The organism is Pseudomonas sp. GW821-FHT07G10, assembly GCF_059418545.1.
This window is the reverse complement of the sequence record NZ_JBWKQB010000016.1, coordinates 24,162-128,605: the sequence shown is the minus strand read 5'-3', so window position 1 is coordinate 128,605 and position 104,444 is coordinate 24,162. Positions and strand designations below refer to the sequence as shown.

Annotated in this window: 85 protein-coding genes and 4 pseudogenes; 48 read left to right on the top strand and 41 right to left on the bottom strand. The window is 58.7% G+C overall.

What is annotated here, in order from left to right; all coding sequences use genetic code 11:
* Positions 1-508: 508 nt before the first annotated feature.
* The 3 genes from AC07O1_RS18490 to osmE all read left to right on the top strand — a co-directional run bounded on the left by AC07O1_RS18490 (position 509) and on the right by osmE (position 2,258).
* Complete coding sequence (locus AC07O1_RS18490; RefSeq protein ID WP_495089662.1) at positions 509-1,162, top strand: type 1 glutamine amidotransferase; 654 nt, start codon at positions 509-511, stop codon at positions 1,160-1,162.
* A 141-nt stretch (positions 1,163-1,303) separates the two neighbouring features.
* Complete coding sequence (locus AC07O1_RS18485) at positions 1,304-1,816, top strand: DUF3016 domain-containing protein (protein ID WP_494992199.1); 513 nt, start codon at positions 1,304-1,306, stop codon at positions 1,814-1,816.
* An 88-nt stretch (positions 1,817-1,904) separates the two neighbouring features.
* The gene (gene osmE, locus AC07O1_RS18480) at positions 1,905-2,258 is read left to right on the top strand and encodes an osmotically-inducible lipoprotein OsmE (protein ID WP_495089661.1); all 354 of its coding nucleotides are present in this window, start codon (positions 1,905-1,907) and stop codon (positions 2,256-2,258) included.
* A gap of 59 nt (positions 2,259-2,317) precedes the next feature.
* On the opposite strand, the gene AC07O1_RS18475 is transcribed toward osmE, so the two are convergent.
* The gene (locus AC07O1_RS18475) at positions 2,318-3,148 is read right to left on the bottom strand and encodes an arylamine N-acetyltransferase family protein (RefSeq protein ID WP_495089660.1); all 831 of its coding nucleotides are present in this window, start codon (positions 3,146-3,148) and stop codon (positions 2,318-2,320) included.
* A 199-nt stretch (positions 3,149-3,347) separates the two neighbouring features.
* Positions 3,348-4,118: a phytanoyl-CoA dioxygenase family protein gene (locus tag AC07O1_RS18470; RefSeq protein ID WP_495089659.1), complete on the bottom strand. Its 771-nt coding sequence runs from the start codon at positions 4,116-4,118 to the stop codon at positions 3,348-3,350.
* Positions 4,119-4,396: 278 nt separating this feature from the next.
* On the opposite strand from AC07O1_RS18470, the gene AC07O1_RS18465 reads away from it, so the two are divergent.
* Complete coding sequence (locus AC07O1_RS18465; RefSeq protein WP_494992203.1) at positions 4,397-5,059, top strand: methyltransferase family protein; 663 nt, start codon at positions 4,397-4,399, stop codon at positions 5,057-5,059.
* A 73-nt stretch (positions 5,060-5,132) separates the two neighbouring features.
* Here the strand turns inward: AC07O1_RS18465 and AC07O1_RS18460 are convergent, their stop codons facing one another.
* The 8 genes from AC07O1_RS18460 to AC07O1_RS18425 all read right to left on the bottom strand — a co-directional run bounded on the left by AC07O1_RS18460 (position 5,133) and on the right by AC07O1_RS18425 (position 15,463).
* Complete coding sequence (locus tag AC07O1_RS18460; RefSeq protein ID WP_495089658.1) at positions 5,133-7,409, bottom strand: TonB-dependent receptor; 2,277 nt, start codon at positions 7,407-7,409, stop codon at positions 5,133-5,135.
* A gap of 163 nt (positions 7,410-7,572) precedes the next feature.
* Positions 7,573-8,565, bottom strand: coding sequence for a siderophore ABC transporter substrate-binding protein (locus AC07O1_RS18455; RefSeq protein ID WP_495089657.1), 993 nt, complete (start codon positions 8,563-8,565; stop codon positions 7,573-7,575).
* On the bottom strand, positions 8,562-9,344 hold the full coding sequence (locus tag AC07O1_RS18450; RefSeq protein ID WP_495089656.1) for an iron ABC transporter ATP-binding protein: 783 nt from the start codon (positions 9,342-9,344) through the stop codon (positions 8,562-8,564). The genes AC07O1_RS18455 and AC07O1_RS18450 overlap by 4 nt, the downstream gene beginning before the upstream one ends.
* Positions 9,341-10,291, bottom strand: a complete 951-nt coding sequence (locus AC07O1_RS18445; RefSeq protein ID WP_495089655.1) for an iron chelate uptake ABC transporter family permease subunit — start codon at positions 10,289-10,291, stop codon at positions 9,341-9,343. Before AC07O1_RS18445 ends, AC07O1_RS18450 begins: the two co-directional genes overlap by 4 nt.
* Positions 10,288-11,232 (bottom strand): ABC transporter permease, encoded by a 945-nt coding sequence (locus tag AC07O1_RS18440; RefSeq protein WP_495089654.1) that lies wholly within the window; start codon positions 11,230-11,232, stop codon positions 10,288-10,290. The genes AC07O1_RS18445 and AC07O1_RS18440 overlap by 4 nt, the downstream gene beginning before the upstream one ends.
* Positions 11,229-12,998: an ABC transporter ATP-binding protein gene (locus tag AC07O1_RS18435; protein WP_495089653.1), complete on the bottom strand. Its 1,770-nt coding sequence runs from the start codon at positions 12,996-12,998 to the stop codon at positions 11,229-11,231. Before AC07O1_RS18435 ends, AC07O1_RS18440 begins: the two co-directional genes overlap by 4 nt.
* A complete protein-coding gene (locus tag AC07O1_RS18430; protein ID WP_495089652.1) occupies positions 12,992-14,782 on the bottom strand; it encodes an ABC transporter ATP-binding protein in 1,791 nt (596 codons plus the stop codon). The genes AC07O1_RS18435 and AC07O1_RS18430 overlap by 7 nt, the downstream gene beginning before the upstream one ends.
* Before the next feature lie 162 nt (positions 14,783-14,944).
* Positions 14,945-15,463 carry a sigma-70 family RNA polymerase sigma factor gene (locus tag AC07O1_RS18425; protein ID WP_495089651.1) on the bottom strand — a complete coding sequence of 173 codons (519 nt, stop codon included), beginning with the start codon at positions 15,461-15,463 and terminating at the stop codon, positions 14,945-14,947.
* Positions 15,464-15,824: 361 nt separating this feature from the next.
* Here AC07O1_RS18425 and AC07O1_RS18420 point away from each other — a divergent pair, with 361 nt between their 5' ends.
* On the top strand, positions 15,825-18,026 hold the full coding sequence (locus AC07O1_RS18420; RefSeq protein ID WP_495089650.1) for a condensation domain-containing protein: 2,202 nt from the start codon (positions 15,825-15,827) through the stop codon (positions 18,024-18,026).
* A gap of 96 nt (positions 18,027-18,122) precedes the next feature.
* Here the strand turns inward: AC07O1_RS18420 and basC are convergent, their stop codons facing one another.
* Together basC and AC07O1_RS18410 are read right to left on the bottom strand one after the other, a co-directional pair.
* A complete protein-coding gene (basC, locus tag AC07O1_RS18415) occupies positions 18,123-19,442 on the bottom strand; it encodes a putative histamine N-monooxygenase (RefSeq protein ID WP_495089649.1) in 1,320 nt (439 codons plus the stop codon).
* Positions 19,443-19,514: 72 nt separating this feature from the next.
* Entirely contained in the window at positions 19,515-23,924 is a 4,410-nt protein-coding gene (locus AC07O1_RS18410) for an amino acid adenylation domain-containing protein (protein WP_495089648.1), read from the bottom strand.
* Between the two features lie 131 nt (positions 23,925-24,055).
* On the opposite strand from AC07O1_RS18410, the gene AC07O1_RS18405 reads away from it, so the two are divergent.
* From AC07O1_RS18405 to AC07O1_RS18390, 4 genes are all read left to right on the top strand, one after another.
* Entirely contained in the window at positions 24,056-25,231 is a 1,176-nt protein-coding gene (locus AC07O1_RS18405; RefSeq protein WP_495089647.1) for an isochorismate synthase, read from the top strand.
* A gap of 26 nt (positions 25,232-25,257) precedes the next feature.
* Positions 25,258-27,093: a (2,3-dihydroxybenzoyl)adenylate synthase gene (locus tag AC07O1_RS18400; protein WP_495089665.1), complete on the top strand. Its 1,836-nt coding sequence runs from the start codon at positions 25,258-25,260 to the stop codon at positions 27,091-27,093.
* 145 nt (positions 27,094-27,238) lie between these two features.
* Positions 27,239-28,486 (top strand): histidine decarboxylase, encoded by a 1,248-nt coding sequence (locus AC07O1_RS18395; RefSeq protein WP_495089646.1) that lies wholly within the window; start codon positions 27,239-27,241, stop codon positions 28,484-28,486.
* 64 nt (positions 28,487-28,550) lie between these two features.
* The gene (locus tag AC07O1_RS18390) at positions 28,551-28,874 is read left to right on the top strand and encodes an isochorismate lyase (protein ID WP_495089645.1); all 324 of its coding nucleotides are present in this window, start codon (positions 28,551-28,553) and stop codon (positions 28,872-28,874) included.
* 293 nt (positions 28,875-29,167) lie between these two features.
* Here AC07O1_RS18390 and bcaP read toward each other — a convergent pair whose 3' ends face one another.
* Positions 29,168-30,556 carry a branched-chain amino acid transporter BcaP gene (gene bcaP / locus AC07O1_RS18385; protein WP_494992205.1) on the bottom strand — a complete coding sequence of 463 codons (1,389 nt, stop codon included), beginning with the start codon at positions 30,554-30,556 and terminating at the stop codon, positions 29,168-29,170.
* A gap of 268 nt (positions 30,557-30,824) precedes the next feature.
* Between bcaP and AC07O1_RS18380 the strand changes: the two genes are divergently transcribed.
* Entirely contained in the window at positions 30,825-31,283 is a 459-nt protein-coding gene (locus AC07O1_RS18380; protein WP_495089644.1) for an Lrp/AsnC family transcriptional regulator, read from the top strand.
* A 23-nt stretch (positions 31,284-31,306) separates the two neighbouring features.
* On the opposite strand, the gene AC07O1_RS18375 is transcribed toward AC07O1_RS18380, so the two are convergent.
* The 3 genes from AC07O1_RS18375 to AC07O1_RS18365 all read right to left on the bottom strand — a co-directional run bounded on the left by AC07O1_RS18375 (position 31,307) and on the right by AC07O1_RS18365 (position 34,233).
* Complete coding sequence (locus tag AC07O1_RS18375; protein WP_495089664.1) at positions 31,307-32,416, bottom strand: MFS transporter; 1,110 nt, start codon at positions 32,414-32,416, stop codon at positions 31,307-31,309.
* A 61-nt stretch (positions 32,417-32,477) separates the two neighbouring features.
* Positions 32,478-33,227: an alpha/beta fold hydrolase gene (locus tag AC07O1_RS18370; RefSeq protein WP_495089643.1), complete on the bottom strand. Its 750-nt coding sequence runs from the start codon at positions 33,225-33,227 to the stop codon at positions 32,478-32,480.
* 82 nt (positions 33,228-33,309) lie between these two features.
* Positions 33,310-34,233: a LysR family transcriptional regulator gene (locus AC07O1_RS18365; RefSeq protein WP_495089642.1), complete on the bottom strand. Its 924-nt coding sequence runs from the start codon at positions 34,231-34,233 to the stop codon at positions 33,310-33,312.
* A 517-nt stretch (positions 34,234-34,750) separates the two neighbouring features.
* Here AC07O1_RS18365 and AC07O1_RS18360 point away from each other — a divergent pair.
* Entirely contained in the window at positions 34,751-36,127 is a 1,377-nt protein-coding gene (locus AC07O1_RS18360; RefSeq protein WP_495089641.1) for an MFS family transporter, read from the top strand.
* Between the two features lie 160 nt (positions 36,128-36,287).
* Here AC07O1_RS18360 and AC07O1_RS18355 read toward each other — a convergent pair whose 3' ends face one another.
* Together AC07O1_RS18355 and AC07O1_RS18350 are read right to left on the bottom strand one after the other, a co-directional pair.
* On the bottom strand, positions 36,288-37,103 hold the full coding sequence (locus AC07O1_RS18355) for an alpha/beta fold hydrolase (RefSeq protein WP_495089640.1): 816 nt from the start codon (positions 37,101-37,103) through the stop codon (positions 36,288-36,290).
* Between the two features lie 160 nt (positions 37,104-37,263).
* Positions 37,264-38,157 carry a LysR family transcriptional regulator gene (locus tag AC07O1_RS18350; RefSeq protein WP_495089639.1) on the bottom strand — a complete coding sequence of 298 codons (894 nt, stop codon included), beginning with the start codon at positions 38,155-38,157 and terminating at the stop codon, positions 37,264-37,266.
* Between the two features lie 105 nt (positions 38,158-38,262).
* Between AC07O1_RS18350 and AC07O1_RS18345 the strand changes: the two genes are divergently transcribed.
* Genes AC07O1_RS18345 through AC07O1_RS18330 form a run of 4 tightly spaced genes read left to right on the top strand, consistent with a single transcriptional unit; the run spans position 38,263 to position 41,445 of the window.
* Positions 38,263-38,928 carry an RraA family protein gene (locus AC07O1_RS18345; protein WP_495089638.1) on the top strand — a complete coding sequence of 222 codons (666 nt, stop codon included), beginning with the start codon at positions 38,263-38,265 and terminating at the stop codon, positions 38,926-38,928.
* A complete protein-coding gene (locus tag AC07O1_RS18340) occupies positions 38,928-39,590 on the top strand; it encodes an RraA family protein (RefSeq protein WP_495089637.1) in 663 nt (220 codons plus the stop codon). The genes AC07O1_RS18345 and AC07O1_RS18340 overlap by 1 nt, the downstream gene beginning before the upstream one ends.
* A complete protein-coding gene (locus AC07O1_RS18335) occupies positions 39,590-40,234 on the top strand; it encodes an RraA family protein (protein WP_495089636.1) in 645 nt (214 codons plus the stop codon). The genes AC07O1_RS18340 and AC07O1_RS18335 overlap by 1 nt, the downstream gene beginning before the upstream one ends.
* Positions 40,231-41,445, top strand: a complete 1,215-nt coding sequence (locus tag AC07O1_RS18330; RefSeq protein WP_495089635.1) for a pyridoxal phosphate-dependent aminotransferase — start codon at positions 40,231-40,233, stop codon at positions 41,443-41,445. The genes AC07O1_RS18335 and AC07O1_RS18330 overlap by 4 nt, the downstream gene beginning before the upstream one ends.
* 110 nt (positions 41,446-41,555) lie before the next feature.
* Here AC07O1_RS18330 and AC07O1_RS18325 read toward each other — a convergent pair whose 3' ends face one another.
* From AC07O1_RS18325 to AC07O1_RS18305, 5 genes are all read right to left on the bottom strand, one after another.
* Positions 41,556-42,887: a dicarboxylate/amino acid:cation symporter gene (locus tag AC07O1_RS18325; protein WP_495089634.1), complete on the bottom strand. Its 1,332-nt coding sequence runs from the start codon at positions 42,885-42,887 to the stop codon at positions 41,556-41,558.
* Between the two features lie 235 nt (positions 42,888-43,122).
* Positions 43,123-44,064: a D-2-hydroxyacid dehydrogenase gene (locus tag AC07O1_RS18320; protein ID WP_495089633.1), complete on the bottom strand. Its 942-nt coding sequence runs from the start codon at positions 44,062-44,064 to the stop codon at positions 43,123-43,125.
* Positions 44,061-44,456 (bottom strand): VOC family protein, encoded by a 396-nt coding sequence (locus AC07O1_RS18315; RefSeq protein ID WP_495089632.1) that lies wholly within the window; start codon positions 44,454-44,456, stop codon positions 44,061-44,063. Before AC07O1_RS18315 ends, AC07O1_RS18320 begins: the two co-directional genes overlap by 4 nt.
* Positions 44,453-45,421 carry a hydroxymethylglutaryl-CoA lyase gene (locus AC07O1_RS18310; RefSeq protein WP_495089631.1) on the bottom strand — a complete coding sequence of 323 codons (969 nt, stop codon included), beginning with the start codon at positions 45,419-45,421 and terminating at the stop codon, positions 44,453-44,455. The genes AC07O1_RS18315 and AC07O1_RS18310 overlap by 4 nt, the downstream gene beginning before the upstream one ends.
* 15 nt (positions 45,422-45,436) lie before the next feature.
* A complete protein-coding gene (locus AC07O1_RS18305) occupies positions 45,437-46,627 on the bottom strand; it encodes a CaiB/BaiF CoA transferase family protein (RefSeq protein WP_495089630.1) in 1,191 nt (396 codons plus the stop codon).
* 116 nt (positions 46,628-46,743) lie between these two features.
* On the opposite strand from AC07O1_RS18305, the gene AC07O1_RS18300 reads away from it, so the two are divergent.
* A complete protein-coding gene (locus tag AC07O1_RS18300) occupies positions 46,744-47,646 on the top strand; it encodes a LysR family transcriptional regulator (protein ID WP_495089629.1) in 903 nt (300 codons plus the stop codon).
* A 119-nt stretch (positions 47,647-47,765) separates the two neighbouring features.
* Here AC07O1_RS18300 and AC07O1_RS18295 read toward each other — a convergent pair whose 3' ends face one another.
* Positions 47,766-49,061, bottom strand: a complete 1,296-nt coding sequence (locus AC07O1_RS18295; RefSeq protein ID WP_495089628.1) for a dicarboxylate/amino acid:cation symporter — start codon at positions 49,059-49,061, stop codon at positions 47,766-47,768.
* A 567-nt stretch (positions 49,062-49,628) separates the two neighbouring features.
* Here AC07O1_RS18295 and AC07O1_RS18290 point away from each other — a divergent pair.
* The 8 genes from AC07O1_RS18290 to AC07O1_RS18255 all read left to right on the top strand — a co-directional run bounded on the left by AC07O1_RS18290 (position 49,629) and on the right by AC07O1_RS18255 (position 56,714).
* Complete coding sequence (locus AC07O1_RS18290) at positions 49,629-50,168, top strand: thiamine pyrophosphate-binding protein (protein ID WP_477800826.1); 540 nt, start codon at positions 49,629-49,631, stop codon at positions 50,166-50,168.
* On the top strand, positions 50,156-50,752 hold the full coding sequence (locus AC07O1_RS18285; RefSeq protein WP_495089627.1) for a thiamine pyrophosphate-dependent enzyme: 597 nt from the start codon (positions 50,156-50,158) through the stop codon (positions 50,750-50,752). Before AC07O1_RS18290 ends, AC07O1_RS18285 begins: the two co-directional genes overlap by 13 nt.
* 66 nt (positions 50,753-50,818) lie before the next feature.
* Complete coding sequence (locus AC07O1_RS18280) at positions 50,819-51,982, top strand: acyl-CoA dehydrogenase family protein (protein WP_495089626.1); 1,164 nt, start codon at positions 50,819-50,821, stop codon at positions 51,980-51,982.
* Between the two features lie 78 nt (positions 51,983-52,060).
* Positions 52,061-53,263 carry a CaiB/BaiF CoA transferase family protein gene (locus AC07O1_RS18275; RefSeq protein ID WP_495089625.1) on the top strand — a complete coding sequence of 401 codons (1,203 nt, stop codon included), beginning with the start codon at positions 52,061-52,063 and terminating at the stop codon, positions 53,261-53,263.
* Between the two features lie 63 nt (positions 53,264-53,326).
* On the top strand, positions 53,327-54,076 hold the full coding sequence (locus AC07O1_RS18270; protein ID WP_495089624.1) for an electron transfer flavoprotein subunit beta/FixA family protein: 750 nt from the start codon (positions 53,327-53,329) through the stop codon (positions 54,074-54,076).
* Positions 54,077-54,092: 16 nt separating this feature from the next.
* Entirely contained in the window at positions 54,093-55,034 is a 942-nt protein-coding gene (locus AC07O1_RS18265; RefSeq protein WP_495089623.1) for an electron transfer flavoprotein subunit alpha/FixB family protein, read from the top strand.
* Between the two features lie 25 nt (positions 55,035-55,059).
* Positions 55,060-55,902, top strand: coding sequence for an HTD2 family dehydratase (locus AC07O1_RS18260; RefSeq protein WP_495089622.1), 843 nt, complete (start codon positions 55,060-55,062; stop codon positions 55,900-55,902).
* Positions 55,899-56,714: an HpcH/HpaI aldolase/citrate lyase family protein gene (locus tag AC07O1_RS18255; RefSeq protein WP_495089621.1), complete on the top strand. Its 816-nt coding sequence runs from the start codon at positions 55,899-55,901 to the stop codon at positions 56,712-56,714. The genes AC07O1_RS18260 and AC07O1_RS18255 overlap by 4 nt, the downstream gene beginning before the upstream one ends.
* 85 nt (positions 56,715-56,799) lie before the next feature.
* Here AC07O1_RS18255 and ptrR read toward each other — a convergent pair whose 3' ends face one another.
* The gene (ptrR, locus tag AC07O1_RS18250; RefSeq protein WP_495089620.1) at positions 56,800-57,678 is read right to left on the bottom strand and encodes a putrescine utilization regulator PtrR; all 879 of its coding nucleotides are present in this window, start codon (positions 57,676-57,678) and stop codon (positions 56,800-56,802) included.
* A 100-nt stretch (positions 57,679-57,778) separates the two neighbouring features.
* Between ptrR and AC07O1_RS18245 the strand changes: the two genes are divergently transcribed.
* Together AC07O1_RS18245 and AC07O1_RS18240 are read left to right on the top strand one after the other, a co-directional pair.
* Positions 57,779-59,170: an aldehyde dehydrogenase family protein gene (locus AC07O1_RS18245; RefSeq protein ID WP_495012576.1), complete on the top strand. Its 1,392-nt coding sequence runs from the start codon at positions 57,779-57,781 to the stop codon at positions 59,168-59,170.
* 212 nt (positions 59,171-59,382) lie between these two features.
* Positions 59,383-60,828: a SulP family inorganic anion transporter gene (locus AC07O1_RS18240; RefSeq protein WP_495089619.1), complete on the top strand. Its 1,446-nt coding sequence runs from the start codon at positions 59,383-59,385 to the stop codon at positions 60,826-60,828.
* Between the two features lie 112 nt (positions 60,829-60,940).
* Here the strand turns inward: AC07O1_RS18240 and thpR are convergent, their stop codons facing one another.
* Positions 60,941-61,486 carry an RNA 2',3'-cyclic phosphodiesterase gene (thpR, locus tag AC07O1_RS18235; RefSeq protein WP_495012578.1) on the bottom strand — a complete coding sequence of 182 codons (546 nt, stop codon included), beginning with the start codon at positions 61,484-61,486 and terminating at the stop codon, positions 60,941-60,943.
* Between the two features lie 400 nt (positions 61,487-61,886).
* Between thpR and AC07O1_RS18230 the strand changes: the two genes are divergently transcribed.
* Entirely contained in the window at positions 61,887-62,291 is a 405-nt protein-coding gene (locus AC07O1_RS18230) for a type 2 periplasmic-binding domain-containing protein (RefSeq protein ID WP_495089618.1), read from the top strand.
* 52 nt (positions 62,292-62,343) lie between these two features.
* Here the strand turns inward: AC07O1_RS18230 and AC07O1_RS18225 are convergent, their stop codons facing one another.
* Positions 62,344-63,684: an ATP-binding protein gene (locus tag AC07O1_RS18225; RefSeq protein ID WP_495089617.1), complete on the bottom strand. Its 1,341-nt coding sequence runs from the start codon at positions 63,682-63,684 to the stop codon at positions 62,344-62,346.
* Complete coding sequence (locus AC07O1_RS18220; RefSeq protein WP_495089616.1) at positions 63,681-64,343, bottom strand: response regulator; 663 nt, start codon at positions 64,341-64,343, stop codon at positions 63,681-63,683. The genes AC07O1_RS18225 and AC07O1_RS18220 overlap by 4 nt, the downstream gene beginning before the upstream one ends.
* A gap of 303 nt (positions 64,344-64,646) precedes the next feature.
* On the opposite strand from AC07O1_RS18220, the gene AC07O1_RS18215 reads away from it, so the two are divergent.
* The 5 genes from AC07O1_RS18215 to AC07O1_RS18195 all read left to right on the top strand — a co-directional run bounded on the left by AC07O1_RS18215 (position 64,647) and on the right by AC07O1_RS18195 (position 72,978).
* Positions 64,647-65,216, top strand: coding sequence for an undecaprenyl-diphosphatase (locus AC07O1_RS18215; protein ID WP_495089615.1), 570 nt, complete (start codon positions 64,647-64,649; stop codon positions 65,214-65,216).
* Positions 65,217-65,227: 11 nt separating this feature from the next.
* Complete coding sequence (locus tag AC07O1_RS18210; RefSeq protein ID WP_495089614.1) at positions 65,228-66,655, top strand: TolC family protein; 1,428 nt, start codon at positions 65,228-65,230, stop codon at positions 66,653-66,655.
* Positions 66,652-67,719, top strand: coding sequence for an efflux RND transporter periplasmic adaptor subunit (locus tag AC07O1_RS18205; RefSeq protein ID WP_495089613.1), 1,068 nt, complete (start codon positions 66,652-66,654; stop codon positions 67,717-67,719). The genes AC07O1_RS18210 and AC07O1_RS18205 overlap by 4 nt, the downstream gene beginning before the upstream one ends.
* Before the next feature lie 21 nt (positions 67,720-67,740).
* Complete coding sequence (locus AC07O1_RS18200; RefSeq protein WP_495089612.1) at positions 67,741-70,860, top strand: efflux RND transporter permease subunit; 3,120 nt, start codon at positions 67,741-67,743, stop codon at positions 70,858-70,860.
* 66 nt (positions 70,861-70,926) lie between these two features.
* Positions 70,927-72,978 carry a bifunctional DedA family/phosphatase PAP2 family protein gene (locus AC07O1_RS18195; protein WP_495089611.1) on the top strand — a complete coding sequence of 684 codons (2,052 nt, stop codon included), beginning with the start codon at positions 70,927-70,929 and terminating at the stop codon, positions 72,976-72,978.
* Between the two features lie 246 nt (positions 72,979-73,224).
* On the opposite strand, the gene AC07O1_RS18190 is transcribed toward AC07O1_RS18195, so the two are convergent.
* From AC07O1_RS18190 to AC07O1_RS18175, 4 genes and pseudogenes are all read right to left on the bottom strand, one after another.
* On the bottom strand, positions 73,225-73,725 hold the full coding sequence (locus AC07O1_RS18190) for a cache domain-containing protein (protein ID WP_495089610.1): 501 nt from the start codon (positions 73,723-73,725) through the stop codon (positions 73,225-73,227).
* Positions 73,726-73,835: 110 nt separating this feature from the next.
* A pseudogene (locus AC07O1_RS18185) lies at positions 73,836-74,174 on the bottom strand (OprD family outer membrane porin); the annotation flags it as partial.
* Positions 74,174-75,658, bottom strand: a complete 1,485-nt coding sequence (locus tag AC07O1_RS18180) for an alkaline phosphatase family protein (protein WP_495089609.1) — start codon at positions 75,656-75,658, stop codon at positions 74,174-74,176. The gene AC07O1_RS18180 and the pseudogene AC07O1_RS18185, both read right to left, overlap by 1 nt.
* A gap of 183 nt (positions 75,659-75,841) precedes the next feature.
* Positions 75,842-77,092 (bottom strand): hypothetical protein, encoded by a 1,251-nt coding sequence (locus AC07O1_RS18175; protein WP_495089608.1) that lies wholly within the window; start codon positions 77,090-77,092, stop codon positions 75,842-75,844.
* Positions 77,093-77,529: 437 nt separating this feature from the next.
* On the opposite strand from AC07O1_RS18175, the gene AC07O1_RS18170 reads away from it, so the two are divergent.
* The 4 genes from AC07O1_RS18170 to AC07O1_RS18155 all read left to right on the top strand — a co-directional run bounded on the left by AC07O1_RS18170 (position 77,530) and on the right by AC07O1_RS18155 (position 80,603).
* Positions 77,530-78,216: a glutathione S-transferase family protein gene (locus AC07O1_RS18170; protein WP_495089607.1), complete on the top strand. Its 687-nt coding sequence runs from the start codon at positions 77,530-77,532 to the stop codon at positions 78,214-78,216.
* A 308-nt stretch (positions 78,217-78,524) separates the two neighbouring features.
* On the top strand, positions 78,525-79,565 hold the full coding sequence (locus AC07O1_RS18165; RefSeq protein WP_495089606.1) for a GGDEF domain-containing protein: 1,041 nt from the start codon (positions 78,525-78,527) through the stop codon (positions 79,563-79,565).
* A 138-nt stretch (positions 79,566-79,703) separates the two neighbouring features.
* Entirely contained in the window at positions 79,704-80,057 is a 354-nt protein-coding gene (locus AC07O1_RS18160; RefSeq protein WP_495089605.1) for a gamma-glutamylcyclotransferase family protein, read from the top strand.
* Positions 80,058-80,174: 117 nt separating this feature from the next.
* Entirely contained in the window at positions 80,175-80,603 is a 429-nt protein-coding gene (locus tag AC07O1_RS18155; RefSeq protein ID WP_495012583.1) for a TOBE domain-containing protein, read from the top strand.
* 158 nt (positions 80,604-80,761) lie between these two features.
* Here AC07O1_RS18155 and AC07O1_RS18150 read toward each other — a convergent pair.
* Positions 80,762-81,436: pseudogene (locus tag AC07O1_RS18150) on the bottom strand (GNAT family N-acetyltransferase); the annotation flags it as partial.
* A gap of 426 nt (positions 81,437-81,862) precedes the next feature.
* Between AC07O1_RS18150 and AC07O1_RS18145 the strand changes: the two are divergent.
* Together AC07O1_RS18145 and AC07O1_RS18140 are read left to right on the top strand one after the other, a co-directional pair.
* Positions 81,863-82,711 (top strand): glycosyltransferase family 2 protein, encoded by an 849-nt coding sequence (locus AC07O1_RS18145; protein WP_495089604.1) that lies wholly within the window; start codon positions 81,863-81,865, stop codon positions 82,709-82,711.
* Positions 82,712-82,965: 254 nt separating this feature from the next.
* Complete coding sequence (locus AC07O1_RS18140) at positions 82,966-83,937, top strand: class I SAM-dependent methyltransferase (protein WP_495089603.1); 972 nt, start codon at positions 82,966-82,968, stop codon at positions 83,935-83,937.
* A 57-nt stretch (positions 83,938-83,994) separates the two neighbouring features.
* Here AC07O1_RS18140 and AC07O1_RS18135 read toward each other — a convergent pair whose 3' ends face one another.
* Together AC07O1_RS18135 and AC07O1_RS18130 are read right to left on the bottom strand one after the other, a co-directional pair.
* The gene (locus tag AC07O1_RS18135) at positions 83,995-85,164 is read right to left on the bottom strand and encodes a Gfo/Idh/MocA family protein (protein WP_495089602.1); all 1,170 of its coding nucleotides are present in this window, start codon (positions 85,162-85,164) and stop codon (positions 83,995-83,997) included.
* Positions 85,165-85,190: 26 nt separating this feature from the next.
* Positions 85,191-86,114 (bottom strand): TIM barrel protein, encoded by a 924-nt coding sequence (locus AC07O1_RS18130; RefSeq protein ID WP_495089601.1) that lies wholly within the window; start codon positions 86,112-86,114, stop codon positions 85,191-85,193.
* Between the two features lie 138 nt (positions 86,115-86,252).
* On the opposite strand from AC07O1_RS18130, the gene AC07O1_RS18125 reads away from it, so the two are divergent.
* Positions 86,253-87,311 carry a LacI family DNA-binding transcriptional regulator gene (locus AC07O1_RS18125; RefSeq protein ID WP_495089600.1) on the top strand — a complete coding sequence of 353 codons (1,059 nt, stop codon included), beginning with the start codon at positions 86,253-86,255 and terminating at the stop codon, positions 87,309-87,311.
* Between the two features lie 69 nt (positions 87,312-87,380).
* Here the strand turns inward: AC07O1_RS18125 and AC07O1_RS18120 are convergent, their stop codons facing one another.
* Together AC07O1_RS18120 and AC07O1_RS18115 are read right to left on the bottom strand one after the other, a co-directional pair.
* Entirely contained in the window at positions 87,381-87,575 is a 195-nt protein-coding gene (locus AC07O1_RS18120) for a hypothetical protein (RefSeq protein ID WP_495012590.1), read from the bottom strand.
* Positions 87,576-87,826: 251 nt separating this feature from the next.
* On the bottom strand, positions 87,827-89,833 hold the full coding sequence (locus AC07O1_RS18115) for a sigma-54 interaction domain-containing protein (RefSeq protein WP_495089599.1): 2,007 nt from the start codon (positions 89,831-89,833) through the stop codon (positions 87,827-87,829).
* A gap of 205 nt (positions 89,834-90,038) precedes the next feature.
* Between AC07O1_RS18115 and AC07O1_RS18110 the strand changes: the two genes are divergently transcribed.
* From AC07O1_RS18110 to AC07O1_RS18100, 3 genes are all read left to right on the top strand, one after another.
* Positions 90,039-91,058, top strand: coding sequence for a Gfo/Idh/MocA family oxidoreductase (locus tag AC07O1_RS18110; RefSeq protein ID WP_495089598.1), 1,020 nt, complete (start codon positions 90,039-90,041; stop codon positions 91,056-91,058).
* A complete protein-coding gene (locus AC07O1_RS18105) occupies positions 91,055-91,843 on the top strand; it encodes a TIM barrel protein (RefSeq protein WP_495012593.1) in 789 nt (262 codons plus the stop codon). Before AC07O1_RS18110 ends, AC07O1_RS18105 begins: the two co-directional genes overlap by 4 nt.
* A gap of 116 nt (positions 91,844-91,959) precedes the next feature.
* Positions 91,960-92,886, top strand: a complete 927-nt coding sequence (locus AC07O1_RS18100) for a sugar ABC transporter substrate-binding protein (protein WP_495012594.1) — start codon at positions 91,960-91,962, stop codon at positions 92,884-92,886.
* 406 nt (positions 92,887-93,292) lie between these two features.
* Here AC07O1_RS18100 and AC07O1_RS18095 read toward each other — a convergent pair whose 3' ends face one another.
* Positions 93,293-93,475, bottom strand: coding sequence for a hypothetical protein (locus AC07O1_RS18095; protein WP_495089597.1), 183 nt, complete (start codon positions 93,473-93,475; stop codon positions 93,293-93,295).
* A 545-nt stretch (positions 93,476-94,020) separates the two neighbouring features.
* Positions 94,021-94,686 carry a ribonuclease T2 gene (locus AC07O1_RS18090; RefSeq protein ID WP_495089596.1) on the bottom strand — a complete coding sequence of 222 codons (666 nt, stop codon included), beginning with the start codon at positions 94,684-94,686 and terminating at the stop codon, positions 94,021-94,023.
* A 409-nt stretch (positions 94,687-95,095) separates the two neighbouring features.
* Here AC07O1_RS18090 and AC07O1_RS18085 point away from each other — a divergent pair, with 409 nt between their 5' ends.
* Complete coding sequence (locus AC07O1_RS18085) at positions 95,096-95,800, top strand: murein L,D-transpeptidase catalytic domain family protein (RefSeq protein ID WP_495089595.1); 705 nt, start codon at positions 95,096-95,098, stop codon at positions 95,798-95,800.
* A 306-nt stretch (positions 95,801-96,106) separates the two neighbouring features.
* On the opposite strand, the pseudogene AC07O1_RS18080 reads toward AC07O1_RS18085, so the two are convergent.
* Positions 96,107-96,268: pseudogene (locus tag AC07O1_RS18080) on the bottom strand (ABC transporter substrate-binding protein); the annotation flags it as partial.
* Between the two features lie 630 nt (positions 96,269-96,898).
* Between AC07O1_RS18080 and AC07O1_RS18075 the strand changes: the two are divergent.
* From AC07O1_RS18075 to AC07O1_RS18060, 4 genes are read left to right on the top strand one after another with little or no spacing between them, the layout of a single operon-like run.
* The gene (locus AC07O1_RS18075) at positions 96,899-98,107 is read left to right on the top strand and encodes an HlyD family secretion protein (RefSeq protein ID WP_495089594.1); all 1,209 of its coding nucleotides are present in this window, start codon (positions 96,899-96,901) and stop codon (positions 98,105-98,107) included.
* Positions 98,107-99,372, top strand: coding sequence for a hypothetical protein (locus tag AC07O1_RS18070; protein WP_495089593.1), 1,266 nt, complete (start codon positions 98,107-98,109; stop codon positions 99,370-99,372). The genes AC07O1_RS18075 and AC07O1_RS18070 overlap by 1 nt, the downstream gene beginning before the upstream one ends.
* A 1-nt stretch (position 99,373) precedes the next feature.
* Complete coding sequence (locus AC07O1_RS18065; RefSeq protein WP_495089592.1) at positions 99,374-101,539, top strand: glycosyltransferase family 2 protein; 2,166 nt, start codon at positions 99,374-99,376, stop codon at positions 101,537-101,539.
* A 10-nt stretch (positions 101,540-101,549) separates the two neighbouring features.
* Positions 101,550-102,986, top strand: coding sequence for an efflux transporter outer membrane subunit (locus tag AC07O1_RS18060; protein WP_494992267.1), 1,437 nt, complete (start codon positions 101,550-101,552; stop codon positions 102,984-102,986).
* Between the two features lie 14 nt (positions 102,987-103,000).
* Here AC07O1_RS18060 and AC07O1_RS18055 read toward each other — a convergent pair.
* Positions 103,001-103,158, bottom strand: a pseudogene (locus tag AC07O1_RS18055) (class II aldolase/adducin family protein); the annotation flags it as partial.
* 383 nt (positions 103,159-103,541) lie between these two features.
* Here AC07O1_RS18055 and AC07O1_RS18050 point away from each other — a divergent pair.
* Entirely contained in the window at positions 103,542-104,330 is a 789-nt protein-coding gene (locus tag AC07O1_RS18050) for an SDR family oxidoreductase (RefSeq protein WP_495089591.1), read from the top strand.
* The last annotated feature ends 114 nt before the right edge of the window (positions 104,331-104,444 follow it).

Here is a 104,444-nt window from a genome sequence, read left to right as displayed (position 1 = left end):
CTTCGGCGCCAGCAGCCCATATCCTGCGTTGCTGTTCCTCGCCATAGCGGGCTATGACTCGTCACAGCGCCTTGGCTATGGGCCGCCGGCATCCGAATTTGAGCTAACGAACTAGCCACACAGGCCACTAGGAGATCGTAGCCTTCGGCAGCTCCTTTGGGGCGCGACTCACAGCACATGGAAAAGGTGGCAGCCGCGTTAACGATTGCCACCTTTTTTTGATCGGGGAGATTACTCGCCGATTACGTCGAACCTGGAGTACTTGTATCGAGGTTGACCGCATCGGCCATGGCGGACAGGGACAACACCGACAGAGCCGGAGCACCGAACAGTGCTAGCTTCTTCATCTGTAGTTCCTGGTGCGCAGGTTCTTATCAGGACTTTTCGATTGGCAAACATCGAAGTGACCGGCAGTCTAGAAAAGCGCAATCAGCGCAAATTGTGCCGATACGGCAATTAGATATAAAAAAATAACGTTCGTATCACCGACTGAAACTGAGGAGTTGCCGTGTCGAACAATCCGACTTCATTGAGCCTGATCCAGCACCATCCCGCCGAGGGCCCCGGCGCTATTGCCCAGTGGGCCGAGGCTCGCGGGCTGACGCTGAACATCTATCGCGCCGACCTCGGCGAGCTGCCGCCCATCAGCGCCGCACCGGTGATTATTTTGGGTGGGCCATACGAGTCCAACGCCGGGCCGCAATGGCTGGCCGAGGAACGCAAATGGTTGGCCGCAAGCCTCGCCCAGGACGCGCCAGTGTTCGCGATTTGCCTTGGCGCGCAACTGCTGGCGCGGGGTCTTGGCGCAGATGTGCGGCGGATGGCCGATACCGAGACGGGCTGGACCGAAGTGACCTTTGCCGATGGCAGGGTGTTGAAGGTGCTGGAATGGCATGAGGATGCGATCGATCTGCCTCCAGACGCTCGCTTGCTGGCCAGCAGTGCCCGGTGCGCGCAGCAAATGTACTCGGTCGGTCCGACGCGAGTGGGTTTGCAGTTTCATCCAGAGTGGAACAGTGAGTCGGTTGCGGCACTCAACGCCCACTTCGCCGAGGAATCGCCCCTGCCCCGCGATCAGGATGACAGCGACGCCTACGAACAGGTTTTCGACTGGCTGCAGGAGACGCTGGATGGCTGGTGGGCGGCTCAGCAGTTCTGCTGATCGCTGAAAAGCCGTGAGCTTGAGCGGTGGTTGACTGAAAAGCGCCAAAGCCGACCGTCGCTGAAGTTGCCGAATACCTTGCGGGGCGTAAAATTGTTACAAGGTGGCGGCCCTCGCTGAAGCCGCGCCAGGAGGTGTGTTATGCGCGTCACAGGCGCTTGCACCGCGGTCCTGCTGATGCTGATGAGCAGCATGGCGCAATCGCTCGCCGCAGCGACCTCGGTCGAGGTCAGCTTCAAGAATCCCGAGACGTTCCGTGATGCCAGCCTCAACGTTGCAGGCTATGAGCGCGGCGCCGACGATTTCGTCATGAAAGAGTTGCGCAGCTATTTTGAACAGCTCGGCAAACGCTATCTGCAATCGGGCCAAGTGCTGCAGATCGAAGTCCGCGACATTGATCTGGCCGGTCGCTATGAACTCTGGAATACCTATTCCAGTAATGTGCGCTTTATGCGCGACATTACCTGGCCATCCATGCAACTGCATTACGTACTCAAGCAAAACGACCAGACGCTTCGCCAGGCCGATGCCCATCTAAGCGACAAGTTCTACCTACAGCGTCCCGGCCGCGCCACCAGCAGTGACCGGCTCTACGCTGAAAAAGCCATGATCGCAGACTGGTTTCGCACTCAGTTCAAGCAGCCAGGGTCTTAGCGGTCTACATTAATAATCCATACCCCGCTCGCCCAAACCTTGATGTGCAAAGGCGTTGGGCGCACCAGGCAAACGTGGGAGCCCGGTCATGTCCAATCGTCTACTCGCGACCTTTTTTGTACTGGCAGCATTGGCGGCTTGCGCCCCCCCGCAAGAGCAGATTTTCCGGGACCAGCCGTTGGTCGCGCGGGTCAAGGAAGGCATGAGCAAACAGCAGGTCCTCGACATCGGGGGGCAGCCTGCATCGGTGAGCAAGCGCACGGTAAACCCCGGGGCCTGCCTCGACTACCTGCTCATTCAGGGCGGACAGCAACAGACCTACCACATCAGCCTCGATGCAACCGGCAAAGTGGACCACAAGGGTTTTATCAGCTGCGCCGGTCGGGAAAGCCTGGAACAGGCTGCCAAAGAACGCTCCGAGCACAGTGGCGGGGGCTATTGACCCGGTAAGGCCGTGGCGCGCGGAGGTTTCAATCAGGCATTCGCTGGTCGATCCCGGAGTTATACGGTCTGGGTGATTAACCGCGCGATGATCTGCTTGAGCTCAGGATGTTGCGGAACACGTATCCCGAACTCGCCTTGTAGCAGCTCGATGATCTCATCGGCGTTAGTGAGCTGCCGTCGTTCACTCTCACACCCCATACGATGGAGGGCATAACTGCCATTGTTCAGCGTACGGCGCAGCCCTTCCCCCGTCCTCGCCACCACCAACTGCCCAAGAAACGGCGAGTCCTTATGAGTCGAAACGTACCAGTTACCCACCTCGTAATCGATCGCTGACTGCGCTTGCAGATCAAATACATAGAGGGCACGCCAGTCGCCGGCGACCTTCGCACGCAGGGTATAACTGCCTTCATGGTGCGTTATGCGGTACGGCTCATGGGGTGTTGCCTGCTCTTGTTCAGTGTCCAGTCGAAGTGGCGTCGTGGGCACCATGCCGCCGAAACCGACGTCCGAGATATAACGGGTTCCGTCCAGCGTCAACAAACTCAAGCGATGAGTGCGGGCAGTCAAAGCGTCTTCAGGACCGCCCATCACCACGCGTCCGGTAATGCCTCTGGCCTGGAATCCAAGCTGTTGAAGCAACGCCAGGAACAGGTTGTTGAGTTCGTAGCAATATCCTCCACGCCCCTCGTGCAGGACTTTGCGTTCCACCGACGCAAGATCGATTGGAACCGGAACCCGCAACATCGTAGAAAGCGTTTCAAAGGGAAAAACGCTGGTGTGGCGCAACTGAAGCTCGCGCAGTGTTTCCAGCGTCGGTGGCGGTGGCGCGTCGTAGCCCAGGCGTTGCAGGTACAAATCAACGTGGGTCAGTTGTGGTTGGCTCATGACTCAGTCCTTATGCATGGGGTCTCATGGACAGCGCTCATCATCCGATCAGCTTCTGATGGATGGAGAGCGACCTGTCGATGCGCGCCAGGTATAAGCCATAAGTGCGCAGGGCCGACAATTGATTTATCCAATCACCTCGAAAACCAGAGCAATCCTTCACCCGCGACTCAACGCCGCCTTCGCGATGCCAAACAGTTCAGTCGTATTCGGCTTCCTGGTGCTCTCCCAGCAGGCGCAGTTGTCGCGGCGTGGCGGCGGCCAGCACGGCAGGGTTGAAGCGCCACTGCAGGTATGGCGCGAACTTCTGCGCCACCATTCGCCTGCCGTAGTGCACCTGTAACAGGTAACGGGTGCGGTCTGGCGTGCGGTTACTGCTGCCGGCGTGCCACAGTTCACTGCGAAACATCAGCACATCGCCAGCCCGGCACAGCACTGGCTGAGCCGGGCGGCCCTGCCACTGGCTCTCGCCGGCGATAGGCGGTCGTCCGGCCCGGTGGCTGCCGGGGATCACCAGGGTGGGACAGAGATCGGCGTCGATATCGTCGAGGTAAAGGTGCGCAGTGCAGATCTGCATCGGCAACTTGAATGCGGGATCGGCCAGCAGACTTTGTGGCAGTTCCATCACCAGATAGTCCAGATGCAGCGCGGCACCAACGAAGCCCGGATGGCAGCGCCAGGCGGTCTGGCCGATCACGTGGCAATCGGCACCAAGGGCCATTTCGGCCAGCTCGATAATTGCCGGCAAGTCGAGAAACGGCAGCCACAGCGGATCACGATTGAACACGCATTTGTAGTGTTCGAGCAGGCCGCTGTAGTCCCAGTGCTGTGGCTTCAGGCGGTCAATGGCATTGCGCAGGGTTTCGATCCGCGCGCTATCGAGCACCCCTGGCAGCAGGACGAAACCTTCCCTTTGCAGAGCCCGCAGACGGTTGGCGGTCAGGCGTGGCGAACGTTCGGTGGTAGCCATGGCATGCACCCCGGCAAGCGCGGATGACTCCAGACATACTTGCACGGTGCGCGGTGTTTGGCCACGCAAGGGTATTTGAACCTGACGTCGTGTGAATATGGATGGCGGCAGGTTACACGGGCGATCCGCCTGAGAATGGCTCTCGTCTGCAGATCAACCGGGTTCGTTCCCTAGGATATACTTGAACAGTCATTACCCTCGATGCGAAGCGCAATCGTGTTCAATGCCCCCGCGTAGCGCCGCAGCCAGGAAATAGATAAACAGCAAGCGAGCTCAGGATGACGACGCCCACGCTTAGATTAACCACCGTCACACTCGTCGGAACCCTGGCCTACCTGGGACTGGCCATTCTCGGCGAAGGAGGATTTGCCGCGTTCTTTGCACACGGGGCCTTGACCGCTCTTACCCTGGTACTTTTCGTCCTCTATGTTACGGGGCTTTTTTCCGAAGGAAATCTCAGTTCCGGAGAGTACGAAGATCGCTCCAACCGCTGGGTCATTGTCGTCATTTCGCTGATCGGATTGCTGAGCGCCTATCTACCGGCCTATACCGATCGCCAGGACCTATGGACGTTGGGCGCAGAGACAATGCGCTGGTTTGGCGTCTTACTCTTCGCCGTCGGTGGAGCGCTACGACTCTGGCCGGTATTCATACTGGGTCGACGCTTCAGCGGGCTGGTCGCCATCCAGCCGGGGCATCAGTTGGTCACCGATGGCGTGTACAGCGTCATTCGCCATCCCAGCTACCTCGGTTTTCTCATCAATTCGCTGGGATGGGCGCTGGCATTTCGCTCCGTCATCGGCGTGCTGCTCACCGCGCTGATGCTCCTGCCGCTCATCGCGCGCATACGCGCCGAAGAAGCGATGTTGAGCAGGCACTTCGGCGACGAGTACGCGGCCTATCGTGCCCGCACGTCGCGGCTGATTCCCGGAATCTATTAAGGCAATCCCCCGCCCTGTCCCTGATAACAGCGGCGAATTCCGTGAAGAACCTTTGCTTGGGCTTGATAGACCGTCAGAAATCCACCGTACCCGAGAGCAGCAACGTGCGTGGCGCGCCCAAACCACCGGAGAGGCCGCTGCCATCACCGCCACTCCAGGAGCCGAGCCAGTACGCCTTGTTGGCGACGTTCTCGACGGTAGCGCGCAACGTCACCGGCTTGGACTCCACCTTGAAGGCATAACGGGCACCGAGATCGAACGTGGTGTAGGGCGACAGCGACACACGATGATCGTTGGTGGCGAATTGCTTGCCCGTATGGTTGACGTTACCGGTCAGGGTCAGCCCGGGAACATTGATGAGGTCGTATTCGCTGCCCAGCTTGGCGATCACCTTGGGCACGCCCGTGACTTGTTTACCTTCGGTGCTGCTATTGACCGCCTTGGTCAGCTCCGCCTGGGTATAGGAAGCCCCGCCCATGAGGCGCAGTCTCGGTTGCAGCTCACCGAAGAAGGACCATTCCACGCCACGGTTACGCTGTTCACCGTAGACGCCGAAGATATTCGTATCAGGATTGGTAAAGGCGCTGGGTTTCTCGATCTGGAACAGGCTAACGATTGTGGCGAAACTGCCCAGGTCCATTTTGGTACCGACTTCGTATTGCCTGGTCTGGAACGGTTGCATCATTTCGCCGGCGTTCAACGCGGTGGCAGGTGCCGCAGTTCCTTGACTCAAACCTTCGATGTAGTTGGCGTAGACCGCGACTTCGTCAGTCACCTTGACTATCAACGCGGTGGCGGGTGAAACACGGCTTTCGTCGTACTTCGAGGTCTTGGCGCCCGTAGCCCCGAAGTTAGTGCTTTGCACGTTCTGGCGGCGCGCCCCCAGCGTCCACTGCACACGACCCTCGACAAAGGACAGGGTATCGGCAATGGCGTAACTGCCTAACTCGGCCTTGGTTTGCGACGTGGTAGCGCCAAAGCCGCTGAGATTCGGAGGGGCTCCGAAATCCAGATTGTTATAGTTGGTGGTGCCGGCAATCGGGAACCTGCCATCCTTGAAGCTGTTGTCTGAGGTGAAACGGGTCGCAGCTACCGTCCAGGCGTGATCCACAGGACCAGTCTGGAAGTAGCCCTTCAGGCCGACCTCAGCCGATTTTTGCGTGCCATCCCTAATTGAGCGAATCGCCGTAGCACTGATGTCACCGGCGTTATTGAGCAGCGTATCCATCGTCATCAAGGCGTTATAGCCGCCATCGCGCTGCCCCCATGCCCCATAGGCAGTGATCGAATCAGTCAGATCGTACTCACCCCTGACCATCGCGGTTGTGGTGTTGTTGATGGTGTAGGCCCAATCCGGCGCCAGCGAATTATCGCCTTTCTTGGGGCTCGGCAAGTGTGTCACGCCACTGGCAATGGTGCTGATACCGAAGTAGTTGACGCCATCCATGCGCTCACGTTGTTTGTAAAGATCGGCCGACAGGCGAGTGCGCTCACCCCGCCAATCCAGCCCGAGGGCGGACAGCGCCATTTTGTGCTGCTGGTCGTCCACCGCCGTATCACCATCACGGTAAACACCGTTGAAGCGCACACCAAACTGCTTCTGATCACCGAAGCGTTGACCCACGTCCGCATGCACGCCGCCCAGGCCACGGGATTCATATGTGGTGGTCAGACGTGCCAGCGGTTCATCGCCTGCACGCTTGGGTACCAGGTTGATGCTGCCTCCCACGGTACCGCTCGGTGGCATGCCGTTGAGCAGCGCGGAGGGGCCTTTGAGCACCTCCACACGCTCGGCCAGTTCGGTGGAACCGCGCATGTTCGGCGCCATGCCAACCAGCCCGTTGAAGGTGATGTCATCGGCCGTGCTGTTAAAGCCGCGAATGAAGAAGGTTTCAAAGTTGCTGCGCTTGCTGGGCACGTACACCGAAGGGTCGGTCGCGCCGATTACCGACCCGATATCCTGCGCCTGGCGGTTCTGAATGAACTCGTCCGTATAGCTGATCGTATTGAACGGCGTCTCCATGAAATCCTTGTTGCCCAACAGCCCGACGCGGCTGCCGGAGGCGACCTGCCCTCCCGCATAAGCCGGTGGTAGATCCCCGGCGAAGTCCATACTGCCCTCCACCATCGTTTCAGGCAGTACCAGGCTACCTTCGCCAGTGCCCTTCCGGGCCTGCGTCGACTGCTCAGGGGTTTGCGCAGCGACCACTGCCATGGAAGCTCCGGTCAGGCCCAGCAGCAGCGCCATCTGTACGGCAGTGAATGTGCGATTCAAGGTAAACGAAAATGGGCGTTGCGCAGCCTGCTGTGAATCAGGGGTGGCGCGATGTAGGCGACAGCGTTCCGACATGCTGGGTTCCTTACGATTCGGAGTGTTGGAATGTATTCACTAGGTTTTCCGAACCAGAACGCGAAACCCTCAATGATAATTATTAGCATTAGTGCATTTTTTACAAAAAAGGGCCGGTACCTAAATGGCACCAGCCCTTTGTGCTACAGGTACGAGTACCGGATCAGCCCTTGTAGCCCTGAACCACCTCGTCAGCCATGTGATTCAGGCAGGTCACGCTGGCGGTACACAGGTACCAGGTCTGGGCATCGACGAAGATCACATGACCGTTATTCCAGGCCTTGGTCTTGCGCAACAGCGGGTTATCCAGACTGTTGATATCCAGCGCCGGGCGATGCTCCATCACCGCGGTGCGGTCGATCACATAGAGGATGTCGGGATCGGCCTGCTGGATAAACTCATTGGAAATCGGCTGGCCATGCAAGCCGGCCTCGATGTCGGTGCTGGCCGGTTTCACGCCCAGGGTGTCGAAGATGAACCCGTAGCGGGACTTCACGCCATAGGAGGTGAAGGCACCATTGTTATGCAGCACGATCAGCGCTTTCTCGGGGCGTCCCTCGGTGACGCGCCGGGTCTGTTCCACCTTGGCGTCCATTTCGGCGACTTTCTGCCGGGCCAACTCCTCCTTGCCGAGGATGCGCCCCAAGGTGGTCAAGTGCTCCTTGGCCGTGTTGATGAGATTGCCCTGCTTGTTGGTCAGGTCCACATCGTCATAGACGGTCGGAGCGATCTGGCTCAACTCCCGGTAACTTTGCGCCTGGAGTGGAGAGATCAGAATCAGGTCGGGCTTGAGGGCATGCAGCCGTTCAAGATTGGGTTGAATCGTCGACCCCACATCCATGATGTTCGGGTCGTTCCGGTACTTGACGAGGAAGCTGGCGACATAATCCTTGGCGATACCCACCACAGGCGCGCCCAACTGATCGAGTGTATCGAGCTCACTCATATCGAAGGCCACCACGCGCTCGGGGAGCTTGGTGATCAGGGTTGTACCCAGCGGATGCTCGATCTTGACCGGCTCGTAGTGCGCCTGCGCTGCCTGCGCAGCGGGTGGCCGAGAGGCCTCTGCCGACGGTTTATCGCATCCCTGCAGACCAGTTGCCACGGCAACCGCCAGTAGCATCCCACAGATTCTTTTTGCGTTATCAGCGCTCATATCAGTTCCCTTGACGGTGATGGGTTGAAGTAGTTGCAGACGAACCCCTGCTCGCTCTGCAGGATCTCGAAATCCAGTTCGTAAAGATCGCGCAGGCGCGTTTGGGTGACGACCTCCGCGACCGGGCCACGGCAGTGCACCGCACCGTTTTTCATGGCAACGACATGATCGGAATAGTTGGCGGCAAAGTTGATGTCATGCACCACCAGGATCACCGTGCGGCCCTGTTCGTCGCACAAGCGGCGCAGGGCGCGCATGATCTGTACGGCGTGCTTCATGTCGAGATTGTTGAGCGGCTCGTCCAGCAGCAGGTAATCCGTTTGCTGGGCAATGGTCATCGCCAGGAAGGCCATCTGCCGCTGTCCGCCGCTGAGCTCGTCAATGTAAGCGTGGCGTAGCGGTTGCAGCGACAGGAACTCGATGGCCTCGTCGATGGCCTGACGATCCTCGGCGGTGAGGGCCCCGCGGCTGTAGGGGAAGCGCCCGAAGGCCACCAGTTCCTCAACGGTCAGACGCAGGTTGAAGTCCGGAGACTGGCGCAAGGTGGCGACACGCTTGGCATAGTCGCGGATGGGCACAGCCGAGATGCTGCGCCCGCCAATCAGGATGTCGCCCCGGGTCGGCGCCAGCAGTCGTGCGATCAACATCAGCAACGTGGTTTTGCCCGCCCCGTTGGGGCCGATCAGCGAGGTCACCTGCCCTGGCGGGAACCGGACGCTGACGTCACTAAGGACGTGCTTGTTGCCATAGGCCTTGTAGACGTGACTGAGGGAGATCATGGGGTGCCTCGGGTTCGAACCATCAGCGCGAGGAAATACACCCCACACACCAGGTTGATGAGAATGCTGACGGAGGTGTTGTAGTTGAACATCTGCTCGACCAGGTACTGGGCGACGATGAATATGCTGATGGCGATGGCGCAGCTCATGGGCAGCGTGACCCGGTGCCGGGCGGTTCGGGCAAGCGCATAGGTGATGTTCGCAACGAACACACCCATGAACGCCGTCGGGCCGACGAGGCTGGTGGAGACCGCCACCAGAATCGCAATGAGCGCGAGCTGAAGCCGCACGCTGCGCAGGTAATCGACCCCCAGGGAAATCGCCTGGTCACGCCCCAGGGAAAGGACATCGAGCACCGGCAGGGTTCTCTGGGCGATGAAGCAGACCGCCGCCACCAGCAGGCCAGAATAGAGCACTTGCCCGGGTTGCGCCTTGTTGAAGGAGGCGTAGTTGAAGCCCTGGAAAATCGAGAATTCGCCGGGGCTGATCTTCAGCTGGATAAATTGGGTAAAAGTGCCCATCACCATGCTCAGCACCAGCCCCAGCAGGAGCAGCAGGTACACGTTGTTGCGCCCGTCACGAAACAGCCAACGATGGATCAGCCACGAATAGCCGAGCATCAGCAGGATCGACAGCAGGACGTTGCCGTTACGCCCCAGCAGCACCAGGCTCTGGGTGCCCAGCACCAGGATCAGCAGCGCCTGGAACAGCAGGTAGATCGCCTCATAACCCATGATCGCCGGCGTCAGTATCCGGTTGCCGGCGATGGTCTGGAAAATCACCGAAGAAAAGGCAATGCAGACCCCGGCAATACACATCGCGGCCAACCGGGTGAGTCGCTTGGGAATGACGTAGTCGAAGTCAAAGCCGGACCCCAGCAACAGGAACGCGATCGCCAAGGCCAGGACCAGCACCCAGATGCCATAGCGGGTAGCCATGCCCTTCATGTGTATTTCCTGATCAGCAGCACGAGGAACAGCACACCGCCTACGCTCCCCGCGGTCAGGCCGATGGGCACTTCAAAGGGATAGATCAGCAGGCGGCCGAGGATGTCGCAGGCCAACAACAGCGACGCGCCGCACAACGCGACGATGGGCAATGTTCGCTCCAGGTTCTCGCCGTAGTGCAGCGCCACCAGGTTGGGAATCACCAGCCCGACAAAGGGGATAGCCCCCACGGTAATGACCGTGGCGCAGACAGTGACCGCCACCAGCATCAGCCCCAGTGCCGCGTTGGCCGCGTAGTTCAAGCCCAGGCTGCTGGCCATGCCCTCGCCCATGCCGAGCACGGTAAACCGATGCGCGAACATATAGGTGAGCACGACGATTGGCAGGATCAGGTAGATGATCTCGTAATTGCCCTGGACGATCTTGGAGAAGTCACCGAGCAGCCAGCCCTGCATGCTCTGCAAGATGTTGTGGCGGTAGGCGTAGAACTCGGCGATGGCGCTCAGTACGCTGCCATACATCAGGCCCACGACCGGAACCATCACCGTGTTCTTGAACTTGATGCGGCGGATGATCGCGACATAGAGCAGGCTCGCGGCAAAGCAGAACGCCAGGGCAAACAGCATCCTGTCGGCGGCACCCGCGGCAGGGGCCACCGTCAGTGAAATCAGAATGCCCAGCTTTGCCGCATCCAGCCCGCCGGAGGTGGCCGGCTCGACGAACCGGTTGCGCACGATCTGCTGCAGGATGACGCCGCAGACGGCCAGCCCCACCCCGGTCAGCACCAAGGCCGCCAGACGCGGAAGGCGGCTGGCGGTCAGGGTCAGCCAGGCATCGCCGGTGAACGTGAAAAGCCCTGTCCAGGAGACCTGTTTGACCCCCACCATCAAGGAGAGGCCACAGAGCACGACAAACAGGATCAATAAAGCTGCACGACTCAAGAACCGCCCTCACTGTCAGACGCCCCGGCAATCCGCCAGCCCTTCGCGGCCCGGCGCTGGGCGAGAAAGTGCGCGTAGAGCCCTTGCTTGGCACTCAACTGCGAGTGGGAGCCTTGCTCGCTGATCTGGCCGTTATCGAGCACCAGGATCTGGTCGGCCATGGCCACCGTCGAGAGCTGGTGCGCAATGACGATCAACGTGCGGGTGCCACGCAAGCGTGCCAGCGCCTCGGCGATGGCGGCCTGATTCTCGGCGTCGAGCGCTGCGGTGGCCTCATCGACCAACAGAATCGGCGCATCTTTGATCAGCGCACGGGCGATGGAAATCCGCTGACGCTCACCACCGGAAAGGCGCGCACCGCCCTCGCCCACGGGTGTATCCAGGCCTTGGGGCAGACGCTCGATGATTTCCACGACGCCGGCCTGCCTCGCCGCTTCCATCACCTGGACATCGCTGGCATCGGGTTTGCCGATGCGGATGTTGTCGGCGATGCTGCCCTGGAACAGGTAGGCGTCCTGGAAGATCTGGCTGATCTGACCGGCCAGTTGCTCACTGGACATCTGCCGGACATCCACACCGCCCACCATCACGCTGCCCTGACTCACATCGAAGAAACGCGCAATCAGCCGCACCAGGGTGGTCTTGCCCGAGCCGGAAGCACCGACCAGGGCGGTCATGCTACCCGGCTCGATACGCAGGCTGACATTGCGCAGTACATCGGCCTGATCCTCGGCGTAGCGCAAGCTCACGTCGCGCAGCTCGACGGATCCATCGACCGGCGCTTGTGGCGCCTGCGACTCCGGCAAGGGCCCGACCGCAAAGATCTCACGCACCGCCTCAAGCTGGCCGCGCGCGCCCCGCAGAACCTCGCTATACCCTGCCACGTCCAACAGCGGATCGATGAAGCGGCTGACCAGCAGCAACGACACGATGACGGCGATGACCGAACCCGCCTCCAGGCTTTCACCCAACTGATCACCGAGCCATAGCGCGGCGGCCACCAGTAAGGCCGCGAAGCCGGCCTGTACGGCCCAGGCATTGAAGACCACCGACATCGCCGAGACATGAATCAGCCGCCTCGCGGACTGCTGCTGCCGCCCGATCGCCTGCTCGAGGAACTGCGTACCACCGTCCTCACCGTTGAAGGCGCGCAGCACCGATTGAGCCTGGGCGAACTCGACCATGCGCTGGCTGGTATGGGCGGCGTTGTGCTGGAAGCTTTGGTCGGCACGCTGGCCCAGGCGAGCGGTCAGCACAAAGACACCGAACAGGATCGGCAGCGTCACCAGCGCGATCAAGCCCATTTGCCCGTTCAATGCGAACAGCGCAACGAGGATCACCACGGGCGTGACCACGCCAGTGATCAGCGGCGTGAATACGTGGGCGGGAAGCTGGGCCATTTCCATCATGCCCTGGGAAGCAACATGGCTCAGCCGCGCGGTGTTTTGTGCTGTGAACCAGCCAACCGGCAGACGCGCCACATGGTCGCCGAGTCGATGACGGCCCCGCTGGAGAACGGCGATGCCTACACGGATACCGGCCTTCTCCACGGTGCGCCGCAGCGCCCAGCAGACCACCACGCCGATCAACAGCACGATCAGCCATTGCCCCGCTGCACGCACATCGCCGCCCAGCAGGCTGGTGAGCACCGGCACCAGAGTGACAATCGTCAGTCCGCAGAGCAGGCCGTAGAACAGTGCCATCCAGATATAGCGGCGTAATACCGGGGCGTCTTCGCCCAGCAGTTGAATAAAGGTTTTCAGCATGACGACACCGCCTGTTCCCTGGCCTGTACGTAGCCACCCAGCGCCCACAATCGGGCGTAGTGGCCTTTGCGTGCGAGCAACTCGTGGTGACGTCCCTGCTCGCAGATCGTGCCGTTGTCGATCAGGATGATCTGGTCGGCGTGCATCACCGTATCGAGCCGGTGAGCGATCACCATCAAGGTGCGACCTTGAGCGAATCGCGACAGCGCCTGCTGGAGCTTCACCTCGTTCTCGGCATCGGCTGCCGCCGTGGCTTCATCGAGCACCAGCACCGGCGGATCCAGCAACACGGCGCGGGCAATACTCACACGCTGCAACTCGCCGCCGGAGAGCTGCACATCTTCTCCGATCACCGAGTCGTAGCCCCTCGGCAAAGCGAGGATGCGCTCGTGAATGTTCGCCATGCGCGCAGCGTCTTCGATGTCCTGCTGGCTGGCCGAGGGCCGGCCCAAGGCGATGTTGTCGCGCAGGCTGGCATGGATGAGGCGTACTTCCTGCAGCACGAAGCCGATGCGCCGGTACAACTGCGCGCTTTCGATTTGCCTGAGGTCGACGCCGCCCAGGGTGATACGCCCTTCACTCGGGTCGAAGAAGCGCAGCAGCAGGCGCGCCAGGGTCGACTTGCCGGAGCCGGAAGCACCGACGATCGCCGTCACAGTGCCGGGCTTGAGGGTGAAGCTGAGGTTCTTGAGCACCGGGTTCTGCCCATCGTAGGTATAGCCGAGTTGCTCGACACGAATTTCGGCATTTTCAGGTAACGTCGGCGAGTCGCTCGCCAAGGTTTCCAGCACGGGTGTTTCCACCAGCGTATGGACGCGCCGGGCAGCGCCGGTGGCATTGTTCAGGTCGTGGGTGATGTAGCTCAACAGCAACAGTGGCGCACAAATACCCGGCGCCACCAGGGCGAAGGGCAATAGCTCTACCGGAGTGATCCAGCCCAGGCTCACGAACAAGGTGCCAAAGGCCAACACCACCCCGAGTACCGCCACCGGGGCGATCATCGCGTGGGCATTGGCCATCGCGCTGACCAGAGGCCGGGTGAACTCGGTGAACGCGTCAGCGAAGGCATCGACCGCCTCGCGGTAGCTGCCATGGGCCTTGCCCTCGACGCCGAAGGCCTTGACCACGGGAATGCCGTTGACGAACTCAACCACCGCGTTGTTGATGCGCGCCATGCCGGCGCCGAATGACTGCATGTTCGCCCCGCTGGCTTTGGTTGCCCTGGAGAAGAACAGGAAAAACAGCGGGAATGGCAGGAGCGAGACAATTGCCATGCGCCAGTCCATGGCGAACAAGTAGAGGATCGAGATGAGAATCGCGCCGATGGTGCGGCCCAGCGTCGTAAAGAAATGCGCGGTCAGGCTGTGCAGCGTGCCGATGTCATCCTGCATCGCCTGCTTGACCTCGCCCGACGCCCGGCTGGTAAACCAGCCCAGCGGCACCTTGGCCAGCCGCCGGGTAATCGCCAGGCGCAAATGGCCGGTAATGTGATTGTCGGCCAGGTGCGCGACCAGTTCGCCCGCCGAGATCAGCGTCATACCCAGGAACAGGCATACCAGGCTGATGATGACGACCCGCCAGACTTGATCCTGCATCTGGCCCCAGGCCGTGGCGAGCTCGGCCTGGCCAATCGCGAACTGTGCAATATGGGCGATGCCGGCCAGGGGCACCATCGTCAGCATGGTCCCGATGGCGGCCAGTAAAGCAGCGACAATCAGTCTCCCGCGTATGGGCCTCAGTACCTGGGATACCGAGCCGGTGGTGGGTTCATCATTAACACTCATGAGCTCTCCTGAATAACAACTGCAGGCAGCCTGAAGGCATGCCTGACTTCCTTTGCGTTCGAGCGTTTTGCGCGCTGCTCACCTTGTATTCCGAACAGCAACGCAAAATCCTCAATCAAAATGCCCATTAACCTGCTGCGCAGCATGGAACCGAGAGACGGATCACGACCCGGAGCCAGGTACGAATGGGTAACAGGCTCGAAGGCCAGCGGCGACGTACTTTTCAACGGAAGACACCGACACCTTCAACTCGGCGGCAATGTCGCGGTGGCCCATGCCATGCAGCTTGCACAGCAGTAGCGCCTGGCGGGTCTTGGTTGGCTTGTTGTGCAGCGCGTCATCGATCTGAGTCAGCGTTTCAGTCACCAAGGCACGCACTTCTTCTGAAGGCGCCAGAGGTTCGGCCTGCAGCTTGAGCCCCTCCAGATGGCTGGCCTCAAGATGACGGCGGCGATACAGGTCGATCACCATCCCTTTGGCGATTTGGGTCAGATGACAGCGAGAGTCCTCGGTCGAGGGGACCCGGCCCTTCTTGATGAGATTGAGATAGACGTCGTGGGCGAGATCTGCGGCGTCGACCGGGTTACCCAGCTTGCGGCGCAACAGGCTGCACAACCAACTGTGGTGGTCGACATATAGCTTTTCAAATTGCTGCTTAAACGCGAACGCTCCGTTGTCCACGACACCTCTCCTGAGACGATGGAATCCGCGATCAGATTTTGACTAATGAGAATCAGTATGATTACTATTTGCATAGTACTGACTTCATTGAGCCCCTGCAATGCGATCGGCTGGTAGCTCCTCTTGCACAGAGGGTCCTCACACCTCAATGAGCTGACGGATCCGATCGACCGGTTCAGCCCACAGGGCCGGCGAAAAATACGCCAGGCTTCATTCACTTTAAGGATCACGCCTGGAACGACCAGGCGCACCGGGGAAGCGCTGGCAGCCCTGGGCGTTACAACAGACCGAGGATGGTTCTGTCGGCACTCGGTGCCATCTCTACTTCTTACTGTTCAGTTTGATAAGGCGGGAAATTTCCATGATGGAACTCAATCCAGATTCGTTACCGAAACTATCTGTCACGGGTGACGAAGAGCATTTCTGGCTCTTGCAGCAGCAATACCCCGAACGCATGCTCAAACACCTCTGCGCCTGGCGACTCGACGCCAATGTCGATCTTCCAAAGCTGAATCTGGCGATCAAGACCGTCATCGAAACATTGCCCGATCTGAACGCGCGCTATCAGTTCAACGACGACGGTGAATTGGACAAAGTACGCGCCAATGACTGGCAGTCTTGCGTTGAACTCATTCGCTCACACTCCGATGCCGAAGCCACCGATCAATTGCTCTCGCAGCAAGCGGCACCGTGGGACGCGAAGAGCCAACCACCGTTCAAGGCGCTGATTATTCAAACCGGGCACGACGTGATCCTGTCGTTCGTGCTCCATCAGATCCTCGACCAGACCTGCCATGAGGATGATCTATGTCGCAGGGTCCTGGACGCCTATGCAGGTCACCCGGCAAGTGCACTGCCACTCTCAGCCAGCGACACCCCCCTCCCCTGGCTTCGCCGCCAGGCGGATGAAAACGGGAAGGTTCTATCGCCAACAGCCGGTGCACCCAGGGCCCGACCAGCGGCCAACAGCAGTGAAGTCGCGACGATTATCCTCGGCGAGTTCCGTACGGCCTTGGCAGAGCCCGACATGCTGCTTACGGATGACTTCTTTGATTTTGGCGGCCATTCCCTGCTGGCCACCCGTATCATTGGCAAACTGCTGAGCAGCCATGGCATTGAAGTCCGGTTCAATGACTTTTTCAGCGCCCCGTCGGCAGCCGCCCTGGCATCGCGCGCGCACCTCATTCCTCAAAACGATGCGGCCGCTTCTTCCGCACATCTGCCGCAAGAGATTGTAAAGGCGCCTTTCGCACTGGCCCAGGCCTCCCTCGGGCGTGCCTACGTTGCCTATGCGTTCGGGACGATTTTCAACCTGCCCTTTGCGCTGGATTTCCTCGACAACGTGGATGAAGCGCTGTTCGAGCAGGCCTTTTCCGATCTGCTGAAACGTCATGCCAGCCTGCGTACAACCTTCCACTTCCAGGACAATGAGGCGTATCAGCAGATTGTGCCGATCGCGCAACTGTCCAACTACAAGTGGTTCTGGCCAAGCCATGAGAGCCTGGGTGCAACGCTGGAAAGCGAAGCCTCTTATCAGTTCGATCTGGCCCGCGAACTGCCGATCAGAATTCGCTTCATTTACGACTCGCAACGCAAGCGCCAAACCCTGTCCTTGCTCGTCCATCACATGGCCATTGATGAATGGTCGCTCAACGTCATGATGGAGGAGCTGGCCCAGGCCTACCTCGCCCGCGCGGCCGACGCAGCCCCCACCTGGGAAGCGCCTGCGCGTTCATTCCATGAGTTCGCCTTGCGAGAACAGGCCGCCGGCCTCAATCAGAAGCATCTCGACTACTGGACGAGCATGCTGCGTGATGCCACACGCGGCTTAGTGCTGCCCTCCCCTGACAACCAAGTCAGCGTGCCTGCCGCTGAGGTTTCATCGAAAGCCCAGTGGTTTGAAATCAAGCCTGACCACGGCTTGACCGATAACCTCTATGCCTTCGCCAGACAGCACAACTCCTCTCTGTTCAGCGTCGTTTACACGGCCATTGCGCTGTCCCTGCATAAACTCGGTGACTTGAAGGATCTCGTGATCGGCACGTCGGCCTCCGGCCGAACCGACCCCGAGTTTTACGAGACAGTCGGTTACTTCACCACGATGGTGGCGCACCGGGTGCAGTTCGATCCTCAGCAAGCAGTCGGTGCACTGATCGAAAACGTCACCCACCTGATCAATGACTCCATGGCCTATGCCGATGTGCCGATGGAGCTGATTCAAAACTCCTTGGGCATGACGGCTGCAGACGGCCTGCTGTTCGACGTCTACATCCAGATTCACGCCAATAACGCCTTGAATGGAGCCTTGAGCACGCCAGACGCAGGGACGATCCGCTATCGGCAGATTGACCCGGACAAGAATCAATCGATGTTCGGCATTCAATTCGAAATCATGGAAAACCTGATTGACGGCAAACGCTCACTGCGCCTGGTCGTCACTTACCGCTCGGATCGTTACAGCGCAGAACAGATGGCGCGCCTCAGCGCTACGATTGATCAGGTGTTCGCGTTGTTCGCGACTCCCGATGCCGCCGGTGTAATCCTTGATCACATCCGCGCGTAATCGTAGCGCAGCCAATCAGGGTCTTGGTAAAGCCAAAGGCTTTAACAAGACCCAGTGCATCATGCTCGAATACGAGCACCTGCCAAGCAGTGACCTCTAGGCCTCATGCATCCCGTAGCGTTGGAACGATGACCGTTTGGGCAAGCGGTAGTGCTGTCGGCCGAGCAACTGATTGGCAATCGTCGCATTGCGAATGGCAGCTATGCCCAGATCCGGAGAGCCGACGCCATGTTGGAAGATTTCCGCGTTCTGCACGAAAATACGGCCAGCGCCTTCATCGCAGCGGCGCGCAGTAAAATCCTCCTGGACGATACAGTCGCCGTGATCATCGGTTTCAAGCACGGTGCCCTTGAGCCTTTCAAACCACTGCGGCCAGACATGCCCGTAACCTGTCGCCGCGACAATGGCATCCGCTTCGAGGGTGCTTGTCTGATCCAGCTCGCGGTGCCGGTAGGCTATTCGAAGAGTGCCGCCGATATCCTCCACGGTCTCGACCTCGCAGTTGGAAAGCAGCGTCAGGCCCGGATCACTGCCGCCAATCGAGCGCTCGTAGAGTAGATCGTAGATGTCCGCAATGGTCGAAAAACTGATGCCCTTGTACAGCAGCCCCTGCCCCGCAACGATCTCCCGGCGCCGCTCCCTCGCAATACTGTGGAAATACTCCATATAGGAAGGCGTAAAACACTCCTGCCCAAGCTTCGAATACTCCATGGGGTGGAAACCCGGCGAACGTGTAATCCACCGAATCGACGCGCCCGCTGCGATCCGCTCGGGTGTCAATTCGTTAAACAATGCCAACACGCACTCCGCCGCACTCTGGCCGGAGCCTATGACCGTGACCCGCCGGCATTTCGACAGCTGCTCCTGCCGTTTGCCGAACTCCGCCGAATGCAAGACCGGCGCCGTGCTCTCGACCTGGGCCCACTGAGGCAGCAGCGGTACGGTGCCCACACCGATCGCAAGGTTCTGACTGTAGTAATGCCGCTTGAAGCCTGACACTGACTGGCTTTCAATCAGGAATCGGTCAGCGCTCGCGTCATAGCTCACATCACAGATGTCTTCGCCGAAGTGACAGGCCGGCAGCTGCTGCGACGCCCAGCGGCAGTAATGGTCATACTCGCGGCGAGGCACCTGAAAGTTTTCATAGTAATAGAACGGGTACAGGCGATCGTGGTGGTGCAGGTAGTTCAGATAACTCAGCTGATGCGTGGGGTCCGCCATCGTGACCAGGTCCGCCAGGAAGGGAACCTGGAGCGTTGTGCCGGGCAACAGAAGCCCTTCATGCCAGCGAAATTCCGACTTGCGGTCCAGGAAAATACCGGTCACGCCTGAGTGCGTAGACAGTAACGCGGCCAACCCCAGATTAAAGGGCCCTATGCCAACTCCGGCGATATCAACGTTTGGTATATCCATCATCCAATCCATCTCCCCAGGCACTGCTGTTTGGGTGGGAGTGGGCACGCCCTGAGGCGCTCCACTGCGCTCATATCAATATCCTCGCCGGTATGGCCGGCCGAGGGTTTCACACGCTCGCGAACCATCGGCCACGAGCAGTCGTTCAACGTCTTGTACATTGCGACAACGCAGTAACTGCCCGGGTGAAAGCACCACCGAGAAGTCTTCCCGGACCCGCGCCGAAATGGCTTTCAAATGCTGAGGACGCAGCCCCAGACTGATGAAATCAACCGCGTCATTTGCCCCGTCCTCCAGTGGCCGTCCCAGTACGCTCAAGTAGATATCCAGCACCTTGCTTCTATGCGTCGACTCGATCCTGGCGGCGGGACGAGGATGGGATTCGGCTGCTTCATTCGCCGGTGCAATGAGCATGCTGCGGGCACGATGGCGATCCGCTTTACCGTTTTGCGACAGCGGCAACTCATCCACCTTCAGGAACCGCGTGGGTACATGGGATTGCGGCAGATGTTGGCGGGCATAGTTGCGCAACTCGGACGCGGTCAGCTCTGTAGCGTCCGGGCGACTGACATAAAGCGCACCGATGCACACCTCGCCTTGGCGCTGCTCGCCATAATCCACGACAAGCACGTGCCTGACCGATGGATGATTGATCAGTTCTATCTCGATGTCCGGGAGCGATACCCGTACACCGCGAACTTTCACATAGCCGTTTACCCGACTGTCGAAGATCAAGGTGCCATCGCGGCGGTAGCGCCCACAGTCGCCGGTGCGGAAGGCGCGAACCGATTGGCCATGTTCATCACTGACGGTCACGAACTCGCTCTGTGTCAGGTCGCCGTTTTCCAGATACCCCAGCGCGAGATTGACGCCGGCCGTGTGAATTCGGCCTACAACGCCCGCCGGACAATGCCCGCCTTGTGAGTCAAGGAGGAAGTAGCTGTTACCGGGCAAGGGCCTTCCATAAGGGATCACCGCACGATCATCCGCAGCGATTTCGTGCCAGATGCTCCAGATGGTTGTCTCCGTCGGCCCACCCAGGGAAATCAACCGTGACGACGGCAGCAGCTCGCGCAACCCGGAAATGACGGCGGGCTTGATGTAGTCGCCGCCCTGGGCAATCAGGCGCAGACTCTTCAACTCATTGGCTCCACGGCAAGAGAGGAGCATTTCCAGAATGGCGGGCACAGAACACCATAACGTCACCTGATGCCTGGCAATCAGTTGGTTCCAGCGCACAGCATCCTTTTCCTCGCCCGGGCCGGGAAGCACCAGCGTCGCCCCCGCGGTCAGGCATCCCAACACGTCGAAAACCGACATGTCATGGTGAAGCGGGGTCACGGAAATGAACACATCGCGCTCGGTCACGACCCAGTGTTCAAGGGTGCTGCCGATGACATTGGCAGTGGCTCTATTGCTCAGCACGACGCACTTCGGCTTGCCGGTGGTGCCCGAGGTATAGAGGTAATAGGCGGGTGCTTCGCTCAACGACAGGTCATCCAGCGATGGCGGAACCTGTGCCGGCACAGCCAACAGCTCATCGGGTGTCGCGACGGGGTGCTCGACAGGCTCGCCTTGAGCGATCACCACGAGATCGGGTCGACAGTTTTCCAACAGGTAATGCCGTCGTTCGCCAGGTGCCGAAGCGTCGATGGGGACCCAGACCAAGCCCGTCAATGCACAGGCCAACGTCACCATCGTGTGCTCCGGACTGCGGGGCAGACAGATGGCGACGACATGGCCTTGAGAAAGCCCGCGCGTTTTCAATGCGGCGATGACGCGGCACACGCCATCGCCGAGTTCGGCATAGCTGATTTGCCTGTCACCGCTGACGAGGGCGATTCTGGCGTTGGTGCGATCAAAGATATTCGTCGCGATCCGCCCGAGAAACCCCTCGCGGCACGCCTCAGTGACATTGCCATTCAGACGGTAGTGGCTCCTGTCGATAATCGCCGGGGCATCAATGGCGAAAACATCGCCTGCCGTGATCTGGCTGACCGCCTTCGCGATTGCGTTCAAGACATCGCTGACAACAACCGGGGCCAGCACTTCGCGCGCATAGTCGATATCGAACACCAACATGCCTTCGGCGTTGGCCGAGAAGCGAATATCCATCGCCACCTGTGGCGTCTGGGTCAGCCCGCCACTCAGGCGCATGGGACTGTCCACTGCCGAGACCGGCCAGGAAAAACCGTTGGTGATCACCACTGGCAGTACGGGACCCGGGCCGTGGGATTCGAACAGCAACCGGGCAAGGTCCACGCCTGAAAAGGCCAGATGTTGCAGCCCTTCCAGCACATCCACTTGCAGCCTGGCGGCCCGCTGCGCAAAGCTGTTTGGCTCAGCGTTCCAATTGACCGCGATAAAGCTTGAGCGATTGGCAAAGGCACCCGTTGTTTGTGGTGCAACGGGAACCGCGACACACAATCCCCCTTCATCGAGCCAGTGAGAAAGCACTTCTAGCACCAGCGCCATCAGGGCGGAATTCTTGAACAGCCGTTGCCGTGCGCCCAGTTTGCAGAACGCGTTAAACGCCTCTTTGGGCACCAGCAGGCTCTGTCGCTCATAGCGAGAAGCGCCCACCTGGTCCAATGGTGTGATCCATGGCATCCGCGGCGCACCGCTGACCGCAGACAGTTTGGCCTTCCAATAGGCGGCAGCCATCTTGCGTTGGCTGACGAGGTATTCTGGCTCAGGCGCAGCCTCCACGAGCGGCGTCTCGCCAAATCTGCCCTCGAACAGTTCGACCATGAGGGTTGCGATCGAGCGTCCATCGAGGATCAATGCATCCAGACGCACAAAGACTGTCAGATGCTCTTCCGGGTGACGGAAGACCGTCACATTCCAGGGCGAACGATCCAACTCGAACAGCGCGTGTGCATAAGCCTCACGGCGCTCCTGAATGCACGCGAGCGCCTCTTCTGGCGACATGGCAGTGAGGTCGACTTCCTGCAGGTTTATCTGCACCTCGTCACTGACATACTGCACGAGCTTGAGCGCGTCGATCCGTGTTCTCAGGCTTTCGTGGCGCTGGACCATCTCGACCAGACGGCTTCGCAGCAAAGCAGGATCCATGCGCCCGCGGTACTCGCGAAACTCCTGCATGGCCACGCCACCGAGCGGCATCTGCGCGCTGCGCCCAAGCAGATAAGCCTGCTGCAGAGCGGTCAGTGGCTTCTCGACAACCGCCAGGGGAGAGGCGCCGTGATGCAGCGGTTGATCCAGGACAGAGGAGCAGACAGCCACCTCGCGCACGACCGCCACGAAGCGATCGAACAGGTCCGACACCCAGGCTCGCGGCAGCGCATCAAGACGGATGTCCCAATTGATGAGTATGCCGCCGTCAGCGCACGCAATCTGCGCGTCGAGCGCAACCTGAGGCCCTTGGGAAATCACCCAGTTCATCGGACCAAATACACGCCGGACGCGCTCCGAGAGAAGATCGCCGCCAGGCATGTCCAACGCCGCCGTAAACACCACGGGAGCCAGTTGCGGCGAACCATGATGGCGGGAAAGATCACGCATCAGATTCACCCCGGGATAGGCGCAATGTCCGAGTAAATCGACCATCTTCCTCGCCAGTTGCTTGCACAGCATTGCAGGGCTCTGGGCCGACTCAACATCTACATCGAGAATAAGCACGTTGGCAAAGTCGCCGACTACCCGCTCAACTTCATCCACAAGCGGCGGGCGCCAGAACGTGGGGACATTGAGGCGAAATTTCCTGTCCCCTGTTTGTACCCCGAGAACCGCCGCAAAAAGCCCCATTATCAGGGTGGACAGGGTCATTCTTCGTTCGCGGGCGAGGCGCTGTAACGCCTGACGCTTCTCGGGGCCAAGCCATGTGCTTAATCGATGGCTATGCGCTTGATCTGGCTGGGCATCAAGAAACGGTAACGTTGGCGCAGGTGCGACGTCAGCCAGGCGCTCACGCCACCAGATACGGTCCCGATCGCGGGCGACTTTGAGCGCTGTATCGGTACGCGCTTTGTCGTACCAGTCGAAGAAAGATGGCGTGAGTGGAACGGGCCCGTCGGGGTCCTCATAAAACCGGGCGAGGTCTTCCATCAGCGTGCGGAAACTCGACGGGTCGATGGCGATCATGTCCGTATCGACATGCATGCGGAACTCGTCGTCAGCCAATAGGCTCACGGAGAAACGTGCGGCTGGGCCATGGCAGAGATCAAGCTGCTGATGAGTCCATTTCTCGCGCTTGCAGAGCAGATGCCGTTCCACTTCCTGCTCTGTCATCAATCGTAAATCTTCGACTTCCAGCTGCGGCGATTGGCCCACCGAAGCAATGGATTGCAGCCCTTCGGCATTCACCCGAACCCGAAGCATTGGATGCAGCAGACACACCCGCTCAAGTGCCTTGCGAAGCCGTTCCAGGTCAATGGAATGGCCATCGAACTCGGCATAAAGATGAGCCGAAACTCTCCCTAAAGACGCATGAGCAGTGCGCCCGATCCAACAGGCGGCTTGCATTGAAGTTAACTCTCTCATGGCTCACTCATGTGATTGACAAATGCAAATGATTATCGTCACATATTAGAATTGATAATGATTATATTTCAATATTTAATTTTTGACCCACAGGCCACGGAGGCTTCCCCCAAATGAGAACGGGCACCCTTAGAACGAATGACATGGATGAGGTGCAAGTAATTGATGAAAAAGAGAGTTTTTCATTCACATCCGGCGACCGCGAGTTAACAGTCGCAGGGATGCTTCAGAGAATCGAAACACCTGCCATCGGCGGCGATGATGCCAATAGCCTGTTCCAGAAAACGGTTGTGCAAGCCCTCGATCGAGCGCACAAGGCCGGCCAGAGCAATCCGATCATCGTCGGCGCCATCCCTTTCGATCCCGCTGAAGCCTCTTGTCTCTACATCCCCGAACACGCTGAGTGGCGAGCACGAAACACCAACGCGCAAACAGGCGCGGCAACACTGCCTGAACTGATCGAACAGAAAAACATACCGGACGAGCAGGCGTTCAAGCGGGCGGTGGAACACGCCATCGTGAACTTCCGCCACAGTGACGTGCGCAAGGCGGTGCTCTCTGTACAGCGAGAATTGCTGTTCGCCCAGGATGTTGATGTATGCGCCATGCAGAACAATCTGCGGGTCCAGAATCAAGGCGGCTATCACTTCCGTGTGCCAATGCCTGATGGCGCCACGCTGATCGGAGTCAGTCCCGAGCTGCTTGTTCACAAGGAAGGCCTGAGCTTCGTCTCCAACCCACTGGCAGGTTCGGCCAAACGCATGGCCGATCCGCAAGCCGACCGCCTCAATGCAGATTGGCTGTCAGCGTCGGAAAAGGATCACTACGAGCACCGTCTGGTGACACAGGACATCGTCACTCAACTAGGGGAGCTGTGCACACAACTGAATGTGCCGCAACGCCCTTCCCTCATCAGCACTCCCGCACTCTGGCATCTCTCCACGCGTATCGAAGGCACGTTGGCGGATCCGACCGTCTCGGCCTTGCAGCTTGCCTGCCGCCTGCACCCGACTCCCGCCGTATGTGGCTTTCCCACCGAGCGCGCCCGGCGCTTGATCCGTTTCGTCGAACCCTTCGAGCGCGGCCTGTTCACCGGCATGGTTGGCTGGTGCGATGCACAGGGCAATGGCGAATGGGTCGTGACGATTCGCTGCGGCACCGTTAAACGCAACCGGGTGCGCCTATTCGCCGGTGCGGGCATCGTCGAAGCCTCGAATCCCGACTCCGAATGGACAGAAGTCCAGACCAAACTCGGCACCATGCTGCGCGCATGCGGATTGGCCCACTAACTCGAACTCCCTCACTAGTGACAACTATGACTATTGAATTTAATCACTGGCCTCAGGACAGAGCGCAAAACTATCGGGACAAGGGCTACTGGATCGATAAGCCGCTCACACACATTCTCCAGTCGCGCAGCCAGTCGCAACCGCACGCACCGGCGATTATTTGCGGTGATCGTCGATTCAGCTATGGCGAGCTGGACCAACTGTCGTCCAACCTTGCCTCGCGGCTGGCGGCCAGTGGGCTTGGCAAAGGCGACACCGCCTTGGTGCAACTGCCCAATACCGCGGAGTTTTACATTGTCTTCTTCGCACTTCTCAAGGCCGGGATCGCGCCCCTCAACGCGCTCTACAGCCATCGAAAACTGGAACTCAAGACCTACGCCAGGCAAATCGAGCCGAGGCTACTGATCGCCTCTCGCGAGCATGAAGTCTTTCGCGACGACAGCTTTATCGCCGACTTCAAGGAGGCCGGCTCAAGCCCTGAAATCACCTTGCTGCTGGGCGAGCAGCGTCGCGAACACGACCTCACTGACTGGATCGAAATCCCAGACGAGAGCCGCGCGGATTTCTCCCCGACCGAACCGGGTGAAGTCGCTTTATTCCAATTGTCGGGCGGCAGCACGGGCACACCCAAACTCATCCCGCGTACCCATAACGACTATCACTACAACGCGCGCTCGAGTGCTGAAATATGCAGTCTGACGCCGCAGACTCGCTTTCTTTGCGCCCTGCCTGCGGCGCATAACTTCTTGCTCAGTTCGCCCGGCGCCTTGGGTGTCCTGTATGCAGGCGGCTTTATCGTCATGGCCCCCAGCCCGGAGCCCCTCACCTGTTTTTCGATCATCCAGCGCCATGCGGTGAATACCGTGGCACTGGTTCCAAGCGCAGTCGCCTTGTGGTTGCAGGCAGCACCGGACCACAAAGAGCAACTGCAATCGCTGGAATTCCTCCAGGTCGGCGGCGCCTGCTTCGCCGAGTCGCTTGCACGCCAGGTTCCCGGTGTTCTCGGTTGCAGGCTCCAGCAGGTGTTCGGTATGGCCGAGGGTCTGATCAATTACACCCGACTGGACGACTCTGACGAGCAGGTCTTTACCACCCAGGGCCGTCCAATCAGCCCGGGCGACGAGATCAAAATCGTCGACGAACAGGGAATCCCCGTCCAGGACGGCGAGCCTGGCATGCTCGCCACACGCGGCCCCTACACGTTCTGTGGGTACTACCGCAGCCCCGAACAGAATGCCCAGGCGTTCGATCATGAGGGTTACTACTATTCCGGCGACCTCGTCCAGCTCACTGCGCAAGGCGATTTGCGTGTTGTCGGAAGGGTAAAGGACCAGATCAACCGCGGCGGCGAAAAAGTGGCATCGGAGGAAATAGAAAACCTCATTGTCCTCCACCCAGACGTGACCCATGCAGGCTTGGTGGCCATGCCCGATGAAATGCTGGGTGAAAAGAGCTGCGCGTTCGTCGTCTCACGCAACCCCAACCTGAAACCACCCGCACTGAGACGCCACTTGATGGAGCTCGGCATCGCCGAATACAAACTTCCCGATCGCATCCGACTCATCGAGACCATGCCGCTCACCGCAGTGGGCAAGATCGACAAAAAGTATCTACGTCAGCTTCTGGCAGCAGAAACCACACGCGCCTGGCTGCAAACGCGTGTACTGCAACTCATCGAGGACTGCACAGACCTGGATCCAGAGGAAAACCTGATTTTCTACGGTCTCGACTCTTTGCAGGTGATGAGGCTCGCAGCGGAACTCAAGGATCGAGGTATCGCCGTCAGTTTCGAAGAACTGGCGGACTCACCCACGCTTGCCAGCTGGTGGTCGTTAGTAGAAACGCGACAGAAGGCCGCGTGATGACGACGAGCAACGAGAACATTCGCCGAGGCAGTGACGGCCAGAGAACGATCTGATTGTAGTCAAGCGGGCCGACTCATCTGCAGCAAAGTCCTGCCCACTGCACTGAGCTCGACCCGCCAAGTCAATTTAAAAGGAGTTGGAAATGACTTTATCCACTGCCGATCAAACCAGGCTTGATACCTTTTGGCAGCACTGTTTGAAGAATCAGTACTTCAATATCGGATACCCGGAGTCAGCGGACTTTGATTACTCCCAACTGCATCGATTCCTGCGTTTTTCGATCAACAACTGCGGAGACTGGAACGAATACAGCAACTATGTATTGAACTCCTTTGACTTTGAAAAGGAGGTCATGGAGTACTTCTCCGAGCTGTTCAGCATTCCCCTCGAAGACAGCTGGGGCTACGTCACCAACGGGGGAACGGAAGGCAACATGTTTGGTTGCTACCTGGGTCGCGAACTCTTCCCGGACGGCACCCTGTACTACTCGAAAGATACCCATTATTCCGTGGCGAAAATTGTCAAATTGCTGCGTATCAAATGCCGCGCGGTCGAGTCATTGCCCAATGGCGAAATAGACTATGACGACCTGATGGAGAAAATCACCACCGACCAGGAACGCCACCCCATCATCTTCGCCAACATCGGCACAACGATGCGTGGTGCAGTCGATAACATCGCTACCATCCAACAACGCCTACACCAGGCGGGCATTGCCCGTCAGGATTATTACCTGCACGCCGACGCTGCGCTGAGCGGGATGATCCTGCCCTTCGTCGATCACCCACAACCCTTCTCGTTTGCCGACGGTATCGACTCGATCTGCGTATCTGGCCACAAGATGATCGGCTCGCCCATTCCTTGCGGAATCGTCGTGGCTAAACGCAAGAACGTAGCGCGCATCTCGGTTGAAGTTGACTATATTCTGGCCCATGACAAGACCATCAGCGGCTCGCGCAACGGTCATACGCCACTGATGATGTGGGCAGCGCTGCGCAGCCACTCGTTGGCCGATTGGCGCCGCCGTATCAAGCACAGCCTGGAGACGGCGCAATATGCCGTCGATCGACTCCAGGCCGCAGGCGTTGACGCTTGGCGCAACGAAAACTCCATAACAGTGGTATTCCCTTGTCCGTCGGAGAGGATATCGAAAAAATATTGCCTGGCCACCTCCGGAAATACCGCACACCTGATAGCCACGCCTCATCATCACGACAACAGAACGATCGATGCGTTGATCGACGAGGTGATTGCTGATCTTCAGCAGGATGCCTGGCGATCCAGGAGAGTGCACGCCAAGCAGGTCATTAGCGAACTGCTGCCTTCGGACGCATTCAATTTCCGCACCCACTACCTTGCGCCGGATTTGACGTTGACTGACGAGAGGTAAACCGCAGTCAGTGTCAGCCCTTCAACCGCACACCATCCTTATCATTGTTATAGAGACAAACATCATGCCGCAACTTAAAGCGCCTGAAGCATGCGAGAGCCTCAGTGACATTCGGGCAGGCATCGACTTTTTCGACCGTCAGATCCTTGAGTCTCTGCAACAACGCCTGCGTTATGTGAAAGCAGCTGTGCAATTCAAAGCCGACGAGCAGGCTATACCCGCTCCAGAGCGGGTCGCGGCGATGCTTGACGATCGTCGTGAATGGGCAACCGCCGCCGGGTTTGACGCAGCCTTTGTCGAGAAGCTATACGAGCACATTATTCACTGGAATATTCAGCAGCAAATTCTGCATTGGCGGGCCACTTATCCCGATCGGGCTCAAGCATAAACCCACTTACGGGCAACATGGCGCTACTCGATTGCCTCAAGCAGACACGACAGCGCTCAATCAGCAGTGGACGCCCGGTACGAAGTCAGGGTTTTTTCGTGGCCATCGCTGTATTCACTGACGGCCTTCATCTACTACGCGCTCGGACTCTTCTCCGGTTCTCTGGCCGATCGCATCTCGACCCGGGCCGTCGCCTGCGCCGGCATTGTCTTGCCGGCGCCGGGATGCAATTTCGCACCTGAAAGCTATTGGATGCTGATTGACACCCCAAAGGGAACTGACGAAATGCGCGATTAATGCAACAGCGAGCGGCGTCTCGCATAGGCGAAATAGATCACCAGGCCAATTGCCAGCCACGCTCCAAATGCCAGCCAGGTCGTCTGCTTGAGGAAGGTCATCAAGGTCACGCAGAACCCGATAGCGAGCAACGGGACAATGGGCACGCCAGGGCATCTGAATGCGCGAGGAAGATCGGGGCGGGTCTTGCGCAATACGATCACTGCCACCGAGATCAGACTGAATGCTGCCAACGTACCGATATTGATCAGCTCGGCCAGGACGTTCAGAGGAATCAGTGCCGAGATCAGCCCGAAGATTATTCCCACCATCCAGGTGGCGAAATATGGGGTTCCGAATCGTGGGTGAACCCTGGAAAGGCGTTGGGGAAGCAGTCCGTCCCGCGACATCGCGTAAATGATCCTGGTTTGACCGTAAGCCATCACCAGAATGACAGTCGTCATGCCAACGATCGCGCCTAAATCAACGAACCCGGCAACCCAGCTTTCACCGGCATATTGCAACGCCAATGAGACCGGATGATCAACGCCAAGGAATTGGGCATAGGGCACGATACCGGTCATGATCATTGAAACGGCAACGTACAGCACCGCGCAAACGGCCAAGGAACCGATAATGCCGATGGGCAGGTCACGCGCCGGTTTCTTCACTTCTTCGGCGGCAGAAGAAACCGCATCGAAACCAATAAAAGCAAAAAACACCAAGGCCGAAGCGCTAAAAATGCCATGGCCGCCAAAGGGCGCGAAGGGTTGCCAGTTGGCCGGCTGAACATGTCGCACACCAACGGCGATAAAGAGCAGGACCACGGCGATTTTGATGATCACCATCACGTTGTTTACACGTGCCGATTCCTTGATGCCTACCGAAAGCATCCAGGTGATTGCCAGCATGATCACCAGCGCTGGCAGGTTGAACCAGGTTTCCACACCGGGCAGCGAGCCCGGAGCCGCCGTCAGCACAACCGGAAGACCCAGCCCAAATCCGCTCAACAGGGACTGGAAGTAACCCGACCACCCAACAGACACCGCCGAGCTGGCCAGTCCGTATTCGAGCATCAGATCCCAGCCGATCATCCAGGCCACCAACTCTCCCAGCGTCGCGTAGCTGTAGGTGTAAATCGAGCCTGCTACCGGCACAGATGAGGCGAACTCGGCATAACACAGCGCGGCAAATGCACAGGCCAGTGCCGCTATCAGGAATGAAACCGTGAGGGCCGGTCCCGCAGTCAATGCGCCGGTTCCGGTTAATACAAAGATGCCCGTCCCCACGATTGCACCGATACCAATCAGGACCAGATCCATCGGCCCCAGCACTTTTTTCAACCCGGCAGGAGCTCGGGCAGCAGCAATCATTGCGTCCAGGTCTTTTGTTCTGAATATGCTCAAAATTGCCTCCGTTTTTACTTGTTTTTATTGTATGAGCCAGTGGCTTGGGTGTCGGAAACGACAAGAAATTGTATTTCAGGGCCTTAAAAATTAGCTTTCGAAACGCCTCTGTAATGAATTATTTTTCAGACGTTAATTATCCAAAATGTGTTCTTCAGGTAATTTTCTTTCTAATATTTTCAATTTGCAGAAATGGATGCTTGATCAAGGGCCCACGAGGTGGGACCAATCGCCCTACCACGTACTCATTGTTAAATGGAGAGAACACATGGCGGAAATGGACAAGGTTGATCGTTCAATTCTTGAAATTCTGCAGATGAATGGCCGCCTGACGAACGCCGAGATAGCGCTTCGTGTCTGCCTGTCGGCGCCAGCCTGCTGGAAGCGTGTAAAGCGCCTGGAGGAGGAGGTGATTATCGGGTATCACGCGCATTTGAACCCAAAGAGCATGGGGCTGGGGCTTTTTGCGTTCATCAGCGTCACCCTCGATAGTCACTCCCAGGAAGCCATGGAGCAGTTCGAGGCGGGCGTTCTGGCGCTGCCCAACATTGTTGCCTGTCACAAAGTTTCGGGGAAATACGACTACCTCTTGCAGGTAGTCGTCAAAGACATGGAGGCATTCCATGAACTCGCCATGCATCGCATACGTACGCTCGGCAATATCAAGGAAATGTACACCGGTTTTTCACTCAAGGAGATCAAACACTGTAATACCTTGCCCCTGTAGGTGCCTGGACTTGCCCGTATTTTTCACACCAGCCGAATGAGCAAAAATACCAAAAGCACATTCAACACCGCCAGCGAGCTCAAACCCGCGAGCACACCACCGGCGCCCAGCGTCTGCAAAAGGTAACCGCCAGCGAGGGGTGTCAGCGCTTGTCCGATGAGTGACGGTCGAGCCATGCACCCCATCAGCAGAACATACTGTGATGGCGACATAAGGGTCAGTGGCAGCAGACCCCGGACGATCGCACGCAGCCCATTACCAGCGCCATAAAGCACAAGGCCAAGGGCGGTCAATGCCGGAGCCAGGGTCACAAGCAACAGCCCCATCGCCACAAATACGACACAAATCAATGTCGTCCAGATGGGGTGTCGCTTTCGCGAAAACACCTGGAGAACACGCGAACCCACCTGGCTGGGACCCAGCAAAGCGCTAAGTCCAATGGCGGCTGCGAGGGAATACCCCTGCCCCTGCAATAATGAAACAAGCTGGACGGACAGCGCCGTCATGATCACTGCGCCCAGCGCAAAAATCATCGTGAGGAGCGCATAGATCCGCCGGTCGATCGAGGCGCTCTCATCAGCTAGTCCATTGCTTTTTGCCAGTGGGCCCACGCCTCGGGGCAGCACCCACAGATAAGTCGGTGCAACGGCAATCGCCAGCAGCCCCCCATAGGCCAGGCAGGTGTTGCGCCAACCAAAGTGTTCGATAACGAGCGCAACCGCCGGCCAGCAAAGCGTTGTCGCAAATCCTGAAATGAGCGTGATCCCCGTAATCGCACTCCCCGCCCGTTCCCCGTATAGAGCCCCCAAAGAGGCGAATAGCGCTTCATACAGCCCCAGCGCCATCCCCATACCAATCACGGCCCAGGACAAAAGAAACATTGGCAGTGAGGCGCAGTTGGCCATCAAGAACAAGCCGATTGCGACACCCAGGCCGCTGCTGGCCAGTATGGTGCGACCGCCGTAGCGGGCAATAAGCCTGCCGGTCAGCGGTGCCAATACTGCCGAAACGAGAATGCTCAGAGAAAGTGCGCCATAGACCCATTGGCTGGCCCAACCCGTCTCTTTCATGATCGGATCGGCCATGACGGCCATCAGGAAGAAAGAACCTCCCCAGACCAGAATTTGCAGCATCCCTAATAGAAAGATACCCACGACGCCAGGTAATCGAGTTTGATCGTTCAACACAGTGTCATCAGTGGTGCAGAACATGAAAAGCCGCGAGGCAATGAGCAACTGGATGCTCATCATCAAGCCACCGACTCAGCAGCCGGGTGGTGAGTTCCGGATGTTCCAGAGGCGGCAGGTGCCCACATTGAGCAAGCACAACCAGGCTGGAGTGCGGTATGCCTCGATGAATGATTTCAGACTCTACCGGGGGGGTGATCTGGTCGTCTTCACCCACAACGATCAAGGTCGGTACAGCAATCGTCTCAAGGACCGGCCGGTAGTCAGGACGCTCCAGGATCGCCAGTTGCTGCCGAACGAAGCCCTCCTTTCCTACTGCTTCGGCCATCGCCTGGACGGTATCCGCAATCGATGTTCCGATGCAGCGTGGATGCATGAGTCTGGGCAGCAGTTGCGGCGTCACGCCCCTGAACCTGCCCATCTGCGCCAGGTCCAACAGGCCGCGTCGAGCCTTGGCTCTGGCTTCATCGTCGGGTCGCACCATGGTGTCTATCAGTGCCAGTTTCGTTACACGTTCAGGCGCCTGCCGCATGATTTCCATGGCCACATATCCGCCCATGGACAACGCAGCGAGGGCAAAAAACGGTGGAGCTTCGTCCAGTGTTCTTTTGGCCATCTGCGCAATACTGGCGTCAAGTGAGACATCTGGAATGCAGAGGTGCCTTGAGTGTTCCAAGGCAACTTTTTGCTGTGCCCATAGGCGCTCATCGCAGAGCAATCCGGGTATGAGCACGAGCGGCGTGTTTTCGAAAACCAACGGTGGCCTCCCTCTAAAAATCCGGTCAAGGTTGTGCGGCTGTTGCATGGGGAGGTACCGACGAATCGGGTTCGTCGGTTGTTCAGAGCATGTGTCCCGCCCAGATCTTGCGATTGACCAGATCGGCGGCAATCTCGATGAAGGCATCCCCGACAAATTTGGCTGCCGGACTGACTCGCCTGTCCGCGGGAAACACCTGAACCAGTTTGCGCATGGGGACGGGGTCGACCAACGGGGCTGCACACAGCACTCCGGATTCGACTTGTGTGTAAATCGACGCCAGAGGCAAAGCCGTCAAACCAAAGCCATTGCGGACCAGGTCGATCATTGCGCCGAACGAGTCTGCTTCAACACTGGTCTTGAGCTTGATCCCGACCTCACGAGCACAGTTATCCATAATCACCCGCAGGCCGTGTCGAGCGCTTGGCAATACCAGTTGCTGCTCGGCCAGAGCCTCAAAGGCTACCGGCGTATCGATGCGCAAGTTTGCGCTGGGGGGACCGACCAGAAGGAGGTTCTCCATCATCACCGGCACGATTCGCAGCGTATGCAGGGGTTGGGGGTCATAGGAAATGGCCAGTTCCAATTCGCCGCGCTGCACCCAGTCCAGCAGATAGCCGCTGAAGGCCGAGGAAAACCTGACGGCCAGATTCGGATGGGCCTCTCTGATCTTGCGCACCAGGGGCACGGTAACGATTTGCGCGACCGTCGGGGTGGTACCGATGACCACCGTTCCCCGAAAAGAAGACCTTCCGCCGACCACCGAACTTCGAATGGACTCCATCTCTTCCATGATTCGGGTGGCATGCGCCAACACTTCTCTACCGACATCGGTAATCACCATCCCTCTTCCGTGTCGCTCGAACAGGTAGGTGCCGAGTTCTTTCTCCAACAATCTGATTTGTCGGCTGAGTGCCGGTTGCGCGATGTGCAGCCGATCCGAAGCCTTGCTGAGACTGCCTAGCTCGGCGACATGAATCAGGGTTTTGAGTTGAACGACATCCATTACCAGGCCAGCCAGGGTCGGGGGGTCGGCGCGTTATGCGTCGAAGGGTAGTGTGAGTGTAAACGCATTTGCGAGCCCTGGAATGCCCTGCAAACCCCGTGGCATGCGGCTCGACGTCTTTTGAGCCGGCTGTATCCCCCAGCCCGCCGGGGCTGCGGGCCAAGCTATAGAATTTAGGTATATCAGTTAGGCCTGGCTGACGGCTTATTACCCTCCTCACTCTGCGGTAGCTTGCAATCAACGTCGGCGCCAAGAGTGCTCGACTCACTACAAGAATAAGATACGAGGACTTGCGCCATGATTTTTCATCTTTCGCCTGACCTGACCTGTTCGATTTACGCAGACAACGAACAGCAGGACTCCCACGTGCAACCCCCTTCGGTTCTCTCTTCAGAAAACCTGACCGTCAGCAGGTTCATCCCCCTGCGCTAAGCACATCAACTCATCGAGCCAACTACAGAGCAGACGCCTCAGTGTGCTCCTCGTATCGTCTCGCCTTGAAGAAAGGGTGAACATCATGTCCGCATCAAGCACAAACCAGACAGACCGCGCTGCCGGGACCGATCCGGTGAAAAGTCCGAATCGCGTCAAAGCCATCATGGGTGCCTGCTCGGGCAATCTGGTGGAGTGGTACGACTTTTTCATTTACGCCTATACCGCCATCTACTTTGCCGCTTCGTTTTTCCCCAAAGGCGACACCACCAGCCAACTGCTCGCAACCGCCGGGGTATTCGCCGTCGGCTTTTTCATGCGCCCTCTCGGCGGCTGGATCTTCGGCTGGATTGCTGACACCCGCGGCCGCAAGGTCTCGATGATTATCTCGGTGTTCATGATGTGCGCAGGATCGTTGCTGATCGCGGTCATGCCGACTTACCAAACCATCGGTGTGGCTGCCCCGGTTCTGCTCGTGGTCGCCAGGCCGATTCAGGGCCTGTCTGTCGGCGCAGAGTACGGCACCGGCGCCACCTACATCAGTGAAATCGCCACGCCGGGTCGTCGTTGTTTCTATGGATCCTTTCAGTACTTCACCATCATCGCCGGTCAGCTCCTGGCCTTGATGACCGTGGTCATTCTTCAACAAACCCTCACCGCCGAGCAGTTGAGCGCATGGGGCTGGAGAATTCCATTCTTCATCGGCGCCTTGAGCTCGGTCGTCGTGGTTTACCTGCGACGCTCCATGCATGAAACCGCCTCCCGGAAAGATATGAACCACAAAGATGCCGGCTCTCTGCGCGGAATGTTCAAGCACAAACGGGCGGTCGCGCTGGTGGTTGCTTTCACCATCGGAGGTTCGCTGTACTTCTACACCTTCACGACGTACATGCAGAAGTTCCTGGTGATCTCTACCGGTTTCAGTCCGCAAACGGTCAGTTTCATCATGACCGCGGCCCTGGTCTGCTTCATGTTCTGCCAGCCACTGTTTGGCATGCTGGCCGACCGGATCGGGATCAAGGCACACATGCTGATGTTTTCCGGGTTGGCCATGCTGCTGGTGATCCCCCTGCTCTATTCGCTGCAGTCGGTCAGCAGCCCGTTCACGGCGTTCCTGCTGGTGTTTGGCGGCCTGGCCATCGCCTCGCTCTACACCCCCGTTGCCGGGATCGTCAAAGCCGAGCTCTTCCCGCCTGCGGTGCGTGCACTGGGCGTGGGCTTTCCTTATGCAGTCGGCAATGCGGCATTCGGCGGTACCGCTGAGTACGTTGCCTTGTCGCTCCGTTCACAGGGTATCGAGGCGTATTTCTTCTTCTACGTCGCGGCGATTGTGACCATCACCTTCATCGCCTCGATGCTGATGCCGAATCTGTCGCGCTATGGGTACATCAGCGGTTCCGGCGAGATCGAAGAGCGTACCGGTTTGAAGGGCTGTGCAAAGCCGCACGCTGCGAGGGTTTGACAGGCACAGCTGCACTATTGAAGGAAATGAGGCCCCTGTAGGAGCGAGCTTGCTCGCGATGGACGTTAACGATAACGCGTGTCTTCTGAATGAACGCGCTGCCCTTGAGTCCATCGCGAGCAAGCTCGCTCCTACAGGGGCCCAACGGGCCCTTTTTGCATCACAGCGCAGCGCTCGCCTGAAAATCAGCAATCTGTTGCCACATCGCGATGGGATTGGAATACATGGGGAAGTGTCCGCAGGCCGGAATTTGCGCCAGACGGACACCTTCGGCCTCGATATGCGACAGATAGGACAGTGACGCGTTCTGTTCGCCGTACATGAACATACGGGGGCATTTCAACCCGAGGAATTTGCTCATCAGGTCGGCGTTATCGGAAAGCTCGACCATCGACTGGAAAATCCCTCGCACGGCACCGGCGCGAACCTTGTGCCTCAAGCTCGATGAATAGAGCGCACTGGCATAGGCCGGGGCATGCCGGGCACGTTCGATGAAGGCGGCGAAAAACGCCTCGGGATCATTGCTCGGATAGTCGACGATCTGCCGGCTGAGGAAGCAGTCTTCCGGGGCGATATTGCCCTCGATGTCGACGAAGCTGAGCACTCGATCCGGGAACTGGTGAGCCAGCATCAGCGCAGTCAGCCCGCCCATGGAGTGGCCGATCAGATGGAAGCGCTCGATGCCCAAATGCGCCAGCACCTGTAGCGCCGTCTGCATCAGGAATGGAATGGAAATCCGGGAAAGGTCGCTGCACTGGCTTTCGCCGCAACCCGGTGCGTCGTAAGCGACAAAAGGGTGACCGGCGAATGCGGGCTGCTGCACGATGTCGGCATAGTCTTCTTTGGTCGAACCAAAACCATGCAGGAACACAATCGGCGCCAGGACTCCGTCGCGATGGATGGCTGCAACGTTCAGCCGGACACCCTCCACCGTCAAAGGGAGTTGCACGTGAGTGAAGGTTTCTGGTGATGGCACGTTATTGACTCCTTGAGCGAAAAGGTAGCGCCGGGCCTGGATTGCCGGCAGCCAGACACGCAATTTCAAGGGATTGGAGTGTTCTGTAAATTCCTGATTCGGGAAAGCTTTCATACGCCAAACCTATCAACCCATGCTCGCGCACAGATCCCTGGTCGACTCACGCCCTGGCCCGGAACCTGGCGACCAGCTCCTCCACCAGCGGATGGGGCCGATCCGCATTCCAGGCCACAGCGGTGGTCACGACATTGAGTTTCTGGCTCAACGCTCGCAACACCACGTTACCGGGTGCCAGTTTTTTCAGCGACGCCGGTACCAGCGCGATGCCCTGGCCACAGCTGACAAAGGCGATTTGCGAAGCGACGGAGCGCACTTCATGCAACACCCGTGGGGAAAAACCGCTTGCCCGGCAGGTCGCTATCAGATTGTCGAAGTAGACCGGGCTGACCTTTCGGGAAAACATGACCAAGGGCTCGTTGGACAGACTGGACAGACTGATTCGCTTGCGCGATGCCAATGGATGATCAATGGGCAGGGCCACGACCAGCCGATCCTCCGTCAGCGGCAGTGATTTGATCGAGGCCCCCAGGTCACCGTCCAGCCGGGCGAATGCCAGGTCTATGTCCCCGGCCTCCAGTGCCGGGACGGCTTCGACGCTGTCGATTTCCCGCACGGACACGGTGAGGTGCGGATAATCGCTCTTCAACTGCTCGATCAAGCCCGGCAAGACATCGAACATGGCCGTGGAAATCGCGCCGATGGTCAACATCCCCGACTGCCCCGCCACCGCTTCTTCCACAGCCAGTTCCAGGCGCTCCAGCTGCTCGGCGAACTTGCGCACGGCCGGCAGGATCGCCGCCCCCACGGGGGTCAGGTTCGCGCCGCGCCGCGAGCGGTCGAACAGCTTGACCTTGAGCGCCTGCTCCAGCACCTGGATCTGCTCGCTCAGCGGCGGCTGGGACATCCCCAGGCGCTTGGCGGCGCGGCCGAAATTCTGTTCTTCGGCAACGGCCAGGAACAACCAGAGGTGACGAATCAGACGAAAATTGATCATGGCTAATCCATAGGTTTAACGTATCTAATGCTTCTGTGATTAGTAATATACCTATCAAATTACCTCGCCGACACTGGGCGCCTCCGTCACCACTGGGGCTTTCCCATGATCAATAAGAGTTTGCTGGATCGCTTGGCGGCGCTGGATACCAACACGGTCTCCGATGCGCTCGACTTCCTCGGCCTGCCGGGTGCCACCGTTGGGCTGCGCCCGTTGTGGAACTGCCCAAAGATTGTCGGCCGCGCCAGCACCGTGCTGCTGGCCGCCAAGTCCGACAACATCCCTACCGTGCACCTGATTACCCCCGTGGTTGAACAGATCGACAGCGACGATCGTGTACTGGTGATCGCCGGCGGTATCGAGGGCATCTCCTGCTGGGGCGACATCCTCGCCAATGCAGCGGCCGGCAAAAAAGTGCGCGGCACGGTGATCGACGGTTTCAGTCGCGACATCGACGGCAGCGAGTCGATTGGCTACCCGGTTTACGGGCGCGGGGTGACCATGATCAGTGCGCGCAATCGGGTGGTGCAAATTGATGCGGCCGTGACGATCAAGGTGGCCGGTGTCGACGTCAACGAGGATGACTATGTCATCGCCGATAGCTGCGGGACGGTGTTCGTACCTCAGGCTGAAATCCAAAAGGTACTCGACCTTGGCGAGCGGATCGCCCGCCGCCAGGACGGCATGCTGGCGGCTGTTCGCAGCGGTCGCTCGGTGGCCGAGGTGATGCACGACACCCAGTTCGAAGCCATCCACGTGGAGCACGTCTGATGAATCTTGAAGATCAAGCACTGGTCGCCTTGTTCGAAGGCCTGGACACTCCTGGCGTCTCCGATGCCCTGGACAAACTCGGGCTGCCCGGCCAATGCCTCGGCGTGATGCCGCTGGACAACTACGGCAAGGTTGTCGTCGGACCGGCATTCACCGTGCAGTACGTGTCGGCCAGCGTACCTCCCGGCACCGTGGGTGATTTCATCGAAGACGTGGCGCCTGGTGACGTGGTGGTGATCGACAACGCTGGTCGCACCGACTGCACCGTCTGGGGCGACATCATGACCCAGTACGCTGGCACTCGACAGATCGCCGCCACGGTCATCGACGGTGTTTGCCGTGACGTGAACAAAGCGCTGGGCGATGGCTACCCGATTTTCAGCAAAGGCCGCTTCATGCGCACCGGCAAAGACCGCGTGCAAGTTCAGTCGGTCAACCAGCCGGTGTCCATCGGCACAGCGCGGGTCTGTGCCCGCGACATCGTAGTGGCCGACGCCAATGGCGTGGTGATCGTTCCTCGCGCTCGTGCTGCTGAAGTGGCGGCGACCGCTCGCCAGATTGAATTCATCGAAGCCGATATTCGCGCCCTGACCAGTCAAGGCAAAACCCTTGAAGAAGCCCGGGCCGCCCTGGGTTACCACAGCCTGCAGAGGAAAGCCTGATGAGCTCGTCCATTCTTCCCTTTCCATCGGATTACCACGAGCGGGCAAAAATGCTCGGCAGCTCGACGCTGTATGAGGCGTCCCACCTGGCCTGCGCCGTGGACAGTGCCATCCGGCCGATCTGGGACGGTGCATTCATCGCTGCCCCCGCCTACCCGCTGGAGTGCTCACCGGGTGACAACCTGGCCCTGCACCTGGCCATGGAACGCGTGCCCCGTGGCAGCGTGCTGGTCGTGGGCACGGGGAGCTTCATCGCCGGTTACTGGGGCGAGGTGCTCACCGTTGCGGCCGAAGCGGCGGGCGTGGTCGGCCTGGTCATAGATGGTGGCGTACGCGATATCGCCGCCCTGAAGAAACGCCAGTTCCCGGTGTTTGCCCGCGGTATCTCGGTAAAAGGCACCGTCAAGGCCAGTGCGCCCTCGGTGGGGCAACCGTTCAATTTCAACGGCGCTTTCGTGGCTCCGGGCGATCTGGTGGTGGCAGACGACGACGGCGTGATCATCATCCCCAAGGCTGATACGGCACGTACCCTGGCCGAAGGCGAGGCGCGGGCGAACAAGGAAGCACAGATGATGCAGGCGCTGACCGAAGGCCGCTCGACCCTGGAACTGATGAACCTGACCGATTGGAGAACCCGGGCATGAGCGCCGATATCCAGCGCCTGAACCAACGCCTGGCCAGCGCGCAGCCATCGGCCACCTACCGCATCATGGACCGCGTGGCGGAACGCCGGGCGCAAGGCGCGCAGATCATCTCACTGTGCGCTGGCGAGCCGGATTTCGATACCCCCAAACATGTTCGCGAGGCAGCCATAGCCGCGATCGAGCAGGGCCACACCCGCTACACCCAGGTGGCTGGGGTGCGTGCATTACGTGAAGCGGTGGCCGCCAAGTTTCGGCACGAGAACGGCCTGGACGTCAGCTGGCAGGACACCCTGGTGTGCAACGGTGGCAAGCAGGTGATCTACAACGCCCTGGCCGCGACCCTCAATGAAGGTGACCAGGTCATCGTGCCGGCGCCTTACTGGGTCAGTTACCCGGAGATGGTGCAGTTGTGTGGCGGTGAAGCGCGGATCGTTACTTGTGATGCCGCTGCGGGGTTCAAGCTGACACCCGCAGCGCTGGCCGCCGCGATCACCCCGCAGACCCGCTGGCTGATCCTCAATTCGCCGTCCAATCCCACCGGCGCGGTGTACAGCCTGGACGAGCTCAAAGCCCTGGCCGAGGTATTGTTGGCCCATCCCCAGGTGCTGATCCTGGCCGATGACATCTATGAGCATCTGCTCTTCGACGATCAACAGTTCCACACCCTGGCCCAGGTAGAACCCCGACTGGCCCCGCGCACCCTGACCATGAACGGTGTTTCCAAGGCATATGCCATGACCGGCTGGCGCATTGGTTTTGCCACCGGGCCGCGCTGGCTGCTCGAGGCCATGGAAAAACTGCAAGGGCAGCAGACCTCCGGTGCCAGCTCGATCTCGCAGCAGGCCGCACTCGCCGCGCTGGAAGGGCCCAAGGACTTTATCCGCGAAAGCCGCGCCGCCTTCCAGGGTCGTCGCGATTTGATGGTGGCGCTGCTGAACGCCACGCCGGGCCTCGAATGCGTCAGTCCAGCGGGAGCGTTCTACGCGTTCGCCTCGTGTGCGGGGCTGATCGGCCGTACCTCGCCGGGCGGTCGCGTGTTGCACACCGATGAAGATGTCGCCCATGCGCTGCTCGACGAAGCGGATGTAGCAGTGGTGCATGGCAGTGCCTTTGGCCTTGGCCCCTACATTCGCATTGCCTATGCCCTGGATGACGCTTCATTGCAGAAGGCCTGCGAGGCGATACGCGCGTTCTGTACTGCACTGCGTTAATTCGGATGTGAACAAACAAAACCCGGCCATGGCCGGGTTTCGTTCAGAAACCCAAAACCACCCAGCTTTCGTGGACTGGGTGGTCCTGGGGTTGTCTTTCGACAACTCGTTCAGGGCTGTGCCTCCACTTCCCGGGCACACCCCTTGTGCAGTTCGACCGCCAGCCTCTCTGCGTCCAGCGCACCTTCCCACCTGGCAATGAACAGCGTGGCGACACCGTTGCCGATGACGTTGATCAACGCCCCGCCCTCGGAAATGAACCGATAGACCCCAAGCACCAGCACCAGCCCCGCCGCCGGAATCACATCCAGGCTGCCCAGGGTGGCCGCCAGCGTAATGAACGCGCCGCCGGTGACACTGGCCGCGCCCTTGGAGGTCAGCAGCAGAATCAATAACAAGGTGACCTGATGCCAAAGGTCGAGGGGGATATCCAGCGCCTGGGCGATGAAAATCGCCAGCACTGTCATGTTGATGCAGCTGCCATCGAGGTTGAAGCAGTAACCCGAAGGCACCACCAGCCCCACCACCGACTTCTCGCACCCCAGACGCTCAAGCTTGCCCATCAACCGCGGCAATGCCGACTCCGAAGACGAGGTACCCAGCACCAGGAACAGCTCATCGCGGATGTACTTGAGAAACTGCCAGAGGCTGAAACCCGCAAGGCGCGCCACCAGGTTGAGAATCACGAACACAAAAAACAGCGCGGTCACGTAGTAGCAGATCAACAAGTTGCCATAGGCCCCGAGGGATCCCACGCCATACTTGCCGATGGTAAAGGCCATACCACCGAAGGCCCCCAGCGGCGAGACATACATCACGATCCTGACCATGCGGAAAAACGCCTGGGCCACCAGGTCGATCAGGTTCAGCAGCGGCTTGCCGGCAGCACCGAGCATCTGCAAGGCGAAGGCAAACAGGATGGAAATGAACAGCACCTGAAGGATATCGCCCTCGGCAAAGGCCCCGAATACGGTACCGGGCACGATATGAGTCAGAAAACCCACCACACTCTGCTCATGGGCCAGTTTGCTGTAGCTCTCGACGGCATGGCCGTCGAGGGTCGCCGGGTTGATGTGCATGCCCGCGCCGGGCTGCATCAGGTTCACCCCGATCAGCCCGATCACCAGTGCCAGGGTGGTCAGTACTTCGAAGTACAGCAACGACTTGAAGCCGACCCGGCCGATGCGCTTGAGGCTCTGCATGCTGGCAATGCCGCTGACCACGGTGCAAAAGATGATCGGCGCGATCAGCATCTTGATCAGCTTGATGAAGGTGTCGCCCAGGGGCTTCATTTCTTCGCCGAGGCTGGGGTAGAAGTGACCGAAGATGATGCCCAGCACGATCGCCAGCAGCACCTGCACATACAGGTGGCGGAACACTCTGCGCAGTCGCGGACGGCTCGGTTTATTTTCGGCAATCGAGGGTGTAATTGTTGTTGTCATGATGGCTTCCTCGCAGGCGTGATGCATTTCCCCAGGCAGCCGGTCGCGATACAGGTGCGCGACCAGTCGCCAGGGAAAGGTTGTTTCGGGGGAATGACTACGGCTGGATGTACTCGGAAATCTCGATCAGGTTGAGATCGGGATCACGCAGATACACCGAGCGAATCGTCGCTTGCGGGTCGGGGCGATTGTTATTGTTTTCATCAGTGGACCTACTTGTGGGGTGGTGAAGCGTTTACGACACCAGGTTGATCGGCTTTCCCGAGTGATAGCCCTGCAGGTTGCCAAGGATGCCGTCGGCCAGCCGCTGCAGGCAGCTCTGGCTGGCCCAGGCCACGTGGGGAGTGACGATCAGGTTGGCGTGGCGGCTGTTGAGCAACGGATGGTCGGCCGGTGGCGGCTCCTGGCACAGCACATCGAGAGCTGCCCCCCCGAGGCGACCGCTGTCCAGCGCATCGAGCACCGCTGCCTCATCCACCAACGGCCCGCGGGCGGTATTGATCAGCAACGCGCCGGGTTTCATCTGTGCCAGTTCCGGGGCCCCGATCAGGTGACGGGTGCTCTCGGTCAACGGACAGTGCAGCGAGATCACGTCGCTTTGCGCCAGCACCGTTTCAAAGGCCTGGTAACCCTTGCGCACCGGGATCGCGCCACGGTGTTCGGCAAAGATCAACTGCATGCCCAGGGCACTCGCCAGACGCGCCGTGGCCAGGCCAATACCGCCCTTGCCGACGATGCCCAGCACGCTGCGCTGCACATCCTGGATCGGCGCGCGGTGCACGCAAAAGTGCCGCGAATCCGGCCAATCCCGCAGTGCTGCCGCCTGGTAGGCAAACAGCTGTCGACGCAGGGCGAAGATCGAGGCGATCACCGACTCGGCGACGCTTTGCGCCGAGTAAGCCGGAACGTTACACACCGTCACGGCAAAATCACGGCAGGCCGCCAGGTCAATGCAGTCATAACCGGTGGCCGCGACGCAGATAAACCGCAGGTTCGGCAGCTGTTCAAGCTCGGCCCGGCCGATGCGCACCTTGTTGGTGATCACGGCATCGGCATTGAGGGCGGCCGCCACCACCTGATCCGGCGTCGTATCGGGACGGTCCTGCCAGTCAGTGACCCAGGCCGGCCGGGCAATGCTCACAGGCAGGCTGTCACTGTCGAGAAATACCACTTTCATGCTGCACGCTCCGGCTGGACGGGTTCGCAAATCTCGATCAGGTTCAGGTCCGGATCACGCACATACACCGAACGGATCGGCCCCGTGGCACCGGTGCGCAACACCGGGCCTTCGATGATGGGCCAGTCGACACGGGTCAGGTGCGCAATCACCTGATCCAGGGGGATCGAGGCGATAAAACACAGGTCCAGCGCCCCCGGCACGGGCAAGTGCGCCTTGGGCTCGAACTCATGGCCACGCACGTGCAGGTTGATTTTCTGCTGGCCGAAAGCAAACGCCTTGCGCCCACCGGCGAAGGTTTGCACCTGCATGCCCATGACCCGCACGTAAAAATCCTCGGCAGCCACAGGGTCGATGGTGGTCAGCACCAAATGGTCGAGATGATCGATCATCGATGCAGCTCCTGGGTGCGGGCCGACGGCACCTGTTTTTCCAGGCTGGCGACGTGGGCGGGTATCGGGTGCAAGTCCAGGCGTTTGCCGGCCTTGAGGATCTGGCTGGGAATGTCGTGGCCGACCAAACCCGGCAACTGCGCGGCAACTGCCAGCACCCGGTCCAGATCAACCCCGGTGTTGAAGCCCATCAACTGCAGCATGTGCAACAGGTCTTCGGTACACACATTGCCGCTGGCCCCCGGCGCATAAGGGCAACCGCCCAGGCCGCCAAGGGACGAATCGAAACGGTCGACCCCAGCCTCGATGGCCGCCAAAGCATTAGCCAGGGCCATGCCCCGGGTGTTGTGAAAATGCAGGGTCAGTTGCAGCGCCGGAAAACGCTCGCGCACCGCCCGGGACAGCGTCTCGACCTGACTTGGATACGCCATGCCAGTGGTGTCGCACAGGGTCACACCGCGGGCGCCCAGCTCGGCGAAGCGCTCGACCCAGTGCAACACCTCCCCCACCGGTACATCGCCCTGCATCGGGCAGCCGAACACCGTCGACAACGACACATTGATCGCCACCGGGCCCTGACCAATCACGCTGACCACTTCGCTGAGCTGGGCGAATGACTGCTCGCGGCTCATGCGCAGGTTGGAACGGTTATGCGGCTCGCTGACCGACATCACCAGGTTGGCTTCATCGATGGCGCACGCCAGGGCCCGCTCGGCACCGCGCACGTTGGGCACCAGCACGGTGTATTCCACCGCCGGGTTACGGCGGATGCCCTGCATCACCGCTTCGGCGTCGCGCAGCGCGGTAATGGCCTTGGGCGAAGTGAACGAGGTGACCTCGATCTTGGCGAAACCGCACTGGCTGAGGGCGTCGATCATGACGATCTTGTCGGCGGTTTCGATAAAGCGCGCTTCATTCTGGAAGCCGTCACGGGTGGCGACTTCCTGCAGATAGAGACGTTGCATGTGCATTCCTCAGATTCAAATGATGCCGCGTTGGCGCCAGTCGGCTTGCTGTGCGGCGTCGATGCCGAGCTCGTCGAGGATCTCGGTTGTGTGCTGACCCAGGGTCGGTGCCGGGCGAGTCACGCCGCCAGGAGTGCTGCCCAGCTTGGGGACGATGCCCGGCAAGGTCACTGGAGTGCCATCGTCCAGCTGGCTGGCGAGCAGCATGTCTCGCGCCCGGTAATGCGGGTCCCGGGCAATGTCGGCAGCGTTGTAAATCTTGCCGGCGGGGATGCGTGCCTCGGTCAGAATCGACAAGACTTCGTCGAGGGTGAGCCGTGCGGTCCATTGCGAGATGGCGGCATCGATGCGCTCAACCTGCAACACTCGACCATGGTTCTGCGCAAGCTCAGGGTCAGCCCCCAGATCAGCGCGACCAATCACCTCCATCAGGCGTTGATAGATGCTGTCGCCATTGCCGGCGATCAAGGCAAAACCACCATCGCGGCAACGATAGGCATTAGTCGGAGCGATCCCTGGCAAACTGCTGCCGGCGGGCTCACGAACGGCGTTGAACACCGAGTATTCGGGCAACAGGCTTTCCATCATGTTGAACACCGATTCGTACAGCGCAACATCGATCTGCTGACCATCGCCACCGTTCTGCTCGCGATGACGCAGGGCGAGCAGAATCCCGATCACCCCGTGCAAAGCCGACAACGAGTCGCCAATGGAAACGCCCACCCTGACCGGCGTTCGCCCGGGTTCACCGGAAAGATGACGCAGCCCCCCCATCGCTTCACCAATCACACCAAACCCGGGGCGGTCACGGTAGGGCCCGGTCTGACCGTAACCGGAGACCCGGAGCATGATGAGTTTCGGATTGAGCGCGTGCAGCGTGTCCCAACCCAGCCCCCAGCTTTCCAGGGTTCCCGGACGGAAATTCTCTATCAGCACATCCGCATCGGCCACCAACCGGCGCACCACCTGCTGAGCCTCACACTGGCGCAGGTCGAGGGTAAGCGAGCGTTTGTTGCGCGACTGCGCGGCCCACCAGACGGAAGTACCGTCGTGCAGCAAGCGCCATTTGCGCAGTGGATCGCCAGTGACCGGAGGCTCGATCTTGATCACCTCCGCGCCAAACTCACCGAGCATTTTCGCCGCAAATGGTCCGGCAATGAGTTGACCGAGCTCCACGACCTTGACACCTTGAAGAGGTAACCTCATGACGTTTTCCGTTCTTGTTGAGTACTTGTGCGTGGATAATCGACGCAAACATGGCGGATGAAAATTTCATATTTCGCCATTACTCTTTCCAGACTGGAAACCCTTGGACCCCATTGATGATCAATCCCCTGCATTTCGATCTGTCGTCATTGCGCTTGCTGATCTTCGCCGCCGAATCCGGCAATCTGACTCGCGCAGCGGAAAAGGCCAACATGACGGTTTCGGCCGCCAGCAAACGTCTGGCCGAGCTTGAACGAACGACCCAGTGCCCGCTGTTCGTTCGCTTGCCAAGAGGACTTGAGCTGACGGCAGCCGGCCAAGGGATGGTTGAACACGCGAGGGTGATTCTGGAGGGCGTGCACCGCATGGCGTGCGACGCCAGTGACTACGCCGTCGGTGTGCGCGGGCATGTGCGGTTGTTCGCCAACACCTCCGCCGTGGTCCAGTTCCTGCCTGATGATCTGGCGGCGTTCCTGCGAGCAAACCCGAACGTGCGTATCGGGTTGGAAGAAGCGCTCAGCGAGCCCATTATCCAGGCCGTGGAAAGCGGGCGAGCCGATATCGGCATTTTTGCCGATAACGTACCGGCTGAGGGTCTGTACAAACTGCCCTATCGTGACGACCGACTCGTGCTGCTGGTACCTGTAGGACACGAACTGGCCGGTGAAAGCAGCGTGTCCTTCGCCGATACGCTCGGCTTTGATTATGTAGCGCTTAACCAAGGTAGTTCGTTGCTGCGCAGAATCACCGATGCAGCCGTGAGTGCAGGAAAAATTCTCAAAGTGCGCATCCAGGTCAGCAGCTTCGACGGCATCTGTCGCATGATCGAAGCGGGCTTGGGTATCGGGATACTGCCGTTGTCATCAGTACGTGCCGAACTGCTCGGTACCCGCCTGATAGCCATAGCCTTGACCGATGAATGGGCTCACCGCACCTTGTTCGTGGGGGTTACGAGTCAGGCGCAACTGGCGCCGGAAGCGGCCAAGTTGTTTGAGTATCTGAGCAGCGTGCATGGCTGACAATGGCGCAGGGTGACGTCTGGTCACTCACACTGCCTCAACCCGCTTCAGTCGCGAAGGGTGAGCAGCCACCTTGGTGAATGCCCACCCTTACCTCTTGAACAACCGCCGTGAACAGGTCAGACCGTCAGCGGTTTCCCACCCGGAACATCCTGAGCCGCGGCGTTTCGCTCGGCCTCATCCTCACTCACCAACGCGCCCTCCCATTTGGCCACCACCGCGGTTGCAATGGAGTTGCCCACCGCGTTGGTCGCCGAACGGCCCATGTCGAGGAAGGTGTCGATCCCCAGGATCAGCAGCAAGCCGGCTTCGGGAATATCGAACTGGGTCAGGGTCGCGGCGATCACCACCAGCGAAGCGCGCGGCACGCCGGCCATGCCTTTGGAGGTGAGCATCAGCGTCAACAGCATGGTGATCTGCGTACCGATGGACATCTCGATGCCATACGCCTGAGCGATGAACAGCACGGCAAACGTGCAGTACATCATCGAGCCGTCCAGGTTGAAGGAATACCCCATGGGCATGACGAAACTGGAGATCTTGCGCTTGACCCCGAATCGGTCCAGCGCGTGAAGAATCTTCGGGTAAGCCGACTCGGAACTGGCCGTGGCGAAAGACAGGATGAAGGCCTCCCTGATCAACACCACCAGTTTGAACACACGCCGCCCCAGGAACATCCAGCCGGCAAACACCAGCATCGCCCAGAGCACGATCAGCCCCAGATAGAAGTCGCGCATGAAGACCGCGAACTTGACCAGAATGGACAGCCCGTTGATCGCCACGGTTGCCGCCATGGCGGCCATCACCGCCAGCGGTGCCAGTTTCATGACATAACCGGTGACCTTCAGCATCGCGTGGGACAGATCCTCGATCACCGTCACCAGGCCCTCGGCCTTCTTGCCCAAGGAGGCCAAAGCCACGCCGAAAAACAGCGAGAACACCACGATCTGCAGAATTTCGTTGGTGGCCATGGCCTCCGCAAAGGACTTGGGCACCAGATGCGTCATGAAGTCCTTGAGGGTGAACACCGACGTTTGCAGGTTGGTCGCGCTGGTGACGTCCGGCAGCGGCAACCCCAGGTTGTGCCCGGGCTGCAGCATGTTGGCCATGACCAGCCCCACCGACAGTGAAATCAATGAAGCGGTGACGAACCAGCCCAGCGCTTTGCCGAATACCCGGCCGACAGCGCTTGCATCCCCCATGTGAGCGATGCCCACCACCAGGGTCGAGAACACCAGAGGGCCGATAAGCATTTTGATCAGACGTAGAAAAATGTCCGAGATGATCGAGATGTAACCGGCGACCTTGGTCGCCATCGCTTTGTCCGGGAAATTCAGGAAAATCATGTAGCCGATAAGGATCCCCAGCAGCATGGCGATCAGAATGCCAGCTGCAGCCGGTAGCCTGTTTTTCATAACGCACCTGTTGTCGTGTTTTCTGGAAGGTAGCCTGGGCAAACGTCCGCTTTATCAGCCAATGGCCTTGAAAAGCGGGTGTGCGACCGCAGTGCTACGCAATGAAATGGCAAGTGCAAAATGCCGGTACCGGCAGGCCGAGGCTGGATGCGACCCAAACAGGTCATGGAGGACAGAGGACAGGACGGGGCGAGCCAACTGCAGGAGGCTGTCATACATAGGTGCAACCCTCGGATCTTATAGTTGTAGTTGCGTCGGTTACGCGCCGTAACGACGTTGCCGGAAAACTACCCTAGTCCTGCTCACTCAATAAGTGCGGATCGCGCTCTAACTGATATGCCCAAATGCTATGGGGACGCCCTCAGGCCTGGAACCTGGTGCGCAGACTGATCATGGTTTTTCACTTCCTATAATCCGTGGCTATCGCAGTTCTTCTGCGCTGCACCTATTCGCTGTCGAGCTATAGAAAATCGGCATATCTCAAAGACAAAAACGGTAGTCGTCGTTCCCTTCCATCCCTCCCAGAATGTGCGAAAACACAAAAGCAGCACTGCTTGGGAGACTGGCATGTCAACAGAAGCTGAACAAACCGTGGGACAGGATTGGCAGGAGGACGTGTTCCGCGTGCTCAAGGCCCACAACGTCAAACACGTGGTCTTCGTACCGGATGCAGGTCACTCGGCGGCCATCCGCATGTCGTATGCAGACCCGGACATCAAGGCGGTCGTCCTCACCACCGAAGAAGAAGGCATCGGTTACCTCGCCGGCGCCTGGCTCGGCGGTGAACGTGGTGCCCTGCTGATGCAATCCAGCGGTGTCGGCAACTGCATCAATACCCTGGCACTGCAGGTCTGTGCCGGCTTCCCGCTGTTGATGGTGGTCACCATGCGCGGCGACTGGGCCGAATTCAACGCCTGGCAGAACCCCATGGGCCAGGCCACCGAAGCCTCCTTGAATCTGATGAAGGTCATGACCTGGCGTGCCGACGTTCCCGAAGACGTCGCGCCGCTGCTGCACGGCGCCGCCACCATGGCCTTCAACGGTGACTCCGCCACTGCCCTGCTGCTCGGTCAGCGCCTGATTGGAGAAAAGAAATGGGTCAAGTAAGCGCCAACCACACCCTGTGCCGCCGCGAAGTGGTCAAGACCTTGCTGGCCGACCGCAAAGACCTGCTGGTCGTGACCGGCCTGGGCTCGGCGTCCTATGACGTCATGGCCGCCGGTGACAATGACCTGAACTACTACCTCTGGGCCGCCATGGGCAGCGCGATCACCGTGGGCCTGGGACTGGCCAATGCCCAGCCGGACAAGTCGGTGGTGGTGGTCACCGGTGACGGTGAGTTACTCATGGGCTTTGGCGCCCTGGCCACGGTCGCGCTGCAAAAGCCCGCCAACCTGACCATCGCCGTGCTGGATAACGGTCACTTCGGTGAAACCGGCATGCAGGTGAGCCACGCGGGTTTTGGTATTTCCCTGGACCAGGTCGCGAGAACCTGCGGCTTCAGCTGGACCGATGAAATCCGCGACATGGAAGGCGTACACGACCTGCGCGAGCGCTTCGCGACGCGCGATGGCGTCAAACTCGCGACGATCAAGATCAAGGCGGAAAACCCGCCGCGGGTGCTGCCACCGCGCGATGGTCACTACGTCAAGAATCGCTTTCGTGCGGCATTGGGTTTCGACCCGATCTGATTGCCTTATGCCCGGACCCGGTCACGCAGGGCGGATGCCGTGCGTGACGCGTTGAGGAAAATAATAATGACCGACCGCAACTCTGAAGAACTCAATGCCATCCGCGAGGGCGTGCGTGCCCTGTGCGCCGAATTCGATGCGGCCTACTGGCGCAGGATCGACGAAGAAAAAGGCTTCCCCGAAGCCTTCGTCAAAGCCCTGACCGACGCCGGCTGGCTGGCGGCGATGATCCCGACCGAATATGGCGGCTCCGGCCTGGGGCTGGCCGAGGCATCGGTGATCCTTGAAGAAGTGAACCGCTGCGGCGGCAACTCCGGCACCGTCCACGGCCAGATGTACAACATGTTCACGCTGCTGCGTAACGGCAGCGAGGCGCAGAAAAGCTACTACTTGCCGAAACTGGCCAGCGGTGAATTGCGCCTGCAATCGATGGGTGTGACCGAGCCCACCACCGGCACCGACACCACCAAGATCAAGACCACCGCGGTCAAACGTGGCGACAAGTACGTGATCAACGGGCAAAAGGTGTGGATCTCGCGGATCCAGCATTCCGACCTGATGATCCTCCTGGCACGCACCACACCGTTGGCCGAGGTGAAGAAGAAGTCCGACGGCATGTCGATCTTCCTCGTCGACCTGCGCGAGGCCATCGACAACGGCCTGACCGTGCAACCGATCGCCAATATGGTCAACCACGAGACCAACGAGTTGTTCTTCGACAACCTGGAAATTCCCGCCGACAGCCTGATTGGTGAAGAAGGCAAAGGCTTCAGGTACATCCTCGACGGTTTGAACGCCGAGCGCACCCTGATCGCCGCCGAATGCATCGGTGACGGTCGCTGGTTTATCGAAAAGGCCAGTGCCTATGCCCGCGACCGTGTGGTGTTCGGTCGGCCGATTGGTCAGAACCAGGGCGTGCAATTTCCGATTGCCGAAGCGCATATCGAGATCGAGGCGGCCGACCTGATGCGCTGGCGCGCCTGCGAGGAATACGACAGCGGCCAGAACGCCGGGGCCAGTGCCAACATGGCCAAGTACCTGGCGGCCAAGGCCTCCTGGGAAGCGGCCAACGCCTGCTTGCAGACTCACGGCGGCTTTGGCTTCGCCTGCGAGTACGACGTCGAGCGCAAATTCCGTGAAACCCGTCTGTACCAGGTGGCCCCCATCTCCACCAACCTGATCCTGTCGTACGTGGCGGAACATCTGCTCGAGCTGCCGCGTTCTTTCTAAACGATCACAGCGCAATAGCCCAGTGCGTCGGCCCAGGCAGGCGCAGCTGGGGAGCCATGACAAGAGAGATAAAAAATCATGAGCCAGCCCAACGGTACACGCCCGCTCGATGGCATCACCGTCGTCAGCCTTGAACATGCAATCGCCGCGCCCTTCTGCACCCGTCAACTGGCCGACCTCGGCGCCCGCGTGATCAAAGTCGAACGTCCAGGCACAGGCGACTTCGCCAGAGGCTATGACCAACGCGTCAACGGCATGGCCTCGCACTTCGTCTGGACCAATCGCTCGAAAGAAAGCCTGACCCTCGACCTGAAGCAGGACTCGGCAACCGAGGTGCTGGACGCTTTGCTGGCCACCGCCGATGTGCTCGTGCAGAACCTGGCACCCGGTGCGGCTGCACGAATGGGGCTGTCATTCGAGACCTTGCATCAACGCTTTGCGCGCCTGATTGTCTGCGACATTTCAGGCTATGGCGTCGGTGGGCCCTATGAAAAGAAAAAAGCTTACGACCTGTTGATCCAGAGCGAAGGTGGATTTCTGTCGGTGACCGGCGGCCCGGGTGAAGAGGAAATGGCCAAGGCCGGTTGCTCGATCGCCGACATCGCGGCGGGCATGTACGCCTACACGGGCGTCCTGTCCGCCCTGTTGCTGCGCTCTCGAACCGGCGAAGGCAGCCACATCGATGTGTCCATGCTGGAAAGCCTGGTCGAGTGGATGAACTACCCGATGTACTACGCCTACAACGGCGCACCACCGCCACCTCGCGCGGGTGCTGCGCATGCCACCATTTACCCCTATGGGCCCTTTCCCATCGGTGACGGCACCACCGTCATGCTGGGTTTGCAGAACGAGCGCGAATGGCAGCTGTTTTGCGACAAGGTTCTGCTCCAGCCCGAACTGGCTGAAGACGAACGCTTCTCTGCCAACTTCAAACGTGTCGAAAACCGTCATGCGCTTCGGGATCTCATCGTTCAATCGTTCTCCACGCTCAACTTCGATGCGGTGATCGATCGGCTGGACCATGCGCAGATTGCCAACGCCCGGGTCAATGACATTCAAGGTGTTTGGGATCATCCACAACTTCAGGCCCGTGATCGCTGGCGGGAAGTTGAAACCTCTGCCGGGCGCGTCCCAAGCCTGATACCTCCTGGCACCAACAGCGCTTTCGAACCACGCATGGACGCCGTGCCGGGCCTTGGCCAACACACCGAACAGGTGCTCGGGGAACTGGGGTTGGGAGCGGACCGCATTGAACAAATGCGCGCAGCCGGGGCGATTTAGCCGCGATCCGATAACAAGCAGCCTGACTGCAACGATCAAAGATTTTCGAGAGAACACTGCCCAATGAAGATCCTGGTAGCTGTGAAACGCGTGGTCGATTACAACGTGAAAGTTCGCGTGAAGGCGGACAACACCGATGTCGACCTGGCTAACGTCAAGATGTCGATGAACCCGTTCTGCGAAATTGCCGTGGAAGAAGCCGTACGCCTCAAAGAGCAAGGTGTTGCGACTGAAATCGTTGTCGTCTCTGTGGGTCCGTCCACTGCTCAAGAGCAGTTGCGTACCGCTCTGGCGCTGGGGGCCGATCGGGCCATCCTCGTCGAATCCGCTGATGAATTGAACTCCCTGGCCGTGGCCAAGCTGCTCAAGGCTGTGGTCGACAAGGAACAGCCGCAGCTGGTGATCCTGGGTAAACAGGCCATCGACAGCGACAACAACCAGACCGGCCAGATGCTGGCGGCACTGACTGGTTACGGTCAGGGCACCTTCGCTTCGAAAGTCGAAATCAGCGGCGACAGCGTTGCCGTGACTCGCGAAGTCGACGGCGGCGCGCAGACGGTTTCCCTGAAACTGCCGGCCATCGTCACCACCGACCTGCGTTTGAACGAGCCGCGCTACGCGTCCCTGCCCAACATCATGAAAGCCAAGAAGAAGCCTCTCGAAGTGCTGACTCCGGACGCTCTGGGCATTTGCACCGCCTCCACCACCAAGACCCTGAAAGTCGAAGCGCCGGCTGCACGCAGCGCGGGCATCAAGGTCAAGTCGGTGGCTGAACTGGTCGAGAAACTGAAAAACGAAGCGAAGGTGCTTTGAGTTAAGGAGCCGAATCATGACTATCTTGGTAATCGCTGAACACGACAACAAAGTAGTGGCCCCGGCCACGCTGAACACCGTGGCGGCTGCCGCAAAAATCGGTGGTGACATCCACCTGCTGGTGGCTGGCCAAAACGTTGGCGCTGTGGCTGAAGCCGCGGCGAAAATCGCTGGCGTGGCTAAAGTGCTGGTCGCCGACAACGCCGCCTACGCGCACCAGTTGCCAGAAAACGTCGCGCCTCTGGTGGCCGGCCTGGTGATCGAGCAGCGCTCTATTTACAGCCATGTTCTGGCCGCTGCCACCTCCAACGGCAAAAACATCCTGCCGCGCGTTGCCGCGCAGCTGGACGTTGACCAGATCTCCGAGATCATCTCGGTTCAAAGCGCTGACACCTTCAAGCGCCCGATCTATGCCGGTAACGCTATCGCTACCGTGCAGTCTTCGGCTGCCGTGAAGGTCATCACCGTTCGCGCCACCGGTTTCGACCCGGTGGCCGCTGTTGGTGGTTCGGCTGCCGTTGAAGCGGTTGCTGCTGCTCACGACGCGGGTACCTCCCGCTTCGTCGGTGAAGAACTGGCCAAGTCCGATCGTCCGGAACTGACCGCTGCCAGGATCGTCGTTTCCGGCGGTCGCGGCATGCAGAACGGCGACAACTTCAAACACCTGTACGCCCTGGCCGACAAGCTGGGCGCGGCGGTCGGCGCTTCCCGCGCGGCGGTCGACGCCGGTTTCGTCCCGAACGACATGCAGGTCGGTCAGACCGGCAAGATCGTCGCGCCACAGCTGTACATCGCCGTCGGTATCTCCGGCGCGATCCAGCACCTGGCCGGCATGAAGGACTCCAAGGTGATCGTGGCGATCAACAAGGACGAAGAAGCGCCGATCTTCCAGGTGGCCGATTACGCTCTGGTAGCCGATCTGTTTGACGCCGTACCCGAACTGGCCGCCCTGGCCTGATCACCGACCGACAGGAGCGATGTCTATGAGTAATGTCGATCTTCAAGCCTGGATTGGGCGCCGTCAGGAAAGCCGGGACCGGATCAGTTTCAACCTGGTTAAACGCATTGCCGCGACCTTGGGCGAGGTGGCACCGCTGCCCGGCGAAGCGCTACCGCCCTTGTGGCACTGGGCATTCTTTCAGGAACCGGTTGCAGCAAGCGAACTAGGCCCTGACGGTCATCCGGCGCTCGGTGGTTTCTTGCCGCCCGCGCACAACCGCAATCGCATGTGGGCCGGCAGCCGACTGGAGTTTTACCAACCATTAACGGTGGAGGCCGAGGTGTCTTGCGTCTCGACCATCGTCAACGTCGAGGAAAAGCACGGGCGTACAGGCTCCCTGCTGTTTGTCACGGTACGCCATGAGTATTTCCAGGACGGCCAACGGGCTCTGCAAGATGAGCAGGACATCGTCTACCGAGAACCCACGCCGCCCAAGCTCAGCGGCACCGAAGCGCTGCCTGAAGGCCAATGGCGCGAAGCGGTGGAACCCTCCCCGACCTTGCTGTTGCGCTACTCCGCGGTCACCTTCAACGGCCATCGAATTCACTATGACTGGCCTTACGTTACACAGACCGAAGGTTATCCGGGGCTGGTGGTGCATGGTCCATTGATCGCCACCCTGAACTTGCGCGCCTTTACCAAAGCGCACCCCAGCGCTCGCTTGAAGCGCTTCTCTTTCCGTGGCCTCAGGCCACTGATTTCGCCGCAACCTTTCGAGGTCGGTGGACGATTGATCGACAACGGCAAGGCCCAGCTATGGGCTGGCAACCAGGACGGTACCGCGCAGATCGGCGAGGTGGAGTTCAGCGCGGGAGAAGCACCATGAATACATCGATTGTTCGCTCCGCCCTGTTTGTGCCGGCAACCCGTCCAGAGCGCATCCCCAAAGCCATCGCCACCGGCGCTGACCGGGTCATCGTCGACCTGGAGGATGCGGTGCAGGAAAACCTCAAGGAACAGGCCAGGGATAACCTGGAGCGCTTTTTGAGCGAGAGCCCCGATGTTCAGGTTCTGGTTCGTGTGAATGCCCCTGGTCACTGGGCGCACGCTGCGGATCTGGATCTTTGCCGACGCCATGCCGGCGTGATCGGGATCTTGCTGCCCAAGGCAGAAAGCGCGGCGCACGTGTTCACCGCTGGCAGCACCGGCAAGCCGATCTGGCCCATCATCGAGAGCGCCAAGGGCCTGGCGGCACTCAGCGCGATTGCCGAAGCCCGAGGCGTTGAGCGCTTGTCGTTCGGCAGCCTCGATCTGGGCCTGGACCTGAATCTGACCACCGCCAGCCCTGCCGCCGAAGAGATCCTCAGTCACGCCCGCTACGCCGTGCTGCTCGCCACTCGGGTTGCTGGCCTCGCCCCGGCGCTGGACGGGGTGTTCCCCTCTATTCAGGACACCGCAGGCCTGCACAGTACCGTTCAATTTGCCCGCGACATGGGATTTGGTGGCGCGCTGTGTGTCCATCCAAGCCAGGTGGCAATCATCCATCAGGCGTTAAAACCCGGTACTGAGCAATTGCACTGGGCGCAACGCATCATGGACGCCGCGAGCTCGGGTGAAGGCGTGTTCGTGCTGGATGGGCAAATGGTGGATGCGCCGGTCATTGCTCGCGCTCAATCCATTCTCGGGCGGGCGAACTAGCACAACCGTTCTTCGAAGCTGCGCATTTAGCGGGAGTCGCAAGCGACTCCCGTTTTTTTTAGCGTACCTGTCTCCCCCAGACTTTTCAGGCCTCTTCCCGCACCACGCCGCGCTCTTCAAGCAAGCGCACAAACATGCTCAAACTTTGTGACACCGTGCCGCGGCGCCACACCAGCCAGGTCCGCAAATAGCGGAATGATTCCGACAGCGGCCAGATGCTCACCGTGGCGCACCCTGGCATGCTCTCGAGCATGCTGCGGGGCATCAATGCCAGGCCTGCACCGGCGCTGACGCAGGCCAGCATGCCGTGATAGGACTCCATTTCGAAAATCTTGCCGGGCACCGATGCGTCCTTGGTGAACCAGCTTTCGAAGTGGTGCCGGTACGAACAATTGGCGCGGAAGGCGTAAATGTTCTCGCCGTTGACATCCCGCGCACGATGGATCGGGGCATGGTTGAGCGGTGCGATGACCACCATCTCCTCCTCAAACGCCGGCACGCCCTCCAGTGCCGGGTGCAGAACCGGTCCGTCGACGAACGCGGCGGCCAATCGGCCAGAGAGCACGCCCTCGATCATGGTCCCGGAAGGCCCGGTGGACAGGTCCAGCTCGACCTTGGCGTATTGCTGGTTATAGGCGGCCAACAGCTCAGGAATGCGCACCGCCGCCGTGCTCTCCAGCGACCCCAGGGGAAACGATCCTTGCGGCTCTTCACCGGCCACCGTCGCGCGGGCCTCCTGGACCAGATCAAGGATGCGCCGGGCGTAGTCGAGAAAACTCCAACCGGCCGGCGACAGGCGCAAGCGGCTCTTCTCGCGGATAAACAGATCCACCCCCAGATCCTGCTCCAGTTGCTTGATCCGTGTCGTCAGGTTCGAAGGCACCCGGTGGATGTGCTGAGCCGCTGCGCTGATGCTGCCCTGCTCGGCAACAGCTTTGAAAATCTCCAGCTGAACCAGATCCAAGTCATTCTCCAGTCGTGAACGATATGCTCAGTATTATTCAGTTTCCAGAAAACAAAAGCCACCGTAACCTGAGCCCATCCCCACCTCGCAGGACGGTGCCATGACCAACGTTTCCAGCCTCACCCATGCCATTTCGATCAACCCCGCCAACGGCGAGCAGATCGGCCACTACCCTTTTGAATCCGAATCGGCGCTGCAGGCCGCACTGTCCCGTGCCGCTGCCGGGTTCAAGGCTTGGCGGAGCAAACCCGTAGAGGAACGCTCGCAATTGTTGATCGCCCTGGCTCAGGCATTGCGTGACGACGCAGCAAAGCTGGCGAACATGATTACTCTGGAGATGGGCAAGCCCACTACCCAGGCGCGCGGTGAAATTGAAAAGTGTGCGCAGCTCTGCCAGTGGTACGCCGAACACGGTCCCGCCATGCTGACCGCCGAGCCGACGATGGTTGAAGGTGGCAAGGCGCGCATTGAATATCGCCCGCTGGGCCCGATTCTCGCCGTGATGCCGTGGAACTTTCCCATCTGGCAGGTGCTTCGTGGCGCCGTTCCAGCGTTGATCGCCGGCAACACCTACGTTCTCAAGCATGCGCCAAACGTGATGGGGTGCGCCTATCTGCTGCTGGATGCCTTCAAGCGCGCCGGCTTTGCCGAAGGTGTCTTCGAAGTCATCAATGTCACACCAGACGGTGTCTCCAAGGCGATTGCCGATCCACGCATCGCTGCGGTGACTCTCACCGGCAGTGTGCGAGCCGGCACTGCCATCGGCGCGCAAGCCGGTGCGGCCTTGAAGAAGTGTGTTTTGGAGCTGGGCGGTTCGGATCCCTTCATTGTGCTCAACGATGCCGACCTCGACGAAGCGGTCAAAGCCGCAGTCATTGGCCGTTACCAGAATACCGGGCAAGTCTGCGCAGCGGCCAAACGACTGATTGTCGAGCAAGGTGTTGTCGAGGCGTTCACCCGCAAGTTCGTCGACGCCACCCGCCAGCTGGTCGTTGGCGATCCGCTGGCTGCGGACACCTACATCGGCCCCATGGCTCGCTTTGATCTGCGTGATGAACTGGATCAACAGGTGCGAGACACACTGGAAGAAGGCGCGACGTTGTTGATGGGTGGGAAGAAGGCTGAAGGCCCCGGCAACTTTTATGAGCCCACTGTCTTCGCTGATGTCACCGACCAGATGACCTCGTTCAAACAGGAACTGTTTGGCCCAGTGGCTTCGATCATCACGGCGCGCGATGCCGCACATGCGTTGGCGCTGGCCAATGACAGTGAGTTCGGACTCGCCGCCACCATCTACACCGGCAATGTCGAGCTTGCCCAGCAGATGGCCAGCGAGCTTGAAACCGGTGGCGTGTTCATCAACGGCTATTGCGCCACCGACCCACGCGTCACCTTCGGCGGCGTGAAGAAAAGCGGATTTGGCCGGGAGCTATCGCATTTCGGCGTACGCGAATTCTGTAATGCCCAGACTGTGTGGCTGGATCGGCGCTGACCGCAGCTAAAGAACCTCGAATACGGTTGACTGACTTCCTCAGGGCGTGAAGCTGACGCTCGAAAGCAAAAAAACATCAACCAGCAGAAGATCAAGCAAGGGTTGCAACTACCTAAAAAGTGGCCGGGCTGCCTGCAATTCCGTAACATCCGCAGCCCTCTTTTCCGCCACTCCCTGCGGCCGGTTTCGCCGGCCTGTATTTTAGGTAAACCATGAAAGCAAAACGTCTGCGCGCCGACGCCCTGGCCGGACTCACCACCTCTTTCGCCCTAATGCCCGAGTGCATCGCCTTCGCCCTGGTTGCCCACCTCAATCCGCTGATGGGGCTATACGGCGCCTTCATCATTTGCACCTTGACCGCCCTTTTCGGGGGCCGGCCGGGCATGGTGTCCGGCGCCGCCGGATCGATGGCCGTTGTGATCGTCGCGCTGGTGGTGCAGCACGGCGTGCAGTACTTGCTCACCACCGTGCTGATGGGTGGACTGATCATGATCGCTTTCGGCCTGCTACGGCTGGGCAAGCTGGTGCGCATGGTGCCGTACCCGGTAATGCTCGGCTTCGTCAACGGCCTGGCGATCATCATCGCCCTGGCCCAGCTGGAGCACTTCAAGAGCGGCGAGGCCTGGCTGAGCGGTACACCGCTGTACATGATGATCGGGCTGGTGGCGCTGACAATGGCCATCGTCTACCTGCTGCCGCGCCTGACCCGCGCCGTGCCGCCGGCGCTGGTTGCGATCCTTGGCGTCGGTCTGGCGACATACCTGCTCGGCCTGCCGACCCGCACCCTTGGCGACATGGCGCACATTGCCGGCGGCTTGCCTGAATTAGCCTTTCCAGAGGTGCCCTGGAACCTGGAAACCCTGCGCATCGTGGCCCCCTACGCCGTATTGATGGCCCTGGTCGGCCTTCTGGAAACCCTCCTGACGCTGAACCTTACCGATGAGATCACCGAGAGCCGTGGCTACCCGGATCGCGAGTGCGTGGCACTGGGGGCGGCTAACATTGTCTCCGGTCTCTTCGGCGGCATGGGCGGATGTGCCATGATCGGTCAAACCGTAATCAACCTCAGCTCCAGCGGCCGCGGCCGGCTCTCGGGCGTGGTCGCCGGGGTGATGATCCTGTTGTTCGTGCTGTTCCTTTCGCCGCTGATCGAGCACATCCCGCTTGCCGCACTGGTCGGGGTGATGTTCGTGGTGTCGCAGCAGACCTTCGCCTGGGCCTCGCTGCGGGTGCTCAACAAGGTGCCGCTGAACGACGTGCTGGTGATCTTCGCGGTGACAGCCATCACGGTGTTCACCGACCTGGCCACCGCGGTGCTTTGCGGGATCATCATTGCCGCGCTCAACTTCGCCTGGCAGCAGGCCCGCGAGCTCTACGCCGACAGTCATCTGGAAGCCGACGGCAGCAAGCTCTACCGCCTGCATGGCACGCTGTTCTTCGCCTCGACCACGCCCTTCCTCAACCAGTTCGACCCCGCCAACGACCCGCCCCAGGTGACCCTCGACTGTCGCCACCTGAGCGTTGTCGACTACTCGGCCATCGCCGCGCTGAAGACGCTGCGTGAGCGCTACGTCAAGGCCGGCAAGCACCTGCGTGTGTTTCACTTGTCCGAGCGGTGCAAGCAACTGCTCAAACGCGCCGACGTGCATCACGACTGAGGTCAGCGCATGCCAGGGCTGATAGGGCCCTTGTTTCGTAGACGCTTTCGAATGACTGTATATGGACTCCTGCCATTCGTAACCGGCCATACCGAGGGACGGTCAGATGCATCTACGGAACCAGGGGCCATTCGGCCAGCGACCGATAGCGGCCTTTATGCGACTCGAACAGGGTGAAGTGTCTGGCACTCAGGTGAAAGTCTGGTGGTGCATTCGATTCAGGGACAGGTGCTCGATAGTCCCGCATCAAGGTCAAGTGCGGGCGAAATTCCCGGGGGGCGTCCACAAACCCGAGAGGCAGCAGCGCCTGTTGCAAGGCATAGACCAGCTGGCGCAACACCAGTGGTTCCTGCGCTGGAGCGAGTAACAAAATGCCGGCGCGGCGCCATACATCGAGGTGGTCAAGAGGTACCGTCAAATGCTCGCCTGGCAGGCGAATACTGGCGGCGGCAGCGCAGATGCCCGGAATCTGCGTCATGGCTACAGATCCCAGAAACATCAGCGTCAAATGAAAGTTTTCCGCCGGAACCGGGCGTCCGCTACTTAGCCCAAGAGCGCTCCGCCATTGGGCTATGGCCCGGCGTTGTGCATACGCGCAGGGCAGCGCAAAAAACACACGTTTGAACGGTTCGCCGTGCTCACGAGAGTCATTACTCATTCATTGCACCTCCAGGTTGGGCTGAGCGCAGCGATACCCGTCAGGTCATCCCCGAGTGATCGGCTTTGCGCCTGGACGCAGGCGATGCAGAGGCCTCAGGGGGGTGATTCATCATCTTTGCTGTAATGACAGCGTAGTAGCGCTGAGAAACTCGTCTTGCCCGCCGTCGGTAAGCATGGGCAATATTTGCATACTGCTCGTGGTTCCGATTCACCATCAACCACTTCAGTTGCAAACCGCGATGCCCTCCCGCTGCTTGGCAGCGTGTGCGAGCCCACGCTGCAGCGCCTGCACCTGCCAGCCCCTGTCGCGTAACTGGCGTGCAACTTCGCCGCCGACACCACCTTTCTCGCCGTGCTGACGTAGGGCTCACTCTCGGGCTCGCGCGCACGCAGACTACTTGCAGCAGCACGGCACGCCAATGATGCCGGCGGACCTCGCTCGACATGCGCTGATCGGGTTCGACGCGGAAACACCATTCCTGCGCGCCGCCAGCAAGCGGCTGCCCGGATGGACACGCGAAGCCTTCTCGCTGCGCAGCGACAGAGACCTGGCCCAACTGGCCATGATCCGCGCCGGCTGCGGCATCGGTGTTTACCAGTCAGCCCTGGCGAAGCGGGACGCCAGGCTCGTGCGCGTGCAGCCCCATACCCGCCCAACCAAGTCACTTGTCGGGCGGACTGCCTACTTCTACCCTGGCCGAACCACGATTTTGGGTCGAAGCGATCGGTCACAGCCTCATCAGCCGACTTGGGATTCGTTGGCAGAATGGATGGACAGCCATCAATCAGGTTGGATCAATTGAAAGCTCCAATGCTCTTTATTTCATCGCATTGAGCCTTTTAGATAGTGCTTTTCTACTCCGCATATTTTCCCGATTCAGACAGAAAAATGATCTGTACCCGCAGTCCCAAATCATTTGGTGCAGCATCAAGTACTACTTGGGCTCCGTGCTGCTCTGCAATCGTTTTAACAATTGAAAGCCCCAGTCCGCTGCCAGAGCCGGTTTGATTGTTGCCTCGATAGAATCGCTCAAGCACCCGTTCCCGCTCCGCCGCATTTATTCCTGGGCCGTTGTCGCAGACCTCAAGCACGACCCCTTGGTCGGTATCGCGCACTGCCACGTCAATCTTTGCATGGGCACCCGCGTAACGAATCGCGTTGTCCACCAGGTTATTGAGCAAGATACGTAGCGTTTCGGGATCCCCCAAAATACTCGATGCCGCATGCTCGGCCAGCCCGAGATCAATTTCTAAGGCTTCGGCCCTACGAACCTGATCAGTGATCACCGACTTGCATAGAGCGGATAAATCGACGCTCTGCATGACTGGCGATTGCGCATCAGGTTCCAAACGAGCCAAGGTCAACAACTGTTGTGTCAGATGAGTAAGACGTGTGACGCCGGCCTTTACCTCTGACAGCGATATCTGACGCTCTTCATCGAGAGTGGCCCGCTGTGCCAGCTCCACCTGGATGCTGAGCGCTGCTACAGGGGTACGTAATTCGTGCGCCGCATCAGCGATGAAGTGCTTTTGCATGGTGAAGGCATTCGCCAGGCGTTCCAGCAAATCGTTGAGGGCATCGACCAGAGGTTTGACTTCGCCAGGCAATTCTTTCGAAGCGATAGGCTGCAGGCTATTCGCGTTGCGCTCCGACAGTTCTGTCGCCACTGCTCGCAGTGGTTTTAGCCCGTAGCTGATACCAAACCACAAGAACAGGGCTAACAAGGGAATCAGTGATACCACAGGCCACAGCAGGTGCACGGCTAAACCGGCGAGTTCTTCCCAGCGTTTATTTTGCGCTTGAGCCACCCGGAAAACCTTATCGCCACGCTGGCTGACGAACGTGTGCCAGGTTTGATCCCCGACCGAAACATCACTCAGTCCAGTTTGCTGCGGTGGCGGCAGCATGAGCGCGGAGTTGGTCGTAAAGTTCAAGACTCCTGCGCTCCAAACCTGAAGCAGCACTTCGTCAGCATTATCATCACTGAGTGGACTGGGCTTTTTGCCTGTATCCGTCAGTACAACCCGCTCACCAGGATCCACATTGATGTGTTCGGCGAGGTAACGCAGTTGGTCGTTGAGCAGATCGTCCAGTTCAAGGACAGCCCCCCAATAGGTGCCGATACTTGCCAGCAGCCCAGCCAGAAAAGTGGCTGGCAGCAGCCATAACAATAGACGTCGGCGAAGCGAACTCATGCATCCTCTCCAATGTGATAACCAACCCCTCTGACAGTTCGGATCACCTCCGCCCCGAGCTTTTTGCGGAGATTATGAATATGAACTTCCACCGCATTGCTACCCACCTCGTCACCCCAACCATACAGGCGATCCTCTAGCTGCTCGCGGGAGATCACCGCATCCGGCTCCTTCATCAGCTCGTGCAGTAACGCATATTCTTTGGCCGATAGGCTGACAGGTTCATTGCGCAACCACAGCAGGTGTCGTACCGGATCAAGTCGCAACGGGCCACCCCGAAGCTCCGTCTGCACACGCCCTGATTGACGGCGGCTGACGGCTCGGATCCGTGCAACCAGTTCCTCGATGGCAAACGGTTTAACCAAATAATCGTCAGCACCGTGATCAAGACCAGCCACCCGATCGGGTAGCGAGTCGCGGGCGGTGATTATGATTACCGGTAAGCTCTCATCGTGTTGACGCAGAACCTTGAGTACCTCCATGCCATCCTGACGCGGAAGTCCCAGGTCGAGTAGCAGCAATGCATACGGGGTGGTATCCAAAGCGAGTACGGCAGCCTTGCCGTCCGTGACCCAATCCACCGTGTACCCTTCCTGGCGCAAGCCTTTTTGCAAGCCGCTGCCGATCATCGGATCATCTTCTGCAAGTAATATTCGCATCGCCTGATCCCTCTCCTCACATCAGTCAGCGCTTCGCTGGAGTAACACGCAGTGTGCCGAAGTCTTGCCTGCGCGCATATGGTGCCAAGGCCATAGATGATTCTGACCTCACTCGGCCTCTCAGCATTCTTAACCCACGACCTCTCGGGCCTACAAGGACGATAAGACTGCCAGCGTCAGCCTTAAGGTGGACTTAAGGAAGCAACCACTATGGTGCCTATCACTCGCACCGTGATCACAACGTGGTGCTTCCTGGTCTCCTGAACGGGTCTCCCCATGGAAGAGCTCAATCGCACTCTGTTTTTGGCTATCAACGCCAGCGTGCACTCCTCGGTGGAAATGCGGCTATTGGCGACTTTTCTCGCGCAGTGGCTCATCACCGTTGTACCGCTATTGCTGATCGGATTGTGGCTGCAAGGCACACGTCACTACCGAGCTGCTGCAGTCACCGCCACGCTGAGCATCGTGTTCGCGCTGGGGTGCAATCTGCTGATCAGTAGCCTTTGGTTCCATCCGCGTCCCTTCATGCTGGGGCTGGGACAAAACTTCCTGGAGCACGCTCCGGAGTCCTCTTTCCCCAGCGATCACGCCACTGTGATGTTCACGCTGGCCGTTGCTCTGATGTTGGCATCGCTGCGCAAACTTGGCGTACTGGTTCTACTGCTGAGCACATTAGTCGGCTGGGCACGCATCTATTTAGGCGTGCATTTTCCATTCGATATTGCAGGGTCGCTGCTGATCTCGTTGATAAGCGCGTGGTTGGTACCGCAGTTACTGAGTTGGAGGCATCTCGACGAGCGTCTGCTCGACATTCTTGAGCGCCTATATCAACGAGTTTTTCCACCAACCGCTCGACGCAACACTCACCAGTAGGGGGAGAGGCAATGCTTGATTTGCGAAGTTCTGCGCGCTCCACCACTTTGGCCTCAAAGAAGATACGAATGCATAAACAGTGTTTTATCACAGTGGCAGTGCTGCTCACCGGCTGTGCGAGTTATCACCCGCAACCCCTGGCGCCCCTGAAAATGATGGCTGCCTATGAAGAGCGCTCTCTGACTAACCCAGAGCTTCAGCGCTTCATAACAGCGCGCCTCCCCAAAACCACTAGCGCCTGGGATCTGAACAAATTAACGCTGGCAGCCTACTACTACAGCCCTGAGCTGGACGCGGTGCGCGCCAGGTTTGCTAGCGGTGAGGCGGCAACAGAAACGGCGAATCAACGACCCAATCCGTCCTTGTCGTTGCCACTGCAGTACGCCGATCAATCGATAAAACCGTGGACGTACGGACTGGCCCTCGACATCCCGATTGAGACGGCCGGTAAACGTGGGTATCGCGTGGCGCAAGCGCAACAGCTCTCAGACGCTACCCGTCTGAATATCGGTCAAACCGCTTGGCAGATCAGGAGTCGTCTGCGCAGCGCGCTACTCGACCTTTACGCCGCCAACCAGCACCACGCGATTATCGAGCGTCAGGTCGGCATCCAGCAGAACATAGTCACCATGCTGGAGAAGCAGCTTTCGTTGGGGTCGGCCTCGACGTTCGAGTTGAGCCAGGAGCAGATCATTCTGGAGCGTGATAGTAGCGACTTGGCGAATAGCGAAAAGCGGATGCTGGACGCCAAAGCACTGATCGCCCAGACCATGGGGATACCTCTCAGGGCTCTTGACCCCATCAAGCCAGACCTGAGTGAATTCGAGAGCCTGACTCCGCAGATCCCTGATAGCACCGCCCGCCGCCAAACCGTTCTCAACCGCACTGACATCCTGGGTGCCCTGGCCGAGTATGAAGCGAGCCAGGCCGCTCTCCAACTGGAAGTTGCACGGCAATATCCGAACCTGTCACTCGGGCTGGGATACTCGTTCGACCAAGGGGTGAACAAGTACAGCGTTACACCGGCAGGCATCACCCTCCCCCTGTTCAACCGCAATGAGGGGCCTATCGCGGAGGCCGAAGCGCACCGCAAGGAAGCCGCCATCCACGTTGAAGCCCTTCAAGACCAAGCGATCAATCAGACCGACAGCGCTCTGCAGCACTATAACCTGGCCAAGCAAAACCTGGTGCTCATCGACACCAAGGGGACGACCCGATCAGCCGCCTTTCAAGCTGACCAACGCTCCTTTGATTTAGGCGCGATAGACCGACTGGCACTGTCGCGGTCACGCCGTGCCGTGAATGTCGATGCAATGACCCACGTCGATGCAGTGGTTCAAGTCCAGCAAGCCATCAGTCAACTTGAAAACGCCATCCAGCAACCACTCGATGGGATTCCATTGCTCGTCCAGTCAACCGAGGCGGTCATTCGAAAATGAACACACCCTTTCGTAGCAAAACCTCACGAATCACCCTGGCGGTGGTAGTCGTCGTCGGATTAGGCGCTTTAGGTTTTTTCACTTATCAAGCCATGCCAGTCGCGCTTGCAACGCCGGTCGCGCCCCCTCCGACAAGGGTCACTACCGAAGGCGGTTTAACCATCGTCACGCTGGATGAAACGACCCAGACAATCAGTGGCATCCAGAGTGAGCCGATCACTGCGTCCAGGCATCAAGTGGAACATCTGGCTTACGGCAGTGTGCTTGATGTGCAAGGGCTTAATGATCTGAGCACTCGTTACACCATGGCTCAAGCAGACTCAGCGGCGGCACAGTCTGCCGCTTCGGCTTCTGGCCAGGAATATGAGCGCAACGCCGCTCTGTTCAAGGCCAACCAGAGTGTGGCCTTGAAGGTGCTGCAAGCCTCGCAAGTCACATGGAATACAGACAAAACCAAGCTACAGGCAGCGAGTGCGAACATGCAGTCGGTACGCAATAGTGCGCTCCAACAGTTTGGTGCGCCCTTGGCCGGCATGCTCGGAGCACAGGACGCCCCACTACTACACCGACTGTTGAACCGCGAGGACATGCTTCTGCGCATTGTTCTCCCCCTCGGCGTTGATCTGGCCGCTCCTGAACTAATTGCAGTCGAGTCCAGTGAACATCATCGGGAACCGGCGCACCTGATTTCAGTCTCGCCTCAAGTCGACCCTTCGACTGAAGGCCGTGCATACCTTTACCGAGCGGCGGCGACCCTGCCAGTCGGTAGCAAAGTCGTTGCCTATTTACCGTTACCCACACCCACCGGCACCAGCCTCGTCATACCTGAGGCCGCCATCCTCTGGTTTGGTGGGCAACCGTGGGCGTATGTGCAGATTGCCAAAGACCGGTTTACCCGCCGGCCTGTCGCAGACCAAATCCCCTACAACAATGGATACCTGGTCAGCACAGGGTTTGAGTCTGGTGATCGTGTCGTGGTGCATGGCGCGCAACTGCTGTTATCCGAAGAGCAGCGTCCACCCATCACCGCATCGGCGTGCAAAGACCCCGAATGTGACGACTAATCTGACGGCAGCGAATACCTCATGTTGAATTCAATTATCCGCTTCGCTGTGCGCTTCCGAGGTGTGGTTATCGCCCTCGCTTGTCTGCTGGCAGGCTATGGCCTCTACACCCTGACTCAGGCCCGGCAGGATGTCTTCCCCGAGTTCGCGCCACCGCTGGCGGTGATTCAAACCGAAGCCCCGGGGTTATCGTCCGAACAGGTTGAAATGCTGGTCACCCAGCCGGTCGAAAATGCCATGGGCGGCACCCTCGGGCTGGCGAGCATGCGATCCAAATCGTTACCGGGGCTGTCGATGGTGACGCTGACCTTCAAGGATGGGGCTGACATATACCGAGCCAGACAACTGGCTGCGGAGCGGCTCAGTACACTTACCGGTATTCTCCCGCACGGGGTCAAAACACCCGCGCTATTGCCACTGACGTCATCGACCAGTGTCACCCTGGTCGCGGGTATCACCTCTGACACCCGCTCGCTGATGGAACTGCGCACATTGGCGGAGTGGACGATCAAGCCGCAATTGTTGCGCGTGCCCGGCGTGGCGGACGTGATCGTATTCGGCGGCGATCTCAAACAGTTTCAGATTCAGGCGGATCCCAAAAAGCTGGTGCAATACGGCTTCTCTCTTCAAGACGTGTTGAGCGCGGCCCAGCGCGCAACGGGGGTTAGAGGCGCGGGCTTTCTGGAAACCGCTAACCAGCGCATCGTCTTGAATACCGAGGGCCAGACCGTTACACCCGCGCAGTTGGCGCAAACGGTGCTCAACTACCAGAGTGGTATCGCCATACGCCTGGGCGATGTCGCCACAGTAACCTTCGGGCCGGCTCCCGCAGTGGGCGCGGCGGCAATCGAGGGTAAGCCAGCGGTGTCGCTGATGGTGGAAAGCCAATACGGCGCCGACATGATGAGCGTTTCCAGTAGTGTGGAACACGCCCTGGACAGCTTGAAACCTGCGCTCGAAGCGGAACAGGTGAGCTTGCATCCAGATATCTTCCGCCCAGCCAAATTTATTGAAACCGCGATTGGTCACCTGCAAACGGCACTGCTGTTGGGCGGCGTGCTGGTTGTCCTGGTGCTGTTTCTGTTCTTGCTCAATATCCGCACTGCAATCATCTCGGCTACGGCGATTCCGCTGTCCTTGTTGACGGCGGTGATCGTGCTCCATCACTTCGGTGTGAGTCTCAACACCATGACCTTGGGCGGTCTGGCCATTGCCTTGGGAGAGGTCGTAGACGATGCCGTGGTAGACGTGGAGAACATCTTCCGTCGGCTGCGCCAAAACCAAGCGCTGGAGCATCCCGTATCACCGGCCTTGGTGGTATTGCGCGCCTCATTCGAAGTCCGTAGTGCAGTGGTGTATGCCACCCTGGTTGTTGCGTTGATTTTCCTGCCCGTACTGGCACTGTCAGGGATCGCCGGGAAACTGTTCGCGCCCTTGGGGCTCGCCTACATCCTGGCGATTTTGGCCTCCCTGGTGGTGGCCCTGACGGTCACGCCAGCGCTGGCGTTTATGTTGTTGACCACCAAGCCACTTCAATCGCAAGAGCCAAAGTTGGTACAGCGACTGAAGGCTCGTTATCTGAAAATACTCGCGAGCATCGAGTCGCACTCTCGCTCAATCGTCTGGATGATCGTCATTCTCTGCACCGTGGCGGCCAGCGCACTGGCGTTTTTTGGCGGCAACTTCATACCGGAATTGAAGGAGGGGCATTACCTGATCCATATGGCGTTGGCCCCAGGCTCCTCTTTGACCGAATCCATGCGCGTGGGCGACCGTGTAGCGCAGGAGCTGAGTACAGTCTCCGGCGTGCGACTGGTGGCGCAACGCGCAGGGCGAGCCAGTGAGGTGGTCGACCCGACTGGCGTGCACGTCAGTGAGTTCGAAGTGGATTTGAATAGCTTGTCCGCCGCAGAGGAAACCCAGGTCGTGGCGCGTATTCAGCAAGTACTGGCCAGCTTCCCAGGGCTGACGACGTCGGTGAACACCTTCCTGACTGAACGGGTCGACGAAAGCATCTCCGGCGTCACCGCTCCGGTCGTTATCAATGTCTTTGGCCCTGACCTGGATGTGCTGGACAGCAAAGCCCAGGAAATCGCCCAGGTGATCGGTCGAATCCCAGGCACCATCGGTCTGAGAGTCGAGTCCGCCCAGCATGTACCGCAATTGACCATCAGGCTGCGGCCTGAACAATTGACCCATTGGGGGTTTGAGCCGGTCGATGTGATGGAGGCGATCCAGGTTGCCTACGACGGAGTGACCGCCAGCCAAATCTATCAGGGCAACCAGACTTATGACGTCACCGTCTCGTTGACTCCCACGGCCCACCACAGCATTGCGACTGTCGGTTCACTGCTGCTACGTAACAGAACAGGAACAACGGTGCCTCTCGATCAACTGGCCGTGATCACTCAAACTACCAGCCGTTACCAAATCATGCACAGCGGTGGCCAACGTCTGCAAACCGTCTCGACTGCAGTACGTGGCCGAGCGGTGAGTGACTTCGTTCAAGAGGCTCAACAGCGAATCAACAAAGAGATCACTCTCCCCAAGGGCACCTTCGTCTTGTTTGCCGGAGAGGAACAAGCACGTGCGCAATCGCAACAGGACTTACTGGTTTACACAGCAGCTGCCATCATTGGGATCATGCTGCTTTTGTTCCTTGCGCTCAAAAGCATGCGGGCGTTGGTCTTAGTCCTCGTAAACCTGCCCTTCGCCCTGGTGGGCGGTGTGTTGACCGTATTGGTGTGCGGTGGAAACTTGTCACTGGGATCGCTTGTCGGGTTTGTCACCCTGTTTGGTATCACTCTGCGCAACTCCATCATGCTCATCTCGCATTACTCGAACCTGGTGGATGAAGAAGGCATGACATGGGGCCCGGAAGCGGCTCGAAGGGGTGCCGCCGAGCGACTGGTACCGATCCTGATGACCGCCGTGGTGACCGCGTTAGGGCTGCTGCCTTTGGCGCTTTCCAGTGGCGCTGCTGGCAATGAAATCGAAGGGCCTATGGCTATAGTTATCTTGGGTGGGTTAGTGACCTCGACCGCGCTCAATCTATTAGTGCTGCCGACCCTGGCGTTGCATTTTGGACGCTTTGAAAAGCGTGCCGAGGAGTTCACCTCTGCCGTGGCACCTGCCTCATAACAGTTGTGCGACCTCTCGGGAAGATACGCACTTTGATCGCTCCGGTACTCTAAAGGCAGCCTACGAATGATGACGTCCCTGGTCTCATCGATCATCGAGTTCCTGACGGCGCATCCGCATGTTGCCTATCTGGCGGTATTTCTCCTGGCACTTTCCGAGTCAATCCCGATCATTGGTGTCGTCATTCCTGGCACAGCCGTGATCGTCGCGCTGAGCACCCTGGTGCCGAGCGGCGTATTACTGCTCTGGCCGTTGCTGGTCGCCGCCACATTAGGCGCCATCGCCAGTGATGGTCTTTCGTTCTGGCTCGGGCACCGATACCACCGCGAAATTCTTGGCTTCTGGCCACTGAATCGACACCCCGAACTGATTCAGCGCAGCGAAGCCTTTTTCACCCGTCACGGCGACAAGAGTGTCTTTCTCGCGCGCTTCACACCGGGCGTCCGCGCTTTCGTTCCGCTCCTCGCCGGCACGCTGGGAATGGCGGTCAGTCGATTCTATGCTGTCAACGTCGCATCGGCGCTCGTCTGGGCACCTTCGCATATCCTGCCCGGTGTGCTCGTCGGCGCGACATTCAGCATTCTCGGTGCGGCTGCAAAGCCGCTTGCGATCCTGCTGGTTGTTCTAGTCACGGCGGGTTGGGTACTCTTGCATATCATGCGCTGGACATTGCGTCGCGGCATCCCCTACCTCATCGTCGCAATGCAGCGGCTGCGCGGCTGGGCTGGCACCCACGACACCTGGTTGAGCCGCAGTCTCACCCGTGTGCTTGATCCTTCACGACCCGAAGCGCGGACACTCTTACTGCCAACTGTCCTTCTTGTCGGTGCCGCCTGGCTGTTCTTCGGTGTCCTTGAAGACGTCGTCAACGGTGACCCATTACTGCTCGTAGACAGCGCGATATACCACGCTCTTCAGGATCTTCGTACAGCGCCAGGCGATAAGGTGATGATCGCCATCACAGAACTCGGCGATACCACGGTCGTGGTGGCGGTCACGATTACTGTTTTGCTGTGGCTCATGTGGAAACGCGCCTGGCGTACAGCTACCTATTGGCTGATGGCGATTGCCGGCGCTTCAGCGCTCAATACAGTCATCAAAGTGGCGTTGCATCGGGCTCGCCCCGGTGAAATTCTCTACTCCGGGTGGAGTGCATTTTCCTTCCCTAGCGGGCATAGCACGGTCAATGTCGTGCTCTACGGTTTCCTCGCTTTTCTCATCGCGCGTGATATCCGCCCGGCATGGCGCCTTGCGGTCGCTCTCGGTGCAGCAACCCTGATATTTCTGATTGCCTTCTCGCGCCTCTACCTCGGTGCGCATTGGTTTTCCGACGTACTCGGGGGGCTGGCATTCGGGTCGGCGTGGCTGGCACTGCTCGGACTGTCCTACCTGCGGCGCCAAGTCGGACACATAGAACCAAAGGGTTTACTCGCCGCCGGATGTTCGGTACTGATCCTCGCTGGAAGCTTCAATATCTATCGTAGCCATACGACCGACAGCAAGCGCTATGCGGTCATGGTGCAAACCCCAACCATGGCCGCCACCGATTGGTGGGCGTCGGGTTGGCAGCAACTGCCGGCACGGCGTATTGATCTGACTGGCGAGACGAATGAGCCACTGACGTTCCAGTGGGCCGGTGATCTGAAGGACTTGCAAGATGTCCTGCAGCGCAACGGATGGCGCGCTTCGGCGGACTGGACACCGTTGAATGCCCTGAATTGGCTTTCCGTCCAGACCGCCCCGGCAGCTCTTCCGGTTATTCCACTTTTCGCCAGTGGCCGCCTTCCCAGCCTGACCCTCGTTCGACCGAGTAGTGATGGAGCACTGACCCGTTCGCGCCTCGTGCTTCGGGTGTGGGTCGTCGATTTCGAGCTCACGAACGGGCGTACTTCACCGCTGTGGATGGGCTCGGTTGTCGAAGAGAGGTTTTATCATCCCCTATCCCTTGTCACGTTGACGTCGACACAGCCTGATGTGAATGCGCCACGGAGCACACTAGCTGCCGCTTTTGACGATGGGCGGCTCCTACCTCGAACCCCAGGAACGGCAGATGTGGATTGGGATGGCAAAGTCCTGGTGGCTCGCCACAGTAAGACACAGAAAACGATGTCCGACTGATCGCAGCGAGGCTTGACTGTCAGGCCAGATCGCCGAGACGGGCGCCGCTTTTCTATGCGTCTACGCCGGTATTCAGGGAGAGCTTCGGGGTGAGGACTACATCGACTCCTGTCCAAGCCTGCTCAAGGCAGATACCCGCGCCGCCGAAGTGGGTCGAGTCAACGCACAGTTCGTCCTCGGTTATCCTCGCCTGCGGGATTGCTTTAGGGCCGAAGCAGCCTGGCAGAGGCTGCGACGGGCTTCCTTTCAAACGCGAAACTGCGCCTTTATGTCGTCGATGTAGACGCCCGTGCCAAGCACCCAGCCCCAGGGTTTGAACAGTGCAACGTAGGAAACCTTGTCCACCGGCTCGCTGCCCCCTGGCTTGGGCCACGTGTAGGCAAGCATGCCAGCCCCCTGCTCTTTAGCAATGCGTATCATTTGAGCGGAAAACAGCAGACCGTTGCTGTCCTTCAGTCCGCCGACGTCCTTCCCCTCCATCTGGGGATTGGCCGGATGCATCAGCATCACCGGACGTAGATCCTGGATAAAAAAGTATTCCTGGCCGGCATAGTACAGACCGCGAACCATTTCCCTGGCCTGTTCCTGGGCTTGTTCGCAGGTCAGCTTGCCAGCCTGCTCCAACCCCTGGAAGTAGGCAAAAACCCCCAGCGTGTTTTCCACGGCATTGCGGGTCTGCTGAACCTTGGCGCTGTAGAGATTGCGATAACTTCGCTGCAGCATGACGGTGGCAAGTGCCAGAAGCATCAACAAAGAAACCAGCAGGATTAACCAAAGGCGGCGGTTAATGGGCACGTTTCACAGACCAGGCACGGGAGTATTCCTTATTGAAGTCATGCGCTCGGCGCACTCGGATCCGGTGCCAGGATTCTCGGGTTGTACGGCAATAAACCAGTGCCAACACGGTCCGGCGATGAATCAAGTTTGATGCCCAGCAAGCCTTGGGCATTGAGGCCAAAACCGACCACCCTATCAGTAAAGCCGGATGTGTAACTGAGAATGAAGCCTTGAGCCCATTCACGGGCAGCCGATTGGGCGGAGATGCCTTTGTAGTTGCGGTCGAAGTAGTAGTTGCGCATCGTCAGACTCGCTTTGCTGTCTTCGACGAAACCAGCCGCCCAGGAAGTGGAAGCCAGAACGAGAGACACGGAAATACCGTTTTTTTTTACCACAGTGCTACCCACTGCGCGTCTCATCAAGCCCCTTTCAATTTCGGATTCAGCGTAGCCAGCTGCCGTATAAAACTTTGTGCACCACCTTCCGTCGATAAATCATTTGTGCCAAGAGAGGTATGTAACGTGGGCTGGGCCGAAAGCTGTTGCCGTGCAAGTTCAACGGCGCAAGCCAAATGGGTGAACCCGGTCTTGAACCCACTGACCGGCAAACTATCCAGATTAATGCTCGCCGCGCCATCCAAAAGAGCGTTCGCGCTGGAAACACTGGCGGGGAGCGTTCGAAGCGATTGGTACACCGGCTCGTCATCCGTTCGAGGCTGCACTAACGAGAATAGGGGCGCAGCGGAGGCTGCTGCACCGTCGCGCCGGGTCAAGGATGTTTTGCCCGCCTGTTGAAGGGCACCGCGCAGAGTGGGGAATAGATCAGTGAGACTTCGAATGACAGAACTGTGATCGAAAGCGGGCTGGCCTTCTTCGGTGGTGACGACTTTACCTTTGGGAACCCAGGGCGAAACAAGCACGGCGGGTACTCGCACGCCTAGTTGATCGAACGCGCTTTTTTGCGGCTGCGCTGCCTTACTCCTATTACGCTGGTCGTCACCAGGCGGCGTACATTTTGGAGGGACGACATGATCATAGAATCCTCCATGTTCGTCATACAGGATCAACAGCGCGCTCGATTCCCAGATACTGGACCCACGGATCTGTTGGTAGACCCAATTAATAAGCGCATCACCAGACGATACAGTGCCTGCTGCATGCTGGGAGTTGCCTTTTTTATACCCATTCACGACATCGTACGACGGCTCAATGAATGTATAGCTAGGGGTGTAACTGCCATTGAGATCCTTTGCCATCTCATGTAGCCAGCGAAAATGCTTGTCACCCGGATCAACGAAGTAATCCGGCATGCCCTTGATAGAAAGTATCTGGGGAAGCAGGTCATCATGGTATACACGCCACTCTAGACCGGCCTTGTCCAGCCAGTCGTAAATCGTACCGTACAAAAAATCGAAGCCGAGACTTTCAAGCGTCACCGCCCCCATCGATTCCAGATTGCTCGGACTGTTGTCTAACCCCCCTGATGTCGCGGCATGCACAAAAAACCGATTGGGCCAGGTAGGCCCGGGGACAGAAGAGAACCAATTATTGAAAACACAGTATTCCTTGGCCAAGTGGCGTAATACCTGAACCTGGGGTGCGCCTGCTGCAAAACAACGTAAAGACTCGGCGCCATTGGCTTGATAGAAGCCATCCATTGTGACGGGGTCTGTGTCGCTTTGCCCCTTCCCATGAAGCTGTACTCGAACTGCCGGGTACTCATGGTCAATATCACCCATTTGATCCACGGCATCATCTGATACAGCCACTCTCCCACCCATGCTGTCTTTCGCTTCAGTGGCATCCGGCGGCGGTGACGAAATACCGGAAATATCGGAATACCCGAGTAGATGATCAAATGACCGGTTTTCCAGCATCAGTACAAAAACATGGTTTACAGCCATGACCGTCTCCTTAATGAAACGTTGCGTGCCCTTGGCTCCAGGATGACCGAATATCGGCGTAAGCCATGCGCATGCGTTGAGTAAGCAGGGTATTGGCACCCCTGCATCGAGGTCGGAAATTATTTTCTCGTTAGCAAAGCCGTCTCCAATACAAAGGCAATGGATTAATACGCTAGTGGCCAGTTAATCCGGTGGGTGATAGTCCTGTTTTTGGGTCGCCAACAAGAAAAGGGTGTAGCTCTCTTTCGTGATTTCGAAAAAGCTGAACTTCAGCGTTTCTACACTCAGGGCCGGATGGTCCTGGTCGTGCATGCAGGCGGCCGCGTCAGCCAGCACACTATTGGCTGACTCCAGAGACAAGTTCGGGTTTTGCGGGGGGTGAACAAACACTTTCATCAGCGATGCAATGGTGGGCGCATCAGCAAGTCCAAGGGGAACCAGATTGTGTGCATTTTGGCCAAAATGCCTCCAGACGATCGCTTGAGATCCCAATCGCAAGACGTACTTGAAAGAAAAGCCGGTTCGAATGGAAAGAAGAACAGGATCTATCCCGATAAGCTGTTCGATTGAATCGACCCCCTCGGCTGATAACACCGCAGCAATGTTGGCCGTGACCCCCTCAAGCTGAATCAACTGATCACTTTCTTGCCCCTTTTCTGCATTATTCAGACTGCGTGCAGCCAGCCGGCGCAGTGCCTTGAACAACACATCCATGGGAAGGGTACTCACAACAAACGCAGTAGTAGCCTGCAGGCTGGGCGCTGTATCTGTGGTCGCACTGAAAGCCATACCGATAGGGATCGCCAGAACCATCCGCAGCGCATACCAATAGACATCCGCCACGTTCAAAGTGCGCCTGCGCACGCTGACCACAAGATCACTGATGACAAACAGATACGCGCCGCCCAGGGAGGCAGCGGCAATTGGGGCACTCACAAACGAGCCAGATTTCAGTCCGCCAAAAGCCCATGCGATATACAGCGTTGCACCTACGAAAACTGAAACAAGCATCAGCGTCATAGGAATCAAGAATGCATTGCGGCCGTAGTTCTCCTCATAGATCGTGGTAAACAAGACATCTGCCGCTTGCTCGGCAGCTTTTTTGGTGTCCGCGTCTTCGGGAATGGGCCACGTCTTCAAAATGCGGTTTTTATCGGTTCGTGGCTGCCAAAACTGCCTCAAATAAAAAACAAGGGCGCCGTTGTTAAGCCGGTTCCTGAACTCCTCATAGCGGGCAAACCACCCATGTTCCAGAAAGCGGATAAGCGGCGCTGCAGCCAGGCTTGTTGTCACAAGAATCAGTACGACGTACCCGCCCCAGGCAAGAGAATCTTGTGGCGTATCACTTAGATGGCTCTTATAAACAGCCGTCACCCCCACACCATCGCAAAGAAAAAGAACCAGCCAGATCCAGGAATACTTCCGCGTTTCCATGCTCCCCCCGGCGTTCATCCTTTATGCCTGGAGGAAAGGCTAGCTCATGTCATAAAAAATGCATTTTCCATTGGCAACTTTTATATATGCATTCCACCACTGCAAGTGGCAACAGAATCATTACAGTGGAAAAATTGTCATCAATAATTCGTGTTATTACCGCGAACAGCCTACTGATTCGTTATTAATACTCATTGTCAGGGACCAATGATCGAACCTGATTCGGCTATCGCCTCCGCTACGACCTCTTCGGGCAGTCAATCCAGCGACTATGATGATGGGTACAACGGACTCGGAACGCCTGCGTGCACAAGCGTTATCGTCGACCAGATGCCATTTCGCCTCGTGCCAGGCCTCCCCCCGAACGACAGCGCAAACTGCAATGGTTTTCCCGTCTTCAAGTAGTGCGTCCCACACGTCCCCCCAGGAGCCGAAAGATGTCGCTGACTCTTTACTATCATCCGCTGGCGTCGTACTGCCACAAAGTACTCATCGCGCTCTACGAAAACGCTGTCGAATTCGAAAAGCGGATCATCGATCTCACCGACGATGCAGACAGAGCACAGCTTCAAGCCATATGGCCAATCTGCAAATTCCCGGTCATCCGTGACCACGCTCGCAAGCACGACCTGCCAGAGTCCACAGTCATCATTGAGTACCTGGATCGCTTCTATGCCGGTGAACACCCTTTGATTCCAGGCGATTGGGACACCGCGCTGGATGTGCGTCTATGGGACCGCTTTTTCGACAACTATGTCCAAGGGCCGTTGCAACAGATAGTCGGTGATCGCTTACGCGGTGCTAACGGTGATTTGACAAAAGCACGATCCACGCTGGAGACCGCATATGGCATGCTCGACCGCCAGATGGCATCCAGGACCTGGGTTGCCAGTCAGGACTTCAGCATGGCCGATTGCGCCGCTGCCCCGGCGCTTTTCTATGCCAGTACCGTCCAGCCGTTCCCGGACGGGTTCAGTCACTTGAGCGCCTATTTCGACAGGTTGACGCACAGACCGTCATTCCAACGGGTGATCGACGAAGCCAGGCCCTACTTTTCGCTCTATCCGTATGCGGATGCCATTGCGGAGCGGTTTCGCCAGGAGTCTTGGCATCACCCTGGGTAGAGGCCAACAGAAACGACCATCCTGGCTGCCCATGTCGCTCGATTGAACACTTCATGGCGTTACGCTCGTGCCTGTTTCGATTTGGCGACTGGAGTAATGACGGTGCCTTCAAGCATGTCCTGTAACCTTTGCACTTCAAGCTCAATCAGGACAGTCCGGGCTGCTTGATCAACGAATTGCTGCAGTCAAGCCAGGTCTACATCAGGTCTATACGCTGATCAGCTTAGAATAGGATGGCCGTCTGCAAGAGGTATGGTTATGCTCCTCTTGCTTTATGTTCGACAAAAATCAACAACGACAGTGACGTTATGAGCCAATCAGAGAAGCGGGCGACTGCCCTATCGCTATATCCAGAGGATACCCGCGAGGCGGCGGCCCTGCTCAAGCAAGCCATACCGCTGATGGTGCGTCACAATATTCCACCCAACCCAGTGCACTACGCCCTCTGGTACACCTACAGCAAAGGCCTGGAGCCTGAACTGAATCGCCACCTGGATAGGGTGGTCGAAGACTTCGACAGTTTCCCCCCGGAATCTGCCGCCAGGCTTTTTCGCGACTACATCATTCGCGATGAGTTGGAGGACGCCCGCGCCGGGCAGCAACAAGCGATCAACCTGGTTGACGACATTGAACGCGACATCTCGAGCAGCGTGATGGGCAATCTCAACTTTCAGGCCAGCCTGGAACACTGCCTGGGTATGCTTGAGGAGCCGGTCATTAACCGGTTGCCCGCCGTACTAAACGAATTGCAACAGAGCACCCAGCTCATGCAGGACCAGCAGCAGCGTTTCCTCTCCCAACTGCACACTGCTCAAAATGAGATTAAAAGCCTGCGAGACAAGCTTGAGCGCGTCCAGCTGGCCGCGACGCTGGACAGTCTGACTCAGGTGCTCAATCGAAACACCTTCACTCGCTTGCTGGAGCAAGCGCTGAGCAACGCCCCCCAGGGTGTGGCTCTGGTCATGCTGGATATCGATCACTTCAAGCAATTCAATGACCAGTACGGTCATCCTTTAGGCGACCGCGTACTCCAACATGTCGGTCAGGTGCTGCGAAACTCGCTTCCACCGCATACCATGGCGGCACGCTATGGCGGCGAAGAGTTCTGCGTGATCCTGCAGGAGTGTACCGATATCACCAGCGCCCATGCCTTCGCGGAGCAACTGCGTCTGAAAATTCAGTCGTTGCGGATCAAGGCTCGTCGCTCCGAAAAGGTGCTGGACACTGTGACCGCGTCCTTTGGTGTCGCCCTCGCCAGAACCGGTGACAACCTGGAGAGCCTCCTGACTCGCGCCGATGACGCGCTTTACCAGGCCAAGCGTAATGGGCGCAACCAAGTACATCGGTGATCGCCCCCACGGCGAATCACCGCCTGGATCGACTGGCGGTTTATGGATTCCGGAAATCCGGATTGCCCACCCGGAGCGTCCATTCGGGCATTCCATGAAGAGTTGCTCATCAAATCGACCATCGTTCAAGGAAACCTAATGGCCATTGAAACAGCGCAACCAGTCCTGCTGTTCTCCTACGGCACCTTGCAGGATCCAGCAGTCCAACGGTCCAGCTTCGGACGCAAACTGAAGGGTCGTCCTGATGCTCTATCGGGCTACAAGCAAAACCTCGTCGAAATAACTGATCCGCAGGTATTGGCCGCAAGTGGAAAAACCCATCATCCCATCGTGCAAGAGAGCGGCGACATGTCGGATGAGGTCAGCGGCACTGTTTTCGAGATCACGCCACAGGAGCTGGCAATGGCCGACAAATACGAGGTGGCGGACTACAAACGTGTTGAGGTTGTGCTCAAATCCGGCGCCAATGCCTGGGTGTATGTGCAAGCCTGATGCCTGGACATTTCACGTCGACAGATGACCAGTGGTGCACTGCACTTGCTTTTACATAGCAATAATCTTGATGATGCCGGTAAATCTTAACCCAGTGGTCAAAAAGGAGTTTTCGCTATGAAAGTCAGTGCGCGCAACGTATTCAAAGGCAAAGTCACTCAGGTACAAGAAGGCGCGGTCAATGCCGAAGTAGGTTTGACACTGCCCGGCGGTGAGCAACTGGTTGCCGTGGTCACGATGGAAAGCATCAAAAATCTGGGGATTGCGGTAGGCAAGGACGCGATCGCTCTGATCAAGGCCCCTTGGGTGATGCTGATGACCGAATCCAGCGACATCCGTCTCTCTGCGCGCAATTGTCTGGAAGGCAAGGTTGTCAGTGTCAATGACGGAGCCGTCAACGCCGAGGTGGTTATCCAGCTTGCCGGCGGTGCCGAGGTGTATTCGATCGTGACTCGACATGCAGTGGCAGATCTGGGGTTGGCACCCGGTGTCAGTGCCACAGCGGTGATCAAGGCCTCCCACATCATCCTGGGTGTTCCGGTCTGATCGGATAAGCCTGCCGGGTGCCAGGTAAGGGACGATCAGCCACCGGTCGAACGTTCCTTACTCTCGCAGGCCAAGGCCGACTTCGAGCCTGACAAGAGACTCAATGCATCCTGGAGCAAGCGTGGTCCGCGCCCGGTGTCTTGCAAGGCGGCCTCTCCAAGACGGTCCAGCACAAAGGCCTTCGCGTGGCGTGTCATCTGGTCGAGATGCCGGTCACGCTTCTTCTCGGCGTCCACCATCGCTTTTCTGCCGTTTTGCGCAAGCAGATAAGTATGAATCTGCCGCACCTCCACAGAGCTATAGATCGGCGCTACGTCCAACACCGCCAACAGGCCGTCCGTACCGTGGTCGCGGGTATTCATGACGACCTGAGGACCGCGCGCACCCACAACCTGAAAACCCATCGACTCGAAGTACGGCACCTTGCCAACAAAGCAGGCCAGCTCGGCATGAGGGTATCGACTGACCACTTCCTGCAGCATCGCGCGCGCAACACCCCGACGTCGGTGGCCTTCCCGCACGGCCATATAGGCCACTGCGCAAGCCTCGGGATCGTCCTTCACCGGCAGATACAGCAAGAAGCCGACGACAGTGGAAGGGTCCTGGGCATCCGAGGCCACGATCAATTCGACGGGAATGCCTCTGGAACCGTCCATAGCGTCCAGATAGAGATGAACCTCGTATCCGATACCGTATTGATAGAGGTTGTAGAGCGGATTGCTCGGCGCGATGGCCACCATGCTGATATCGGTTACGTAGTCGACGACCAACTGCAGGATCTGGCTTTTGATGGCCTCGGACGGTGGGGTTTCAAAGGGGGTGATGGTGAACATCGAGTTTCTGACTCCGAGTGTTAAGGCTTGCCCGTGACTTCAAGGATCAGCGCTGGGCGGGGTCATCATAACCCGTCTTTGCGCTAACAACGGATGGCGCGGCTTGCCCATCGCCCTGCCCCGGCTGCCAGGCCGTCACTGTGGCGCTAGCGCACAATCCAGAAGTCACGTCCTGTCCCTGTTTCGCCCGCCGGGAACGCGGTTACTGTTCGTTGGCCGCAATACCGGACACGTTGACCATCAACGCAGTACGCAGCAGCGCCAGCCCATCGGAACCGAAAAACAATCCTGTCAGAAATTTTATCCGCCGGGGAACAGGCTGAAAGGTTACCCGCTCTAGGATGAGCGCAAGCCTGAAGCTTATGCCAGCCCCCCTTCGAACTGGCATTACCGGAACAGCAGTCAGCCATCGAGGTTGAAGAACTTATGACGTACCCACTTGCGACCAAGGCAAACTACAGTGTTGTGCTGGTTAATTACAAATCACTGGAGCTGACCAGGACTTGCCTGGAGCTGCTGCGCGAGGGGTTGCAGGAGACTGGCGTTCCTGTTTTTGTGGTGGATAACCATTCGGACGATGCGAGCAGCGAATACCTGCGCACGCTGAACTGGATCAACCTGATTGAACGTAAAGTAGCCACCCCTGAAGCCGGAAGCGTTGCTCACGGCCGAGCCCTGGATCTTGCTTTGGATCACGTTGAAACCGAGTATCTGTTTCTGTTGCACACTGATACTTTCATTTACGATCCGACTGTTTTTACCATGATGATCGGCCAGTGCACCGGTCCACGCGAAGTGGCAGCTGTCGGATGCCTGGAACAGTTGAATCGAGGTGTGGGTCGATCGGCCTGGCGCCTGGTTTCACGATTTTTCAAGCACTACGCTCGGCGCGGCATGCGAGCCCTGGGCTTGAAAGCAAAGTCGCCGAAGCCGTTCAGAGAAACTCACTTGAAGAGCTTTTGTACCCTGTGGAATGTGCGGCTGATCAAGAAGCACGGGCTACATTTTCAAATGGATGAGCGTAATCCCGGTTATGAACTGCAAGATAGAATGGCAGCGCTGAACTACAAGATCAGCTTTCTTTCGCCACAAAAGATATTCCGTTACCTGGACCATATTCAAAGCGGAACGGTCTCAGCGATGGGTGGTTATGCGGATAATCACCGAAGGGTCAAGGCGTACAATCAACTGACCGGAGAGAGACAATTAAGATCTCATTCACTTGATATGAGAAAGCCATTTGGGATCCTTCCAACAAAAACGGCCGTCTACTGACTCCACGCTGGCGAAATCCTCCCTCTTCAAATCCGGGGCCATCCTCAAGCTTCGGTGCCCTGCCTGCGTGCTGAACATTCAAGAAGCACAAAAATACCGCCCAAGATGACTTAGATGACTTGAGCGGGATTCTTCCAACAGGCAGTGTCATTGAGATAACACTGCGAGCTCAGTGGCGGTTTCAATCCCGGTGACGTATATATCCGGCTAATTGTGTTTAAAATGCCATCCCTTCAAATTACCAGCCCTGCCCAATGAATCCTGACGCCCTCTCTACCCTGCACCACCATTTGCTGACGGCCCTGGCAGCTGTGCCCGACGAAACCCGCCGCCTGTTCCACGGCCGGGGCCGATGCTGGCCGGGGCTGGAACAACTGACCGTCGACTGGATGCAGGGCGTGGTCCTGGTCTCGCTGTTCAAGGAGCCTGAGCAGACGCAGCTGGAGGCATTGAAGCGGCTGCTGATGGAGATTACTCAGTCACCTGTGTGGGAAAAATCCGGCGCTCATAGGTTATTGCTGCAACACCGCTACCTGCCGCAAAGCACCACCGAATGGCTGCAGGGGGAAACGATCGAGGAATGGACAATCACCGAGGGAGGCCTGCGTTATAAGGTGGACCTGGGCAAGAAACAGAACAACGGCCTGTTTCTCGACATGCGCTACGGCCGCAATTGGGTACGGGCCAACGCTCATGGCAAGCGTGTCTTGAATCTGTTTGCTTATACCTGCGGGTTTTCAGTGGCCGCCATCGAGGGTGGCGCGGATCATGTGGTCAATCTGGACATGTCCCGTGTGGCCTTGAGCCGTGGGCGCGACAATCACCGGCTCAACGGTCACGACCTGGGCAAGGTGAGTTTTCTCGGCCATGACCTGTTCAAGTCCTGGGGCAAGGTAATAAACAGCGGCCCTTACGATCTGGTGATCATCGACCCACCTTCCTTTCAGAAAGGCAGCTTTCTGCTGACCAAGGATTACCAGCGCGTGTTGCGCCGGCTGCCGGAACTGCTCAGCAGCCACGGCACCGTACTGGCCTGCATGAACGACCCGGCCATAGGCCCGGATTTCCTCATCGACAGCGTAACCCGCGAAGCCCCGAGCCTGCGCTTCGAACAACGCCTGGAAAACCCGCCGGAATTTGCCGACGCCGACGCTGAATGCGGCTTGAAGGCGCTGGTGTTCAACCTGGATGAAGCCCAACCTGGAGCCGGGCTTCATCCCCTCTGAAGATAATTTCACACTATGAGTGACCGGTTCACGCCTGGGGGCAAACCGTATCCTGGGTCAGTAATCAATCCACACCCCACCGCTGTCGGCAGAGCTGACACAACGTTCGACCCATCGCACACCCTCGACACCCGCGTGGATATCCGGATAGCGCAGCGTCGCCAGCAGTGCCTGGTCCCCGCGGTCGGCTGCGTCCATGGCCATGGCGAAACGGTAATAAAGGTTGGACCAGGCCTCGAACAGTCCTTCGGGGTGTCCGGCACCAATGCGGTCATCCAGTTGTGCGTTGTGATGCAAATAGCCCATGCCACGTTCTAACACCTGGGCGGGCTTGCCCTGGACCTCGAAAGACAGCTGGTTCGGGCGCTCGTCCCACCATTCCAGGCTGGCCCTGGAGCCTATTACCCGAATCTTCTGGCCATGCATGGAGCCGGCATTCACCGCACTGGACCACAATGTCCCCATCGCCCCTCCCTCATATTCCATAAGGGTGTAGGCATTGTCCTCAAGAGGTGCCCGGCTTTTGACGAAGCTTTGACGGACACACAGCAACTTCTTGATTTTTAGCTCGGGCAACATGACTTCCGACAGGTACAACGGGTGGGTACCGACGTCCCCCAGAACATAACTGGGCCCTGCCAGGCGTGGATCGACCCGCCACTTGGTGGCGTCGCTTTGAGCTTCCACGGGCTCACAGTGAAAACCATGGGCGAACTGCATATGAACCATGCGGATCTCACCCAGCTCGCCCTGGGCGATCATTTCACGGGCCTGCTCGATGAGCTGGTGTCCGGCATAGCCATAGGTGACCCCCACGATCCTGTTCCTGGCTGAGGCAATTTCCCGCAGGGTTTGCGCCTCCTCCAGGGTAAAACACAAGGGCTTTTCGCAGACCACGTGCAGCCCTGCTTCCAGCGCCGCTTTGGTAATTGCGAAATGGGTGCCGTTGGGCGTCGCTACGGAAATCGCCTGGATGCCATCCGGCCGCCCCGCCTCACCCTCGAACAAGCTACGGTAGTCGGCATAACAGCGTTCAGGGTCGACCCCCAGCTGCACGCCAAAGGCCCGGCCGCGTTCTGGATCAAGATCGAATGCGCCGGCCACCAGCACAAATGCCTGGTCACGTAACGCTGCGCTGCGGTGGATGTAGCCGATCTGACTATCGCGCCCACCGCCTACCATGGCCCAACGAATAGGTTGGGGAATACGCTTGCTGCCATTGATCATCGATAAGTCCTTGGCGTGAGAGAGGGTCAGAAACCCACCTGGGAGAGGTAGGCACGGCTGGCTGTGACGTCCCGCAGGCTGCCATGGGCGTTACGGGGATCGCGTTCTTGCTCGACGGTGATGTAGCCCTGGTAACCGAGCTCGGCGATCAGCTCGCGCAAGGCGTGATAGTCGATGACACCCTGACCGATCGGGCACATCACACCCTTGCCGCACGCGGCGAAGAAGCTGATGTGCTCGCCCAGCACCTGATCAAACACCGCCTGATCAATGTCTTTGAAATGCAGGTAATCGAGGCGATCCGCGTACTGGCGCAGGGTCTGAACCGGGTCCATGCCGGCGTAGTAGAGGTGGCCGGTGTCCAGGCACAAACCCGCCACTTCATAGGGAATGTCGTCGACCAGCCGAGCCAACTCATCAGCGAACTCAATGTAGCCCCCGGCGTGAGGATGAATGACCGTTCGCACGCCGTATTGCGTCCATGCCAGCTCGGCAATGGCACGGATATGGCTCAGCATGCCCCGCCAGGCATCTGGCGCCAGACGCGGGGCGCGGTCGGAATGACCGGCAGCGTAGTCACGCTCCTCGTGACCCCAATCGATGACCACCAGGCAAGGCATGCCAAAGCGCTGTCCCGGCTCCTGTGGGATCACCGGCAATTGCTTGAGCAAGGCACAGATGTTGCGGGTTTGACTGAGAAGATTCGGCAAATTGGAGGGATCGACCAGATTGTCGAAAATGGTCCCGGCTACGACGTGCAACCCCTGCTCAGCCAGCACTGGGCCCAGCACCCGGGAGTCGAGCGGGAGGTAACCGTAAGGCCCAAGCTCGATGCCGCGATAGCCCGCCTGCGCGGCTTCACTGAGCACCTGCTGCCACGCCGGTAAATGAGGATTCTTGGCATCGTCTACGCCCCAGCAACAGGGGGCGGTCGAGATATGGAGGGTCATGTCAGGCTCCGATGATTATTGTTATGAGTCGTGCTGTTTCGCTCGGAGGAATCCTAAGGCGAGCCCGGCCACTGCTGCTATAGTCGCCAGGCGATAGCTGTCAAAACCCGTCAAAACTTTCAGTAAGGCTTTCATTTCATGTCAGAGCCAAACAACCCGTCGCAGCGCCGTTCAACCATGGAGGATGTGGCGCAGGCTGCAGGAGTCAGCCTGTCCACCGTTGACCGAGTGATGAATCTGCGCGCCAATGTGCGCGCCGATACCGCGCAGCGCATTGCCGAAGCCGCCGCCAGGCTGGGGTTCTACGGGCGCAATGTGATCGAGCAAAGGCTGCTTCAGAAGCGCCCGACCGTGCGCTTGGGGTTCCTGCTTCACAAGCGCGGCGTCGCTTTTTATCAGGGCCTGGCAAAAGCCCTGGCCGAGGCCGCGGCGGCCAGCGTTCGGGCGCAGGTTCGGGTGATGATCAACTACATCGATGACCTGGACCCGACAGCCACGGCGCAGCGCATCCTGCAGCTACAAGGTGAGGTCGATGCGCTGGGTGTCGTTGCGGCTGACCATTCAGTGGTGCGCAAGGCCGTTGCCCACATGCGTGCTGCAGGCGTCCCGGTGGTTGCCCTGGTATCCGAGCTGGAAGTTTCGGCAGCCGCAGGCTATGTCGGTGTAGACAACCGGCGCATGGGCCGCACCGCAGGCTGGTTCATCAAACATCTGGCGCCACAACCCGGCCCGGTGGCAGTGATGCTCGGAACACAGCGCTTTCAATGCCAGGAGCTGTGCGAGATGAGTTTGCGCTCGTTCCTCTCGGAACAATCCCCGGATTGGGAATTACTGGCTACTCGCCTGACTCTGGAGGATGAGGAGTTCGCCTATGCCAGTACCCTGGACCTCCTGACCAGTGAGCCCGACCTGGTCGGCCTCTATGTGGCCGGTGGAGGAATCGAGGGTGTGGTCAGCGCACTGCGCGTACTGAAAACGCAAAACGTCCCGTTGCCGACGGTGGTGTGTCACGACTTGACCCCGATCACGTCGGCGGCCCTGCGCGATGGCGTGGTTCAGTGTGTTCTTTCTCACCCGGTTGTGGCGCTGGCGCAGACCGCTGTGAAGGCCATGCTGGACGCTACGATAGATCCCCCCTCCGATGCTGGCGCCAGGTTCATGCTTTCACCGCAAATCGATGTCGCCGAAAGCATCTGAGGTTGCCGACGGAGTAGAGGAAAAGCCGCCCCGTGCCCCTCATGGGGCAAGCATTGCCGACGACGCGGTTCAAGCAACGGACATATTTTCCGTCAGGTTCTGTTGCATATACGCCAGGAACCGGCGCTGAAACAACATTGTATGTTCATGGGCCGCGTGCTCGGCTTCGTCGGGTTTACGCGCGGCTATGGCATCAACAATCTCGTCGTGGTCCCGACCTAATCGGGTTGTGGTGCTCGCCGCGCCGATAATGGGCGAATTCAATCGTCGTCGATAATTTTTTATCGCAGGGTGACCGAGCGGTCGGATGACCGCTCTTGATGACGAGGGGGCTGGATTGTTTGCTCGATAGCGTCGAGGAGGTGATCAGGCTTGGTTACTGACACAGGGTGACGAACTGGCGATCATTCAGTGAGACAGGAGGCTCACGCTGACTTGATTCAAGCAGCCCTGCAACGCCGTCGCGCGCCAGGCCACTGTGGTGGAGCACCTTGGGAAGGCGCTACAGAAGACAATCAGATGTTTGGTCCCGAACGAAAGGCATCGGCACTGAGTCCGAACCGGTTCATCTTGTTGTACAGCCCACCACGAGAAACATTCAGCTGCTTCGCGGCCAGCCGAATGTTACCGCGAGTATCCCTGAGGGCCGTGATAATCGCATTCATCTCATGGGTTCCCAAGTCCAGGGCAGCCCTGGGCTCTGGCAAACTTCCCAACGCCGGCCGGCGCAGCCCCTGCATGATTTCGAGAGGAAGATCACCCGGCTGGATCAGCCCGGTAACCGCCAGATTGGTCGCGCGCTCGATCGTGTTTTCCAGCTCGCGAACGTTACCCGGCCAAGTGTGGGCTGAAAGAATATCCAATGCCGCCGGCGAGATCCCCTGCACAGGCTTGCGCAGCGACTGGGCACAGCGATTGAGAAAATGCCGCGCCAGCAATGGAATGTCCTCCCGGCGCATCCGCAGCGGCGGAACCGTAAGGTTCAGTACATTGAGCCGGTAATAGAGATCCTCGCGGAAGGCGCCATCGGCAACCGCCCGGCTCAGATTGCGGTGCGTGGCTGCAATGATGCGTACATCCACATGCTGCGACTTTTTCGCGCCAACGCGAGTCACCTCGCCTTCTTGCAAGACTCGCAGCAGGCTGACCTGGGCATCGAAAGACATGTCACCGATCTCGTCCAGGAAGATCGTTCCGCCATCGGCCAATTCAAACTTCCCGGCAGACCCTCCGCGGGCCGACCCGGTGAAGGCGCCCTCGACATGACCAAACAGTTCGCTTTGCACCAGATCTCGCGGAATAGCCCCGCAATTGACGGCTACGAAAGGACCGCTGGAACGGTCACTGGCGTTATGGATGGCCTGTGCGAACAACTCCTTGCCGGTCCCGCTTTCCCCCAGGATCAGCGTGGTCGAGTCACTGCGACTGGCAATCCGTCCCAGACGCAGCGCATCCTGTATGACGCGCGAGCTTCCCTGAATGGTCTCAAAGGTATAGCTGGCTTGAGTCCCTATGATCCGCCGGGTGATTTCCCGGATACGCCGGCTCTCCCGCAACGAGACAATGTGCCCGCCCTGCTCCAGGGAACACACGGACACCAGGCATGCCAGGTGACTACCATCGTGCAGCTCAAAGGTGCAATCCAGATCCCGTAGCCCCTCGCCGCTGCGCAGCAGAATTTCGTCAGTCAGCTCGCTCTGCCCCAGACGCTGGAACGGGCACCCCAACAGATCCCGACCCACCCGGAACAATTGACGGGCATAGCGGTTGAGCGCCTTGATGCAGCCCCGCTCATCCAGCACCACAAGCCCCTCGTTCAGCACTTCAAGGACGGTCTGCTGTTCTTCCAGCAGCGTCTGCAGCGCCATCTGTCGAGAGACGGCTTCGGCCGCCGCCTGGACAGTCCCCAGCGTGTGGAAATGGAACCAGCCCGGCTCCGCGGTCAACGTCAGAATGGCCAGGGTCGTGCCCTTGGCATCCCTGATCGGCGCGGCGGCACAATGCATGCGTCGCTGACGCAGGCCAGTCGCGAAATTTTCCTGCGCCAGCACATACACCAATCGGTCTTCGGCAATCGCCAGTCCCGTGCAGTTGGTGCCCTGCACCGACTCCAGCAGCCGGCTGCCCACCGGCGTAAGGTCCAGACCGCAGAAGTAAAGGGTCGTCCCTTCGGCATCGGTGAGGTTGATATGCCCCCTGGGGTTGTAAGCCAGCAGCCCGCTCATGACCTCTGCCGCCACCCCGATCAATACGCGATTGACCGCAAGTGTTGCAGCCAACACGTCGGGATCGACAAAACGGTATGCAAAATCATCAGGGTTGAGGCCGGCCCTGACGCTGCGCAGCCAGGAGTCCCAAATGGCCTGTCTGACCCCGGCAGGTCGATCAGTGCGACCCTTCAGGCAAGCCAGCCAAGCCTGGTCCAGCTCAGCGATGGGTCCTTCATTCAAGGATGCCGGCCCGATGGCCGTAATGTAATCGAGGTCTTCCAGGCTGAAGGCCATGAGCGGTTGGTTAGCCATCATTGAGATCCGCACCAATGTTCATATTTTTGACATGTCATTATAGACATGTCATTCAAATGAACACCTCCCCTCTTTCAATTTGAAATATTTATATAAATATCAAGTAGTTACAGATTGGCACAGGCCTTGCTCAGGAGCTCATACCAGCGAGGACAGTTCTTGCTGCTCAGCCACTTGAACAACAATAAAAAGGAGTCACTTCATGAATACACCCAAGACCATCCGCCTTGGACTCATCGGCGCCGGCCGCATGGGCAGCTTTCACGCCCAGACCGCTGCTCGACACATTCCCGGTGCTTGCCTGGCCGCCATTGCCGACCCCACACCCGGTCAAGCCGCACGCCTGGCGGCAGAATTGGGTGTGCAACGGGTCTATACCGATCCACAGCAACTGCTCGAAGACCCGGAAATAGACGGTGTATTGATCGCCGCCCCGGCCCGTAGCCATGCCGAATTGGTGATCAGCGCTGCCCGGGCCGGCAAAGGCGTCTTCTGTGAAAAACCCATGGCCATTACCCTTGACGAGGCCGACCGCGCCATCGCCGCGGCCGCCGAGGCACGAGTGCCGCTGCAGGTCGGTTTCAACCGCCGCTTTGCCAGAAGCTTCCGGGCAGCCCATCTGGACGTGGTCGCCGGTCGCATCGGCACGCCTCAACTGCTGCGCTCGCTGACCCGCGATCCAGCGCTGCATAACCCGGCCGCCTCGCCACAGTGGGTGATTTTCCTGGAAACCCTGATCCATGACTTCGATACCCTGCGCTATCTGAATCCAGGCGCCAAGGCTGTCGAGGTCTATGTCATGGCCGATGCCCTGGTTGCACCGCAATACAAGGACAAGGGCCTGCTGGATACCGCTGTTGTCACGATCCGCTTCGACAACGGTGCCATCGCGACGGCCGAGGCCAATTTCCAGGCGGTCTATGGCTACGATGTTCGTGGGGAAGTATTCGGTAGTGCCGGCATGCTGACCATGGGCAGCATCAATCACTCCGACATGGTTCGCTACCTGGCTGACGGCATCCAGGCCGACACCCAGCGCATGGACACCGACCTGCTGCGCGATGCCTACATTGCCGAGCTCAATCACTTTGTCGATTGCCTGCGCACCGGTGAGAAACCACTCGCCAGCGGCGAAGATGCCCGGGCCGCACTGGCTATTGCCCGCGCCTGCATCGAGTCCGTCCAGCAGGGCAAACCTGTCCGCCTAGGAGCACACGCATGAGCTTTACACCCTTCAAACTGGCGATCAGTGCCGAGATGGTCTTCCTGGATCTCCCGTTCACAGAGCGCGTCAAACGTATTCATGCGCTGGGCTTCAGCGCCGAACTCTGGGACTGGACCACGAAGGACATTGCGGCCCTGGTCGCCACCGGCGCTGACTTCACCTCCATGACCGGCTATATCTCGGGCAACCTGACCGATCCCGAGGACATCAAGCATCTGCTCGACAGCGCACGAGAATCGCTGGCCGTGGCCGCACAGATGAACTGCCCCAGTCTCAACCTGCATGGCAGCGGCCTGGACGACAAAGGCCTGCCGGTCAAACCTGTGGCCCACACCAACGGACGTATGTGGCTGAGCGCCTGCAAGACCCTGGAAAAAATCGCCAGGCTGGGGGAAGAGGCTGGCAGGGTATTCTTGCTGGAAAACCTCAACACCCAGGTTGACCACCCCGGCACTCCCTTCGCTCGCGCCGAAGAAACCCTGGCCTTGATCGAAGCCGTGGGCAGCCCGCACCTGAAGATGAACCTGGACCTTTACCATGCCCAGATCGGCGAAGGGAACCTGATCGAACTGATCCAGCGTGCCGGCTCGGCCATTGGAGAAATCCAGGTCGCCGATGTCCCCGGACGCATGGAGCCTGGCACCGGCGAAATCCATTATCCAGCCATTGCCAGAGCTTTGTTGCGCATGGGATACACCGGCGTCGTCGGGCTAGAGGGTTGGGCCTCTGGCGACTCCGAACAGGCACTTGAGCGCTTTCGGCAAGCCTTCACGTTTGATTGACGAGGCCGGCAACGCCTGGGACCTCACTGGCGCTCTTGGCAGGTTTGATGCAGAGAGCGCCAGAAACGCCTCACCCTTGATGAATTTCAACTCATAACAACAAAAGGAAAACCATCATGCGACGTTGCACACTGTTTATTGCCTCGCTGCTGCTCCTCAGCAGCCAATGGGCCCTCGCCGACTATCGCATCGGCGTGAGCATTGCCAGGGTGGACGATAACTTCATGACCTATGTGCGCAGCGGCCTGGAAACGGCCGCCAAACAGGAGAAGGTGCAGATCCAGTTCGAGGACGCTCAGGGTGACGTGGTGCGTCAGCTGAATCAGATCGAAGGCTTCCTCAACCAGAAAGTGGACGCGGTCATCGTCCTGCCCGTGGACACTGCCGCCACCGCCAACATGACCCGCGCCGCCGTCGCGGCGAAAACGCCACTGGTCTACGTCAACCGCCGCCCGGACGAGCGCGTCTTGCCCAAAGGTGTGGTCACTGTGGCGTCCAACGACATCGAGGCCGGACAACTGCAGATGCGTTACCTGGCCGACAAGATGGGTGGCAAAGGCAACCTGGCGATCATCATGGGCGACCTGGCGCAAAACGCCACCCAAGGCCGAACCGATGGGGTCAAAGATGTGCTCAAGGACTATCCCGGGATCAAGATCGTCGAGCAGCAAAGTGCCGAGTGGCAGCGCAACAAAGGGATGGACCTGACCAGCAACTGGGTGCTCGCAGGCTCAAACTTCGATGCCATCGTCGCTAACAACGACGAGATGGCCATCGGCGCAGCCATGGCCCTGCAACAGGCCGGCAAGGCCAAAGGCTCGGTTCCGGTGGTCGGCATAGACGGCTTGCCTGACGGACTGGCGGCCATCAAGCGCGGCCAGTTGGCGGCCTCGGTGTTTCAAGACCCCAAAGCCCAGGCGACCAGCGCCCTGCAAGCCGCCATCAAAATGATCAAAGGCGAACCGGTCGAAGCGAATGTCTGGGTGCCCTTCAAGCTGATCACGCCGGACTTGGTGGCGACTTACGAGCAGCACTTTAAATAGTGCCAAGCGGGGGGGACGTGGTTCAGCCACTTCCCCCAGGCTGACATGAGCCATCACAATACCAACACACCGTGTCATACAGGCCTTGTCATGCCCTGGTTAAAATTTTGCAGACATGTACCCATCCATATGAGTTACGGTGTATGCATTGCCATTAACATTGATGGTAAAAATCCGCTGATCATAACCTGACGAACTATTGTTTCCAGGTATGGGGAAGTATATGTACTTCACGTGCGCCTTGATCGTTGACCCGGCCCCATCCACTCTGATCTTTTCAACGCTCATGCGGAACTTTCCAGCCCACTCACCATTATTGCTCATGCCTGCACAGGGGTACAGTGTAATGGCCGAGCGGTGATCCGCCCCGCTCCCGGAGCAGCCGAATCCATTCGGTCTGAGGGATTTATGGCCGAATCGGTTCAGCGGGCTTTTTCTTGCCCAGTACATAACAGGTGGTAATACAGCTGGGGTTGTGAGGACTGCTTACCGGCGTCACGGCCAGCAGTTTCCAACCCTCCTGCAAGGCCTTGTTCACCTCTTGTGAGGTGTATACCTCGGTGATCGTTTGCGCTTCGTGCAACTGCATGGCCCGGCTCCCTCTGATTGAGCTTGAGCGTTCAGCGTAGCCCCTTATAAAACACGCGGGGGCTCCTTTTGGTTCGTTACACGTAACCTGCCATGAAATATAGACTCAATTCGGCGGCGCTCCATCCAGCTCGATCACATTGGAAAATGGGACAGATATATTTTTATGTTTCTCATAATCAATTCCTGCATGGCGAGCCTCACAGCAGCCTCGGCCTGCCAGGCTAAAGACGATAAAGACCCTGAGAATCCAGCATTGCAACATAAACCAACCGTCATTATTCATAGACTGACTGGTTATATTTAACCATCCAGCCCAACATCTCAATCCTCTTCAAAAAATCAGGAGAATGTGATGAATACTGTTGAGTATGATTACTCTTGTTGGCGCTGCTGATAATAATATTTTTTATTACAGCCGCAGCACTATTAAATAACGCTCAAGTAGACGTCGCTTCCAGTGTACCTGTTCAAGGGCAAATCTTTTCTTGAACTATCGTCAGCACCTCCTTTGGCCGAGAGTGCTGACGACTCCAACCGGCTCGCTTATCGAATAGGCGGCACGCGAATCTCTCCGGACCGACATTGAGTTTTGACGCCCTTGCCGCAGGCGCCAAATGCCAAGTCCTTGCCCATGCAGACACGAACCTCGGAGAGTTCGGGCCCGCTACACAGAATCGCGATGCCATCAGCAGGGATACCGGGATTACTCTGCCGGAACATTTGCGCAATCTCTTGCGCTTCAAAGTAATGGGCGGTGCTGAAGGGTTGCAGTTGCTCCGGGATCCGGACAGCGCCCACGGCCTTGTCCGCTGTGTCCAGATAACCCGAGGCGCCCAGGCCACTGCAGGTGCCGTGCTTAGCCCATTCATGCTCCAGCAACTTGCGCGTCGCAAACAACGTCAGCCCCTTCGCCTGCTCCGCCTGCGTTAAAGGAACCATCGGCGGACACGACTGCGGCCAACCGCCCTTGGCGTATTGAGGCCAGAGACCGTGGAGCACAAAGCCGTAGCCTTTCCCCGAGCATTGCTCATTATCGCGATGGGTCAGGCAAAACGTGGGCGACCAAGACAACGTCAACAGATAGTAGTCAAACACCCCCGCAACCGAATCAGACTGATGCTTGCCGTTTCGCCCCTCGCGAGCATCGCTCATACCAATACTGCAAATCGTCAGCGCAATAAGCGCGCCCAGTACATAAAGTCTTCTCATTTTCCCTCTCTTTGAATACCGGTTCGTCCGGCTATTTCATATAGTTGATGAGTCAGTCTAGACCAGGAAAGATTCTTGTCACCTTGACATTTCAACAACATGACTTGAACTGCACGCTTTAAAGACAATAACCAGTAAAGCGTGATACCGGCCGAAGAAGTGGCGAATATAAACCTGTCACACGTCCCGTCAAGGGTTATGAAAATAGTTTTATTGTTTGTTTTGCCTCATCGCCACAGCGGAAAGTCCTGCTCGCGGCAAATATGAAATGGACAGTTCTGAACTAGATTCAGTGCTCGCAGCACTGCACAATCTTCCCCCTGCACCTCGGGTTTAAAAGTCACTCGAGCATCGTCACTCAGACCCACTGACACTGCTAGACTCGTATGAATAGTGATGGGATACGCACATGACGCTAGACCGCTCGGGCTTTTTAATGGCAGCCATGCTTGTGATGTCCATGTCTGTAGAGGCCGCCTACGCCGATTCGCTTGAGGCCGCGCTGGTCAAAGCGGCACCAGACGCTAACGCCAAGGTTATCGCGCTGGCCGTACGTGCGTCTCAGTGCCGATTGGCGCAAGCCGCGGCACCTGCCCAAAGACTCGCTGTGATTGATTACTCTCTCCCCTCAACCGAGCAACGACTGTGGGTGTTTGACCTGCAACACCGCACATTACTTTTTCACGAACTGGTCGCGCACGGCCGCAACAGCGGCGAAAATATGGCCAGTCAATTTTCCAACCAGAATGAAAGCATGGCCACCAGCCTTGGGTTGTATCGGACGAGTTCGACCTATGTCGGTCATAACGGCTATTCCTTGCGCATGGAGGGATTGGAGCCTGGCTTCAACGATCATGCACTCGACCGGGCTATCGTCATCCACGGGGCAGCCTATGTCAGTCGCGACCTGGCGCAGTTGAACGGCCGTATTGGCAGAAGTTTAGGTTGCCCGGCCGTACGCCCCGCCATTGCTCATCAACTCATCGACTCAATGAAAGACGGCCAGTTACTGTTTTCTTATTATCCTGATCAACACTGGCTGAATTCGTCTTCATTTATAAATTGCGACCGCTCCACCGTGGCTGAAGCGTCCAAACCGAGTACAAGCTTTTAAATAGTCTGGTTCGGGAGCGTCGTGCAATTCATCTCCCTTCACCTCATCGCCTTTTCCCACATCCATTACACCCTCCTGAAAATAGATCAGAGGGTGTAAACCTTATTCAGGACGGGGCAATAACTGTCTGGTCCGGTCTGCTGGAGCCAGGCTTACCTGATTTTGAAATCAATGGGCACGCGGGTGTCACCGGCTTGGGCGCAGGCGGTGCCGGTGCCGGCGCGGCGACCGGTTGTGCTGGCGCGGGTGGCGCCGGTGCCTGCGCCACGGGTTTGCGGACCGGTTTAGCCACAGGCTTTGGCTTGGGGAGTCTTCGCCCCAACTGCGCAGGCGCTGCGAGACATCAAGCGGTATATCGTTGACCCTGGCGAAGACCCGAGCGAACTCGTCGGGATTTTGCCGGGCCCACTCGAACGCCTTGGCGAAACGCTGCAACACATCGTTGACCACCTTTCGTTTGAGCGTATCGATGCGGATGTCCATGCGCTTTGGGGCGAGCCTGCGGGTGCGTCCCTTTATAAACCAGTCCTGGTATGTTTCGGCCCTCTTCAAATATATGAACATATGGATCCTTATATTTTTTTTGCCTTACATCCTCCCCGCTTTTGTGCTGAATACTTCTTTAAACAGGACAAGAAACAGCATCCAGAAGAACACCCTCAGTTTGTCGGCAATCTAAAACCCTAGAACATCAGATGTTGACAGTCGCCGAGAGCACATTTACCGTCGCAAGCTCGAGACGTAGACAAACACTGGCTTTGAATGAGCCGTACATCTGAACGCAGAAGCCCGGCACCTCATTCATGGCAGACTTCGACCGGCTTCACCGCAGCCGCTTCGATATGTAAATAAGTAATAAATTACGCGTAGTTTATTATCTAATTACACCAACAAGACAGGGCAAAATTCCTGCGCACCAGAAAACAACTTTCAAACCATCGCCGGGTCAGAGACATATCGCCCGGCAAATGAACGGCGATTCAACTTGAGTTCCACCTGACTTCTGCCCTGTGCAGTCATGGGTTCTATTACCTGACTGTCGGGTCGGACCGGCCACGTGCCGAACTAATTCATTGCTCTTTCAAGGAGTGCTGGAGAATGGCTGATACCCGCTCAAAACGCTTTTCATTTTCCTTCCTGCCGCGACTGGTCGGATTCGGCGTCCTGGCATTCATTATCTGGCTGCTGTTTTCGACACTGTTCATGCCCTTGATGTCTTCCTCCGCGACGCGGGCGGTGTTGAACGCACCTGTGATTTTGCTGACGACGCCTATCGATGGAGTCGTCAGTTCGCTCACGATCGAACCGGGAGCCAGCTTTGCCACAGGGCAAAAAATCGCCACCATCGATAATCCGCGGGCCAATCAAGAGGCGTTGCTGACCTTGCAAACGCGCCGTTTGTCCCTGGAACAGCAACTGTCTTCATTGACCAGCCAGGCAGAGCACGATCAGCAGCTTCTCAACGAGCTGGAGAAAACCAGTCAGCAATATCAATCGGCGTTCCATACCCGACAGCTCTATGCCCAGAAAGCCCTGAAAGCCGAGAGCAGTGCTGCCAGTGTGCGCCTGGAGGACGCCCAGGAGACGGTCGATCGTAACCTGGAGCTGTTTCGCCAAGGCGCCATCAGCCAGGCCGCGGTGGCCTCCTCCAAGGCGCAACTGGCATCACTGCAAGGCGCCGCCGAGTCCGTCAAGTCGCAACTGCGGATCAACGATGGTGACCTCAGCGCTGCCAGCAAAGAGGTGTATCTGGACCCTGAGCAGCTGCGCCTGTTCGAACTCAAGGCGAAAATAACCACTCTGCAGTTGAGCCTGGCCAATCAGGCCAAGAATCAGGCGACACAACAACAGGAACTGGACAACCTCAATAACCTGATTGCCACCGAGCAAGACAGAATCAAGCTGATGAGCGGGTACGACGTGATCGCCTATTCACCCGGCACCGTCCAGGAATTGGTGGCACCGCAAGGGACACAGGTGCGCGCTGGTGCGACATTGCTGCGCGCCACCAACTGCAATGAGAGTTACGTGATTGCAGTGTTCCCGGAGCGAATGGCGAGCAAGATCGAACGCGACAGTGTTCTGCGGGTGAGTATCCGCGGTTTGAGCCATACCCTGACAGCCAAGGTCGTGCAACTGCTGTCCAGCCCCTCGGATATTCAGGTCAGTAGCTATAGCGTTCCATTTCCCTATGCCGAACAGAATTCGGTCTATGTAGTCGGCGCCTTCGGCAGCAATCTCACAAAAAGTCAGCGAGCCGCGGTCTGCAACCCAGGGCATTGGGTCACTGCCGAGGTGTCACGCTGATGATTACTTTCCGCTATGCCCGCAGGCGCTGGGTGCTGACACTCGGGCTCCTGGCAGCCAGCCATGGCGCGAGCCCGGCACTGGCTGCGGACCCGATGCCACGCCTGGCCGAGATGACCTGCACAGCGCTCGACCAGGCGGTGCAAGCGCAAGCGGCGGGCCCTTTGTTATTGGCCAGCTATCCACCCGTGGCCGGTCAGCAGCCTGAAATCCAGGCCTTGCGCGGGGTCGCGTTCACTTACGATAACGCCTTGGCCAGCATCGCTCTGTTCGCCTGCGGCAAAGCGCAATCGGCACGCCGGATCGCGGATGCGCTGGCATACGCGACCTTGCACGACCCTGACTATCAGGACGGCCGATTGCGCAACGCCTACGCTGCCGGACCACTCAAAAGCGGACCGATGACGCTACCTGGCTACTGGAGCACGCAACGCAACGCCTGGAATCAGGATGCGTACCAGATCAGTAGCGCTACCGGCAATCAAGCGTGGGGGGCACTGGCGCTATTGGAGGCATTTCGCCAAACCGGCGAGGAGCCTTATCTGAAGGCGGCCCAAAGGGTTCTGCGCTGGACCGAACAGAAAACCTACGACAGTCGGCCTCCTGAAGGATTCATCGGCGGCTACTACGGCTATCCCCCGGAGCAAGCCAGGCAGGACTGGAAGTCCACCGAACACAATGCCGATCTGGCTGCCGCCTGGACCGCGCTTGACCAGTTGCATGCGGATGAACATGCGGCGCGCCAGGCGAAGATTGCGCGCCAGTTCGTCTTCAGTCAGTGGGACGCCCGCGAAGGCCGCTTTCTGATCGGCACACTGGGCGACGGGCGAACATCCGATCGCTCGCGCTCAGGGCTGGACGCGCAGATCTGGCCGTTGATTGCCCTGCACCATCCCCCTGCCGATTGGCACCGGGTCTTCAGTTTCATCGATCAGGCGCATCGTTCCGGGGCCGGTTACGGCTTCAAGCGCAATCCGGATGGTCTGTGGACCGAAGGAACTGCGCAGACTGCTGCGGTTGCTCGGCTGAGCGGAGCACCGGAAAAAGCACAGCCGCTATGGGCGGTTCTGGCCGCGCAGCAAACCGGCGACGGCTGGCTGTTTGCAACACCCCAGGCGCGCATCAGTACCGGACTGGCCATAGGTCCGGACTCGGTCATCGATGATTTTTACTATTACCACCTGCCTCATTTGGGAGCCACCGCATGGGCGGCGATCGCCGCAACCGGCATCAACCCCTTCACAGGTTCTCGCGAGGCGAACTGACATGCATACATTGGACACGCTACAACTGCTGCAAATCAATTTCTGGACGCTGGCCATGGTCATCCTGTTCGGATGCCTGACACACCGCGACCAATGGGCGGCGCGAAGCGCTTTCGGCGTAATGACCGCGCTGCTGCTGATCAACTATGCCGTCTGGCGGATCCGCGACACCCTGCCTGACGCCCATGCCGGTGTTGCCACGGTCTGGTCATACAGCTTTCTGTTCTTTGAGCTGCTGGCGATCGTTTACACGCTGTTTTCAATCATTGTGATGCTGTGTCGCTCGGATCACCACGCCAGCGCCGATGCCGGGGAGCGTCGCCTGCGAGCCGCGGGCCAGGATGTGCCCGCAGTAGATGTGTTCATCGTGACCTATAACGAGGGGCTCAATATCCTGGAGAAAACCATCGCCGCCGCTCAAGCCATCGACTACCCCAACTTCGCTGTCTGGGTGCTGGACGATACCCGGCGTGACTGGTTACGCGACTATTGCTGCGAGGTCGGCGTGAATTACGCACGTCGTGGGGACAATTCGCACGCCAAGGCGGGTAATCTCAACAATGGTTTACAGCAATCGGCTGCCAGCACCAATGCGCCCTACATTCTGGTGCTGGACGCGGACTTCGCACCGCAGCGACCCATTCTGTTGCGCACCCTGGGGCTGTTTGAAGACCCTCGAGTCGGGTTGGTGCAGACACCGCAGTTTTACTACAACCCCGATCCAATCCAGCACAACCTCGGTTCCTCGACCTGCTGGGTAGACGAACAGCGGGTATTCTTCGACGTCTACCAACCGGCGAAGGACAGCTGGGATTCTGCGTTCTGCGTCGGTACGTCGTTCGTCATCCGCCGCGACCTCATCACCGAGTTCGGCGGGTTTCCCACCGAGTCGATTTGCGAAGACATCAACACCACTTACCGGTTACTGCAACAAGGTTATGTCACTCGCTGGCTGAACGAACGCTTGTCCATCGGCCTGTCGGCCGAGGGCTTGACCGAGTACATCAATCAGCGTGGGCGATGGTGCCTGGGTACGATTCAGGTCGCACTGCTCAAGGACGGTCCTTTACGTGGCAAGGGCTACACGCTCAATGATCGTCTGCACTTCCTGCACGGCCTGACGCATTGGGCGTCCAAGCCATTCATCTTGATGCTGTTGATCTCACCGGTGCTGTACTGGTACTTCGGTATCGCCGGATTTTATGCCAACCCTGTTGATTTTCTCGCCCACGGGATGCCCGCGCTGATTGCCTTCTGGGGTTACGGCACCTGGGTCACCGACCGGCGAACGCTACCGATTTTTACCGAAGTCACCCAAATCGTGGCTTCGCTGGCGGTGACTGCCACCCTCATCAGCGCCATGATCCGCCCCTTCGGCCGGCCGTTCAAAGTGACGGCAAAAGGACTCGATCGCTCCAGAACGGTGATTCACTGGAAGTTGTTCGGGTTCTTCTGTGCGCTGACCTTGCTCTCACAGATCGGCGCTTATACCGCCATTTCGACTGCTGCCGCATTCGACGGCAACATGCTGTTCAATCTTTGCTGGACCGTGGTCGCATTGGTCTACAACCTCGCGACCCTGGTGGCCTGCGTCGACAGGCCCCGCCTGCACGGTGAAGAGCGATTCCCTTTCGACAAGCCCGCCGGCTTGCGTATCGCCGGGGTGACCTTGCCGGGCCGAATGGTCGACATTTCCATTAGCGGGGCCGCTTTCTCCTGCACGTTAGCGAAATTGATAAAGCAGGGAATGCGCGGTGAAATATGGGTCGACAAGGTTGGCTGGATCGGCGTGGAAGTCATGCGCCACCCCCGCATTGATCAGTTGGGACTGCAATTCATCGACCTGTCCGATGCACTTCGCCATCGGCTCATCGCGCGGCTGTTCAGCGACGCGACGGCCAATGTTGCCGGCAAGGCCAGGCCATTGATGGCTTTCAATAGCCTGTTGCGCCGCTCGTTACTGGGTGAAAAGGCAGCCAGACCGGTACTGCCACGACGCACCAGCCAACCGTCCAGGCCTTCTATGGTTCGCTTCAAGTCCTTTAAGGGCAGTTTGATAAAAAAGCCTGTGCCGCAGGTGTCCGGCCCTGAAGGATCCGGTAGCAGAGGCAGCTTGTTATCACTCCTTGTTTCCCAGCTGCGAGCATTGCTCGGTCAACGCCTTTAGGAGAGCCATCATGAATAACTCCTTATCCACGACCTGTCTGGCATCCCTGCTCATGCTGAGCGGCTGCTCGATGGAACCCACTTATGAGCGGCCGGACGCACCGATCGATCAACAGTGGCCGCAATCCGCGTCAGCCGATTGTTGCAGCGCCAAAAAGGCATTCGAACAGGACTGGCGCGGCTTCATTCTTGACGACCGGCTCCGGCAATTGATCGAACTGGCCCTGAATAACAACCGTGGCTTGCGTCAGTTCGCCGCCGGCATGGAGGAAGCCAGAGCGGGTTATGCCGGAGCCCGGGCCAAGCTGTTTCCCGCCATTGGCATCGACACCTATGCCGGGCGCAGCAAGATGCCATCGATCGTCAGGACGCCCACCGGAGGCGACAGCACAGGCAGCGTGGCCAACACCTTTCAGGCCACGGCCGGTTTCACTTCATACGAGTTGGACCTGTTCGGCCGTATCCGCAGCCAGAGAAATTCGGCGCAGGCCCGTTTCGAAGCCTCCGAAGCAGACTACCAGACGGCCCGACTGGCATTGATCGGTGAAGTCGCCAGCACCTGGCTGAGCCTGAAAGCCAACCAGAATCTGTTGGCGTTGGCACAAAACACCTACGACTCGCAAAATCACTACGGACAGCTGTTGCGCACCAGTTACAACTATGGCTCTACCGCACGGATCGATGTCCACCAGGCCGATGCCCAAACCAACACCGCGGCAGTACAGATCAACACCTATCGCATGCAAGTGGCGCAGGATATGAATGCGTTACGCGTGTTGGTGGGTCAACCCGTGCCCACCCAACTGTTACCGGAAGGCGAACTGGGCAAAACCCTTGCGACCGCCGATGTACCTGCCGGGCTGCCGTCATCGCTGATCGAGCGCAGGCCGGACATCATGGCAGCCGAAGCGCTTTTGCGGGCCGCCAACGCTGATATAGGCGCTGCGCGCAGCGCCTACTTCCCCAGACTTTCACTCACCTCTGCGTTGGGGAGTCTGTCTGGAGAGTTTGCCAATCTGATGAGCGGCCCGGCCGAGTTATGGTCAGTCGCGGTAGCCGGGTCTTTGACGCTGTTCGATGGCGGGGCTCGACGCGCTCAGGTGGATGCCAGCCATGCCCGCTACGATGGACAAACCGCCGCTTACGAAGGAACCGTGCAGAATGCCTTTCGCGAAGCGGCCAACGCGCTCAATGCGCGTCAGGAGATGCTGACCCAGGTCGACAATCAGAAACACCTGGTCGCTGACTATCAAGAAGCCTATCGCCAGTCTCGCCTTCGCTTCGAAGCGGGTCTGGACAGCTATTTCTCCACCATGGACGCCCAGCGTTCGTTATTCTCTGCGCAACAGCAGTGGTTCGCACTGGAACTGGCGCGGGAAATCAATCAGGTGAACCTGTACAAGGCCTTGGGCGGCGGCTGGAAGCCACCGATGAAAGTCGCCATGTGAGAAACCCTTTCAACTCACTCTTTATAAGCCGTATCGGTGCGTTCCAGCTGCCGGATCAGCGCGTCCCGATGCCGTGCAACGCCCGGACCGTCGCCACTCTTGAAGACTTCGGCCTGTTTCCGACCTTGGCCACGACTTCTGCCAGTGGGAAGATCAATTCAGCGTTCCTCGCCCAGGCCTGATCACATAAACCTGTGTGCCTTCGGCAGCGCCGGGGGCATGGATGTCTGAATAGTGCCGACAGTCATGCTGTCGGCATTTTTATTTCTCGAAAATTACGCCATCGGTGGCAGCCAGACCCGGCCGGGCCCAAGGCAAACTCCGGATCGGGACCGGCTCGAAGCCAAACTGCGGAGCTGCTATATTCCTGCACCTTAATGGACTCTCTGCGACCCGCCACAGCATGGTCAGATCCTCGGAATCGACCAGTGCCAGTTAAAAACTGTTACCTATGTGCTTGAACTGTTTTGTTACCTATGTGGGTGAGTCATACCGGCCTTACCTTGTCGCCAGTTTTTTTACATTCCTATTGAACACCACTGAAGGAGACCGCTTGTGAATCTCGGCATCGAGGGGCGTTGGGCACTGGTTTGTGCCGCCAGCAAAGGGCTCGGCAAAGCCTGCGCGCAAGCGCTGGTCAGCGAAGGCGTGAACGTTGTGATCACCGCTCGCGGCGAAGACGCGCTCAAGGCTACGGCCTCTGAGCTACGCGCGTTGAACCCCGCTGTAACCGTGATAGCGGTCGTGGGCGACATCTCGACGCCAGCGGGTCGAACTGCTGCGCTGGCGGCTCACTCGCATTTCGACATCCTGATCAACAACGCCGGCGGGCCGCCTCCGGGGGATTTCCACGACTGGGACCGGGAGGCCTGGATCAAGGCCCTGGACGCCAACATGCTCACCCCCATCGAACTGATCAAGGCAACGGTGGACGGCATGGCCGAACGCGGGTTCGGCCGTATCGTCAACATCACCTCGAGCGCGGTCAAATCCCCCATCGAGAGCCTGGGCCTGTCCAACGGTGCGCGCAGCGGGCTGACCGGATTCATCGCAGGGCTGGCCCGGCAAGACAACATCGCCAGCCGCAACGTGACCATCAACAACCTGCAACCGGGCTCCTTCGACACCGATCGGCTGCGCAATAACCTGGTCGCCGCCGCGCAGGATCTGGGGCAGGACAGCGAGGCTTTCCTCGCCGAATGCCGCCGAGAGATTCCGGCCAAACGCTTCGGCACGCCTGAAGAGTTCGGTGCATTGTGCGCCTTTGTCTGCAGCGCTCACGCTAGCTACCTGACGGGGCAGAATCTATTGATTGACGGCGGAGCGATTCGCTCCACTCAGTAGAAGCAAAAGCCTCAAAATTTTTTCGTGATTTGAGCCCCCCCAAAGATCGTTCCCACGCTCTGCGTGGTAACGCCGCCCCGGACGCTCCGCGTCCAGTGCCGCTGTGACGCGGAG

Excerpts from the sequence above, each read along its gene's own strand:
- AC07O1_RS18485 (WP_494992199.1), top strand. The coding sequence starts at position 1,304 with ATGCGCGTCACAGGCGCTTGCACCGCGGTCCTGCTGATGCTGATGAGC.
- osmE (WP_495089661.1), top strand. The coding sequence starts at position 1,905 with ATGTCCAATCGTCTACTCGCGACCTTTTTTGTACTGGCAGCATTGGCG.
- AC07O1_RS18475 (WP_495089660.1), bottom strand. The coding sequence starts at position 3,148 with ATGAGCCAACCACAACTGACCCACGTTGATTTGTACCTGCAACGCCTG.
- AC07O1_RS18470 (WP_495089659.1), bottom strand. The coding sequence starts at position 4,118 with ATGGCTACCACCGAACGTTCGCCACGCCTGACCGCCAACCGTCTGCGG.
- AC07O1_RS18465 (WP_494992203.1), top strand. The coding sequence starts at position 4,397 with ATGACGACGCCCACGCTTAGATTAACCACCGTCACACTCGTCGGAACC.
- AC07O1_RS18460 (WP_495089658.1), bottom strand. The coding sequence starts at position 7,409 with ATGTCGGAACGCTGTCGCCTACATCGCGCCACCCCTGATTCACAGCAG.
- AC07O1_RS18455 (WP_495089657.1), bottom strand. The coding sequence starts at position 8,565 with ATGAGCGCTGATAACGCAAAAAGAATCTGTGGGATGCTACTGGCGGTT.
- AC07O1_RS18450 (WP_495089656.1), bottom strand. The coding sequence starts at position 9,344 with ATGATCTCCCTCAGTCACGTCTACAAGGCCTATGGCAACAAGCACGTC.
- AC07O1_RS18445 (WP_495089655.1), bottom strand. The coding sequence starts at position 10,291 with ATGAAGGGCATGGCTACCCGCTATGGCATCTGGGTGCTGGTCCTGGCC.
- AC07O1_RS18435 (WP_495089653.1), bottom strand. The coding sequence starts at position 12,998 with ATGCTGAAAACCTTTATTCAACTGCTGGGCGAAGACGCCCCGGTATTA.
- AC07O1_RS18430 (WP_495089652.1), bottom strand. The coding sequence starts at position 14,782 with ATGAGTGTTAATGATGAACCCACCACCGGCTCGGTATCCCAGGTACTG.
- AC07O1_RS18420 (WP_495089650.1), top strand. The coding sequence starts at position 15,825 with ATGATGGAACTCAATCCAGATTCGTTACCGAAACTATCTGTCACGGGT.
- basC (WP_495089649.1), bottom strand. The coding sequence starts at position 19,442 with ATGATGGATATACCAAACGTTGATATCGCCGGAGTTGGCATAGGGCCC.
- AC07O1_RS18410 (WP_495089648.1), bottom strand. The coding sequence starts at position 23,924 with ATGCAAGCCGCCTGTTGGATCGGGCGCACTGCTCATGCGTCTTTAGGG.
- AC07O1_RS18405 (WP_495089647.1), top strand. The coding sequence starts at position 24,056 with ATGAGAACGGGCACCCTTAGAACGAATGACATGGATGAGGTGCAAGTA.
- AC07O1_RS18400 (WP_495089665.1), top strand. The coding sequence starts at position 25,258 with ATGACTATTGAATTTAATCACTGGCCTCAGGACAGAGCGCAAAACTAT.
- AC07O1_RS18395 (WP_495089646.1), top strand. The coding sequence starts at position 27,239 with ATGACTTTATCCACTGCCGATCAAACCAGGCTTGATACCTTTTGGCAG.
- AC07O1_RS18390 (WP_495089645.1), top strand. The coding sequence starts at position 28,551 with ATGCCGCAACTTAAAGCGCCTGAAGCATGCGAGAGCCTCAGTGACATT.
- AC07O1_RS18380 (WP_495089644.1), top strand. The coding sequence starts at position 30,825 with ATGGCGGAAATGGACAAGGTTGATCGTTCAATTCTTGAAATTCTGCAG.
- AC07O1_RS18375 (WP_495089664.1), bottom strand. The coding sequence starts at position 32,416 with ATGCTGCAAATTCTGGTCTGGGGAGGTTCTTTCTTCCTGATGGCCGTC.
- AC07O1_RS18365 (WP_495089642.1), bottom strand. The coding sequence starts at position 34,233 with ATGGATGTCGTTCAACTCAAAACCCTGATTCATGTCGCCGAGCTAGGC.
- AC07O1_RS18360 (WP_495089641.1), top strand. The coding sequence starts at position 34,751 with ATGTCCGCATCAAGCACAAACCAGACAGACCGCGCTGCCGGGACCGAT.
- AC07O1_RS18350 (WP_495089639.1), bottom strand. The coding sequence starts at position 38,157 with ATGATCAATTTTCGTCTGATTCGTCACCTCTGGTTGTTCCTGGCCGTT.
- AC07O1_RS18345 (WP_495089638.1), top strand. The coding sequence starts at position 38,263 with ATGATCAATAAGAGTTTGCTGGATCGCTTGGCGGCGCTGGATACCAAC.
- AC07O1_RS18340 (WP_495089637.1), top strand. The coding sequence starts at position 38,928 with ATGAATCTTGAAGATCAAGCACTGGTCGCCTTGTTCGAAGGCCTGGAC.
- AC07O1_RS18335 (WP_495089636.1), top strand. The coding sequence starts at position 39,590 with ATGAGCTCGTCCATTCTTCCCTTTCCATCGGATTACCACGAGCGGGCA.
- AC07O1_RS18330 (WP_495089635.1), top strand. The coding sequence starts at position 40,231 with ATGAGCGCCGATATCCAGCGCCTGAACCAACGCCTGGCCAGCGCGCAG.
- AC07O1_RS18325 (WP_495089634.1), bottom strand. The coding sequence starts at position 42,887 with ATGACAACAACAATTACACCCTCGATTGCCGAAAATAAACCGAGCCGT.
- AC07O1_RS18320 (WP_495089633.1), bottom strand. The coding sequence starts at position 44,064 with ATGAAAGTGGTATTTCTCGACAGTGACAGCCTGCCTGTGAGCATTGCC.
- AC07O1_RS18315 (WP_495089632.1), bottom strand. The coding sequence starts at position 44,456 with ATGATCGATCATCTCGACCATTTGGTGCTGACCACCATCGACCCTGTG.
- AC07O1_RS18310 (WP_495089631.1), bottom strand. The coding sequence starts at position 45,421 with ATGCAACGTCTCTATCTGCAGGAAGTCGCCACCCGTGACGGCTTCCAG.
- AC07O1_RS18305 (WP_495089630.1), bottom strand. The coding sequence starts at position 46,627 with ATGAGGTTACCTCTTCAAGGTGTCAAGGTCGTGGAGCTCGGTCAACTC.
- AC07O1_RS18300 (WP_495089629.1), top strand. The coding sequence starts at position 46,744 with ATGATCAATCCCCTGCATTTCGATCTGTCGTCATTGCGCTTGCTGATC.
- AC07O1_RS18295 (WP_495089628.1), bottom strand. The coding sequence starts at position 49,061 with ATGAAAAACAGGCTACCGGCTGCAGCTGGCATTCTGATCGCCATGCTG.
- AC07O1_RS18290 (WP_477800826.1), top strand. The coding sequence starts at position 49,629 with ATGTCAACAGAAGCTGAACAAACCGTGGGACAGGATTGGCAGGAGGAC.
- AC07O1_RS18285 (WP_495089627.1), top strand. The coding sequence starts at position 50,156 with ATGGGTCAAGTAAGCGCCAACCACACCCTGTGCCGCCGCGAAGTGGTC.
- AC07O1_RS18280 (WP_495089626.1), top strand. The coding sequence starts at position 50,819 with ATGACCGACCGCAACTCTGAAGAACTCAATGCCATCCGCGAGGGCGTG.
- AC07O1_RS18275 (WP_495089625.1), top strand. The coding sequence starts at position 52,061 with ATGAGCCAGCCCAACGGTACACGCCCGCTCGATGGCATCACCGTCGTC.
- AC07O1_RS18270 (WP_495089624.1), top strand. The coding sequence starts at position 53,327 with ATGAAGATCCTGGTAGCTGTGAAACGCGTGGTCGATTACAACGTGAAA.
- AC07O1_RS18265 (WP_495089623.1), top strand. The coding sequence starts at position 54,093 with ATGACTATCTTGGTAATCGCTGAACACGACAACAAAGTAGTGGCCCCG.
- AC07O1_RS18260 (WP_495089622.1), top strand. The coding sequence starts at position 55,060 with ATGAGTAATGTCGATCTTCAAGCCTGGATTGGGCGCCGTCAGGAAAGC.
- AC07O1_RS18255 (WP_495089621.1), top strand. The coding sequence starts at position 55,899 with ATGAATACATCGATTGTTCGCTCCGCCCTGTTTGTGCCGGCAACCCGT.
- AC07O1_RS18245 (WP_495012576.1), top strand. The coding sequence starts at position 57,779 with ATGACCAACGTTTCCAGCCTCACCCATGCCATTTCGATCAACCCCGCC.
- AC07O1_RS18240 (WP_495089619.1), top strand. The coding sequence starts at position 59,383 with ATGAAAGCAAAACGTCTGCGCGCCGACGCCCTGGCCGGACTCACCACC.
- thpR (WP_495012578.1), bottom strand. The coding sequence starts at position 61,486 with ATGAGTAATGACTCTCGTGAGCACGGCGAACCGTTCAAACGTGTGTTT.
- AC07O1_RS18225 (WP_495089617.1), bottom strand. The coding sequence starts at position 63,684 with ATGAGTTCGCTTCGCCGACGTCTATTGTTATGGCTGCTGCCAGCCACT.
- AC07O1_RS18220 (WP_495089616.1), bottom strand. The coding sequence starts at position 64,343 with ATGCGAATATTACTTGCAGAAGATGATCCGATGATCGGCAGCGGCTTG.
- AC07O1_RS18210 (WP_495089614.1), top strand. The coding sequence starts at position 65,228 with ATGCTTGATTTGCGAAGTTCTGCGCGCTCCACCACTTTGGCCTCAAAG.
- AC07O1_RS18205 (WP_495089613.1), top strand. The coding sequence starts at position 66,652 with ATGAACACACCCTTTCGTAGCAAAACCTCACGAATCACCCTGGCGGTG.
- AC07O1_RS18200 (WP_495089612.1), top strand. The coding sequence starts at position 67,741 with ATGTTGAATTCAATTATCCGCTTCGCTGTGCGCTTCCGAGGTGTGGTT.
- AC07O1_RS18195 (WP_495089611.1), top strand. The coding sequence starts at position 70,927 with ATGATGACGTCCCTGGTCTCATCGATCATCGAGTTCCTGACGGCGCAT.
- AC07O1_RS18190 (WP_495089610.1), bottom strand. The coding sequence starts at position 73,725 with ATGCTTCTGGCACTTGCCACCGTCATGCTGCAGCGAAGTTATCGCAAT.
- AC07O1_RS18180 (WP_495089609.1), bottom strand. The coding sequence starts at position 75,658 with ATGGCTGTAAACCATGTTTTTGTACTGATGCTGGAAAACCGGTCATTT.
- AC07O1_RS18175 (WP_495089608.1), bottom strand. The coding sequence starts at position 77,092 with ATGGAAACGCGGAAGTATTCCTGGATCTGGCTGGTTCTTTTTCTTTGC.
- AC07O1_RS18170 (WP_495089607.1), top strand. The coding sequence starts at position 77,530 with ATGTCGCTGACTCTTTACTATCATCCGCTGGCGTCGTACTGCCACAAA.
- AC07O1_RS18165 (WP_495089606.1), top strand. The coding sequence starts at position 78,525 with ATGAGCCAATCAGAGAAGCGGGCGACTGCCCTATCGCTATATCCAGAG.
- AC07O1_RS18160 (WP_495089605.1), top strand. The coding sequence starts at position 79,704 with ATGGCCATTGAAACAGCGCAACCAGTCCTGCTGTTCTCCTACGGCACC.
- AC07O1_RS18155 (WP_495012583.1), top strand. The coding sequence starts at position 80,175 with ATGAAAGTCAGTGCGCGCAACGTATTCAAAGGCAAAGTCACTCAGGTA.
- AC07O1_RS18145 (WP_495089604.1), top strand. The coding sequence starts at position 81,863 with ATGACGTACCCACTTGCGACCAAGGCAAACTACAGTGTTGTGCTGGTT.
- AC07O1_RS18140 (WP_495089603.1), top strand. The coding sequence starts at position 82,966 with ATGAATCCTGACGCCCTCTCTACCCTGCACCACCATTTGCTGACGGCC.
- AC07O1_RS18135 (WP_495089602.1), bottom strand. The coding sequence starts at position 85,164 with ATGATCAATGGCAGCAAGCGTATTCCCCAACCTATTCGTTGGGCCATG.
- AC07O1_RS18130 (WP_495089601.1), bottom strand. The coding sequence starts at position 86,114 with ATGACCCTCCATATCTCGACCGCCCCCTGTTGCTGGGGCGTAGACGAT.
- AC07O1_RS18125 (WP_495089600.1), top strand. The coding sequence starts at position 86,253 with ATGTCAGAGCCAAACAACCCGTCGCAGCGCCGTTCAACCATGGAGGAT.
- AC07O1_RS18115 (WP_495089599.1), bottom strand. The coding sequence starts at position 89,833 with ATGGCTAACCAACCGCTCATGGCCTTCAGCCTGGAAGACCTCGATTAC.
- AC07O1_RS18110 (WP_495089598.1), top strand. The coding sequence starts at position 90,039 with ATGAATACACCCAAGACCATCCGCCTTGGACTCATCGGCGCCGGCCGC.
- AC07O1_RS18105 (WP_495012593.1), top strand. The coding sequence starts at position 91,055 with ATGAGCTTTACACCCTTCAAACTGGCGATCAGTGCCGAGATGGTCTTC.
- AC07O1_RS18100 (WP_495012594.1), top strand. The coding sequence starts at position 91,960 with ATGCGACGTTGCACACTGTTTATTGCCTCGCTGCTGCTCCTCAGCAGC.
- AC07O1_RS18095 (WP_495089597.1), bottom strand. The coding sequence starts at position 93,475 with ATGCAGTTGCACGAAGCGCAAACGATCACCGAGGTATACACCTCACAA.
- AC07O1_RS18090 (WP_495089596.1), bottom strand. The coding sequence starts at position 94,686 with ATGAGAAGACTTTATGTACTGGGCGCGCTTATTGCGCTGACGATTTGC.
- AC07O1_RS18085 (WP_495089595.1), top strand. The coding sequence starts at position 95,096 with ATGACGCTAGACCGCTCGGGCTTTTTAATGGCAGCCATGCTTGTGATG.
- AC07O1_RS18075 (WP_495089594.1), top strand. The coding sequence starts at position 96,899 with ATGGCTGATACCCGCTCAAAACGCTTTTCATTTTCCTTCCTGCCGCGA.
- AC07O1_RS18070 (WP_495089593.1), top strand. The coding sequence starts at position 98,107 with ATGATTACTTTCCGCTATGCCCGCAGGCGCTGGGTGCTGACACTCGGG.
- AC07O1_RS18065 (WP_495089592.1), top strand. The coding sequence starts at position 99,374 with ATGCATACATTGGACACGCTACAACTGCTGCAAATCAATTTCTGGACG.
- AC07O1_RS18060 (WP_494992267.1), top strand. The coding sequence starts at position 101,550 with ATGAATAACTCCTTATCCACGACCTGTCTGGCATCCCTGCTCATGCTG.